Annotated in this window: 95 protein-coding genes and 3 pseudogenes (1 of these 98 cut by a window edge); 36 read left to right on the top strand and 62 right to left on the bottom strand. The window is 64.7% G+C overall.

Features of this window, described 5'->3' with window-relative positions; genetic code table 11:
- Nucleotides 1-177: 177 nt before the first annotated feature.
- The 6 genes from ACIP90_RS16605 to ACIP90_RS16580 form a co-directional block, all read right to left on the bottom strand.
- Nucleotides 178-1,584: an NAD(P)/FAD-dependent oxidoreductase gene (locus ACIP90_RS16605; RefSeq protein WP_400580656.1), complete on the bottom strand. Its 1,407-nt coding sequence runs from the start codon at nucleotides 1,582-1,584 to the stop codon at nucleotides 178-180.
- A gap of 35 nt (nucleotides 1,585-1,619) precedes the next feature.
- Entirely contained in the window at nucleotides 1,620-2,354 is a 735-nt protein-coding gene (locus ACIP90_RS16600; RefSeq protein ID WP_400580655.1) for an SDR family NAD(P)-dependent oxidoreductase, read from the bottom strand.
- Nucleotides 2,355-2,441: 87 nt separating this feature from the next.
- The gene (locus ACIP90_RS16595) at nucleotides 2,442-3,548 is read right to left on the bottom strand and encodes an alanine racemase (RefSeq protein WP_400580654.1); all 1,107 of its coding nucleotides are present in this window, start codon (nucleotides 3,546-3,548) and stop codon (nucleotides 2,442-2,444) included.
- A 120-nt stretch (nucleotides 3,549-3,668) separates the two neighbouring features.
- Nucleotides 3,669-4,154: a RidA family protein gene (locus ACIP90_RS16590; protein ID WP_400580653.1), complete on the bottom strand. Its 486-nt coding sequence runs from the start codon at nucleotides 4,152-4,154 to the stop codon at nucleotides 3,669-3,671.
- Nucleotides 4,155-4,171: 17 nt separating this feature from the next.
- Nucleotides 4,172-4,867, bottom strand: coding sequence for a haloacid dehalogenase type II (locus ACIP90_RS16585; protein ID WP_400580652.1), 696 nt, complete (start codon nucleotides 4,865-4,867; stop codon nucleotides 4,172-4,174).
- Nucleotides 4,868-5,242: 375 nt separating this feature from the next.
- On the bottom strand, nucleotides 5,243-6,292 hold the full coding sequence (locus ACIP90_RS16580) for an LLM class flavin-dependent oxidoreductase (protein ID WP_400580651.1): 1,050 nt from the start codon (nucleotides 6,290-6,292) through the stop codon (nucleotides 5,243-5,245).
- Nucleotides 6,293-6,443: 151 nt separating this feature from the next.
- Between ACIP90_RS16580 and ACIP90_RS16575 the strand changes: the two genes are divergently transcribed.
- Both ACIP90_RS16575 and ACIP90_RS16570 read left to right on the top strand, forming a co-directional pair.
- Entirely contained in the window at nucleotides 6,444-7,280 is an 837-nt protein-coding gene (locus tag ACIP90_RS16575) for an alpha/beta fold hydrolase (RefSeq protein WP_400580650.1), read from the top strand.
- A gap of 296 nt (nucleotides 7,281-7,576) precedes the next feature.
- Nucleotides 7,577-8,104, top strand: coding sequence for a hypothetical protein (locus ACIP90_RS16570; RefSeq protein WP_400580649.1), 528 nt, complete (start codon nucleotides 7,577-7,579; stop codon nucleotides 8,102-8,104).
- Nucleotides 8,105-8,235: 131 nt separating this feature from the next.
- Here the strand turns inward: ACIP90_RS16570 and ACIP90_RS16565 are convergent, their stop codons facing one another.
- The 3 genes from ACIP90_RS16565 to ACIP90_RS16555 all read right to left on the bottom strand — a co-directional run bounded on the left by ACIP90_RS16565 (nucleotide 8,236) and on the right by ACIP90_RS16555 (nucleotide 12,331).
- A complete protein-coding gene (locus ACIP90_RS16565) occupies nucleotides 8,236-10,341 on the bottom strand; it encodes an Ig-like domain-containing protein (protein WP_400580648.1) in 2,106 nt (701 codons plus the stop codon).
- Between the two features lie 550 nt (nucleotides 10,342-10,891).
- Nucleotides 10,892-11,290: a cupin gene (locus ACIP90_RS16560; RefSeq protein ID WP_400580647.1), complete on the bottom strand. Its 399-nt coding sequence runs from the start codon at nucleotides 11,288-11,290 to the stop codon at nucleotides 10,892-10,894.
- 309 nt (nucleotides 11,291-11,599) lie between these two features.
- On the bottom strand, nucleotides 11,600-12,331 hold the full coding sequence (locus ACIP90_RS16555; RefSeq protein WP_400580646.1) for a glutamine amidotransferase: 732 nt from the start codon (nucleotides 12,329-12,331) through the stop codon (nucleotides 11,600-11,602).
- 149 nt (nucleotides 12,332-12,480) lie between these two features.
- On the opposite strand from ACIP90_RS16555, the gene ACIP90_RS16550 reads away from it, so the two are divergent.
- Together ACIP90_RS16550 and ACIP90_RS16545 are read left to right on the top strand one after the other, a co-directional pair.
- Nucleotides 12,481-12,612: a hypothetical protein gene (locus ACIP90_RS16550; protein ID WP_400580645.1), complete on the top strand. Its 132-nt coding sequence runs from the start codon at nucleotides 12,481-12,483 to the stop codon at nucleotides 12,610-12,612.
- Nucleotides 12,613-12,786: 174 nt separating this feature from the next.
- The gene (locus ACIP90_RS16545) at nucleotides 12,787-13,008 is read left to right on the top strand and encodes a hypothetical protein (protein ID WP_400580644.1); all 222 of its coding nucleotides are present in this window, start codon (nucleotides 12,787-12,789) and stop codon (nucleotides 13,006-13,008) included.
- A gap of 13 nt (nucleotides 13,009-13,021) precedes the next feature.
- Here the strand turns inward: ACIP90_RS16545 and ACIP90_RS16540 are convergent, their stop codons facing one another.
- A complete protein-coding gene (locus ACIP90_RS16540) occupies nucleotides 13,022-13,432 on the bottom strand; it encodes a winged helix-turn-helix transcriptional regulator (RefSeq protein WP_400580643.1) in 411 nt (136 codons plus the stop codon).
- Between the two features lie 277 nt (nucleotides 13,433-13,709).
- On the opposite strand from ACIP90_RS16540, the gene ACIP90_RS16535 reads away from it, so the two are divergent.
- The gene (locus tag ACIP90_RS16535) at nucleotides 13,710-14,408 is read left to right on the top strand and encodes an FMN-dependent NADH-azoreductase (protein WP_400580642.1); all 699 of its coding nucleotides are present in this window, start codon (nucleotides 13,710-13,712) and stop codon (nucleotides 14,406-14,408) included.
- 117 nt (nucleotides 14,409-14,525) lie between these two features.
- Here the strand turns inward: ACIP90_RS16535 and ACIP90_RS16530 are convergent, their stop codons facing one another.
- Entirely contained in the window at nucleotides 14,526-14,861 is a 336-nt protein-coding gene (locus tag ACIP90_RS16530; RefSeq protein WP_400580641.1) for a hypothetical protein, read from the bottom strand.
- A 137-nt stretch (nucleotides 14,862-14,998) separates the two neighbouring features.
- Here ACIP90_RS16530 and ACIP90_RS16525 point away from each other — a divergent pair, with 137 nt between their 5' ends.
- Nucleotides 14,999-15,328, top strand: a complete 330-nt coding sequence (locus ACIP90_RS16525; protein WP_400580640.1) for a DUF6221 family protein — start codon at nucleotides 14,999-15,001, stop codon at nucleotides 15,326-15,328.
- On the opposite strand, the gene ACIP90_RS16520 is transcribed toward ACIP90_RS16525, so the two are convergent.
- Complete coding sequence (locus ACIP90_RS16520; RefSeq protein WP_400580639.1) at nucleotides 15,325-15,924, bottom strand: DUF1992 domain-containing protein; 600 nt, start codon at nucleotides 15,922-15,924, stop codon at nucleotides 15,325-15,327. The two genes, ACIP90_RS16525 and ACIP90_RS16520, sit on opposite strands and share 4 nt — an antisense overlap.
- Nucleotides 15,925-16,040: 116 nt before the next feature.
- Complete coding sequence (locus ACIP90_RS16515; RefSeq protein ID WP_400580638.1) at nucleotides 16,041-16,229, bottom strand: hypothetical protein; 189 nt, start codon at nucleotides 16,227-16,229, stop codon at nucleotides 16,041-16,043.
- 568 nt (nucleotides 16,230-16,797) lie between these two features.
- On the opposite strand from ACIP90_RS16515, the gene ACIP90_RS16510 reads away from it, so the two are divergent.
- The gene (locus ACIP90_RS16510; protein ID WP_400580637.1) at nucleotides 16,798-17,595 is read left to right on the top strand and encodes a matrixin family metalloprotease; all 798 of its coding nucleotides are present in this window, start codon (nucleotides 16,798-16,800) and stop codon (nucleotides 17,593-17,595) included.
- A gap of 21 nt (nucleotides 17,596-17,616) precedes the next feature.
- On the opposite strand, the gene ACIP90_RS16505 is transcribed toward ACIP90_RS16510, so the two are convergent.
- Nucleotides 17,617-17,838, bottom strand: a complete 222-nt coding sequence (locus tag ACIP90_RS16505) for a hypothetical protein (protein ID WP_400580636.1) — start codon at nucleotides 17,836-17,838, stop codon at nucleotides 17,617-17,619.
- Between the two features lie 582 nt (nucleotides 17,839-18,420).
- Between ACIP90_RS16505 and ACIP90_RS16500 the strand changes: the two genes are divergently transcribed.
- The gene (locus ACIP90_RS16500) at nucleotides 18,421-18,708 is read left to right on the top strand and encodes a hypothetical protein (RefSeq protein WP_400580635.1); all 288 of its coding nucleotides are present in this window, start codon (nucleotides 18,421-18,423) and stop codon (nucleotides 18,706-18,708) included.
- A gap of 363 nt (nucleotides 18,709-19,071) precedes the next feature.
- Here the strand turns inward: ACIP90_RS16500 and ACIP90_RS16495 are convergent, their stop codons facing one another.
- Entirely contained in the window at nucleotides 19,072-19,746 is a 675-nt protein-coding gene (locus tag ACIP90_RS16495) for a DUF2306 domain-containing protein (RefSeq protein ID WP_400580634.1), read from the bottom strand.
- A gap of 107 nt (nucleotides 19,747-19,853) precedes the next feature.
- Between ACIP90_RS16495 and ACIP90_RS16490 the strand changes: the two genes are divergently transcribed.
- On the top strand, nucleotides 19,854-20,564 hold the full coding sequence (locus tag ACIP90_RS16490; RefSeq protein ID WP_400580633.1) for a TetR/AcrR family transcriptional regulator C-terminal domain-containing protein: 711 nt from the start codon (nucleotides 19,854-19,856) through the stop codon (nucleotides 20,562-20,564).
- 13 nt (nucleotides 20,565-20,577) lie between these two features.
- Here the strand turns inward: ACIP90_RS16490 and ACIP90_RS16485 are convergent, their stop codons facing one another.
- Nucleotides 20,578-21,369: a ZIP family metal transporter gene (locus ACIP90_RS16485; RefSeq protein WP_400580632.1), complete on the bottom strand. Its 792-nt coding sequence runs from the start codon at nucleotides 21,367-21,369 to the stop codon at nucleotides 20,578-20,580.
- A gap of 368 nt (nucleotides 21,370-21,737) precedes the next feature.
- On the opposite strand from ACIP90_RS16485, the gene ACIP90_RS16480 reads away from it, so the two are divergent.
- Nucleotides 21,738-21,941 (top strand): hypothetical protein, encoded by a 204-nt coding sequence (locus ACIP90_RS16480; RefSeq protein WP_400580631.1) that lies wholly within the window; start codon nucleotides 21,738-21,740, stop codon nucleotides 21,939-21,941.
- A 373-nt stretch (nucleotides 21,942-22,314) separates the two neighbouring features.
- On the top strand, nucleotides 22,315-23,652 hold the full coding sequence (locus ACIP90_RS16475) for an ATP-binding protein (RefSeq protein WP_400580630.1): 1,338 nt from the start codon (nucleotides 22,315-22,317) through the stop codon (nucleotides 23,650-23,652).
- A gap of 90 nt (nucleotides 23,653-23,742) precedes the next feature.
- Here the strand turns inward: ACIP90_RS16475 and ACIP90_RS16470 are convergent, their stop codons facing one another.
- The 3 genes from ACIP90_RS16470 to ACIP90_RS16460 are packed head-to-tail and all read right to left on the bottom strand — an operon-like array spanning nucleotide 23,743 to nucleotide 24,842.
- Nucleotides 23,743-24,240, bottom strand: coding sequence for an SRPBCC domain-containing protein (locus ACIP90_RS16470; protein ID WP_400580629.1), 498 nt, complete (start codon nucleotides 24,238-24,240; stop codon nucleotides 23,743-23,745).
- Nucleotides 24,241-24,253: 13 nt separating this feature from the next.
- The gene (locus tag ACIP90_RS16465; protein WP_400580628.1) at nucleotides 24,254-24,586 is read right to left on the bottom strand and encodes an ArsR/SmtB family transcription factor; all 333 of its coding nucleotides are present in this window, start codon (nucleotides 24,584-24,586) and stop codon (nucleotides 24,254-24,256) included.
- Nucleotides 24,552-24,842 (bottom strand): DUF2848 family protein, encoded by a 291-nt coding sequence (locus ACIP90_RS16460; RefSeq protein WP_400580627.1) that lies wholly within the window; start codon nucleotides 24,840-24,842, stop codon nucleotides 24,552-24,554. Before ACIP90_RS16460 ends, ACIP90_RS16465 begins: the two co-directional genes overlap by 35 nt.
- Between ACIP90_RS16460 and ACIP90_RS16455 the strand changes: the two genes are divergently transcribed.
- On the top strand, nucleotides 24,834-26,465 hold the full coding sequence (locus ACIP90_RS16455) for a 5-oxoprolinase/urea amidolyase family protein (RefSeq protein WP_400580626.1): 1,632 nt from the start codon (nucleotides 24,834-24,836) through the stop codon (nucleotides 26,463-26,465). The two genes, ACIP90_RS16460 and ACIP90_RS16455, sit on opposite strands and share 9 nt — an antisense overlap.
- 158 nt (nucleotides 26,466-26,623) lie before the next feature.
- Nucleotides 26,624-27,106 carry a TspO/MBR family protein gene (locus ACIP90_RS16450; protein ID WP_400580625.1) on the top strand — a complete coding sequence of 161 codons (483 nt, stop codon included), beginning with the start codon at nucleotides 26,624-26,626 and terminating at the stop codon, nucleotides 27,104-27,106.
- Between the two features lie 17 nt (nucleotides 27,107-27,123).
- Here ACIP90_RS16450 and ACIP90_RS16445 read toward each other — a convergent pair whose 3' ends face one another.
- Nucleotides 27,124-27,507 carry a VOC family protein gene (locus ACIP90_RS16445; RefSeq protein ID WP_400580624.1) on the bottom strand — a complete coding sequence of 128 codons (384 nt, stop codon included), beginning with the start codon at nucleotides 27,505-27,507 and terminating at the stop codon, nucleotides 27,124-27,126.
- Nucleotides 27,508-27,644: 137 nt separating this feature from the next.
- Between ACIP90_RS16445 and ACIP90_RS16440 the strand changes: the two genes are divergently transcribed.
- The gene (locus tag ACIP90_RS16440) at nucleotides 27,645-28,115 is read left to right on the top strand and encodes an NUDIX domain-containing protein (RefSeq protein ID WP_400580623.1); all 471 of its coding nucleotides are present in this window, start codon (nucleotides 27,645-27,647) and stop codon (nucleotides 28,113-28,115) included.
- Here ACIP90_RS16440 and ACIP90_RS16435 read toward each other — a convergent pair.
- Nucleotides 28,112-28,639, bottom strand: a complete 528-nt coding sequence (locus ACIP90_RS16435) for an OsmC family protein (protein ID WP_400580622.1) — start codon at nucleotides 28,637-28,639, stop codon at nucleotides 28,112-28,114. The two genes, ACIP90_RS16440 and ACIP90_RS16435, sit on opposite strands and share 4 nt — an antisense overlap.
- 153 nt (nucleotides 28,640-28,792) lie before the next feature.
- Between ACIP90_RS16435 and ACIP90_RS16430 the strand changes: the two genes are divergently transcribed.
- Nucleotides 28,793-29,983 carry a winged helix DNA-binding domain-containing protein gene (locus ACIP90_RS16430; RefSeq protein ID WP_400580621.1) on the top strand — a complete coding sequence of 397 codons (1,191 nt, stop codon included), beginning with the start codon at nucleotides 28,793-28,795 and terminating at the stop codon, nucleotides 29,981-29,983.
- Here ACIP90_RS16430 and ACIP90_RS16425 read toward each other — a convergent pair.
- Nucleotides 29,973-30,899, bottom strand: coding sequence for a DUF817 domain-containing protein (locus tag ACIP90_RS16425; protein WP_400580620.1), 927 nt, complete (start codon nucleotides 30,897-30,899; stop codon nucleotides 29,973-29,975). The genes ACIP90_RS16430 and ACIP90_RS16425 overlap by 11 nt on opposite strands.
- A gap of 213 nt (nucleotides 30,900-31,112) precedes the next feature.
- On the opposite strand from ACIP90_RS16425, the gene ACIP90_RS16420 reads away from it, so the two are divergent.
- Both ACIP90_RS16420 and ACIP90_RS16415 read left to right on the top strand, forming a co-directional pair.
- On the top strand, nucleotides 31,113-31,508 hold the full coding sequence (locus ACIP90_RS16420; protein ID WP_400580619.1) for a YidH family protein: 396 nt from the start codon (nucleotides 31,113-31,115) through the stop codon (nucleotides 31,506-31,508).
- Nucleotides 31,509-31,511: 3 nt separating this feature from the next.
- Nucleotides 31,512-31,856 (top strand): DUF202 domain-containing protein, encoded by a 345-nt coding sequence (locus ACIP90_RS16415; protein ID WP_400580618.1) that lies wholly within the window; start codon nucleotides 31,512-31,514, stop codon nucleotides 31,854-31,856.
- Between the two features lie 51 nt (nucleotides 31,857-31,907).
- Here ACIP90_RS16415 and ACIP90_RS16410 read toward each other — a convergent pair whose 3' ends face one another.
- Nucleotides 31,908-32,501 carry a DM13 domain-containing protein gene (locus tag ACIP90_RS16410; protein ID WP_400580617.1) on the bottom strand — a complete coding sequence of 198 codons (594 nt, stop codon included), beginning with the start codon at nucleotides 32,499-32,501 and terminating at the stop codon, nucleotides 31,908-31,910.
- Nucleotides 32,502-32,695: 194 nt separating this feature from the next.
- Here ACIP90_RS16410 and ACIP90_RS16405 point away from each other — a divergent pair, with 194 nt between their 5' ends.
- A complete protein-coding gene (locus ACIP90_RS16405; RefSeq protein WP_400580616.1) occupies nucleotides 32,696-32,962 on the top strand; it encodes a hypothetical protein in 267 nt (88 codons plus the stop codon).
- 112 nt (nucleotides 32,963-33,074) lie between these two features.
- Here ACIP90_RS16405 and ACIP90_RS16400 read toward each other — a convergent pair whose 3' ends face one another.
- Both ACIP90_RS16400 and ACIP90_RS16395 read right to left on the bottom strand, forming a co-directional pair.
- A complete protein-coding gene (locus tag ACIP90_RS16400) occupies nucleotides 33,075-33,860 on the bottom strand; it encodes an alpha/beta fold hydrolase (RefSeq protein ID WP_400580615.1) in 786 nt (261 codons plus the stop codon).
- A gap of 54 nt (nucleotides 33,861-33,914) precedes the next feature.
- The gene (locus ACIP90_RS16395; RefSeq protein WP_400580614.1) at nucleotides 33,915-34,733 is read right to left on the bottom strand and encodes a GPP34 family phosphoprotein; all 819 of its coding nucleotides are present in this window, start codon (nucleotides 34,731-34,733) and stop codon (nucleotides 33,915-33,917) included.
- 157 nt (nucleotides 34,734-34,890) lie between these two features.
- On the opposite strand from ACIP90_RS16395, the pseudogene ACIP90_RS16390 reads away from it, so the two are divergent.
- A pseudogene (locus ACIP90_RS16390) lies at nucleotides 34,891-35,283 on the top strand (VOC family protein).
- A gap of 72 nt (nucleotides 35,284-35,355) precedes the next feature.
- Here the strand turns inward: ACIP90_RS16390 and ACIP90_RS16385 are convergent.
- The 4 genes from ACIP90_RS16385 to ACIP90_RS16370 form a co-directional block, all read right to left on the bottom strand.
- Nucleotides 35,356-36,024, bottom strand: coding sequence for a GntR family transcriptional regulator (locus tag ACIP90_RS16385; protein WP_400580613.1), 669 nt, complete (start codon nucleotides 36,022-36,024; stop codon nucleotides 35,356-35,358).
- Nucleotides 36,025-36,063: 39 nt separating this feature from the next.
- Nucleotides 36,064-37,050 carry an ornithine cyclodeaminase family protein gene (locus ACIP90_RS16380; protein WP_400580612.1) on the bottom strand — a complete coding sequence of 329 codons (987 nt, stop codon included), beginning with the start codon at nucleotides 37,048-37,050 and terminating at the stop codon, nucleotides 36,064-36,066.
- A gap of 86 nt (nucleotides 37,051-37,136) precedes the next feature.
- The gene (locus ACIP90_RS16375; protein ID WP_400580611.1) at nucleotides 37,137-38,474 is read right to left on the bottom strand and encodes an amidohydrolase family protein; all 1,338 of its coding nucleotides are present in this window, start codon (nucleotides 38,472-38,474) and stop codon (nucleotides 37,137-37,139) included.
- Between the two features lie 118 nt (nucleotides 38,475-38,592).
- Nucleotides 38,593-40,080, bottom strand: coding sequence for an amidohydrolase family protein (locus ACIP90_RS16370; RefSeq protein WP_400580610.1), 1,488 nt, complete (start codon nucleotides 40,078-40,080; stop codon nucleotides 38,593-38,595).
- Between the two features lie 135 nt (nucleotides 40,081-40,215).
- On the opposite strand from ACIP90_RS16370, the gene ACIP90_RS16365 reads away from it, so the two are divergent.
- Both ACIP90_RS16365 and ACIP90_RS16360 read left to right on the top strand, forming a co-directional pair.
- Nucleotides 40,216-41,691 (top strand): DUF3100 domain-containing protein, encoded by a 1,476-nt coding sequence (locus ACIP90_RS16365; RefSeq protein WP_400580609.1) that lies wholly within the window; start codon nucleotides 40,216-40,218, stop codon nucleotides 41,689-41,691.
- A 160-nt stretch (nucleotides 41,692-41,851) separates the two neighbouring features.
- Complete coding sequence (locus tag ACIP90_RS16360) at nucleotides 41,852-43,090, top strand: amidohydrolase family protein (protein ID WP_400580661.1); 1,239 nt, start codon at nucleotides 41,852-41,854, stop codon at nucleotides 43,088-43,090.
- Between the two features lie 75 nt (nucleotides 43,091-43,165).
- Here the strand turns inward: ACIP90_RS16360 and ACIP90_RS16355 are convergent, their stop codons facing one another.
- Nucleotides 43,166-43,690 carry an SRPBCC family protein gene (locus tag ACIP90_RS16355; RefSeq protein ID WP_400580608.1) on the bottom strand — a complete coding sequence of 175 codons (525 nt, stop codon included), beginning with the start codon at nucleotides 43,688-43,690 and terminating at the stop codon, nucleotides 43,166-43,168.
- Nucleotides 43,691-43,700: 10 nt separating this feature from the next.
- Nucleotides 43,701-44,042: an ArsR/SmtB family transcription factor gene (locus ACIP90_RS16350; RefSeq protein ID WP_400580607.1), complete on the bottom strand. Its 342-nt coding sequence runs from the start codon at nucleotides 44,040-44,042 to the stop codon at nucleotides 43,701-43,703.
- Between the two features lie 539 nt (nucleotides 44,043-44,581).
- On the opposite strand from ACIP90_RS16350, the gene ACIP90_RS16345 reads away from it, so the two are divergent.
- The 7 genes from ACIP90_RS16345 (at nucleotide 44,582) to ACIP90_RS16315 (ending at nucleotide 52,203) form a co-directional block, all read left to right on the top strand.
- A complete protein-coding gene (locus ACIP90_RS16345) occupies nucleotides 44,582-45,703 on the top strand; it encodes an ABC transporter substrate-binding protein (RefSeq protein WP_400580606.1) in 1,122 nt (373 codons plus the stop codon).
- Nucleotides 45,700-46,563 carry an ABC transporter permease gene (locus ACIP90_RS16340; RefSeq protein ID WP_400580605.1) on the top strand — a complete coding sequence of 288 codons (864 nt, stop codon included), beginning with the start codon at nucleotides 45,700-45,702 and terminating at the stop codon, nucleotides 46,561-46,563. Before ACIP90_RS16345 ends, ACIP90_RS16340 begins: the two co-directional genes overlap by 4 nt.
- Nucleotides 46,539-47,333, top strand: a complete 795-nt coding sequence (locus ACIP90_RS16335; RefSeq protein ID WP_400580604.1) for an ABC transporter ATP-binding protein — start codon at nucleotides 46,539-46,541, stop codon at nucleotides 47,331-47,333. Before ACIP90_RS16340 ends, ACIP90_RS16335 begins: the two co-directional genes overlap by 25 nt.
- A 24-nt stretch (nucleotides 47,334-47,357) precedes the next feature.
- Nucleotides 47,358-48,752 (top strand): LLM class flavin-dependent oxidoreductase, encoded by a 1,395-nt coding sequence (locus ACIP90_RS16330; protein WP_400580603.1) that lies wholly within the window; start codon nucleotides 47,358-47,360, stop codon nucleotides 48,750-48,752.
- The gene (locus ACIP90_RS16325; RefSeq protein WP_400580602.1) at nucleotides 48,752-50,095 is read left to right on the top strand and encodes an LLM class flavin-dependent oxidoreductase; all 1,344 of its coding nucleotides are present in this window, start codon (nucleotides 48,752-48,754) and stop codon (nucleotides 50,093-50,095) included. Before ACIP90_RS16330 ends, ACIP90_RS16325 begins: the two co-directional genes overlap by 1 nt.
- Nucleotides 50,092-51,123 (top strand): aldo/keto reductase, encoded by a 1,032-nt coding sequence (locus tag ACIP90_RS16320; protein ID WP_400580601.1) that lies wholly within the window; start codon nucleotides 50,092-50,094, stop codon nucleotides 51,121-51,123. Before ACIP90_RS16325 ends, ACIP90_RS16320 begins: the two co-directional genes overlap by 4 nt.
- A 183-nt stretch (nucleotides 51,124-51,306) precedes the next feature.
- Entirely contained in the window at nucleotides 51,307-52,203 is an 897-nt protein-coding gene (locus ACIP90_RS16315; protein WP_400580600.1) for a diacylglycerol/lipid kinase family protein, read from the top strand.
- A gap of 108 nt (nucleotides 52,204-52,311) precedes the next feature.
- On the opposite strand, the gene ACIP90_RS16310 is transcribed toward ACIP90_RS16315, so the two are convergent.
- Together ACIP90_RS16310 and ACIP90_RS16305 are read right to left on the bottom strand one after the other, a co-directional pair.
- Nucleotides 52,312-53,148, bottom strand: coding sequence for a GPP34 family phosphoprotein (locus ACIP90_RS16310; RefSeq protein ID WP_400580599.1), 837 nt, complete (start codon nucleotides 53,146-53,148; stop codon nucleotides 52,312-52,314).
- Between the two features lie 84 nt (nucleotides 53,149-53,232).
- The gene (locus ACIP90_RS16305; RefSeq protein ID WP_400580598.1) at nucleotides 53,233-53,580 is read right to left on the bottom strand and encodes a hypothetical protein; all 348 of its coding nucleotides are present in this window, start codon (nucleotides 53,578-53,580) and stop codon (nucleotides 53,233-53,235) included.
- A 268-nt stretch (nucleotides 53,581-53,848) separates the two neighbouring features.
- On the opposite strand from ACIP90_RS16305, the gene ACIP90_RS16300 reads away from it, so the two are divergent.
- Nucleotides 53,849-54,772: a LysR family transcriptional regulator gene (locus ACIP90_RS16300; RefSeq protein ID WP_400580597.1), complete on the top strand. Its 924-nt coding sequence runs from the start codon at nucleotides 53,849-53,851 to the stop codon at nucleotides 54,770-54,772.
- A 112-nt stretch (nucleotides 54,773-54,884) separates the two neighbouring features.
- Here ACIP90_RS16300 and ACIP90_RS16295 read toward each other — a convergent pair whose 3' ends face one another.
- Together ACIP90_RS16295 and ACIP90_RS16290 are read right to left on the bottom strand one after the other, a co-directional pair.
- Complete coding sequence (locus ACIP90_RS16295) at nucleotides 54,885-56,363, bottom strand: DUF222 domain-containing protein (RefSeq protein WP_400580596.1); 1,479 nt, start codon at nucleotides 56,361-56,363, stop codon at nucleotides 54,885-54,887.
- A gap of 58 nt (nucleotides 56,364-56,421) precedes the next feature.
- The gene (locus ACIP90_RS16290) at nucleotides 56,422-57,297 is read right to left on the bottom strand and encodes an aminoglycoside phosphotransferase family protein (RefSeq protein ID WP_400580595.1); all 876 of its coding nucleotides are present in this window, start codon (nucleotides 57,295-57,297) and stop codon (nucleotides 56,422-56,424) included.
- A 303-nt stretch (nucleotides 57,298-57,600) separates the two neighbouring features.
- On the opposite strand from ACIP90_RS16290, the gene ACIP90_RS16285 reads away from it, so the two are divergent.
- Nucleotides 57,601-58,158, top strand: coding sequence for a hypothetical protein (locus ACIP90_RS16285; protein WP_400580594.1), 558 nt, complete (start codon nucleotides 57,601-57,603; stop codon nucleotides 58,156-58,158).
- Nucleotides 58,155-61,091 (top strand): ATP-binding cassette domain-containing protein, encoded by a 2,937-nt coding sequence (locus tag ACIP90_RS16280; protein ID WP_400580593.1) that lies wholly within the window; start codon nucleotides 58,155-58,157, stop codon nucleotides 61,089-61,091. Before ACIP90_RS16285 ends, ACIP90_RS16280 begins: the two co-directional genes overlap by 4 nt.
- On the opposite strand, the pseudogene metH reads toward ACIP90_RS16280, so the two are convergent.
- The 8 genes and pseudogenes from metH to ACIP90_RS16240 all read right to left on the bottom strand — a co-directional run bounded on the left by metH (nucleotide 61,081) and on the right by ACIP90_RS16240 (nucleotide 71,730).
- A pseudogene (metH, locus tag ACIP90_RS16275) lies at nucleotides 61,081-64,723 on the bottom strand (methionine synthase). The gene ACIP90_RS16280 and the pseudogene metH sit on opposite strands and share 11 nt — an antisense overlap.
- A gap of 576 nt (nucleotides 64,724-65,299) precedes the next feature.
- Nucleotides 65,300-65,521: a hypothetical protein gene (locus tag ACIP90_RS16270; protein WP_400580592.1), complete on the bottom strand. Its 222-nt coding sequence runs from the start codon at nucleotides 65,519-65,521 to the stop codon at nucleotides 65,300-65,302.
- Between the two features lie 52 nt (nucleotides 65,522-65,573).
- Nucleotides 65,574-66,431, bottom strand: a complete 858-nt coding sequence (locus ACIP90_RS16265) for a phosphogluconate dehydrogenase C-terminal domain-containing protein (RefSeq protein ID WP_400580591.1) — start codon at nucleotides 66,429-66,431, stop codon at nucleotides 65,574-65,576.
- On the bottom strand, nucleotides 66,432-67,244 hold the full coding sequence (locus ACIP90_RS16260; protein WP_400580590.1) for a sugar phosphate isomerase/epimerase family protein: 813 nt from the start codon (nucleotides 67,242-67,244) through the stop codon (nucleotides 66,432-66,434).
- Nucleotides 67,241-68,074: a triose-phosphate isomerase family protein gene (locus ACIP90_RS16255; RefSeq protein ID WP_400580589.1), complete on the bottom strand. Its 834-nt coding sequence runs from the start codon at nucleotides 68,072-68,074 to the stop codon at nucleotides 67,241-67,243. Before ACIP90_RS16255 ends, ACIP90_RS16260 begins: the two co-directional genes overlap by 4 nt.
- Nucleotides 68,058-68,528: a ribose-5-phosphate isomerase gene (locus ACIP90_RS16250; RefSeq protein WP_400580588.1), complete on the bottom strand. Its 471-nt coding sequence runs from the start codon at nucleotides 68,526-68,528 to the stop codon at nucleotides 68,058-68,060. The genes ACIP90_RS16255 and ACIP90_RS16250 overlap by 17 nt, the downstream gene beginning before the upstream one ends.
- The gene (locus tag ACIP90_RS16245; protein ID WP_400580587.1) at nucleotides 68,525-70,267 is read right to left on the bottom strand and encodes a dihydroxyacetone kinase family protein; all 1,743 of its coding nucleotides are present in this window, start codon (nucleotides 70,265-70,267) and stop codon (nucleotides 68,525-68,527) included. The genes ACIP90_RS16250 and ACIP90_RS16245 overlap by 4 nt, the downstream gene beginning before the upstream one ends.
- A gap of 95 nt (nucleotides 70,268-70,362) precedes the next feature.
- Nucleotides 70,363-71,730, bottom strand: a complete 1,368-nt coding sequence (locus ACIP90_RS16240; protein WP_400580586.1) for an MFS transporter — start codon at nucleotides 71,728-71,730, stop codon at nucleotides 70,363-70,365.
- Between the two features lie 198 nt (nucleotides 71,731-71,928).
- Here ACIP90_RS16240 and ACIP90_RS16235 point away from each other — a divergent pair, with 198 nt between their 5' ends.
- The 5 genes and pseudogenes from ACIP90_RS16235 to ACIP90_RS16215 form a co-directional block, all read left to right on the top strand.
- Entirely contained in the window at nucleotides 71,929-72,675 is a 747-nt protein-coding gene (locus ACIP90_RS16235; protein ID WP_400580585.1) for a FadR/GntR family transcriptional regulator, read from the top strand.
- A gap of 429 nt (nucleotides 72,676-73,104) precedes the next feature.
- The gene (locus tag ACIP90_RS16230; protein WP_400580584.1) at nucleotides 73,105-74,052 is read left to right on the top strand and encodes a hypothetical protein; all 948 of its coding nucleotides are present in this window, start codon (nucleotides 73,105-73,107) and stop codon (nucleotides 74,050-74,052) included.
- A 356-nt stretch (nucleotides 74,053-74,408) separates the two neighbouring features.
- Nucleotides 74,409-75,605: a hypothetical protein gene (locus ACIP90_RS16225; protein WP_400580583.1), complete on the top strand. Its 1,197-nt coding sequence runs from the start codon at nucleotides 74,409-74,411 to the stop codon at nucleotides 75,603-75,605.
- Nucleotides 75,605-76,978: a DUF4041 domain-containing protein gene (locus ACIP90_RS16220; RefSeq protein WP_400580582.1), complete on the top strand. Its 1,374-nt coding sequence runs from the start codon at nucleotides 75,605-75,607 to the stop codon at nucleotides 76,976-76,978. The genes ACIP90_RS16225 and ACIP90_RS16220 overlap by 1 nt, the downstream gene beginning before the upstream one ends.
- 10 nt (nucleotides 76,979-76,988) lie before the next feature.
- Nucleotides 76,989-77,104: pseudogene (locus ACIP90_RS16215) on the top strand (helix-turn-helix domain-containing protein); the annotation flags it as partial.
- A 292-nt stretch (nucleotides 77,105-77,396) separates the two neighbouring features.
- Here the strand turns inward: ACIP90_RS16215 and modA are convergent.
- The 19 genes from modA to ACIP90_RS16120 form a co-directional block, all read right to left on the bottom strand.
- A complete protein-coding gene (gene modA / locus ACIP90_RS16210; protein ID WP_400580660.1) occupies nucleotides 77,397-78,173 on the bottom strand; it encodes a molybdate ABC transporter substrate-binding protein in 777 nt (258 codons plus the stop codon).
- A 25-nt stretch (nucleotides 78,174-78,198) separates the two neighbouring features.
- Complete coding sequence (locus tag ACIP90_RS16205) at nucleotides 78,199-78,600, bottom strand: molybdopterin-binding protein (RefSeq protein WP_400580659.1); 402 nt, start codon at nucleotides 78,598-78,600, stop codon at nucleotides 78,199-78,201.
- Nucleotides 78,601-79,012: 412 nt separating this feature from the next.
- Nucleotides 79,013-79,330, bottom strand: coding sequence for an antibiotic biosynthesis monooxygenase family protein (locus ACIP90_RS16200; RefSeq protein WP_400580581.1), 318 nt, complete (start codon nucleotides 79,328-79,330; stop codon nucleotides 79,013-79,015).
- A gap of 201 nt (nucleotides 79,331-79,531) precedes the next feature.
- The gene (locus ACIP90_RS16195; RefSeq protein ID WP_400580580.1) at nucleotides 79,532-79,768 is read right to left on the bottom strand and encodes a hypothetical protein; all 237 of its coding nucleotides are present in this window, start codon (nucleotides 79,766-79,768) and stop codon (nucleotides 79,532-79,534) included.
- 129 nt (nucleotides 79,769-79,897) lie between these two features.
- Nucleotides 79,898-80,518 (bottom strand): nicotine blue oxidoreductase, encoded by a 621-nt coding sequence (nboR, locus tag ACIP90_RS16190; RefSeq protein WP_400580579.1) that lies wholly within the window; start codon nucleotides 80,516-80,518, stop codon nucleotides 79,898-79,900.
- 571 nt (nucleotides 80,519-81,089) lie between these two features.
- Nucleotides 81,090-82,565 (bottom strand): Re/Si-specific NAD(P)(+) transhydrogenase subunit beta, encoded by a 1,476-nt coding sequence (gene pntB / locus ACIP90_RS16185; protein WP_400580578.1) that lies wholly within the window; start codon nucleotides 82,563-82,565, stop codon nucleotides 81,090-81,092.
- Nucleotides 82,562-84,133 (bottom strand): Re/Si-specific NAD(P)(+) transhydrogenase subunit alpha, encoded by a 1,572-nt coding sequence (locus ACIP90_RS16180; protein ID WP_400580577.1) that lies wholly within the window; start codon nucleotides 84,131-84,133, stop codon nucleotides 82,562-82,564. The genes pntB and ACIP90_RS16180 overlap by 4 nt, the downstream gene beginning before the upstream one ends.
- A 338-nt stretch (nucleotides 84,134-84,471) precedes the next feature.
- On the bottom strand, nucleotides 84,472-84,780 hold the full coding sequence (locus tag ACIP90_RS16175) for a hypothetical protein (protein WP_400580576.1): 309 nt from the start codon (nucleotides 84,778-84,780) through the stop codon (nucleotides 84,472-84,474).
- Nucleotides 84,781-84,982: 202 nt separating this feature from the next.
- Entirely contained in the window at nucleotides 84,983-86,155 is a 1,173-nt protein-coding gene (locus ACIP90_RS16170) for a glycerate kinase (RefSeq protein ID WP_400580575.1), read from the bottom strand.
- The gene (locus ACIP90_RS16165) at nucleotides 86,152-86,682 is read right to left on the bottom strand and encodes a gamma carbonic anhydrase family protein (RefSeq protein ID WP_400580574.1); all 531 of its coding nucleotides are present in this window, start codon (nucleotides 86,680-86,682) and stop codon (nucleotides 86,152-86,154) included. The genes ACIP90_RS16170 and ACIP90_RS16165 overlap by 4 nt, the downstream gene beginning before the upstream one ends.
- Nucleotides 86,682-87,584 carry a cyclase family protein gene (locus ACIP90_RS16160; protein ID WP_400580573.1) on the bottom strand — a complete coding sequence of 301 codons (903 nt, stop codon included), beginning with the start codon at nucleotides 87,582-87,584 and terminating at the stop codon, nucleotides 86,682-86,684. The genes ACIP90_RS16165 and ACIP90_RS16160 overlap by 1 nt, the downstream gene beginning before the upstream one ends.
- Nucleotides 87,585-87,662: 78 nt before the next feature.
- Entirely contained in the window at nucleotides 87,663-88,322 is a 660-nt protein-coding gene (locus ACIP90_RS16155; RefSeq protein WP_400580572.1) for a histidine phosphatase family protein, read from the bottom strand.
- Nucleotides 88,323-88,429: 107 nt separating this feature from the next.
- Nucleotides 88,430-89,716 carry a Tm-1-like ATP-binding domain-containing protein gene (locus ACIP90_RS16150; RefSeq protein ID WP_400580570.1) on the bottom strand — a complete coding sequence of 429 codons (1,287 nt, stop codon included), beginning with the start codon at nucleotides 89,714-89,716 and terminating at the stop codon, nucleotides 88,430-88,432.
- Nucleotides 89,717-89,799: 83 nt separating this feature from the next.
- Nucleotides 89,800-92,124, bottom strand: coding sequence for a xanthine dehydrogenase family protein molybdopterin-binding subunit (locus ACIP90_RS16145; protein WP_400580568.1), 2,325 nt, complete (start codon nucleotides 92,122-92,124; stop codon nucleotides 89,800-89,802).
- The gene (locus ACIP90_RS16140) at nucleotides 92,117-92,632 is read right to left on the bottom strand and encodes a (2Fe-2S)-binding protein (protein WP_400580566.1); all 516 of its coding nucleotides are present in this window, start codon (nucleotides 92,630-92,632) and stop codon (nucleotides 92,117-92,119) included. The genes ACIP90_RS16145 and ACIP90_RS16140 overlap by 8 nt, the downstream gene beginning before the upstream one ends.
- On the bottom strand, nucleotides 92,629-93,483 hold the full coding sequence (locus ACIP90_RS16135; protein ID WP_400580564.1) for an FAD binding domain-containing protein: 855 nt from the start codon (nucleotides 93,481-93,483) through the stop codon (nucleotides 92,629-92,631). The genes ACIP90_RS16140 and ACIP90_RS16135 overlap by 4 nt, the downstream gene beginning before the upstream one ends.
- Nucleotides 93,484-93,513: 30 nt before the next feature.
- Nucleotides 93,514-94,569: a zinc-binding dehydrogenase gene (locus ACIP90_RS16130; protein ID WP_400580562.1), complete on the bottom strand. Its 1,056-nt coding sequence runs from the start codon at nucleotides 94,567-94,569 to the stop codon at nucleotides 93,514-93,516.
- A gap of 180 nt (nucleotides 94,570-94,749) precedes the next feature.
- Complete coding sequence (locus ACIP90_RS16125) at nucleotides 94,750-95,427, bottom strand: GntR family transcriptional regulator (protein WP_400580560.1); 678 nt, start codon at nucleotides 95,425-95,427, stop codon at nucleotides 94,750-94,752.
- Nucleotides 95,428-95,489: 62 nt separating this feature from the next.
- A protein-coding gene (locus tag ACIP90_RS16120) for a 3-keto-5-aminohexanoate cleavage protein (RefSeq protein WP_400580558.1) crosses the window boundary here: on the bottom strand, nucleotides 95,490-96,406 show its 3' portion. Its footprint extends 1 nt past the window's final position; only the last 917 of its 918 coding nucleotides appear in the window; its start codon straddles the right edge of the window (only 2 of its three bases are visible, at nucleotides 96,405-96,406); its stop codon occupies nucleotides 95,490-95,492.

Raw genomic sequence — 96,406 nt, 5'->3', positions numbered from 1 at the left:
GAAATGTCACGGGTGTTCTGCGTCTTGGGAATGTCCCCTCCCTGGCCGGTGGCCGCGCCGCCACAAGCAGTCAGGGCCAGCAGGACAGCAAGCCCGGCGGCCGCAGCCTGGGCCTTATTGATGGTCTTCATAGTGCATCCCTTCGAGGGGGTTCAGGTGAAAGTTTTGCTTGATGGACTATTCGTGGAGTCCGGCGAGTCTGCTGCCGAATTTGGCCAGGAGTGAGGTCTTGGTGGAATCCCTGCGTTCTTCCCATTGGTCCGCGAGTCCGAAGAGCCGGTACATGCCGTGGACACCAAGCCAGCGGATGGGTTCCGGTTCCCACTTCCGTGCGCGGTAGCCGACCCAGGGAAGGGTGGTTCGTTCTGTTTCTTGTTCGAAAGCCAGTTCCGCAAGAGTTCTCCCGCCGACGTAGGCTGCCGTGACGCCGTGTCCTGCGTAGCCGGTGGAAGATCCGATCCCGGAGCGTTTGTCCCAGTGCACGCCGCCGTTCCAGTCACGGGTAACGCCCAGCACTCCCGACCAGGCGTGGTCCACTTCGAACTGGATACCGGGGAAGAAGGAGCGAAGCTTTGTGGAGAGCAGGTCAATGGTGGACTGGGGAGTTGAACCGGTGCCTCCGGTGCCGGAGCCGTAGCGGTAGGGAGCGCCCCGCCCGCCGATGGTGATGCGGCCGTCCGCTGTCCGCTGGGAGTAGATGAAGGTGTGTGCGGAGTCGCTAAGGCACTGCAGACCGTTCCAGCCGATCTGCTGCCAGGCCTCCTCCGACAGCGGCTTGGTCACGATCATCGAGGAATTGATCGGGATCAGGGTCCTGCTGCCAAGCAACTGTCCGGAATACCCCTCGGTGCAGACGAACGTTTTAGCCGCGGCTACGCGTCCGTTGTCCAGAGTGAGGGTCTTGTTCTCGATGCTGCCTACCCGGCTGCCTTCGTAGATGCTCACCCCCATCGAGGTCAGGGTGTCAGCGAGGCCGTAGACGAGTTTCGCCGGGTGCATCCGGGCGCAGTGTTTGTAGAAGAGCCCACCGTGGACGGTGGCAATGTCTATCTGGCTTTGGAACTGGTCCCGGTCGAGCAAGTGGACATCGTCTTCGGTCAGCCCGTACTTCCAGTCGGCATCACGTCTGGTGACCAGCCGGCCCAGTCCCGCCTTGGTGTGGGCAGCGACGAGGGCGCCTCCCTTGTTCTGATCGGCGTTAATGCCCTCGGCCTGAAGGATGTCCAGGACGGAATCGACGCCGGCGACAAACTCCTGCTGCAGTGCCCGGCTGGCGTCGATCCCTCCCCCGGATGCGCGGGCGAAGGTGGCCCGGTTTCCTGGGGGCATTGCTGAGAGCCAGCCACCGTTTCGTCCGGAGGCGCCGTAGCCGATCTGTTCTGCTTCAAAAACCGCGACCTTGAGTGAGGGTTCGAGTTTCTTCGCGAAGTACGCGGCCCACAGGCCGGTGTAGCCGCCACCGATAATTGCCAGGTCTACAGTGTCCTGGCCGGTGAAGCGGGGGTAGGCGGGCCTGCTGGCCGCGAGTCCGGCCATCCAGAAGCCGAGCTCTCCGTTTCGGGGTGTTGCCGCAAGGGCTGTCATGGTTGTCCTTCGTTGTCTGTGAAGCGTTGGGGTGTTCAGGCGGCGGTGTATCCGCCGTCGACGGGCAGGACCGCTCCGGTGATGTAGGACGATTCCGGGGACGCCATGAAAAGGATGGCGTCGGCGATCTCTTCAGGGGTGGCCAGGCGCTGGAGCGGGATCTGGCCCTCACGCTGGGCGCGGTAGGCCTCGGGGTCTTCCCTGCGCTGGAACGATGCCTCAATGACGGGGGTGGCAGTCAGACCCGGTGCGACCACGTTGACGCGGATGTTGCGTGACGCCCATTCGACCGCCGCACCCTTGGCGAGCATGATCAGCCCACCCTTCGCCGCGGAGTACAGGACTTCCTCGGGCTTGCCGACCATTCCCAGCCGGGAGCTGACCAGGACGAACGAGCCACCGGTGGCAGGCATCAGCGGCGCGAAGTGCTTCATCACCAGGAACGAGCTGAGCAGGTTGCTGTGGAGCACGTTCTTCGCGTCCTCGTAGGCCATCTCCGTGAGCGGGCCGCTGACCTGCAGGCCGTGGTTGAGGACGACGACGTCCACCGTGCCGAAGGACTCGGCGGCCTGCCGGGCCAGGCTTTCGACGAACGCCTCGTCGTTAAGGTCTCCCGGGACATATACGTCCTCGGGCTGGGCGCTGTCGAGGTGCTCCCTGCGGCCGGTGAGCAGCAGCCGGGCACCTTCGTTGCGGAAGTGGGAACATACCGCCTGCCCGATTCCGCTGTTGGCACCGGTGACCAGGGCCGTGGTCTTATCAAGTCTCATGTCAGTCACTCCATCGTGAGGTAGGTTGCTTTGCGTTGCAGGCTGGGGGACGGACTTCCCGTCCGGGGCCTGTCAGTGAGGGGTCGGTCAGTTAAGGAATCCGCGGGCGTCAACCGGCCACCGTTCCAGCGCCGAGCCTGTGCTGTCAGTGACGATGTACTCCTCGAAATTAACCACCACCGGGCAGACGTGGTTGGGGACCACCGGAAGCACGGTCCCGACGCCCGGGCGGAACCCGCCGCCAGGCAGCGGGAGGAATCCGTGGTATTCATTGAGCTTGGACAGGACGGCCGGGGTGCCGGCAATGGCGCCGTAGCCGCGCTCAGGGCTGCCTTCGCGGCCGAGGGCTTTGGTGCCGATATCGAGGATCACCTGATCCGGGACCCAGTCGCTGACCACCGTGCCGGCGACGAACAGCGCGATCTGATCCTCGGTGCAGGCGCCGAGCCGGGTGTTGTTCAGGTCGTTGAACACGTATTCACCGGGCCGGATCTCGGTGATGACGCTGTTGGTGGCGAACTCCACGGTGGGTGTGGAGCCGGCGCTGACCACCTCCGGGGTGATCCCGGCCGCGGCGAGGCTGCGCACCGCGATGGTCAGCGCGGCGTCCTGGTCTTCCGCGGCACGCTTGCGGGCGTCCGGGCCGGCACTGCCGTGCCCCGGGTAGGTGAAGACGCCCGCCGGGACCAGGCCGCGCTTGCGGGCGGCCAGAGCCAAGTCGCCCGCGGCCTCGGCAGGAGCCCCGGAACGGCGGGCACCACAGTCGACCTCAATCACGACCTGCAGCCGCTCAGGTTCTGCCCCCATCGCATCGGCGAGAGCATTGATCGCCGCGACGTTATCGACGCCGACCCGCAGCCGGATGGTTTCAGCCAGTTTGCGGATCCGCGGCCCTTTCGTTCCCGAGGGCCAGATCGGGTAGGCGAGGAAGATATCGTCGAACCCGGCCGCGGCGAAGACCTCGGCCTCACCCACATTGCCTGCAGTGATTCCGACCGCCCCCGCCTTCACCTGGCGCCGGCCGATCTCCACGCACTTGTGCGTCTTGACGTGTGGCCGGACGTCCAGATTCTGGCCGGAGGCGAAGGCCTGCATGCGGTCGATGTTCTCCTGCATCACGTCGGCCAGCACGATCGGCGCGGGAGTATCAATCCGATCGACGAGAGCCTCGAGTGCTCGCTGAATGCGGTTCACGATGTACTCCTCATGATTCTGTCTATGAATGATCGAGGGCAGCCGTGCCGGCTTCCTCGAATGCTGAACGTGCGGGACCCGCATCAGCGGGTCCCGCACACCACGCCGTCGTGCCCGTTCCTAAACGGCCGTGCAGACCATCTGGATCTCTACCGGAGTGTTCAGCGGCAGCCCGGCGACACCGATCGCGGTCCGGGCGTGCCGACCGTTCTCGCCCAACACCTCGATGAGCAATTCACTGGCCGCGTTGGCGACCCGCGACTGCAGACCGAAGTCCGGCGCGCTGGCCACGAAGACCAGCATCTGCACAATCCGCACCCGCTCCAGATCGCCCACCGCCTGCACAGCGGCGGCGAGGCAGTTCAGCGCGCAATGGCGCGCGAGCTCCTGCGCCGTCTCAAGCTCGACGTCCCGACCGACGACGCCCTGACCCAGCAGCACACCGTCCTTGAAAGGCAGTTGGCCAGCGATGTGGATGCTGGAGTCCACCGCCCGGTGGTCCACGTAGTACGGGTTATCAGCGAGGACCGGTAGCTCCAGGCCGAGGGCCTCGAGCCGATCCAAAGCCGAAGCGCCCTTTACGGTTTGAGGTAGTGGCAGACTCATCTGTACCCAGGTCTCCCTTAGGAGGCAGCGGGACGCGGCAGGCCGAAGAGGACGGGGAGGTCGGCGATGTCGGTGATCCGCTCGTAGCCGAGCCAGTACTCGTCGTGCTCGAAGCCGCGGTCGACGTACACCTTGTTCTTGATGCCCAGGATAGCCGCGGATCGCAGGTCGTACATCGGGCTCGCGGAGACGTGCACGAGCTCGTCGGGGGTCACCCCGAGCTTGTTGAACATGTACTCGAACGCGGCGAGGCGCGGCTTGTAGTAGCCCGACTCCTCTGCGGTGATTACGGTCTTGAACGGCGCCTCGAGGTTGGCCGCAAGGCGCTCACCCATCTCGGTGTCGCTGTTGGTGATGATAACCAGCGGGACTTCCTCGGCCAGGCGGTTCAGCGCGGCGGTGACACCCGGGTACGGGGTCCAGGTGGGGACGATGTCGTAGACCGCCTTGGCATCGGACTCGCGGTACTCCAGGCCCAGGCGGCGCGAGGCGCGCTCCATGGAGTTGGCGATGATCTGGTGGAAGGGCTTGTAGTCGCCCATGCACTCGTCGATGCGGTACGCCTTGGTTGCCTGCAGGTACGCGTCAGCGATCTCGGCCGGCAGCCGGTCGCCCAGGACCTCACGGGTGGCGTCGGCGATAGCGAACTTGATCAGCGTTCCGTTCATGTCGAACGTTACGAACTTCGGCTTGGTTTCGAATTCGAATGCCATTGTTTCCTCCGGTTGTCGGTTTGGGATGGGTATTGCTTGTCGATTGTCGACGACATGAGCGGGAAGGGATTCCGTTGCCCGGTCGAGACTGGAAATATTCCGATCCGCCGCTTTTTGATTCTCTCTGAATCTAAATCGCTGGCAGTCAATTGTCAACAGTTTTATTGAGATCTGTCCTAGATGGACCGGCGTGAAAACCGCGCGTCCCTCCAGTTCCGGGATCTGTTTTACGGTGCTTGTCGATTGTCGACAATACTCCTGGAGGTTGCTGGCTGTCAACGACCAATCTTCCTGATGTGGCCAGCTGCGGCCACTTGGAACCTCGGGCCGGTCCAACTGGGACCAACTCCCCCGCGTGAAAGCGACCTGGCCCGCCTAGCCGCGCCGCACGCGGGCCCCTGTCGCCTGCCACCCCAGGGCCGGGGCCACGTGCTTGGCGATGGTCTCCAACATTTTCGTGTTGTACGCGACGCCCAGCTGGTTCGGGACGGTGAGCAGCAGGGTGTCCGCGGACTGCACGCCGGCGTCCGCTGCCAAGTCCGCCGCTATGGCGTCCGGTTCGCCGACGTAGCTTTTTCCGAAGCGGGCCAGGACGCCGTCCAGCGCGCCCACCTGGTCCCGGCCCTCGCGCAGTGCACTGAGCCCGAAGTAGCGGCGGTCCTCCTCGTCGGCGAGGGGAAGGACGCTCCGGCTGACCGAAACACGCGGGTCCCGCCGGTGGCCGGCGGCGACCCACGCGTCACGGAACATCGCGATCTGCTCGGCCTGCAGTTCGTCAAAAGGCACCCCTGTGTCCTCTGTCAGCAGCGTGGAGCTCATCAGGTTCATCCCGAGTTCAGCTGCCCAGACAGCGGTGGCGCGGGTTCCGGCGCCCCACCAGATGCGCTCGCCCAGCCCTTCGGACCTCGGCTGGATCGGCAGCAGACCGGTTGCACCACCGGCGTACCGCGGATCCGCTTCCACTACTCCGGCACCCTCCACGGCCCTCCGGAACTCCGCTGCGTGACGGCGCGCCATGTCCGCGTCCGTCTCCCCCTCGCGCGGGACATAGCCGAATGCAGCGGCACCATTCCGCGCCGGCTCGGGTGATCCCCGGCTGATGCCGAGCTGCAACCGTCCGCCGCTGATGAGATCCGTGGCCGCGGCCTCCTCCGCCATGTACAGCGGATTTTCGTACCGCATGTCCACCACGGCGGTGCCCAGTTCGATCCGGCTGGTCCGCGCCGCGACGGCCGCGAGCAGCGGGAACGGCGACGCCTGCTGGCGCGCGAAGTGGTGCACGCGGAAGAACGCTCCATTAACGCCGAGTTCCTCGGCAGCGACCGCCAGGTCAATCCCCTGCAGCAGGGCGTCGCGTGCTGTTCGCGTGCGGGATCCCTGGGCGGGTCCCCAGTGACCAAATGACAGGAAGCCGATACGTTTCATGCCTCCTCCAACGTTCCCACGGGCACGGCCATTCCTCCGGGAACAGCCGTCCCCAACAAGCCGCACGTGCATACGGGCCAGGGGCAGGCCGGATAGGTTGGTATCACCGCTTGAGGACGTCCGTTCTCACGAGACCGAAGGGAATGCTGACATGGCTTACATCACCGTTGGACAGGAAAACAGCACCGACATCGAGCTCTACTACGAAGACCACGGGACCGGCCAGGCTGTTGTTCTGATCCACGGCTACCCGCTGGACGGATCCTCCTGGGAGAAGCAGACGGCCGCCCTCCTTGGGGCTGGGTACCGGGTCATTACTTATGACCGCCGCGGGTTCGGGAAATCCAGCAAGCCCACCACCGGCTACGACTACGACACGTTCGCCGCGGACCTCAACACCATCCTCAACAGCCTCGACCTCAGCGACGCCGTGCTGGTCGGCTTCTCCATGGGCACCGGCGAGGTTGCCCGCTACCTCTCAACCTTCGGCTCAGCGCGGGTAGCAAAGGCTGTCTTCCTTGGCTCCCTGGAGCCCTACCTCCTGCAGGCCGAGGACAACCCCACCGGCGTCCCGCAGTCAGTGTTCGACGGCCTGACCGAGGCAGTGACGGCGGACCGCTACGCGTTCTTCACGGAGTTCTTTAAGAACTTCTACAACAGCGACACGCTCCTGGGAACGCCACGACTCAGTGAGGAGTCTGTCAGGGCAAGCTGGAACCTTGCCGCCAGCGCCGGCGCCTTCGCCTCGGTGGCCGCCCAGCCCACCTGGCTCACCGACTTCCGCGCCGACATCCCCAAAATCGATGTTCCCTCGCTGATCGTGCACGGCACTGCGGACAACATCCTTCCCATTGATGCCACCGGCCGGGAGTTCACCAAGGCGCTTCCGGAGGCCGATTATCTGGAGATCGACGGCGCTCCGCATGGCTTGCTGTGGACGCACGCCACTGAGGTCAACGAGGCGCTGCTCACCTTCCTGAACAGGTAGCGCACCCGCTGGAGGGCGACGGCGGGTCGCGCCGTCGCCTTTACCTGCTCCAGACAACTTCTATTGGTTACAATTTCGCCAAAAACAATCGCTCACCTTCACTTACGGGGGTAAACTTTGGAATTACCGGATCCAAGGACTTGCCTTGAAAATGAATCCGACTCCAAGCCCACCTGCTGATGCGGGTGGACGATCATAATGCGGCAGAAGTGGTTGATAGGTCTCCACGTGCCACGTGATCGGCTAGTGCTGCCCGAACTCAGAAAACACGCGCATCGCTAAGCAGGAGCAAGAATATGACCATCACCTCGCCAACCCGGCGCCCCCTAGCAGCCAAGCTCGCGTTGGTCTCGACTGTTTCCCTGGGGCTCGTCGCCGGTCCGGTTGCGTTCGCTGGCCCAGCCAACGCCGCGCCGTCCTATTCCGAACGGGTTAACTGTTGGGTTGAAGCCAAGAAACCGTACCTCCTCAAGGTTCATGACCAGGGTTACCACAAGTTCGCCAGGGTGGATTTCTCCTTCAAGATCAAGTGCGACAAGAACGTCAAGGTGCATTTCCAGCAGTGGATTGTGAAGGAGAAGAAGAACGGCTACGACCGCATCAAGTACCGCGACGGTGACGTTCGGGTCCACAAGAACCATGTCGTACACGAGAACACCAGGGCCAAGGTGGACAAGGACCACAAGGACGACAAGGTAAAGGTACTGCACGTTGTGAAGATCACCTGGGACAAGGACAAGGACAAGGACAAGGGCAAGTGGTCCAAGGGCTCTGACGTTGATAAGAGCAAGACCCTGACAATCCACTTCAAGAAGGGCTACTGACAGACAGTCCTCTTGACGGCCCAACTGTTCCGGCAACCAGGACGAAACGACAGGTAAGCAACAATAACGACAAGTAAGAACGACGGCGGCACTGCAGTGCCGCCGTCGTCCTGCGTTCTCAAGTCCTGGCGCTACAGCGACGCGGTGGTGAAGGTCCAGCTGTACGACGCCAAGTTGTTGCCGGCGAGGTCGCGGATGGCGGCCGGCCCTCCGGTGACGGTGACGGTGTAGCTGGTTTTGGCCGCCAGCGTGGCCGACGGGTTCAGGATCCACTGGTTTGTGGTTCCGTAGCGGGACACCGTCGCGGCCACCGTTACGCCGGTGGCGGTGTTCCTGACAGAGATCGAGGCCGTGCCTGCACCCTGGACGGCTTCGCTGAAGGTCACCGCGATGTTGTTGGCCCGCCGGACCAGGGATGCCCCGGGCCGGGGGGTCATGCCCGTGATGACCGGAGCCGGGCCCGTGGTGAACGTCCAGCTGGTACCCGTCAGAGGAGTGCCTGCGGCGTCCCGGATTGATGCCGTCCCGCCGATCAGCGTGGCCGTGTATTTCGTGTCGTTCAGGAGGTTGGCTGCCGGATCCAGCGTTGCCGTACGGGTGGTTGCGCTGAACGTGACGGCCGCGGGGATGACCTGGCCGCCGGGGCTTTTCAGCACGAAGCTGCTGCCGCTAACCCCCTGGACTGCCGTGCTGAAGGTGGCCGTAACATTGCTTCCGCCGGCAACGCCGGTGCTGCCGGGACCGGGAGTCCGTGCCGTGACAGTTGGGGCCGCCGCTGTGGTGAAGCCCCAGCTCTCCGTGACCAGCGGCGTGCCCACTGCATCGCGGATGGCGGAGGCCCCGCCCGTCAGCGTCGCGGTGTACATCTGCGACGCGGCCAGGACTGACGAAGGACGCAGCGTGGCCGTCAGGAGTGTCGAGTCATAGGTGACGGTGGCAGGAACCACTACACCGGCCTGGTTTTTGAGAACGAAGGTGGAGCCGCTGACGCCCTGAACCGCCCTGCTGAACGTGGCAGTCACGGGACTGGCAACGGTGGTTCCGGTGGCACCGGCCGCAGGCGTACGGCCCGAGACTGTGGGTGCTGTGAGCGCACCTGCGGACGGATCGAGGTACAGCAGTCGGTTCGGGGTGCCTGCACCGGCAGCCGCGATAACTGCGGGCGTTGCGCCGGTCAGGAGTCGGGATGCCACCGCTGCCGGGGTCAGTTCCGGGGAGCGCGAGAGAACGGCGGCCGCCGCGCCGGCCACGTGCGGAGTGGCCATGGACGTCCCGTTCATGGAGGCAGTGGCGGTGGTCGAGGCGATGCCGGCTGATTTGATGGCCACACCCGGCGCGTACAGGTCAACGCAGGCGCCAAAGTTGGAAAAGGTCGCCTGGCGGTCCGAGGCGTCACTGGCGGCCACCGTCAGCGCAGCGGGCACCCGGGCCGGGGAGCTGTTGCAGGAGTCGACGGCGGAATTGCCCGCCGCAGCGGCCACCGTGACGCCATCATTGATCAGACCCTGCACCGCCGCGTCCACCATCGCACTGGCGGTGCTGCCAAGGCTAAGGTTCGCCACGGCCGGTGTTCCGGCCTGGTGGTGGGAGGCCACCCATTCGAGCCCCGCGATGACGTCGGAGTTGAAGCCTGAGCCTGCGCAGTCCAGGACGCGCACGGGGATGATCGTGGCGGCCTTGGCTACGCCGTAGGTCTTGCCTGCGACGGTGCCTGCCACGTGCGTTCCATGGCCGTTGCAGTCCCCCGTTCCGCGGCCGTCAGCGACGGCGGTCCATCCCGCGGCAACCCGGCTTCCGAATTCCGCATGAGAAGCCAAGACGCCTGAATCGACCACATAAGCATTCACGCCGGCGCCCGCAGCGGCAGAGGTGTAGGAACCGGAGAGGGGCAGTGCGCGCTGGTCGATGCGGTCCAGCCCCCACGGCGCCGCCTGCTGGGTTTCGGCGGCCTTTACAGGGGCGTCGATTTCGACCGCCGCCACCTGTGCGGAGCGCTTGAGTTCCGCGGCCTGGGCCGGCGTCGCGGTCACCACCGCTCCGCGCAGCGCCTGCGAGAACGTGCGGCGGACGGCGATGTTCTGCGAGCGCAGGTTCCGGGCCTCCCGTGCCATGTCTATCCCGGCCTCGTAACGCACCAGGTAGCGGACGGTGCCCGACTGATCAGCGGCGCCGGAGTTCGAGGTGGAGCCCGCCTGCGGTGTGGCGGCGGTTCCGGCCGAGGTCCCCATGGCGCTCATAGCGAGAGCCGTCAGGAGCAGAGTGGCCAAGGCAGGGCGGGCAGAGAGCGAAGTACGAATTTTGGGCTTCCTTAGAGGAGTGGGTCCGGTGGGAGAGAACCAAAAGGCTGGTAGTTCCAGTGTATTTTCGCGCTTCGTGATGGCGGCCGGAGGTGCCTCAAAGCTTCGGTGATCCTCGGAATCCTGGGATCAAACCGGGGAAAATCAGGGTCAATCCTGCGCTTTGGCCGCCAGCGGCTGTTCGCCCCGCGGCGTGCTCCTGCCGGCCAGAGCAGTTGTTGCGTTTGACGGTGGCGTAGAGGGCCAGGCGCATGCCGGCCACTCCGTCGTTGGACCGGCCGCTTTGCAAACGAAAGAGTGCTGACCGCGAAGGCAACGCAGCACGGACTGCACGGCCCCCCAACAGGCCGAGCAGTCCGTTCCCGGCCCACCCCCAACAGATACAGCCGTTTGCTACAAAACCGACTCTAGGCGCTGCACGGTGGGAAAACCTTGGGGGCCGGCGCCCCCGCTCTTTGGAGCGTGCTGGAGAGTGCTTATCGGCTGACGTTCACATGCGTACGTGCTGTCCGCGGCTCGACGGCCGGCCGAACGATGCCGCACCGAGGAATTCCACGGCGACGAAAGGCTCGGAACCCACCACCCGTTCGTCATGGCCCGGCGGAATCGCGTAGGTGTCGTTGGCGCGGATGATGGTTCTGAGACCGTCCGGCGTGGCGATCTCCAATGTTCCGGAGATGCAGAATCCGAGGTGGTTGTGCTCGCAAAATTCCGTCTGTTCCGTTGGCTTGGAGCTCACGGACCATTGCCAGCCGGGGGCGAGGATCAGCCGGGCGACGGAGTAATCGTTCACGCTCACGAGATCTACCTCCGCCTTGTCCGGATACCTCTTCTTATCCGGAACGTCGAAGGATTTTACGGAGAAAGCTGTAACGAAATTAGCTGTCATGGGACGCTGCCTGGGGACTAGGGTGAGACCTTGAATTGTGGGAGCTCCGGAACGGAGACAAGCTGAGGGACAGTGGGTGCCGCGCCCTTGCTGCAACAGGTCACAGTGTGCGATTCCCCCTCAGCGCACGAATGTTCAACAGATCCATGTTGAAGTAGTACAACCGTAGTCCGAACGGGTACGAAGTCAATGGGCAAAAAGCCCTCCCGCAGCGCGACGCAAGCGGCAAAGCGCGAACGAACACACAAGGCCTGAAAAGGGAGCCGGCGACGGCGGGAAGCACCCGCCGTCGCCGGCTTCCGTCAGCGGCTACCGGCCGTAGATCTTGACGAAGTTCCGCAGGATCTTCATGGGCTCCGTCGCGGTGAACGTCCTGGCCGCGGCCATCAGTTCCTCGGCGGACTCCGGCGGAAAGTACCCGGCGTGGCGGTAGATGTCGATCCTGGTGACAAGGCCTTCGGCGTCCAGTTCGGGGTGGAACTGGGTGGCGTAGAGATTCTGCTTGATCCGGACCATGTGCACCGGGCAGGCCGCCGAGCTCGCCAGCAGCACGGCGTGCGGGGGCAGCACGGTGCACGCTTCCTTGTGGCCTGTGAACGCCGTAAACTCGGCCGGCATGCCGGCGAGCAGAGGATCCTGCAGGCCTTCCGGACTCAGGCTGATGGTCACGCCGCCCAACTGCTCCCCGTAGGTCCGGTCGATCACCGCACCCTGGTGACGGCCAAGCGTGCCGACGCCGTAGCAAGCGCCAAGAAACGGGAAGTCCGCCGCCACGATCCGGTCCAGCAGCGCGGACAATTCGCGCTCCACCCGATGCTGGGCATCAGACTTCGTTTCGGGAGGATCACTCGACGTGAAGGGGCTGCCGCCGACGATGACTCCGGAATAGTCATCGAGCGCAATCTCCGGAAGCGGCCCCTGCTCCATCCTGATCCTTCGCAGCTGGCTGGCATCCAGGCCCCCGTAGCGCAGGTACGCCTCGTACTCATCCTCCGCCGCGGGGTCTTCGGCGCGGGATGCGAGCAGCAGAAAGGGTTTCATGGCTCTACTTCAGCAGCGCGACGCCAGCTTCACAACAGTTGCCCCGGCCAGAGAGATGCGCAGTCCTTGACAGTCCGCGGCTGGCAGGGGCTAGATGAACACAAAGGTGATGTTCACGGCACGGAACGGCAGCAGAAGGAGCGCCCGTCATGAGTGAGAACCTGGAAGGTATGCAGCGGATTCACAGCGAGGCTCCTGCCGAAGGGGATGAAACCGCCGATCCTACCGACATCCGCATGCACTCGCAGGACCCGGCCGAGGGCGCGGATTCATCGGACTAGCCCCTCCAAAATGCGTCGGGATTTCCTGATGCTTCTGATGGGCTGACAGCGTGCCACTACGGATCTAACATGGCCGTAACCCACCGTTAATTTACGGGGACGAGAATTTAGTCTCAGGGTCCAAATGACTGGCCTTGCTACTGGGGGCAGCCACTCGATGAGGAGTCACGAGGCATGAACAGTCACGAAAACGACACATCTGAAACCGTCCGCCAAGCTGTGCGCGGCGATGAGCGGCCCGATCTGAGAAGCGTTCATGTCCGCGAGGACGTGGCGCGGTCAGGCCGTTGCGGCAACGTCCATCTTGCCACTGGACGCATCTGCATCCTGCCTGAACGGCATCAGGGCTCCTGCAACTTCGTGGGTCCGGAGGACGCCGGAGGCCTCACACCCTGACGCCCAGCGGAAGTCATCCCGCGCCCGTGAGGTTATCGCGGTCGTACACCACGCGCGCGTGGGCCACGTCGTCCATGTTGTCCTCGGCCCAGCCCTTCAGCCTGTCAACCACGGCCAGCAGAGAGTGCCCGACGGGGGTCAGCTCATAGTCGGTTCGGACCGGAACCGACGGTGTCACTGTGCGGGACACCAGTCCGTCGCGTTCCAGTGACCGCAGCGTGGATGTCAGCATTTTCTGGCTGGCCCCGGCAACCTGGCGGTGCAGTTCACTGTGCCGCAGCGGTCCACCGGCCAGGGCAAGCATCACCAGAGTGACCCACTTGCTGCTGATCGTTTCGAGGAGCTGGCGCGCCGGGCACAGCCCGAGTCCGCCGTTGTAATCCTGCTGCGCCCTGCGGCGCTTCTGGTCTGCTGTAAGTGTCATGGCCCCCAACCTCCTGTGCTGCCTTCGGGCACCAGCGTAGTCACTCTTCGCGGCAGAATCCTTTCGCCCGTAACAGGTGTCTGCGGCAGCCTGCTGCCGCCAAGAGAAACTTCAGGTACTTCGGGGTTCCTTAGGCAGGTCGAAGTGCGTTCTTCCGTGCCCCGCAGGCTCCCCGAAAGATTGGAACCGGCAGAAAACACCACTACCCCAGCACGCGCCTTGAGCGGACGGCCAACGAGTCCGGACGCAGCAGGCCGTGCCGAGAAGGACAAGCGCTATGGCCACCATTCTCCACGTCAACGCTTCCCCGCGCGGGTCCCGCAGCGATTCACTGCGGCTGGCCCACCACTTCATCGCCGCTGTGCAGGACTCCGCCGGCGATGGTTTTGACATTGAAACGCTCAATCTGTTCGACCCCGGCGCCCTCCCTGCCTTCGGCCAGGCCGCTGCTGCCGCCAAAATGGCTGTTTTCTCGGGCCTCGATCAGACACCGGACCAAATCCAGGCCTGGGAGGACGCACGTGCCGTGTTCGACCAGTTTGCCGCCGCAGATGCCTACGTCTTCAACATCCCCATGTGGAACGCCGGCGTGCCATACGCACTCAAGCAGTGGGTCGACATCGTCACACAGCCAGGATGGAGTTTTGGCTTCGACCCCGGCGCCGGCTACTTTGGCCTCCTCAAGGAGAAAAGGGCCGTGGCCATTCACACCAGCGGCGTGTATGCCCCGGGGTTGCCCCCTGCATTCGGTTCCGATTTCAGCAGCCCGTTCTTCACCGACTGGCTGAACTTTGTGGGCATCACGGACACCACACACGTGCGCATGGCACCAAGCGCGACGAACACCGACCTCGACGGTGCCCGTCATGCCGCTGAAGTCGAGCTGAAAGAGCTGGCGGGAACCTTTGCCGTCCACCTCAGGGCAGGAGAGGCCAGGGCCGGGGATCTGCAGCTGGCAGGCGACCGGGCCGGGTAGGCGACGGGCTCTGGTAGGCGGCTAGGCAGTCCTCCGGCGCAGCAGCCGCCGCGCGGGAGGACTGCCCGGACCTCCGGTCCAATCCGTAACATGCCGGACTCGGCCCTCGGGCGTGCCCTAAGACGCGGGTTCACCTGCCAGGTCAGCCGCCGCCGAGAGCGTCCAGCGCTCTCCGTCCGGCTCATGGCTGATCACCATCGCCGGGCCGATGGCACTGGCCGCATCTATTGCCGTCAGCAGCGCATCCTGCATTTGCTGGGCGTGGTCGAGCCGTTGCGCCAAGGTACCCGGGAGGTCGCTGTTGTCGATCAGCACGTGGCCCTTTCCATCGACCACTACCTTCAACGAGTAACCCGATTCCTCGTGGACGGACCCACGGGCGGACGCGATTTCGGTAATTTGGTCTGCCCGTACCAAACTGTGGCTGATCGTGCGAAGCCACACGCCACCCATTGGAACTCCTTTGCTCGCGCTTGCGGAAGGAATTGTCCCCCAGTGAAACCGTAGCCCGTGAGAGCCCGGTTGTAAGCCCCCAATCACTGATTGACCAGAGGGGCGCCACCTTACCGGGCGGGGCGTACCCTCGGACTGTGGACATTGTCGAATTCCTGTCCGCGCGCATCACCGAGGATGAGGCCGCGGCCCGGAAGCTTCTCAGTGACAAGACCCTTTCGAAATCGGGGCAGTGGTACGAGCAGCGCCTGCTAACGGAGTGCGCGGCGAAGCGCAGGATTATCAGCATCGTCGAGGCCGCCCGGCAGACAGCGCTCGCCACGCTGCTCAGCAACCCCTACGGGGAGGGAACCCAATGGATTCCTGAGGCGCTGGAATGGACCACTCTGTCCCTGAACGCCCTGGCGCTGCCCTATGCGGAACATCCTGACTTCGAGCCGGACTGGCTGGCCAGCGACCAGGCCTAGGAGGAACCCGTCCAGAGACGCCGCCACCACGGCCGCTTGGGTGGTTCCGGCCCCGGCGATGCCGCTGGGGCGGCAGCACGCCTCCGCTCCTGCCAACGCTGGACTTCGACGTCCGGATCACGGGTCTTGGTGACAACCGGCGGGCCGCCCTGAAGCTGGCGCCGTGCATCAATGACGCGGGCGTTGAAATCTTCAACGATGTCGCGCACCTGTTTCTCCGAGAACTGGGAATCCAGCCGTGCGTCCAGCTCCGCGTCTTCGCTTCTGAGGAGAATTGCTTTGGGGCCAATCCCCGTGAGGTGCTCACGCTGGATCAGGCCCTTGACCCACCAGTCCGGATCGTAGCCCTCCCCCAGGCCTGGAATCGGTTTGCCGGCGTACTTCAAATTGTCGAACTTGCCCTGGGCCATGGCGTCCCGAATAAGGTATTCAACCCTGGCAGCATCGGAGACCTTCTTGCGTTTTTGCCGTTCCTCCTCCTCGGCGGCATTCAGCTCGGCCTCTTCCTCGGCGGTGATTCCGGCACCGCGAACGGCACGCAGCTCAGCCAGACGTTCCATCCTGCGAGTGAAGTCGCCGGCTCCCCCGTCGCCCATAGTTATCCACCGCCTTCGGCCCGGAGTTTTTGCCCAGGCTTCCAGTATTCCGACGTGCCGCGCGCCTTTCAACGGCATTCGGGGCAGACCACCCGCCGCCGGCGGTGTCCGTCCCCCTACATGGGATCAGGCCAGTTTCCGATTGCCTCACGGACCAGCGGGGCGCCCGTCGCGTCGCCGGCCACCTGCCTGCTTTTGCCGGCCGGACCGCCGGCGGGTGGCGCAGAGGGCGTCGGCGGAACGACATTGTTTTCGGCGTCGGCATCGTCAAGGGTGGCTGGAACCTCGGCCCTCGGATTTTTCATGGTCGGATCGATCCCTCCGGCAGTTTCGGTAGCGGCTCCCAGCCCGGCGCGTGCAGACCCACCATCGTGTTCCTGCACACGCTCGACCACCTCATGCCTACACAGTAGGGTTGCAGCGCAACCCCGTAACCCGTAGCGGGTACGCGATTATTCAGGCGGGCGGCTACCTGCCCACGTAGGTCCACGGACCCGGCGGAGGCAGAGCCCATTCGGCGGGGTGCCGCCCGGCGAGCGGACGATGGCGGGGCCGCCCGCCGTCGTCCTCTTGCCTCAGATTCGCCGGAACCCCACGGAACTTCGATAATCCTGCGGCGTCCCTGCGGATTCCCTGAGCAGCCGAGGTTAGAGTGGCTCAGCGCACTGGGCGCCAACCACATTCCATTGGGGGAACCATGCTTGATAACCGGCATTTCCGGCCGCGCCCTGACGCCGGCAGGCACTAGAACAGATGCAGCGTCCAGACTCTGCCCCATACGAAGCCCCGGGGCAAAACGTGTATGGCCCGCCGGTCCCCCACCCTGGAGGGAGCGGCACAGGAAGCATCGGCACAGCAGGGATTGGCACTGGAGTGATCCGCCCCTGGCGCCGGTATCTTGCCATCAGCGCCAGCCTGGTTCTGCTCGCGGGCCTGTACTTCACCCCTGCGCTGTTTGACCGCTACGTGCTTCCGGCCGTGCTCCCCTACCTCCTGGGGGCTCCGGTGCCACCTGCGGGCGTTGAGGCCGCGGACACTCCGCTGGGGCATCCCCCTGCCAGCACCGGTTCGGGTGCCTATAAGCTGCAAGAGTCGCCGAATGCAGGCCAGGCCTACGCTGCCTATGATCCCTGCCGTCCCGTCCACTATGTGGTCCGGCCGGACAACGCCCCTTCCGGGTCAGACTCGCTGATTCGGGAGGCCGTCGCCGAGGTTTCAGCCGCGACAGGCCTGCGCTTCGTGTACGACGGCACCACCGCCGAGGCCCCCAGTCCGGAACGGGAGCCGTACCAGCCTGACCTGTACGGCAAACGGTGGGCTCCCGTGCTGATCGCCTGGTCCACGCCGCAGGAGAGCCCGGATCTGGCCGGTGACGTGGACGGGCTCGGGGGCAGTGCATATGCGTACGCTCCCGATCGCCCCTACGTCCTGGTCGCCGGCCAGGTGGAGCTCGATGCGCCTGATTTCGTGGAAATGCTGCGGTGGCCGGATGGTTCCGAGTATGCACGCGCCGTCATCATGCACGAACTGGCCCACGTTGTGGGGCTCGACCACGTGGATGATCCCACCCAGTTGATGAATCCGGAGGGTACGGGCGTCACGGAGTTCGCGGACGGCGACCGGGCAGGCCTGGCACTGCTGGGCCGCGGGCCGTGCGTTCCCGAGCTGTGACGGGGGCCGGCGGGCAGGCCCCTACATGTGCTCTGTCCGGGCTTCCTCGTCCGGCACGTCGGGTTCTTCGCTGCGGTCCAGGACCTGCCACACAATGACCGATGCCGTCACCGCGGCGGCCAGAATACCGAGGACCAGCCACGCGGTCCTCGCAGCCCGTCCGCCGGATCGGAGTTGCTGCTCCGCACGGTTCAAAGCCTCCCGAGCGTGAACCCTCCCAGCAGCCCTGTTCAATCTACTCATCTCCGCCTTCCCGGACTCCGTTTGTTAGGTGCCCAAGCCTACTGGGCACCGGAAAATACCCAAATAATAACCGGAACGGGAGTGCTGAGCCGCAGACTACGTAACCATGCTTGTACTCATCGGGTTCAAGACAGTGGTGCGTCCCATGCCTGGACGGTTAGGGACGTGCCCGGTGCCGGGGCCGTCTAAGGGACTGCGGGGCAACGGTGAGGGCTCCGGCGTTCACCCTTGTCGGCCGCTCCCTGCGGTGCTATAAAAACTTGTATCAGCGGGCATGCATCGGATCAATGGTGATCACAGGAGGTGTGTGATGTTGATGATCAGGGGCCGCGCAAAGCTTCACACGATTGTTTCCAGGCGAAGGAGAATCACCGACAACAGATCCACGCCTTAACAGACCGGGACGGGATGCCGGAACACGCTAACGCTGCCTCTAGGGGCGGTTAGCTTCCGCTACGCCACAGCGCCTTGTAGCGCATTTTGCAGCAGCAGCGCGCGGCCCCTCCCGCAAAGTGGTCCCCGGCCGTGCAAACGGTCGGGGACCGCGCTACCCAGGGCAGCAGAGGGAGTCTGCGGCACACCATGGAGCCACGACCGTGGCTGTTGATGGGATTCCAGATGGATCAGGCGTCGATTGTTGGTTTTGCCCTTACTTACATCTTTACGATGGCTGGCGTATTCATCATGTTCTTACCGGCCATTTTCGTCTTCGCAATACTGCTGGTGCTGGCCGGAATACTGCGTCTGGTTGGCTTCCTATTGACCGTGGCAGCGATAAGGCCGCTGATAAGGCTGGGGCGGCACATCAGGAAATCCCTGCAGGAATTCTGGGCGAGATCCCACGGCCCCACTCGGCTGTTGCCGCACTGACTCCCCCGTCAGACCTGCCCGCGGTCAGACCTGCGCGGAGTTGTGCCACCAGCCTTCCCAGGCAGCGGAGGTCAGTTGACCTTGCGGGAAATCAACGGAGGAATCGGCCCCGCCGAATTGGGAATTTCCATCATTCTGCCGGGAACTGAAAGACTGCCCCAAGATATTCCAAAGCATGGCTTTTTCCTTTCGATGCGTCCAGCGACTCACATTTTTGAATGTGTGAATTAGCGTAACGGGGCCATGTTTCATGGCAGCGACTGAACGTTTCGGTTTTGTATCCAGATGCTCACCCCAACCGCAAGAGCACGACGGCGGGAACCTCCCGCCGTGGTACGCTTCCGCGTGTCCTCGCTGGCGGACTCAAGCGAGCCTCTGCGAGCGCCGGTGGATGAAATACTCAGCCACGGCAAGGTTGATAACCCAGGCCGACCCCAGAAGCCCCGCCCTGGTCAGTTCGTCGGGTGGGCCGATCAGAAGAAGCCAGGGGATGGACACCAGCGCTTGGGTTCCAGCGGCGATTCCGATGGCGTAGCCGCGGGCCATCCACGCACTGTGCCGGACAAAGTCCCGGCGCAGCACGGCGAGCATCCCCAGAACGATACTCACCGCCATGGCCGAACCGAAGACCAGCCGGAGGACGAGGAGAACGTCGCCGTCGCCTTCCGGAAGGTCGTAGAAGACCGCCATCCACAGCCCTGAGAGCGCGACGAGCAGGCCGGCCGGCACCAGTATGCGGCCGGCGAGGCGGTGCCAGCTGAACCTGCCGCGCCTCCCCCTGCGAAGCCCCGGTACGAACTGGAACGCCCCGAGCAGGCTGTACACGATGGCCGCAGGGATGTGGATCAGCACAGGCAGCGGCGAGTCGAAGAACCTGGCGTTCTCCGGGGTGACCTCGGCGCCGCCCGTCAGCTGGGCAAGGCGCAGGGTCCCGAAGATCACCGGGATAAGGCTCAAAACGATGAGGCCTGCGGGAACGGGCCACTGGGCCCGGGAGCGCCGGACGGGAATGGCGGGGGTGGCGGTTACCGCTGGCATGGTGCGTCCTTCGACTTGCGGGTGTACGGCGTACACCTCCGATGCTTCGAAGGTAAGTGTACGCTGTACACTTGTCAAGGGGAGATGACCACACGGAAGGGCTGACCATGATTCAGCAACGTGAGGTGACGCGGCGGGCGCCCTTGAACAGGGGCCGTGTCCTCACTGCGGCCGTTGCGCTTGCGGATGACGCCGGAATCGAGTCGCTAAGCATGAGGCGGCTCGCCCAGGAGCTCGGCGTCGTGCCGATGGCGCTCTACAAACACGTGGCGAACAAGGAAGAGCTTCTCGACGGGATGGTCGAAGCCATCATCGGCGAGATTGATCCTCCAGCCGGCGGGGCAGACTGGAAGAACGCCGTCCGGCTGCAGGTGCTTTCGGCGAGGCGTGCGCTCCTGCGGCACCCGTGGGCCCGTCCGGTGCTCGAATCCCGCACCAACAAGACCCCGGCAGTCCTTGACTATATGGACTCGTTCGTCGGAATGTTCCTTGCCGGTGGCTTCTCGGCCGATCTAACCCACCATGTCATGCACGCCCTCGGCAGCCGAATCTGGGGATTCACGCAGGAACTGTTCGACCACCCTAACGGCCGGACCGTTGAAGCCGACGTACCTGAGGAAGCGCGTGCCGCCATGTTCCGGCAGATGGCGGCACGGTATCCGAACATAGCGGCGATCGCCACCACTGCGGCACACGACGAGGGCTCGGTGGTCGGGACGGGCTGTGACGACCAGTTCGAGTTCGAGTTCGCCCTCGACCTCCTCCTTGAGGGTTTCGAGCGGCTGAACAGGCAGGGCTGGACTTCAAGACGCGCCTAGGACGAATGCGGGATCAGGCGAGGGAGAGCACAAACGAGAGTACAAAGCCGGCGGCGGTACTGAGGGCCACGGCGGGCCCGCCGTGCTCGTAGGCCTCGGGCATCAGCGTGTCGGCGAGCGAGGCAATGACGGCCCCTGCGGCGAAGGCCAGCGGCAGGGAAATCGTCTCCGGATCAGTGCCGGACAAGGGCCCCGCGCCCAGCACCACGGCAGCCACGAGCAGCACGGCACAGACGGTCCAGAGCCCTATGGTGGCTCCACCAGACCGGCCCTGGCTGCGCATGGACGATGCGCCGACCAGTGCCTCCGGAAAATTGGAGACGAAGATTGCGGCGAGCAGCGCCAGCCCGCCGGTCCCCTCGCCCAGCGATACGCCCAAGGCGATATTCTCCGGAACTCCATCCAGCGTTACGGCGGCCAGCAGCGCCATGCCGGCTGCGCCACGCGTGGACACAGCGCTAGGCGCCTTATCGGCGGCGGCCGCATCAGTGTCCAGCTTGGGGCTGCCCCGGAACTCATCGGCTGGTGTGGGCCGGGCGCCCGGCTGCGCCCAGCGGTCAAGCAGCGCACTCAAGGCGGTGAAAACGGCGGCACCCACAAGCAGGCCCAGCGCGGCCCGCATAATTCCGCCCCGCTGGTATGCATCCTCGAAAAGCTCGAAACTCAGCGCGGTGATCAGCGCCCCGGCGGCGAAGGAGAGGAGGATCGCGAGGAGACGCTTCGGCAGCTCAAAACGGACACCAATAAGAGCGCCCGCAACCAGGGCGCTCGAAGCCACCACGCCGAAAAGCAGCGACATCCCCACACGGACAGCATAGGAGCGGCCACCACAGAGGGGAAGAGCTATCGGTGTCCTGGTGCAGGCACGGACAGAAACCCGGCGTGTGAGCAGACTCACGCGCCGTCAGCTTGAGACGGCGGTGCCGCGCCGGGCATCATGGAACGGACAGCCGGGCACACGATTTCCCGTCCGGCGGGGCCCTGAGGTTCATGCTGACGCGTAGATATCAGTGGCTGAGAAGCACAGCTATACCCAACCTGGTGGACGCAACGAGGCCAAACCAGTGAGCTCACCTGAGCCTCACCAAGGTCTCCGATCGTTCACGGATTGACCGCTCCGGGCTTCGCGCCGACGCAAAGCCCATGACCGATATACGAATGAGGCACCGAATAATGACGTTCGAAACCACTGACTCCGTAACGCTGAAGATCTGGGACCGGTCCGCAATCGACCACACACTGGACACCGTCGTGCAGGACCTTTCCGCCAGGGCGAATGCCCCCAAGCACAGCATTGCCGTGACCTGCAGCGGGCCCAACACCTTCACGGTCAGCCTGAACCGCAGCGCCCCGACCTTCGAGGACGTTACGCGCTAGAACGCAGCAGAAAAGAACGACGGCGGGAGTTTCCCGCCGTCGTTTTTTCACGTTCCCTGAAGTCGGCCAGAGCGCGGCACAACATCGTGCCAGTCATTGGTTTCTTCAATCTTTAACCTTCAGATATGATCGCTTTTCCTTATGTAATTCCCCTTCCATACTGGACAGGACTCACAACGACGTGAAGGCTGGCGCAGCTTCGGTGCGCCGCCACCCCGACAAGAAGGCGACGGACCCATGACGGCTCTGACTTACACCCAAACCTCTGACGTGCAGGAGCGGCGCCCGGCCGGTGCAGTCCTCCCCTTGGAGGACTTTGACTGCAGTACCGGGGAGGAATGCTTCTTCTGCGCTTGCCCTGAAACTGACTGAGATGACAGCCACAACAGCCACGGAGACCACGACAACCGGCGGAAGGCCCTCCGTCCACCCCTGGAGCGTCCGCGACTTTCACTCGGACGATCTCGACCAGCTCATCGGTGTCTGGCAGGATTCCAGAACACCGGGCGCACACCCTGTCTACAGCCTCTCCGAAATCATCGATGCGTGCTCCAACGGCGTGGGGGTCGTCGCCGTGAGGGAGGGACGTGTGGTCGGGGCAGCGGCGTGCAGAATCCACGATGGCCGCGCCTGGATGGTCCTGCTCGCACAGGACCGGGAGTGGCGGGACCAGGGGCTCGGGAGCGCCCTCCTCGCCGGAATGGAAGACCGGCTCACCAGCCAGGGCATACGGCGGATCTCGGCGCTCCTGCCGGCTTCAGAAACCAGGGTCCGCGCCTTCCGCAACAGCGAGTACAGAGTGGAGGAGGACCTCCACTACTTTGAGCGAACCATCCCGCTGCAACCCCGCGAGATGGAGCCGTTGAGCCAGTTGGGTGGCCGCCTCCTCCCCCACGGGCTCTGGGAGGCGCTGGCCGGCATGCAGCGCGAAAAAGCGCTGATCGAACAGCGGCTGATCCTGCCGCTGGCGCGCACGGAACTCGCCAAGTCCCTGGGCGTTACGCCGCCACGCTCCGTGGTCCTGTTCGGGCCTCCGGGCACGGGCAAAACCACCTTCGCCAAGGCAGTTGCCTCCCGCCTCGACTGGCCGTTTGTCGAAGTCTTCCCCTCCCGGCTCGCCTCCGACCCCCAGGGTCTCGCCGGTGCCCTGCGGCAGATATTCCTCGAGATTAGCCGCCTCGAACACGCCGTCGTGTTCATCGATGAGGTCGAAGAAATAGCCGCCGCCCGCACAGGGGAAGCATCGTCTGCCCTCCAGGGGGTCACCAACGAACTGCTGAAGATCATCCCGGCATTCAGGGAAAAGGAAGGCCGCCTGCTGATCTGTGCCACCAACTTCATCCGTTCACTCGACAAAGCCTTCCTCCGCCATGGCCGCTTCGACTACGTCATTCCGATCGGCCCGCCGGACCTGGACGCCCGCAGGGCCATCTGGAACCGCTACATCCCACCAGCGGTGTCCCCGCAGATCGACCTGGACGCCCTGGCGCTCGCCAGCGAGCGGTTCTCCCCGGCGGATATCGAGTTTGCGGCCAGGAAAGCTTCCCAGCAGGCCCTCGAGCAGGCGGTGCAGGCGCCCCACCCGATACCGGAGGAGCAGATCCTCACGACCAGCGCCTACTTGCAGGCCATCGAAGGGACCCGTGCCACGGTCACCGAACCGGTCGTCAGGGACTTCCTGGAAGACATCGAGCGCATTGCGCGTGTCTGACAGGGCGGCTAAAGACCGGAGATAGAGAACGACGGCGGGAGTTTCCCGCCGTCGTTCTCTTGCGTTGTGCGTTGCTGCAGCCCTTACGGCTCAGGCGCGGGAGTGCTCGGCGAGGATGCCGTCGATCTGGCCGGCAGCTTCCTGCATGCCCTCCTCCATGCCCATTTCCACCATCTTGTTCATCTGTTCCTCGGACTCGAAGGTGGACCGGACGGTCATCCGCGTGCGGCCGCCGATATCCGCCAGCGTGACGGTCGCATGGGTTGTGCCCATGGCCTCGTCCGGCGCGCCGTTGTCGTCGGCGAAGCCGTCGTCGAACTCGAGGCGGTTGGGGGCGTCAATGCTGGTGATGCGCCACCAGCCGCCGGCTTTCTCACCTTCGGGGCCGGTCATGTAGTAACTGGCCTCCCCGCCCGGGGTGAATTCGTGCTTGCTGAACGTGGCCGGCCAGGTGGGCGGGCCCCACCATCGCTCAAGCTGCCGCGGGTCTTCCCAGATCTGCCAGACCCGCTCGACATCAGCATCGAACTCGGCCACGAGGGTGAAGCTCAGCGTCTCGGGATTCTTAGTGGAACTGATAACGGTCATTGCCGGACCCTTCCTAATCTTCAGCCAGGATGTCGGCGATCCGCCCGGCGCGCTGCCGCCAGATCGCCTCGTATTCATCAAGCAGCCGCCGGGCTTTCTGCAGGCCTTCGGGATTGCCCCGCACGATCTGCTCCCTTCCGCGCTTTTCCTTCGTGACGAGGGACGCGCGCTCCAACACCGCCACGTGCTTCTGAACGGCGGCGAAGCTCATGGCGTAGAGGGAGGCGAGGCCGGACACCGAGTATTCGCCCCCAACCACCCGGCGCATGATGTCCCGGCGGGTGGCGTCGGCGAACGCCTGGAAGAGACGGTCAAGTTCGGCTTCGCCCATCTGATCTACAACCATTTGGTTGTAGGATATGACGGTGGGAGAAGGGTGTCAACGCACATTTCCTCGCGCACACTGGATAAAGGGCGGGAGTAGTGGTGGGACCTGGAACGCCAAGTTCAGTAAGCTCGGCAATGTGGGCCTGGACCTCACCCCTTGTGGTGCCGTCGGGAAGCTCAAAACAGCCACGAACACCACAATTCAGGATCTGATAGCTATAACCAAACGTGAAACTCCGGCCGCTTCGGCGGCCCAACCGACGCAGATGGCCCACCCGGCCCAGGCTGACCGGCCAGGCCGAGTCCGCTCAGTGCGTCCGGTGGGAACGCGCACTGTGCTCGCGGAACTTTCGGGACTGCAGGACGTGCTCGCCCTGCAGGCTGCGCTCCTTGAGGCGCCGCTTCCGGGACAGCAGGACGTCCTGGCTGCGGCCGAAACCGTCATGGTCAGGGCAGAGTCGCCGGCTGCCGCCCGGCGCATTGGCAGGATCCTCCTGGAGCTGGACCTCACGGCTCCAGCGCCGCAGGACGGCGGGCTGGTGGTCATCGACACCGTGTACGACGGCGACGATCTCGCCGAAGTCGGGAAACTGACCGGCCTCGGCGTTGAGGGCGTAATCGCCGCGCACTGCGGCCAGACCTGGACCGTGGCGTTCGCCGGCTTCGCCCCCGGCTTCGGCTACATGGTGGGAGAGAACCAGTCACTCGAGGTTCCCCGCCGAAGTTCCCCGCGCACCGCTGTCCCGGCGGGGTCGGTCGCGCTGGCCGGAAACTACTCCGCCGTTTATCCGCGCAGGTCCCCCGGAGGCTGGCAGCTGATCGGCCGCACCGGAGCCCGCATGTGGGACCTCCGCCGTCCCGAACCCGCTCTGGCCAGCCCGGGCCACCGGGTGCGGTTCCGCGCGGTCCGCGACATCGTCCAGATGCCGCCGGAGCCCGCCGCTGCACCGGGCGGGGAGCAGCCCGCCGCGCAGGCCAGTTCCGGCCTCCGTGTCCTTTCGCCGGGAATCCAGAGCCTGATCGAGGACCTGGGCCGGCAGGGCCATTCCGCTTTGGGTGTCTCCGCGGCCGGGGCACTCGACCGGGCCTCGCTCCGCAGGGCCAACCGCCTCGTGGGAAACAGCCCGTCGGCAGCCGCCATCGAGACAGTGTCCGGCGGGCTCAAAGTGCAGGCTGTCGGTGACCAGGTGCTGGCCGTTGCCGGTGCGCCGTCGGACCTTTCGGTCCTCACGCCGTCGGACGCCGACTCCGGAGAAGCCGAACAGCGGCGCACCGTTCCGGTGGCCGCACCCTTCGCCCTCCTTGACGGCGAAATCCTCACCATCGGGGTTCCGGAAGCAGGCTTCCGGAGCTACCTCGCCGTTCGTGGCGGCGTGGCGTCCGAGCCAGTGCTTGGCAGCCGGTCCACGGACACCATGTCCGGAATCGGGCCCCCGCCCCTGGCAGCCGGACAGCTGCTGCCCGTCGGCGCTGAAACTGAATCCGGCGTCGTGGGCAGCCCGGAGGTTCAGCCCGACTACCCGCGCGGGCTCACCGTGCTGGACATCGTCCCGGGCCCCCGCGCGGACTGGTTCGACCAGGCTGCCCTGGATTCACTGTGCGGGCAGGACTGGACGGTCAAACCAGAATCCAACCGGGTGGGCATGAGGCTGCAAGGGACACCCCTGCAGCGCAGCCGTGCCGGTGAACTCCCCAGCGAGGGAACAGTGGCCGGCGCCATCCAGATGCCGCCGGAGGGCCTGCCCGTACTCTTCCTCGCGGACCATCCCATCACCGGCGGTTACCCGGTCATCGGCGTGGTGGTGGACCACCAGCTTGACCTGGCAGCCCAGGTTCCCATCGGCGGACGCATCCGCTTCCGCATCTCTCCCGAATACAAAACCGTCGCAATGTCCTGATGCCAGCAACACGGGTCAGCGCCGAAGACGACGGCGGGACCCCCGCCGTCGTCCGCCGCCGTTTGACGCGGGTGCCCGTAATTGCTCACAGTGGGTCAGTGCGGTCAAACGTCAAAAATGGGGCCCCCGGCTCCCCACACGCGGGCAGGCAACCCTGGGTGCGGAACACCGCCGCGCTGCTCGGCTTTCTGGCAGTGTCGTGGACGGTGTCGATGCTGGGGTCCCTGCCGATCAGGATGAACGCCGACGGCTGGTACGCCACGGCCGAGAAGGCCCCGTGGACCCCGCCCGGATGGATGTTCACCATGACCTGGTTGACGCTGTACACCGCTATGGCTGTGGCTGCCTGGCTTGTCTGGCGGCAGCGGCGGGTCCCCCGCGGTGGCGCGCTCAGGCTCTACGCGATCCAGTTGGCACTGAACCTCGCGTGGCCGCCGATGTTTTTCGGCATGTACCCGATGCTGGGGACCGCCGCACTGTGGCTGGCATTGATGATTCTTGGAGCCCTCACTGTGGCAGTGACTCTCACCGTCCTCCGCTTTGGACCCATCAGCAAGGCTGCCGGGCTGCTGATGCTGCCGTACGTTTCATGGCTCGTGTTCTCGGGAAGCCTGAACCTTTACGCAGCCCTGCACAACTGAGTCGTGGGGCGGTGCAGTTAGCTTGACGGCCTGGGAGGCCCTGGCGGTTTGGGCGGTTCGTGGAGGCCGAACGCCGAGCCCTGGTCGTCTTTGCAAAGCGTGAACCTGCCGTACTCGCCGGCACTCGTTTCGTCCCCAAGCCCAGGCTCATCGACTGAGCCGCCGAGGGCCCGCACTTTGTCCAGGGCAGCATCCATGTCCTCCACACGGAAGAACAGGTAGGGCGCAGCGCCGGGGTCCCCTCCGTGCATGCCGCCGGCGATCCCTGATGTGCCGATGATGAACCCTCCTCCCTGGGAGGGGCCGGGTGTAAAGTCCCAGCCGAACAATGTCCCGTAGAACGCCTTGCCCCGCTGGGGATCTTCCACGCCGATCTCAAAGAATGCTGGCTCGCCGGACATCGCTCCTCCTGGCCCTGGGTGAGAACGCACTCACCGTAGGTCGGATGCTCCGCTGGCGCAATGGTCCGCTGCTTGTACTCCGGCCGGACCCCTGCGCTACCGCCTGCCCCGCGGTAGCCTTGGGACGTGGAGAGCACATGACGGTTCGAAGTGCAGGCATCCTGTTGTACCGGCAAAAGGCGGAATCGGAGCCAGACGTCTGGATAGCCCATATGGGCGGGCCGTTCTGGGCCCGCAAGGATGAACATGCCTGGTCCATTCCGAAGGGCGAGTACGTCGAGGACGAGAATCCGCTCGTAGCCGCCATGCGGGAGTTTTTCGAGGAGATGGGCACCCCTGCACCGCCCGGCGACTACACGGAGCTTGGCGCTTTCCGTCAGCCCTCAGGCAAGGTCATCACGGTCTTCGCGGCCGAGGCGGATTTCGAGCCCGAGCAGATTGTGAGCAACACGTTTTCGCTGGAATGGCCCAAAGGGTCCGGGGTAGTTCGCGACTATCCCGAGATCGATGCCGCCAGATGGTTCACAGCATCCGAAGCGCGCACGAAGCTGGTGAAGGGGCAGGTACCGATCCTGGACGCGCTCCTTGAGCTCTTGGAGCCCGCTTAGCCAGTCACGACGACCAGCTCCACCGGGACTGCTCGGCGGACCGCGTCGTCAACAGGAGAATGCTCGTCCGCCCACCGGACGATGTCCCGAAGTGCGGTCTCGTCGGCGTCCTTGGCCGCCACACGGACCACAGTGCGCAGGCCAAGAGGCCCAGCGGGAACTTGATCGCCGAGTCCCAGCATGCCACGGTTATCAGATTCACTGTCGACTTCGACTTCCAGCAGGGACAGATCCACGCCCTTCTCCGCCGCCCGCATCGCAATGAGCGAGACGAGGCAGGCGGCGCTTGCGGAGCGCAGCATCCAGCCGGGGGTGGGCGCGGTACCTTTCCCGCCGACGCCGGGTGCCATGTCCGTCACCAGGGACCAGCCGCGGGGGCCGTCCACCCGCACCCGGAGCCCCTCCTCCAGCACGGCCGTGGCCTTTGAGTCGCGGGAGCGCGCCTTTTCGGGGCTGTCACTCAGGTACTGCCTAGACCTACTGATCGCTTGGGCTATTTCCGACTGCGACATGCTTGTGCTCACTTCCGCAACACGATCCGGTTCGGACCGGGCAAGAATACACCTCCCGTTCAGGAGGAGAAATGCCCTGCAGCCATCCCATGGAGGGCGATCCCGGGACCGCGGTGCTGGGAAAACCCACTCGGGTCGGCCGGCGGGCGGCGATAGTATGTGCCAGTGACTGGCAGGGTTTCGACGGGTGACGTCGTCGCGTTTCGTCTCGGCGCCCATAATCTCGCCGAACGGTTAGGCGAAGGCGGGCTGCTCGAGGCCGCCGGCCGGTGCGGGATTCAGAACAGCCCGCCCGGTTCGGCGTTGCTTGCCCTGCATGCGAGGGTGCGAAGCCTCACACCGGAACAGGTGGCCAGCGCAGTTGCCGAGGACAAGAGCCTGCTGCAGACCTGGTGCATGCGCGCCTCGCCGTTCTACTTTCCGGTCTCTGACGCGCCGATATTCACCACCGGAGTGCTGCCGCCCGGCGAGGAGGCGATGCGCCATCTCGTTCCCGGCGTGGAGCAGGCGTTGGAGAAACTTGGCCTGAGCCTGATCGAGACGGTCGGGCTGACCGGTGCCGAGATCGGTGACGTGCTGTCCGGGCGCAGGCTCGACATCAACCAGCTCGGCGCCGAGATCAGCACTCGGATTGCCCGCAGGCTGCCGAAGCGACAACGCGACATCTGGGAGGAAGAAGGTCCGTACGCCCGGGGGCAACCGCTCGGTGAAGGCGTCGTCCATTTCTGCGTCCGCATCCTCACCTTGCAGCGGGTGGTCTGCTTCGCGCCGCGCGCCGGGAACAAAGCACCGCTCGTCCTCGTCGACGAGTGGCTTGGCCATCGGATCCCCGACATCGCCCCGGACCTGGCGCGTGCCGAACTGCTTCGCCGCTACCTGCGCTGCTACGGGCCGTCGACACGCGGAGACTTCGCCGTCTGGGCGGGGATCCATGCACGTGACACCGGCCCCTGGTGGAGTTTGGTCGAGGACGAGCTGACAAGGGTGGAGTTCTGTGGTGCCACATGGATCCTCACCGAGGATCTGGACGCACTGCAGTCGGCGCAGATGCCGAAGGGTGCGCGCCTGCTCCCGCCACATGACCCTTATACCCAGATGCGCGACCGCGAAACGATCGTCGACAGGAAGCACCACCGGGAAGTGTGGATGATGGCCGGCGAACCCGGCACGGTCCTCTCGGACGGCAAAATCACCGGCACCTGGCGTCCACGCAAGAGCGGCCGGAAGCTGACCATCGCCATCACGCCGTTCGACTCGGTGTCAGACCGGGACAAGACTTCGCTGCAGGATGAGGCAGAGCAGCTTGGGCCGTTGCGGGGCGCGTCATCCGTTGACGTCGAGTTCGTCAGCTACTGACCCTCCTGGCCGCCGGGGAGGTCGGGGACATGCCGGCCTCGGCCGCGGCACCGCTGACCTCCTCTGGCTGTTCCGGCGGGGACGGTTTGTAAACCCATGCCACCAGCACCACCGAAATGATCATCAGCAGGAACCAGGAGACGAGCTTGTCGGGTGAGACCATGTGCCAGCCGTCCAGCTGGTTGGGGTAGAGCCAGGCTCCGGACCAGGTTGCGATGTTCTCGGCGATCCAGATAAACAGGGCAACCAGCAGGAACGCCAGGACCAGGGGCATCCGGAACTGCCGGCGAAACACGCGGAAGTGCATCAGGCACCGGCCGAAGATGACCACGACGGCGGCCAGCAGAACCCAGCGGGCGTCAATGATGTAGTGGTGCGTGAAGAAGTTCGCGTAGATGGCCGCGGCCAGGATCGCCGTGACCCAACGCCGCGGATATCTGGCGAAGCGCAGGTCGAAGAGCCGGAAGACCCGGACCATATAGGACCCGACCGCGGCATACATGAAGCCGCTGAAAAGCGGAACCGACCCTATGCGCAGGAAGCCCTCGGCCTCGTAAGACCAGGACCCGACGTCGGTCTTGAACAGCTCCATCACCGTGCCCACCAGGTGGAAAAGAACAATCACCCGTAGCTCACGGGCAGTTTCCAGCCGCGTGGCGACCATCAGGATCTGGATGGCGACGGCTGCGAGCGTCAGGAAGTCGTTCCTGGCCAGCGCGGCGCCGTCCGGATACCAGAGGCGGGCCGCCAGGATCACTGCGAGGAGCGCGGCGCCAAAGATGCACGCCCAGGCCTGCTTCAAACCAAAGACGGCAAACTCGAGGAGCCTCGAACGGACGCCGTCGGCAGCCGCACGGTCCAGGATCCGATGTGCACGCCCATCGATTCGACGCTCGACAGACGTGAAGCTGCGCATTGTTACCCCGTTCCCCCGCCACGAGTGGCACTGTATATTTTTCCGACCCACGCAGGAGGCCGCCTCGTGCGGCCGAACCGGCGTGGTTGCGAAGAAACCACCTTAACGCAACAGACGACGGCGGGAATCCCGCCGTCGTCGTCCTCATAGGTGCGACCTGAAAGGGTAGCGTGGCAACTGAACCGGCACCGACGACAATAAAGGGAACCCCACGTGGCAGCTACAAACTCCCAGGGCGGCGGACGAAGCGGTCTCTCGGCCCGGATCCTTGGCGGCGGAACCGAACCCGATCCCCGGTTCACCCTCGCCAACGAGCGCACCTTCCTGGCCTGGATCCGCACCTCGCTGGCCCTGCTCGCCGGCGGCGTCGCCGTCGAAGCCTTCATGACCGACCTCTTCGGCCCGGAACTCCGCAAATCCATCGCGGTGCTCCTGCTCGTGCTCGCCCTTGTCATCGGCGGCGGGTCGTTCTTCCGCTGGCTGAACGTCGAACGCTCCATGCGGCACAAGACCCCGCTGCCGCTGCCCTGGATCGCTCCCATCCTGGCCGCCGGCGGCGCTCTCGTCGCCGCCGTCATGGTGGTCTTCGTCCTCGTCCGCGCCGCCTGACCCGTGCCGCCACAGCGCGATACACAGACACACGGCGACGCCGGCCTCCAACCCGAGCGCACAGACCTCGCTTGGGGCCGCACCACCATGTCCATGATGGTGGCCGCCGCCATCTTCCTGCGCTGGATGCCCCATCACGGCTGGTTCGCCGGCACCCTGGTGGCCGCTGCGGTCCTGACCGCCCTGGCCATCAACCTCACGCGTAGACGCCGCCTCCACCGCGCCATCCGCGGCATCCAACAGGATGGGATGGCTCCTGACATCGCCTCGACGGCGGCCGTTGCGGCGAGCGTCGTCGTCCTCGCCGTCCTGGGAATCTACACCGTCCTCTTCCTGCCGCTCGAGTAGGAAGCAGCGCCCAGCTGCTCACATGTGCTGATCTACAAGAACCTGGTTTCCTCAGAATTTAAGCTGGGCCGCTCCGAATGACACGGCGAACTGCACGCACCACAGATCAACGGACTTATACTTCGAAAGATCGGCGTCCGCGGGAATCGCGTACACCTGGTTGCCCTGGTTTCCCTTGATCAGGCCGAGGTCAAGATAAGCCGCGGAACCGGCCGTGAACCATCCCGCGGTTCCCTCCACCACGTCGGCGGCGCTCAGCCAGACGTGCACATCCGGACCGTTGGAGGTGTCGAGATTCTCCAGGGTAAGCACCCGCGTGCCGTCCGGCTGCCTAATTATCCGGACGGTCCCGGTCGTCGCGTGTTCGTGGCTGATGAGGGAGCCTGAGGCGAGCTGGACCGGGCCGGCGGGGGTGTTCTGTTTAGGGGTCGCGGACGGGGAGGGTACCTCTGAAGCCGCGGGAGGAGACGGTGCCGTCCGTTCGGGGGACACAGCAACGGTGGGCAGCGCTTCATCCACCTTTACGTCGACAAACAGCAGCCACGGCTTGAACAGCGCCAGTCCAGCAGCAAGCACGATGGCGGCAGCCGCCACCGCGGCGATGACCCACCCCCGCTTGCGCCCCGTGCCCTTCACGGTGACCATCTAGCAACCCCGCAGTGACGAGACGACGGGTCCGAACACACCGGCACTCATGAATCCATCCTCCGCTTGCCTGCAACATCCGGCAATGGGCTGGAAAGCATCAGGGTACCCAATCTATATCAGTTGAAAATGATCGCTTTTCATGCATCATCCGGACTCACATACTGGTGAAACCCCATCACCAAGGATTGAGCATGAGAAAACGCATCCCCAAAACCAGGACCCCAACCAGCAAGTACAAGACTTCGAAAACCGGCCCGCGGACGGGCGACCACTGCCCTTTTAACGGATGGTGGGCGCCTGCCACGAATCCCACCGAGGGCCGCTTCATCAATGAAGGCAGCCTCATGCCCTCCGACGGGGGCGCGTCGGTGAACTGGGTGCTGCTGCCCGGCCAGATGGCCAACAGACAAGAGCCCAGGTACCACTACCCCAAGCCGGGACTCTTGGAGGATGACTAGAGGGTGCTGCGGCGTCCGGCTCAGTCTGTGGCCGCCGACTGAGACGTCGACTCCATCGTCGACCGGATTTACGCCGACTTGGCGAGTGCTCCTCCCCTGCGCACTCCCTCCCCTATTCCCCGAGGAACCGCAGCAGGAAGGGGACGGTGGCGTGCAGGGTGCGCACGTCCCCGCCGGTGGCCGCCTGCTCGCCGAGGTAGTCGCCGTGGCCACCGGGGACAATCAGCAGGCGGGCGCCCGGGATGGCATCGGCCATTCGCGCGGCATAGGCGGGTGTGACAATGTCGCGGTCGCCACTCACCACCAGCGTGGACGCCGTAATGGTGCCCAGTTCGTCGTCGGTCCAGCCGGGGAACTCCAGGATGCGTTGCCTGTCCAGCTCGAAGAGCCGCTCCACGTGGCCGGCTTCGGGGTTGAGGCGGCGGTCGGCGTCTTTGTAGATGTCCGGCATGTCATCGAGGATGGCCTTCGCCATGCCGTCCCAGAACTCGTCCGGCACGGCATCGCGGCTTGCGAAGGTGGACGCGGCGATGAGGTGCCGGACTCTGGCGGGGCGCCCGAGCGCCAGGGCGATCGCGGTGTGGCCGCCGGAGCTGAAACCCAAAACATCCACAGTTTCCACATGGAGCTGGCCCAGAACAGCGAGGATGTCAGCGGCGGAGTTCTCGGCGGTGAGGGGCCGGCTGGTCGGCTGGGTGCGGCCGTGGCCCTCCTCCTCCACGGCAATCACCTGGCGGTGTCCGGCCAGCAGCGGGATGAGCTCGCTGAAGTTCGTGCCGATGGTGGAGCCGCCACCCGGAATCAGGAGCAGCGGCGGCTGTCCAGCCACCTCCGGGCCGTGGACCTCGTAGTACATGCGAAGGCCGTCGTTGTCCGCATAGCCGTGGGCGAAGGTCACAGGGCATCCTAACCCCGGGCACTTTCGGCGAACAGGGTTCTGGCGAACAGGGTTCTAGGGTGCGGTCTCGACGAGCGTCAGCCGGATCATGCGCAGTTCGTCTTCCACCGCCCGGGACGGCCAATGGTTCTTGGCCAGTTCCCGTGCCCTGCTGAGATCGGCTTCCGGGAAAAGTGTGCCAAGCAATTCGGCGGCCTGAAGGAGGGCGATCAGTGCTGTGGTCCTGGCATCGGGCGGTGCTGCGACAGGCGGTGTAGCACCGGACACCTGACCGACGGGCTGGGCCGCATCGGGGCGAACTGCCTCAGGCAGGACCGTCTCGGGCTCCGTGGCCCTCGGCTGCACCCCACCGGGAGGCACCCCACCGGGAGACTCCGCACCGGGAGACTCCGCCACGGGACGTGCGGCAGGAGCCGGCGCAGGGATGACTACCGCCCGGATCTTTTGCATCAACGCCGCTTCCGGACTGTGGTCCTTCTCCGGATAGCGCACAGACTTGAACAGTCCAAGGTGCTTCTCACCGACATGCTCCACGATGCCCAGCGACGCCATCCGTTCGTACACCCGCTGCACTTCGCCGCGGCCCTCGAGCATGGAGACCCACCGCTTGGGTGTGTGGGGCCGTGGCTTCTCCCGGATGCGGTCCAGCTCGCGCTGGAATTCCGTGTCCGGGGCGGCGCCGGTGGCCTTGACGTGCTTCCCCTCCAGAGCAATGGCGCCCAGCAGGTCCAACTCGGCGAGTATTGCCCCGGCCAGCGTGGTCCTGAGCACGTAGGCCGGCAGCTGGGGTTCGCCGTCCTTGTCGTTCGTGGCCAGAAGGAGAAACGCTTGGGGAAGGCTCAGTTCCTCCGCCTTTGGTGTTTCCGCGTTCATACCTTCATGGTGGCGCAGTTGGGTAGCCGCCACAACGGTGCAGGGGTTCGTCGCGGGAAGAAGGCAGAAGGGTGCATCCAAATCTGCGCCGAAGGGCTATAACGGGTGCTGGGAGAACTGAATCGACGCCCCAGACGTGTTCGGAAAGGATCTGGCAATGGCTGACGACGGTATGGACATGGTCAGCGTCCGGTACATGGTGGACGACGTCGACACGGCCGTCGACTTCTACACGAAGCACCTCGGATTCACCCTCAGGATGAGCGCCGCGCCGGCGTTCGCCGACGTCGCACGCGGCCGGTTGCGGCTCCTGCTGAGCGGACCCATCAGCTCGGCCGGCCGGCCGTAGCCGGACGGCGCCGTGCCGGAACCGGGTGGATGGAACCGCATCCACCTCATCGTGGACGACATCGCCGCCGAGGTGGACCGGCTGCGCGCCGCCGGGCTCACGTTTCGAAACGACATTGTCACCGGCCCGGGCGGCCAGCAGATTTTGCTGGAAGACCCCGCCGGCAACGTCGTCGAGCTGTTCCAGCCCGCCGGTCACTAGCCGGCAGCGGACGACGGCGGGACCTCCCGCCGTCGTCCGTTTGCGTTTGGTGCCGCTCCCCTACGCGAACGGTCAGCCTTCCGGCAGGCGCCCGGCCAGTCCTTGGAGCGACGGTTCGCGGCCCAGCTCCACATGTGCGAAGGCCAGCGCGGCCGCCAGCTCTGCCTTGCCGTCATAGATGGCCTTGCACAGACTCAGGTGCTCTGCGCACTGAACCAAGGGGTCACGATGTCCCGTCAGGGTGAAGAGCCACTGCATCCTCCCCAGCAGCGGCTTCATGGAGTACTCCAACAGCGAGTTGCCCCCCATCGCCACGATCTCTGCATGCAGGGCCGTATTGCTGAGCGGTATCTGCGCGTGGTCGTGGCGCAGGGTCGCTTCTTCGGCCTGGTCCATCATCTGCTGCAGCCGCGCCGGCGACCGGCCACTGGCCGCAGCCTGGGCAGCAAGGCGCGCGGCGAGGACTTCCAGGCTGAGCCGCACATCAAAGAGTTCGTTGACATCGCGCAGCGTGATCTGTTTGACGGTGGCACCGCGCCGCGGGGAGGTGTCTATGAATCCTTCGGCTTCGAGCTGCTGAAGGGCTTCCCGGACGGGCACCCGGGAGACAGCCAACGTCTGGGACAGATCACGTTCCCTGAGCCGGGACCCTGGCGCGAACTCGCCCGAGATGATCAGTTCCCGGATCCGTTCCCGGGCAGTGTCAGCCGAGGACGCGGGAGATTCCGCTTGGGCTGTCATTCGTTCCTCCCGTTATTGCTGCAGCATCGTACGTCCCGCTCAGTTATTCAGGTCCACGTGGATGCCGACCCCCTGACTGAGCGCAGCGTCGTACAGGAGCCGGCCGATGGCAAGGTCCTGCAGACCGATACCTACCGAATTGAACAAGGTTACGTCCTCATCGCCAAGGCGCCCTGCCCGTATCCCGGCCGCCACATCGCCAAGCTCTGCTTCCACGTCCTCAAAGCGCATGACACCTTTGGCCACCGGGATGATCAGCCCGCCGGACTTGGCCTTGGCCGTGGCCAGGCTGTCCACGAAGACCCTCGCCCTCACCATGCCCGCCGAATCAATCTCCCGGTGATCGGCCCGGGGACGGGATCCGACGGCGTTCACGTGCAGTCCCGGCCTGAACCATTCGCCCTTCACCAGGGGCTCAACGGCCGGGGTGAGGGTGCACAGCACGTCGGCAGCCTCGACAACTTCCTGAACGGTGGACGCCCGCCTGATGCTCAGGCCGTGATGGGAAATCTCCTCGCAGAAGGCCGTCACGGTGTCTGCGGAACGGGACCAGACCACGACGTTTTCAATCGGAAGGACGGCCACCATGGCTTCCACGTGCGCCACGGCCAAGGCGCCTGCACCCACCAGTCCCAGGGTGGTGCTGCCGGGCCTGGCGAGCAGCTTCGTCGCCACGGCGCTGGCGGCGGCGGTGCGGACCCGGGTGGGGACTTTGCCGTCCAGGATGGCCAGGGTTTCTCCCGTCAGCTGGGAGACAAGCATGATCGTGGACCGCTGCGTGGGCAGGCTCGACTCCCGGTTCGCGGGGATGTCCGCCAGCAGTTTCACGGATGCCAGCTCCTCCGCGCCGGACAGTGCTGCCATCGGCAGGAACCTCGCGTCCGAGGACGGCAGGAGAAGGGAATCCGGCGCGGGCTGAACAGCGGTGCCCCGGCTGAGGCCGGCAAAGGCGCGTTCGACGGCGGCGATCGTCCCGGGCATGTCGGCCAAGGCCTGGAGCTCGGAGGCTTTAAGAATCAGGGTCATGGGTGGCTCTCTAGGTGGGAGGGCGCGTTTGACGGCGCTTTACGAAGTGGGGAGCGGGCGGCGTCGCCCTTGTCTGTACCGTCCGGTCAGAGGTCATTCCGGACGAGGGCTCCCTGCGCCACCACGGCGCTGACTTGCTCCAGGGCCGAGGGGCTGTTCAAGGGATCAGAGTCCACGATGACGGCGTCTGCAAAGGAACCGCGCACCAGGCGTCCTGCACGCTCACCCCACCCGAGCAGCGCGGCGGCATTTACTGTCGCGGCCCTGAGCGCGTCCAGTGGGGAAAGCCCGGCCTCCCCAAGAAGACGTACTTCTGTGCCGATCGGAGTCACATCGGAGCCGAAGGAGTCCGTCCCCGCCACCACCGTCACACCGGCCTCATGGGCAGCCTTCACCGCTGCTGTGATGATGGGCGTGTACTCTTTGCCGCGGGCAGCAAGGACCAGGTTGGCCGAGCGTGCCATGCTCGTGATGGCGTCCAGTGTGGGTGTGAAGTACGTGCCACGGCTGGCCATCCGGGAGATGGTCTCCTCGGTGACGAAGACGCCGTGCTCGATGCTGCGCACACCGGCCCGGACGGCACCGTCGATCCCCTCTGCGCTGTAGGCGTGGCACAGCACGCCCGCGTTGCCCGAGGCCTTGACCACCGCGGAGAGCTGCTCGTAGTTGTAGACGAGTTCGCGGGGGTCCTGTTCCGGCAGGCCGGCTCTGGGGTTGGCCCGGGTCTTGATTACCTTGGCGCCGCGTTTCAGGTTGACGCGCGTGAGGTAGGCAAGGTCCGACGGCTCCGTGACTCCCCCGGACAGGGACGCGAGCGGGGCAAGGTCCGGATCTGCCAGGAGCGAGTCCCCCAGTTCTGGTGAAATGAACAGCCCGGCCGGGCTCATCCGAGGCGAGGCTCCGGCGGCCCAGTCGGGCAGGGCAGCCAGGGCGACGTCCTGATAGAAGCTGCTCGACCCGCTCCGGACGCTGGTCGCGCCGCCCTGCAGGATGGCCCGTGCATCGGACAGCGCGTTCGCATGCACATGCACGTCGATGAGGCCGGGAAGGACCCAGCGCCCGGACGCATTGACGATGCGCGCGCGGCCGGCCAGAGCGGCGACGGCACGCCGTGTTTCGTCGCGGGAGCCGACGGCGGCTACCTTGCCTCCTTCCAAAACAAGGACCCCGTCTTCCACCGCGTTGCCCGTCTTGGGGTCCACGATGGTGCCGCCCTCAATTATCATGGGCTGCGGCGAAGCGGGGCGGTCAGGGTAGCCGGGGCTGGAAGGATTGTCCTCCGCATGCGCGGCAGGGGCAGTTCCAAGCTGGGCAGCCAGGCTGGCCACCGAGATTCCGGCCAATGCGGCCGCTCCTGCGAGGATGCCGCGGCGGGGAAGCGCGGCTGCAGGCGGGGCGGCAGGGGTGTGATCGTGCAGGCACATTGTTTTCTCCAAGGGGATGGGCCCTGCCGAAGCAATGCTCGGCGGGCGAAGGGTCAAGGCTGGTTGCTCTGGTATACCAAGAGAAGGGCGGAAACCTCAGCTCCGATGATTGTTCCCGCTATGGGATGGCGACCGGGCTGGCCATTTTTGCGTGCGGATATGTGGGCGGAAACAGCTCGTCGGCCTCCCGGCGCTGAACGTCCCGTTCCGAGTAGGCTGCCCGCATTTCGCCGAACAGCCGCTGCCCTTCAGCCCTTAGTGTGTCGAGGTCGACGCCGGGCAGCCTGCCGCCAACCACCACGGGGCGTCCTGCCACGAAGGTGTCGGTCACCTGGCGCGCCGTCCCGTTGAGCACCAGCGTGCGCAGCGGGTCCTCGACCACGCCGTCGCCGAAACTGCCCAGGGAGACAACCGTGATGTCGGCCTGCATGCCGGGGGCAAGCCTTCCCAGATCGGCCCGACCGAGGGCCCGGGCACCGCCGAGGGTGGCGGCGTCGAAGTAGTCGGCCAGGGTGCCGGCGTCGGGCCTTTCTTCGACCATCCGGGTCAGGTGCATGCCGGCGTCCATGCCGCGCACAAGATCCGGCGGGAAGGAGTCGGTCCCCAGGCAGAGGTTGATGCCTGCCTCCCGGAAACGGTCGAACGAGACAAGCTGCTTCTGGTAGCGGAACGACGTCAGCGGGCAGTGGACAATGCTGACGCCGTGACGGGCGAGCAAGTCCAACGGTCCGCCCGGCGCAGACGCCGCCGGGTCCTTTCCGTCGATCACCACACCGTGCGGGATGAGAAGGCGTGTGCCGAACAGTCCGGTGGACTCGAGCAATTCCAGGACGCCGCGCCCGGCCGAACGCTGCAAGAGCCCGTCCTCGAGCGGGGATTGGAGGCAGTGGAGCCGGACGAGCGCGTTCCGCTCCCGGGCGATCCGCGCCGTCTCCCGCATGAGCTCTTCAGACAGCGTCTCAATGCGGCATGGCAGCAACACCCCGGTGACGAGCGGGTCTGCCAGTTCGGCGGCGTAGTCCATGAAATGCTCTGCGTCGCTGAGGCCGGCAAGCCCCAGGGCTTCGTTAGAGTGGACTTCCCGGCCCCCTGCGGCCGTGGTCACATGGACCCCTGACCGGTACGCGGGGCCAAGATAGCCGCGCAGCCCGATCCGCCGGCTTGTCTCTGCCATGTCCACCAGCTCATGGAGGTTCTCGGCCCAGGAACTGTGGATCTCCGAGGCGATCGGCATGTAGGTGGTGATGCCGTGCAGGGCGAGCTGCGCCAAGGCGAACTCGCGGACCGTGGCGCGCTCCGCGGGGGTAAACACGTCCCTGCGGCGGTGCGCGAAGTAGTCATCCGACCACAGGTGGCCGGCCGCTGTATCAGGCGAGGGCCACGAGTCCAGGATGAGGTGATCGATGTCGGCGAGGGCGTCGAGGTCGATCAGGCCGGGCATGACCAGGCTCTGGCCATAGTGGCGCTCCTCATCGACCGGCCCCCCGTAGTCGCGTCCCACGAAAACGATGGACTCACCGTCGAAGACCACCTCGCCGTCCTCGATGAGCGTGTGCTGTGTTCCGTCGAACCCGAGAACGTACCGGGCAGAAATTTTCCTGTACAACGCGCCTCCCAAAAAATGTGACTTGCCTCTCAATGGGTACGAGTATACAGTCATTTGGTATACCAAACACAAGATCCCGCGATACGGCGAGATTCGTTTGTTCTGATACCTGATCCTTCTCGAAAGGCCTGCGTCATGCGCAATGAAGCGAAGACCACAGACGGCTCCATCACCGCCCTGGCGGAAACACCCCCTGCCCCTCCTTTCCGTGCAAGCCCCGCCACCTGGGCCGCGATGATCGCGCTCTCCACCGCCATCTGTGCCGTGGCCATCATGATCGGAACCCATAAGTTCCAGCTCGGCCCGGCCGCAATAGTCCTGATGCCCATCCTGTGGACCGTGCTTATCGGCGGGTTCCTCGGAGTCCAGAAATGGAAGCCAATCGGAGGGCGTTCCCGGGCTGTGTCCACGCACCTGATGGACGTGGCCATCGTCTTCTTCCTGGCGGGCCTCGGAACCCAGATTGGCCCGTCGCTGACGAAGTTCACCGACATGGGCCCGGCAATACTCCTGCAGGAGGTGGGGCACGTTGTCGGCACGGTGATCCTGGCACTGCCGGTCGCCGTTGCCCTTGGCCTCGGCCGCTCAGCGATCGGCGCCACATGGTCAATCGACCGCGAGTCCTACCTTGCCTTCGCCATCCAGCGCTTCGGCGTCCGCTCCCCTGAATACCGCGGAGTATTCGCCGTGTGGGTGCTCGGCAGCGTCTTTGGCGCCGTGTTCATCTCCCTCCTGGCAGGCCTTCTCGGCGGGCTCGACATCTTTGATCCCCGGGCCCTCGCCTTGGGCCTCGGCCTGGGTTCGGCCTCCATGATGCTCGGGGGCGTGGGCGCCCTGTCCATCCTGTATCCCGAGATGGCCGGGGAAATCATGGCCCTCGCGGCACTCTCCAACCTCGTCACCAATATCGTCGGCTTCTATGCCGGTGTCTTTATCGCGCTGCCGATGTGCCAGAAGCTCTACAAGATGTGGTCCCGCATCTTCGGACGGGACGACCTCGGCCGCCGTGTCCGCCGCGGCGCCCTCGTTGGTGCTGCGAGTGCAGCTTCGGCGGGCCGTTCAAACTCGGCAGGCCGCTCAGACTCGGCAGGCCTGGGCCGGGCGGAGACCGATTCTGATGAGCCGTCGGGCATCGACGCAGTGGACGTCGACGGCATCGAAGAGGACCCCACAGTTGTCCGGACACCCAGGACGTGGCTCATTGCCTTCGCTGCGACCGGGATCGCCGGCATCCTGCTAAACGCGCTGGGCACCGGCTCAGCCCGGCCCCTGGATGTCGTCGGCGTGCTCATCCTCCTGGCCCTCACCGCCGTCGCGCTCGTGCTCGCGAAGCTGGTCCCGGTGGTCCCGTCCAGCATCTGGGTCCTGGCACTGGCCACCATTGCCTCCGCGACGTTCATCCCCATCGGTCCGTTCGTCGCCTCGGCCGCGCAGAACATCAACGTCCTCTTCGCGGGCCTGCCCATGATCGCCCTCATCGGCATGTCGCTGGGCCGCGACGTCAAGGCGCTGCGCTCACTGAGCTGGAAGGTCGTCATCGTCGCCCTGATGACGTTCACGGCGAGCTTCGTGGCCGCGGCAGTCATCGCCCAGGTTGCTTTCCACTTCTGATACACGCTGCACGTAATCAACGCTGCTGCGGGGAAGGCGCCGGTCCATGTGATCGGTGCCTTCCCGCCGTCGTTCACTGGAGTCCCGCTTCACCGCACTGTCCCACTTCACCGCACTGTCCGACTTCACCGCACTGCGCGACGCAGCCCAGCCGAAAGGAATGACCATGCTCATCACCAACGTCCGCCCCTGGGGCGGGGACACCGTCGACCTTGAGGTTCGGCAGGGACGGATTGCCGCCATTCACCCTGCGGGTAGCGCCGCGGTTGGACATGCAGACCCCGCCGGCGGGCCAGTTGACGGACGGGGCCGGATCGCCCTTCCTGCGTTCACGGACGTGCACGTCCACCTCGATTCGACCCGGATCGGGCTGCCGTTCCGGGAGCACACGGCCTCGCCCGGCGTGTGGAACATGATGCGTAACGACAGGGAGAACTGGCGCGACACGCCGCTCCCCTACCGGGATGTGGTCGCCGGGACGCTGGAGCGGATGATTGCGCGGGGCACCACGCGCGTCCGTTCCTACGCCCAGGTCGATGTGGACTGCAAGCTCGAGCGCTTCGAGGCAGTCATGGCCGCCAAGGAACGCTTCGCCCACGCCGCCACCGTAGAAGTCATGGCCTTCCCGCAGGCAGGCCTCCTGCTCGAGGAAGGCACAGTGCCGCTCCTCGAGGAGGCCCTCCGTGCAGGTGCGACGACGGTCGGCGGCATTGACCCCTGTCAACTGGACCGCGACCCGGTCCGCCATCTGGATATCGTCTTCGGTCTGGCCGAGAAGTACGGGGTCGACGTCGACATCCACCTGCACGAGCCCGGCCACATGGGCGTTTTCAGCGCGGAGCTTGTCTTCGAACGCACCCGCGCGCTGGGCATGCAGGGGCGCGTCTCCCTGTCCCACGCCTACGATCTGGCAAACGTCCACCCCGATGTCACCGCCCGGATCGTGGAACAGATGGCCGAGCTCGACGTGGCCTGGGCAACGGTGGCCCCGGCAAGTGGCGGCACGCAGTTTAACCTGGCCGAGATGACCGAGGCCGGGATCCGTGTCGGGCTGGGCGAGGACGGTCAGCGGGACTACTGGAGCCCGTACGGCAATTGCGACATGCTGGACCGCACGTGGCAGCTGGCCTTTACCCACCGGCTGCGCAAGGACCGGCTGATCGAGCACTGCGCGGCGATCGCCACCATCGGAGGTGCGTCCATTATGGACCGCACCGTCCAGCGCCTGACGAGCACCGACGACCGGCCCGGACTGGCGCTCGGCGACCGGGCCGACGTCGTCCTGGTCGACGGCGAAACGGTCACGAGCACCGTCATGGACCGCGGCACCGACCGCACCGTGATCCATGACGGGAAGCTGGTCGCCGACGGGCTGGCCGTGCTTCCGTCAGACGGATAGGCGTTCAGCTGCCAGCCGAGTGCCAGGCCGGCAACCGCACCTCCGATGATCGGGCCCCAGATGGCCCGCTTGCGGTCAGGCCAACGCCGCCGCCAGTTCCTCGATGATTTCGAACTGCTCGCGGACGCCGCCCTCCATGCCGGACTGGGCAATCATGTCCCGGACTTCCTTGCTGCCCGCATCGGTGCGGATGGTGACCGTAGTGGCGCCGCCGTCGGCATCCTCAAACGTGACAGTGTTGACCACTGCCCCCTCCTCGCTCCCAGGCGCACCCTCACTCCCAGGCGCAGCGCCGGGCAGCTCCATGACTTCCGTCTGCACGATCCGCTCGTTGGGCTCGATGTCCGTGTACGTCCCGTGAAAGGCGACCTCAAACCCACCGTTCGCCACCATGACGTACCGCCACGCCCCGCCCACCCGGAAGTCCATCTCAACAACGGTCATCTCACCCCGCCGGCCCGGCCACCAGCGCCGGACGAGGTCGGGTGTGGTCCAGGCCTTGTACACGAGGTGCCGGGGTGCGTTTAGTGTCCGGGTGATACGTATTTCCTGATCGCCGGGGAAGTCGACCTTCATGGTGCCGCTGCTTGTCTGTGCCATTGCCCTATCCCTACGCTTGGTCTTCTTGATCCTTGAGGTCCTCCAGCATGCCCTCCAGGGCTTCGAACCGCTCTTCCCAGAGGTGCTGGTAGCTGGCAAGCCAGTCGTGCATGGGCTTCAGCGCAAGCGGATTCAGCCGGTAGAGCCGCTGCCGGCCTGCGTCGCGCACGTCCACCACGCCCACTTCCCGCAGTACCCGCAGGTGCCGGGATACGTGCGGCTGGGCCAGGTCCAGAAGGTCAACGAGGTCGCTGACCGGCCGCTCACCGCCGGCCAGGACATCGAGGATCTCCCGACGGCGGGGCTCGGCCACCGCGTTGAACGCATCCGTCGTTGTTGCTGCCCTTGCCATGCCGAAATTATATATCCATATGTATATGCCTTGAAAGGTTCTCCCTGGGTTAAAGAAGCACCGGGACGCGTGTGTCTGGAGCACAGACAGCTGCCAGCACACGACGCGTCTGTTAAGCCGCATTGCGGATCGTGGCGCCTCGTTTCCTGATGTGCCGGCTGGATGGCGCCATAAGTAGCGCCATTTCGTCCCGTTTCGCTTCCATTGCGCAGCGCTCGCCGCAGGGCTGGAGGCCGTGATTAGGTGTTTCCACGGTCAAGGCCGTGGCCATACCAGGACGCAAGCGAACAGGAGGAACCGATGACTGCGACAGCCGCCCGCGTGCAAGGCACACGCCGCTCTTCAGGTTTGTCCTGGCGGGCATGCCTAATGTGCCGCCTGACCCGTTCCTGTCCGGAGTGTTCCTCTCCGTTGACTGCTGATCTCTAACCGCGGCCAACACCGCCGGTTCTTCTTCCCTTCCGGGCTCTCTTTCAGGGCCAGCTCTGCTGTGCCTTCTTATCCGACACCTCGCTCAAACCCTTTCCGAAAGGTCAAGCATGTCCCCCGCTGATTCCACCCTGCCCCCTCGAACCACACGCGTGCCATCGTTCAGCCGCCGCCGTGCCCTGGGAAGTCTCCTGGCCATTTCAGCGCTCGGCTTCCTCACGGCGTGCGGCGGAAACGCCACGGCCGGCGGCGGGCAGGGCTCACTCGCGGCCACGGCTCCTCTCGCCACCTCCGTACCCGCCGGAACCACTATTAAGGTGGGCGATCCCACCATCCACGTGGCTCTGGAGCTCTCCGGTCTGATCAAGGAACTGGACGGCATCAACGTGGAGTTCGCCAACATCTCCGGCGGCCCGCAGACCACGGAAGCCTTCCGCGCCAACGCCCTGGATGTGGGTTCGGTGGCAGACATCCCACCGATCCACGCCACATGGACCGGCCTTGACGTCCGGATCATCGCCAGCGCCTACCGGCAGGACGCCGTGAACCACCCGCTGTACGAACTCGGCGTCGCCCCCGGCTCCGGCATCTCCAAGCTGGAGGACCTTCGAGGCAAGAAAATCGCCTACAGCCCGGGCCAGGCCCAAGGTGCGCTGGTGCTGAGAATCCTCGAAAAGGCAGGGCTGACGCAGGACGATGTCCAACTGGTGGAGCTGCCCAGCACCGGCGACACCTACTCCACCGTGCTCGCCAGCAAGCAAGTGGACGCGGCGCCGCTGGGTGGTGTGCAGATCAAGCGCTATCTTTCCAAGTACAAGGCCGACGGCGCCACAACACTCCGGCATGGCCTGCGCGACGATCCGGGCCACCTCTATTCCCCCGCCAAGGTCCTGGCCGACCCCGCCAAGGCCGCCGCACTCGCTGCCTATGTCAAGGTCTGGGGCAAAGCCCAGCGCTGGATCCAAGACCACCCCCAGGAATGGCTCGAGGGTTACTACGTCAAGGACCAGGGCCTCTCCCGCGAGGACGGCCTCTACCTTATTAAGGCGGCGGGCAAGCGGGACCTGCCCACGTCCTGGGCCGAGGGCATCGCCCGGCACCAGCAGACCATCGACCTGCTGGCGCGGGAACAGAAAAAGCCCCGCCTGAACGCGGCGGACCTCTACGACACCCGCTTCGAGGCCATAGCCGGCACCGCCTTCGCGGCGGCGGGCAAGGGCGGTTCAGCGTGAGCGCGGCCCCGGTACTGGAACGTCCCGCCGTCGAACCCCACCTGGACCCTGCACTCGCCGCACGCGAGGACCTGCGGCCCACCGGCAGGAGGCTGGGTCCCGGACGACGGCGGCGCCTGGCCTGGCTGCTGGGCCCGTCGGCCCTGTTGGGGCTATGGACCATTGCCTCGGCAACAGGGCTGCTGGATCCGCGGATCCTTTCCGAGCCGTGGACGGTGGTTACCACGGCCGGTGAACTGATCGCAGACGGCAGGCTGCAGGAAAACCTCGCCGTCTCCGCCCAGCGGGCAGGTCTGGGGCTTTTCTTCGGCACGCTCGTCGGCGCGGTCCTGGCACTCCTTTCCGGGCTGAGCCGCGTGGGCGAGGCGCTGATCGACGGACCGGTGCAGATCAAACGAGCCATCCCCGGGCTGGCCCTGATCCCGCTGCTCATCCTGTGGTTCGGGATCGACGAGACCATGAAGGTGCTCACCATCACCCTGGGCGTCTTCGTCCCGGTCTACCTGCAGACGCACGCCGGCCTGCGCGGAATCGACCTGAGGTACGTCGAGCTGGCGCAGACCGTCGGGCTCAGCCAGGCGGCCTTCATCCGCAAGGTGGTTCTTCCCGGAGCGCTCCCCGGGTTCTTCCTGGGTCTGCGCTTCGCGGTCACCGGTGCCTGGGTGTCCCTGGTGGTGGTGGAGCAGATCAACGCCACCAGCGGCATCGGCTACATGATGGAGCTTGCCCGCACCTATGGCCAAACCAACATCATCGTCCTCGGACTGGCGGTCTACGGCATCCTTGGTCTGCTGTCCGACGGCACCGTCCGCTTCATCGAACGAAAGGCCCTCTCATGGCAGCGCACCCTGGCGGGCTGACCGCCGTCGCACCCTCCCCCGTCGAAGCCTCCGCGGGAACGGAGCTCGCCGGTGACGTCTCGGTGCGGGGCCTGATCCGCAGCTTCGGGCCCAAGGGCGTCCTGAACGGCGTGGACCTGGACATTGCCCCCGGCGAGTTCGTGGCCCTCCTCGGGCCCAGCGGCTGCGGCAAGAGCACGCTGCTGCGCGCCCTCGCCGGGCTGGATCATGATGTGCGCGGCAGCGGCGTGATTCGCGTCCCCGAGCGCGTGTCCGTGGTCTTCCAGGATTCGCGGCTGCTGCCGTGGGACACGGTGCTGGGCAACGTCACCCTGGGCCTGCGGGAGCACGACGCCGAGTCCCGGGGACGCAAAGCCCTCGCCGAAGTGGGGCTTGCCGGCAGGGAAAAGTCATGGCCCCACGAGCTCTCCGGCGGCGAGCAGCAGCGCGTGGCGCTGGCCCGGTCTCTGGTCCGCGAACCGCAGCTGCTGCTGGCCGACGAGCCATTCGGCGCGCTGGATGCCCTGACCCGAATCAAAATGCACGGGCTGCTCCAGGACCTGGTGGCAGCACACCGCCCGGCCGTCCTGCTGGTGACCCACGACGTGGAAGAGGCCATCGCACTGGCGGACAGGATCGTGGTCCTCGACCACGGCCGCATCGCCACTGTCCGCACCGTGGCGCCGGCATTCAGAACATCCGCTGCCGGAACCCACACAGATGCAGCCGGGCACGACGCCCTGCGCCGCGACCTCCTGTCCGATCTCGGCGTCGTCGGCTCCAGCCACTAACCCTCATACCCGAAGGACCATCCCATGTCTTCTGAAAACTTCTCATCGAACAGTGAATCCAGCCACCGCCGGCTCCACCTCAACGCCTTCCTGATGAGCACAGGCCACCACGAGGCGTCCTGGCGGCTGCCCGAAAGCGACCCGCGGTCCAGCACCGACGTCGAGCATTACAAGCAGCTGGCCCGCACCTCCGAACGTGGGAAGCTCGATTCCATCTTCTTCGCCGACTCCCCCGTCCTGTTCGGTGAGGTGGGCCGCCGTCCGGCCGGAAAGCTGGAACCAACGGTGCTCCTGACCGCCATCGCAGGCGCCACCGAGCGCATCGGACTCATTGCCACCGCCTCCACCACGTACAACGAGCCGTTCAACCTGGCCCGCCGCTTCGCGTCCGTCGACTGGGCCAGCGGCGGCCGCGCAGGCTGGAACGTGGTAACCACCGCCGGCCCCGACGCCGCCCGGAACTTCGGCGTGGACGACCAGCCTGCCCACGCCGTCCGCTACGAGCGCGCCGCCGAGTTCATCGAGGTGTCGCAGAAGCTGTGGGACAGCTGGCAGGACGACGCCGTGCTCGCGGACAAGGCCGACGGCGTGTGGGGCGACTCCGGGAAGATCCGCACCATCGACCATGAAGGCAAGCACTTCAAGGTCCGCGGTCCGCTCAACGTGCCCCGCTCACCGCAGGGGCACCCGTTGATCGTCCAGGCCGGCTCCTCCGAGGACGGCAAGGACCTCGCCGCCCGGTACGCGGATGCCGTTTTCACTGCGCACCAGACCCTGGCGGATGCGCAGGCCTTTTACCGTGATCTGAAGGCCCGCACCGCCGCCGCCGGGCGGGATCCGGAGACCATCAAGATCCTTCCCGGCATCGTCCCCGTCATCGGGGAAACCGAGGCGGAAGCCCTGGCGCTGGAACGGGAACTGGACCGGCTGATCAAACCTGAGTACGCCCGGATCCAGCTGGCCAGGACCCTGCGGGTTGCCCCCGAAGACCTGCCCCTTGACCGCCAACTGCCGGACAACCTGCCCAGTGAGGACGAGATCGAGGGGGCCAAGAGCCGCTACACCCTGATCGTCCAGCTTGCCCGCCGGGAGAAGCTTACGGTCCGCCAGCTGATCGGCAGGCTGGGCGGCGGCCGCGGGCACCGGACCTTCACCGGCACACCGCTCCAGGTGGCGGACGCCATCCAGGAATGGTTCTACGCCGGCGCGGCGGATGGCTTCAACATCATGCCGCCGGTGCTGCCCTCGGGGCTGGAGACGTTCGTGGACAAGGTGGTGCCCATCCTGCAGGAGCGCGGCCTGTTCCGCACCGAGTACACCGGCCGGACCCTGCGTGAACACTATGGCCTGGCGCGGCCGGAGAACCGCTTCGCCGACGCCGTCGGGGCGGAGCTGACCTCCATCGGATCGGCGCTGTAATGGGCCGGGAGCTGAAGCTCAACCTCTTCATTTACCCGGCCGGCCACCACGAAGCGGCCTGGCGGCACCCGTCGTCCCAGCCGGAGCGTGTCCTGGACATCAGGTTCTACCAGGAGCTTGCCCAGCGTGCGGAGCAATCCAAGTTTGACGCAGTGTTCTTCGCCGACGGGCCCGCCCTGGAATCCAACGTCCAATACGCGGCGCGGTTCCGGCTGGAACCGTTCACCTGGCTGTCAGCGATTGCCGTCGCCACTGAACGGATCGGCCTCATTGGAACAGCCAGCACAACCTATCTGGAACCGTACAACGCGGCCCGGCTGTTCGCCTCGCTGGACCATCTGAGCGGCGGCCGTGCCGGCTGGAACATCGTTACCACCGGAGCAGAGCGTGCCGCCCGGAATTTCGGGCGGGATGAGCACCCGCCCCACGCGGAGCGCTACTCCCGGGCGGACGAATTCGTCGGCGTGGTGGGAAAGCTCTGGGACAGCTGGGAGGACGAGGCGCTGGTGTCCGACCCTGGCACCGGTGTTTTCGCCGACACCTCACGGATCCATGCCATCGGGCACGAAGGCGAACACTTCCGCGTGGACGGGCCGCTGAACACTCCGCGGTCCCCTCAGGGCCGACCGGTCTATGTACAGGCGGGCTCTTCCGCCGACGGAAGGGCCTTCGCCGCCAAACACGCAGAAGCCGTTTTCACCGCGCACCAGACATTGGAAAGCGCACAAAGCTTCTATGCCGACATCAAGGCCAAGGCCGCGGCGGCCGGACGGCATCCCGGGAAGCTCCTGGTGCTTCCCGGCATCAGCCCCTACCTCGGCTCTACCGAGGCCGAAGCCCGGGCGCTCCGGCAGGAATTCGATGAACTGACACAGCCAGAGTACGGACTCGGCGTCCTGGGCAAACTGCTGGCCGTTGACCTCGACGGCGTCAAACTGGACGAATCCCTCCCGAGGGACCTCCTGGCAACAGCCGGCCGGGAGGGCAGCAGGAGCCAGCTCCTCCTGGACGTCATCCGCAGGGAACACCCCACCGTGCGCCAACTGCTGCACCGCTTCGCCGGTGCCCGCGGCCACTACGCCATAGCCGGAACCCCGTTGCAGGTGGCCGACGAGATCCAGCGCTGGTTTGAAAGCGGCGCCGCCGACGGGTTCAACATCATGCCTCCCTGGCTGCCCGGCGGCTTCGAGGCCTTCGCCGACGAAGTAATTCCACTCCTGCAGTCCCGAGGCCTGTTCCGCACCGAATACGAGGGCAGGACGCTGCGCGAACACTTCGGACTGGCCCGCCCCGAGAGCCAGTACAGCCAACACACCCATCAACTTCAAGGAGCAAACGCATGACCGACTACCGTAATCTCGGCTCCACCGGCATCAAAGTCAGCCCCCTCACCTTGGGCACCATGATGTTCGGCGCCATTGGCAACCCGGACCATGACGCCTCCATCCGCATAATCCACCACGCCCTTGGTTTCGGCATCAACCTGGTGGATACCGCCGACGTCTATTCCCAGGGCGAGTCCGAAACCATCGTGGGCAAGGCCCTCAAGGGCCGTCGCGACGACGTGGTCCTGGCAACCAAAGTCCACGGACGCCTCGGTGATGACGTGAACCAGGCCGGCAACTCCCGCCGTTGGATCATCCGGGCCGTGGAGGACAGCCTGCGCCGGCTGCAGACCGACTGGATCGACCTTTACCAGGTGCACCGCCCGGAGCCGGACACGGACATCGACGAAACCCTCGGGGCACTGACAGACCTCGTGCGGCAGGGCAAAATCCGTTACATCGGCACCTCCACTTTCGAACCAGGGCAAATCGTAGAGGCCCAGTACGTGGCCCGAGAGCGCCACCGGGAACGGCCCGTGGCGGAGCAGCCGCCGTATTCCCTTCTGGCCCGGGGAGTGGAACGCGAAGTCCTGCCTCTGGCCCAGCGCCACAGGCTCGCCGTACTGCCGTGGAGCCCGCTGGCCGGCGGCTGGCTGTCCGGCCGGATCAAGCCCGACGGCGGGCACGTCCCCTCCAGCCGGTCAGCACGGCAACCGGCACGGCACGATCCGACAACATCGGAGAACGCGCGCAAAACGCAGGCAGTGCTCGAGTTGACCGAACTCGCAGACCAGGCCGGGCTGTCCTTGATCCATCTTGCCTTGGGGTTCGTGCTGGAACATCCCGCCGTCACCTCAGCCATCATCGGTCCAAGGACGCTCGAGCATCTCGAAGGGGCGCTGGGGGCAGACAAGGTGCTCTTGTCCCGTGATGTCCTGGACAGGATCGACGAAATCGTTCCGCCGGGCACTACGCTGAACGCCGCCGACAGCGGCTACCAGCCGCCGTCGCTGACCGATCCCTTGCTGCGCCGCCGCAGCCGCTAAACGCCCGGCACTGCAGCCCGCATCCAGCAGGCAGCGGACGACGGCGGGACCTCCCGCCGTCGTCCGCTTACGTTTGGTGCCGTTCCGGCAGAGGTCGTGACGAACCCGCCTCCGGAACCTTTGGGACGAGGGTGTCACCGGCTAGGCTGGACTTAATGCAACAGGGCCTGGAGGATGCGCACCATGGCTGATGACCGGGCACCTGCCGCCCCATTTGACCGGGTAGTCCTGGTCTTCAATCCTGCCAAGGCCGGTATGGCCGACCGGATCGGCGATGTACAGCGGGATCTGACCGCCGAACTGCCGGATCTGCAGATTGACCTGCTGCCGACGGAGTATGCGGGGCACGCCCGGGATCTTGCGCGGTCCGTGGCCTCGCGTGGGGCCGCGCTGCTAGTCTCGGTCAGCGGTGACGGCGGGTACAACGAGGTCGTCAACGGGGTGATGGACGTTCCCGCCAGCAGGGCGGTGTGCACTGTGCTCCCTGCGGGCAACGCCAATGATCATCACAGGAGCATGACGGCAAGACCGTTGACGGAGGCCATCCGCGAAGGCAGGGTCCATCGTATCGACCTTTTGCGCATAACGTTCGGCGGGGCACATCGGGGGCAAGTTCAATACGCCCACTCCTATGTAGGGTTCGGGCTCACCCCGTTGATGGCGATCGGAATCGAAAAGGGCGGAAAAGGGAAAATCCTCGAACTCCTCTCCGTCGCCCGGACGCTCTCTCATTTGAAGCCGTTTGAGCTCGTCAGGGCCGACGGGGCCACCGCCCGGTTTGACAGCCTGATCCTGGCCAACATCTCACGGATGGCGAAGTACGGAACGGTCAGCGAGTCGAACCACCCCGACGACGGTCGGTTCGAGGTGGTGACCTTGCCCCATGCTGGGCGCTGGAAGATGGCGCTGATGACCCTTCGGGCCGTCACTCTGGGGCTGGGGCACCAACCCAGCGTCAGCAGTTACGCCTTTACGACGCGGGATGCTGTTCCTTGCCAGATAGACGGCGAAGTCGTACACGTTCCCGCAGGCACCCATGTTTTGGTGGAAAGCGCCAAAGGCGCCCTTGCCGTTATCTGACGGACGGTCGCGGGGTTGCGTGGCTGGTGCAAATTTCGACGTCTATAGCGGCGGACTCCTGGAGTCCATGCAGACCGACGAGGCCGCCCCTGGCGAATTCTGGCAGCGTCACAAGGTTGCAGCTTCTTCCTCCGCCAGTCTGATCAGGCGCAGTTCGTCCTCCACCGCGCGGGACGGCCAAAAGTCCCTCGACAGCTCACTTGACCAGCTTCGATCCGCTGCCGGAAAGAGCTTGCCGAACAGCCCAGCCGCCTGAAGCAGGGCGATCAGCGCTGTGGTCCTGGCATCGGGAACCTTGGCAGCCGGCTTCCCGGCATCAGGCGTCCCGGCCCCAGGTGCCATGTCCTCCTTCGCCCCGGCGACGGCCGCCCCGGCATCGGTCGTAGGGGAATCAGGCGTCTGGACACCAGGCTTCCCGGCATCAGGCGCCGCGGCGTCCGGCGCTGCGGCGTCCGTCGCCGTGGGAGCAGGCGCCCTGGCATCAGTCGTCGCACCGTTAAGTGCGGCCTCGATCTTTTTCAGGAGCGCATCCTCCGGGCCGTGGTCCTTCTCCGGGTATCGCACGGTCCGGAACCGGCCCAGATGCTTTGCACCGACGTGTTCCACGATGCCCAGCGACACCATCCCCTCATAGACACGCTGCACTTCGGCGCGGCCCTCCAGCATCGAGACCCACTGCTTGGGCGTGTGAGGGCGGGATTTGCCACGGATGAGGTCCAGCTCATGCTGGAAGTCTGTTTTCGGGGCGGTGCCGGTCGCTTTGACGTGCTTCCCCTCCAGCCCGATTGCACCGATCAGGTCCAGCTCGGCCAATATTGCCCCCGCCACGGTGGTCCTGAGTGCGAAGACCGGCACTTCAGGTTTGCCGTCCTTGTCGTTTGTGGCCAAGAGCAGGAAAGCCTGCGGGAGGTTCAGTTCCACCGCCTTGGGTGTTTCAGCATCCATGGGATCATGGTGGACCCGTTGGGCCGCCACCACAACGGCTGATTTAAGGGGAGCAGGAGGCCTGCGACGGGACCCTGCACGGGGTTATGTAAACCGACGTGCTCGCGGCGCTTCAACAATTGCCAGCTGGCCGGTGGTGTCAGGGACGCCCGGAAATTGCACCTGCGGGGCATCAGCGGCTGCCGCTGCCGGCTGACCCGCCCCACGCATGCGAAATAGCGCGACGGCGGAAATGAGGCACCACGCAACATTCGTGGCCACGGACGGCCATGCTTCGTGGAATGCGCCATTGACTATGAAGGCGCAAGCACCGAGGAGATTCGCGATCTGGAAGCCCCGGCCGGCCTTCAGCCAACCCATGGACACGGCCAGGTAAGCACTAAGTATCGCAACCGCGCCTGCCCAACCTGCGATTTCCCACAGCAGTTCCATGATGTCCTTTCAAAGGTTATGCCCGGCTGCCATCCGCTGGGCGGAGTGTAGATGGCGGACTAGAGGTGCGTGTTTCGGAAGTGGCTATTGCCGAATGGATCAGGCATCGGCTGGACCAGCGTTTTGCTTAGCTGTCCGAGAACCTCCTTCGATGGAAGGCCTGCGTGGATTTCTCCCGCGGGCCTAGCCGGTTCACCAGTAATTATCAGGACAGGGATGATGTAGAGCAATTGCATTCCACTGAAGACATGGTTTAGAACTACTTAACATGGATATCGATCCGCGCAGGCTGCGCGTGCTTCTGGCGGTCGCCCGCACGGGCGGGGTGCTCGCCGCCGCTGACGAGCTGGGAATAACGGCCTCCGCAGTCTCACAGCAGCTCAACAAATTGGAGGACGAGACGGGGCACGCCTTGGTGGTGCGCACGCCCAAAGGCTCAGTTTTGACGCCCGCCGGCCTGGCAATAGCAGAAGCCGGCGAGGAGATTGAACGCGCACTCAGCGTCGCCCGCGCCCGGATCGAGGGCGGGGCCAAGGTCGCTGGAGTCGTGCGGGTGGGCGGATTCACCAGCTTTGTTCGGACGGTGGTGATCCCGCGCCTGCCCGAGTGGCGCAGCCAGTACCCGCAATTACAGATCCGGATCGTCGAGGACGACTTCCCTGCCCTGATGCGGTTGCTCCGCCAGCGCGAGCTCGACGCGGTGGTGGTCGAGCTCGATTCGACGACGGCCGAGCAGCGTTCACTTTCCGCCGGAATGACCGAGGAGCCCCTGCTGGACGAGCCATGGAAGCTGGTGGTTCCCTCAGGTGCCCTGCTCACCATCGAGAACGTCGACCTTGCCCGGCTGCCACTTCCGTGGCTCGGTGTCGAACCGTCAGCCGCCAACTCTGCGGTGCTCGGCCGGCTTCGCCAGTCAACGGGCGCCCGGATGGAGACTGTGCATCAGTACCAGGAGACGCTGACCGCCCTCGCACTCGTCGCTGCGGGTGAGGGGATTGCGATCGTGCCCACCCTGGCGCTGAGCGGCGTTGTCCAGGATGGCGTGGACATCCTGGACGTCCCCGGACTGGGTACGCGGCGCATCGTTCTGCGCCGGTTCGACCGGCGGCGATCAGCCAGCATGCCCGCGGACACAGTCGCACGCCTTCTGCGGGAATCGGCGGCGGCGTTCAACACGCGCTCGGCATCCTGAACGGCCCGTTCGGGATGGTCCCGCTGACCAGCGGCGTTCGGGAAAGCCGATGACGGCGGGACCTCCCGCCGCCGTCGTCGCCGACCATGAAGGTGGCGGTAGGGAGTGGATCCTACGCCGCGGTGAACTGTGCCCAGTCAGGCAGGGGATCCACCGCTAATGGCGGCCCGGTATCTCGGAAAGTGGCGGGACCGTCAAGTACGTCCGTCCAGTCAGGCGGTTCCCACCCGGGGGCTTCGCCCGCGAGTCCGGGGTGGTCCGGCCAGTGTGATGGTTCCCAGTCTTGTTGTTCGCTGGGATAGGAGCGTCCAGCGGGTGAGATCCAGCCGGGCGGCTGGTCCCGGGCGGCGTCAGTCGGCCTCCAAGCAGTGGTGTGTTTCAGGCGGTGGTGCTTGCGGCACGGCTGGCCCAGGTTGCTGACACCGGTCCCGCCTCCCTCTGCCCAGGCCAGCAGATGATCCGCCTCGTTGTCCAGGGAATGGTTGTTGCAGCCAGGAAACGGGCACCGGCCATCCCGCAGCCGCAGCCATTGGCGCATCGCTTTCGAAACCCGGTAGCTGGCCCGTCCGATCTCCAGCGGCGCTCCGCTGCGAGGATCGATCAGTACACGCAGGAACGACCCGGCACCATCGCCGACCAGCCGGCGGGCCATGCTCGGCGGAACGGGACCGTACCCGTCCAGGATGGCCGGTTCCGCACCGGCCCCCAGCAGCGAGAACACCGGCACGGTCACCAGGACCTGCGCCCTAGGTGACGGGGTAACCTCCGCCACCCCGCCCAGCAGCCAGGACGCGGCGACGTCCGTGCGGAGCTGGGCCAGGGTGCGCGACTCGGCCGGCCCCTGCAGGGCACGCGCCGCCTCCGTGGCACGGGACCACACAGCCGCCGCGACGTCGGCAGCCACGTACGCCGAGAGCCAGGCCATGCCGTCCCGGTCCGGCACATATTCCAGCCGACGGTCCTTCACACTCCTGCCGTGCCGCGCTTCGATGCTGACAGGATGGTGCCGCTCACGCCAGCCGCGCACTTTCGCCCGGAACCTGCCCGGCACCAGCTCCCCCGCCGCGCAGCCACGCTCAGCAAACGGAGCCCCGGGGCCCAGGAAATGGGCCTCCAACGCAGCAGCGGCGGCCGGCTCCAGCCCGGACGTCTCATCACACAAAACCCTGGCGTGCTGCCACGAAATGCTCCCTGACCGCAGGGCGGACAGCGTTAAGGGCAATCCGGTGGTCAGCGTGGCTGACTCCGCCAGCAACGCCGCCGCCGATCGTTCACTCACAGTCAGCACACACGCAACCTCAGCGGTCACCGCCATCTCCTGGGCCGTGCGCTCCTGCGGGGAAGAAGCCGGCGCCGCAATGGCGGAGGTAGCGTCGGCGTACCCGGCAGCGAAGTGCACCTTCAACGCGGCCAACCGGGCCTCCATGCCGGCCAGCTCCGCCAGACCATCCAGGCATGCGTCAGCTTCGTCCTGCAATGGATCAGCATCAGTCGAGGACACGGTCCCTGCCCCGTGACCGACAAATGAAGCCAGCGCAGCAAGGGAGGCTTCCATGGCCTCCAGCGTCTCCGCGACTGCTCTGCTTTCCATGCCCACAGCATGTCACCAGGCACCGACAATTAACGCGGCTTCAGGATTCCAGGCAAAGTCAGAGCTCCAGGATCTGCCTGATCCCGAACTCTCCGAGGGCGAACATCCGCGGATTGTCGTCTGAGTTGCTCAGCATGGCGGTGGCGAGGATGAGAGCCCAGCCGCGGGCCCTCAACCAAGTGTCCTCATCCACGGCGGAGCCAAAGGCGTCCATGAAACGTTGGCGGGCACCGGCGTCGAACATCAACCATCCCGCCGCAAGATCGACAGCCGGGTCCCCTGCCCCGACGTCGCCGAAATCGATGACCCCGGCCAGCGAACCGTCGTCCGCCAGGATGATGTTGCCCGGGTGAAGGTCGCCGTGAAGCATGATCGCCGGGCCGTCCCAAGTTTTAGCGGCACAGGTCTGCGCCCACACCGCTCTGAGCGCTGCTGCCTGCGGGTAGCGTTCAGTGTCCCCGAGCCGATCCGCCACCGCGCCGTCCCGGTCCGTCAGCGGCACGCCGCGGAAAGGATTCAACGGGATGCCGGTTTCGTCGGGCATATGGAGGGACAGGAGGAAATCGGCCAGGGCTTCCGCTGCCGGCCCGCGATCTGCTGGGTCGACGTCCGCCGCGGCTGCTCCGGGGACCCACCGTACGATGCTCCACGGCCAGGGGAAGTCAGACGTCGGCCGGCCGGCATGGATGGGGACCGGAACCGCAACCGGGGAGCGGCGGGCTATGTCGGGAAGGTAGCGCTGCTCACGCAGGATCAGCGGGACGGCTTCTGGTCTGCGCGGCAGCCGGACCGCCAGGTCGTCGCCGAGCCGGAAGGTGGCGTTGTCCCAGCCATTGGCAACCCGGGCTAAAGAACGATCGCCGAGGTCGGGCCGATGGTCCCGGACCAGTCGCTGGACCACCGAGTCACTCACTTCCACCGTGGCTGGTGGCATACCCGCCATTCGGAGATCCGCCTTCCTGGTACGTGCCACGCCCTTGCCGGCAGAACACCCCAACCGAAACTCAACCACGTCACTCGGAATTACTGAATCCCCAGCGCCGTAAAGATCGCCGGCCCGCCTCACACCCCCCTTACGGGGAGCTGACGACGGCGGGGCGTCGCGCCGTCGTCATCGAGGGGAAGGTGATGGGCAGTTCACTGGATACCAGCGAAAATCGTGCAATTTAGTGGAGAACTAACGTCACACAACGCGGCGCCATCCTGATCCGGATAAACAACGTCCTACCCTTGACAGGTGACTTTGACTAAGATCCGCACCGCCGCCGCGAGCTCCCTCGCCGCCGCAGGTCTCCTGTTTACTCTCGCCGCCTGTTCCGCGCCGGCCGCCACCCAGCCAACTACCTCCGCACCGGTTTCCCCGGCAACGTCTTCAGCCAGCGCCGCTTCCGGGCCCTGCGCCGGTGTGAAGGTCATCGTCGACTCGGGCGCCCTGAAGCAGGCTGCCGCTGATACGTCCGTTTGCGTGCCCGTGGACGCGCCGACCCTCGCTTCCAAGGTGCTTGACGAGGCAAAGGTGAAAACCGAGGGCACCGCCGAATATCCCAAGGAACTGGTGTGCCGTGTAAACGGTGTGCCCGCCGCTGACTTGGACATCGCCCACAAGGGCGGCACGTACCGGGAAGAGTGCAAGAAGATGCCCGCCGCCTTTGCCTACTGGGCTCTCTGGGTAAAGCCGGCCTCCGGTGCCTGGGCATATGCCCAGGAAGGCCTCGGCACCCTGAAGGTGAGCCCCGGAGAGAGCCTGGAGCTGCTCTTCACGGTCGACGGCGCACCGGCCACCCCCGCGGCATGACCTTTCGACCCGCGCCGTTACGTGCAGCGGCGGCTCTCGCCGTCGTCTTCATCGCGGCGCGGGTCATCTACCGCATCCTTTTCAACGGGGCCAGTACCGGCGGGCCGGTTCTGCTCGACCTACCGGCGGTGCCGCTGCCTGTTCCGTACGCCCATGTAGTCCTTCTCGGCGCGGTAACCGGACACGGCGTGTGGCAGGCGGTCCTGTCCGCCCTGCCGATTGCCGGAATAATCCTCGGCTTCGGCATTCTCAACGCCTGGGTGGACATAGCCCGCGGCTTCGTTCACCTGGCCCGACGCGGGCCCATGCAGGGCATTGCCCGGATGCTTGTGGTGGCGTGGGCGGCGCTTCCGGCACTTGCCGACGCCGTGACTTCCGTGCGCCTGGCGTTCCGGTTGCGGGGTGAACGCTTCGGACCCCGCGCCCTGGTTCCCGTGCTCGAGCGCACTCTTGAGCACGCGGGCCGGGTTGCCGCCGCCCTGGAGTTGCGCGGCTTCGGGAGCCGGGCCCCACAGCAACCCGGCGGCGGTACGGAAGCACCGGTTCTCGTCCGGGATGCACACTTCCGCATTGGCGACGCGCAGGTGCGTGTCCCCGGCTTCGCGCCGTCGAGCGGGGCAATTGCCGTCATTACCGGGCCGACAGGCTCCGGCAAGTCCACGATCCTGCGAGGTATCGCAGGCCTCCTCTCGCACGTTGACGGCGGAGAAATTTCCGGCACGGTGCGCATCGCCGGAACGGACCGTGCCACCACGCCGCCGCGCGACACCGCGCGCCTCATCGGCGTCGTACTGCAGAATCCACGCGCCGCGTTCGCCAGCACCCGGGTCCGGGACGAAATCGCCCTCGCACTTGAGCTGCGCGGCATCGCATCCGGGACCGCCAAGGCCCGGGTGCTGGAGGTCGCCGAGAGCATCGGGGTGTCGGCGCTGCTGGACCGGAATATCAGCACCCTCTCGGCCGGTGAAGCAACGCTCGTAGCCATCGCCGCCGCGGTGGTGGAGCAACCGGCCCTGCTCCTGGTTGACGAGCCCCTGGCCGATCTTGACACGGCAGCACGCGGACACGTCATCGCGGTACTCAGCGCCCTCGCCAGCGACGCCGGTGTCTGCGTCATCGTGGCGGAGCACCGGGCGGAAGCGCTCGTACCGGTTGCCGACTCGTGGTGGACCATCGACGATGGCGCCTTGGTGCCGAGCGTTGCGCCATCACCGCCTTCGCCCCCTCTCGTTGCCCGTCCCACGCCGGCACAGCCAGCGGAGCACGTGCCCGTACTGACTGCGACCAAGCTGGCGGTGCACCGCAAAGGCAAGCCGCTCGTGCGCGACGCCTCCCTGACCCTGCACCGCGGTGAAGTGGTCGCCCTGGTGGGGCCGAACGGCGCCGGGAAGTCGTCCCTCCTCGTGGCGCTCGCCCTCGGTGAAGGCACTGGTGGTGAAGGCACCGGCCCTGAAAGTACGGGCCGTGAATGGACGGTCGACGGCGGCCGTGTCGCCCTCGTGCCGGACGCCTCGGACGACCTCTTCACGAGGGATACGGTCGCAGGAGAGCTCCGCGCGGCCGACCGGCGCCTGGCGCGCGCTGTGCGTCAGACATACAGGCGTCGCTCAGGCCCGCGCCGCGAAGACCGAAGCCGCCCGGGCAGCGACCGGCTTGCCCCAATGTCTGCGGAGTCGCGCCTGGCCCGGTTGCGGGGAGGCGTCCGGATTCCCATTGGACACGAGCATCCCCGGGACCTCTCTGCAGGGGAGCGCAGGATCCTTGCCATCGCGCTGCAGACCATGGACGACCCCCAGGTGCTCCTGATCGATGAGCCCACCCGCGGACTCGATCCTGCGGCGCGCACAGCAGTCTCCGCGGCGCTCCGGGCAGCAGCGGACGCCGGCACGGCGGTGCTGATCGCCACCCACGATATCGACTTTGCCCACGACCTCGGCGCCCGGATCCTCCCGATGCATGACGGCGTCGCGCCCTCATCCGTGTCAGAAGCCCTCCCCGCCGGTGCCGCCACAGCCAGTGCCGCGACAGCGCAGCGCATCGAAACAGTGCAGCGCATAGTTGCACCACGGTTCACCGAGCGACGAGATATTCCGGCTGCGAAAAGGGCCCGCCGCATCCGGATGCCGCGGGGCGTCGAGCTTGCCGTTCTCGCAGCTGCAAACCTTCTCGCCCTCGCAGCGTTCTGCTGGCCTTTGCTCGCCGCGGCCCTCCCGGAGGATGCCGCCGCGGCCCTCCCCTACGCGGCCCTGTCTATTGCACCGATCGCCGTCGTTGCCATCGTCGTATCCCTCGACGGCTCGGTCCGCTCCGCGCACACGGTGGCGTTGCTGGGCGTCCTGGCCGCCGTCGGCTCGGCTGTGCGGGTGGCAAGCACGGGCGTCGGAGGCGTGGAGGCAGTCTTTATCCTGCTGATCCTGGCCGGCCGGGCCTTCGGTGCCCGTTTCGGCCTGCTCCTCGGCGCCGCCACCATCGCCGTCTCAAGTGCCTTGTGGAGTGGCATCGGGCCCTGGACACCATTCCAGATCTTCGCCTGTGCGTGGGTAGGCGCCGGGGCCGGCCTGCTCCCCCGTCGGGTGCGGGGCAGAGCGGAAATCTGGATGCTGTGCGCCTACGGCACCGTGGCGTCCTACCTGTTCGGCCTGCTGACCAATCTCTGGTTCTGGCCGTTCGCGGTAGGCGCCGGCACCGGCATCTCCTACGTGCCCGGCGCGCCGCTGGGCACCAACCTCTCCAGCTTCCTGCTCTACTCGCTAGTGACGTCGACGGCTGGCTGGGACACCCTGCGTGCCGTCACCACAATCATCGGAATCACTGTGGTGGGACGCGCCGTTCTCGCCGCGTTCCGGCGGGTAAAGCCGGTCTCCAGCGGGGGCGGGCAAGCCACCCAGGCTCAATCCACTCAGGCCAGGGACCAGCACCAACTCACACCTTGAAGTACTTCGCCTCCGGGTGGTGGAACACGAACGCGTCCGTGGACTGTTCGGGGTGCAGCATCAGCTCGTCGCTCAGGATCACGCCCATCCGTTCGGGTTTCAGCAACTCCGTCACCTTGCGGCGGTCCTCCATGTCAGGGCACGCGGGGTATCCGAGCGAGAAGCGCGCACCGCGGTAGTCGAGCTTGAAGTACCCTGCCTTGTCCTTGGGCTCCTCGGCTGCGAAACCCAGCTCGTTGCGGATACGGGCATGCCAGAACTCGGCGAGTGCCTCGGTGAGCTGCATGACCAGGCCATTGAGCTCGTAGTAGTCGCGGTAGTGGTTCCCCTTGAACAGTTCCGCTGTCACCTCATCGATCGCTGAACCGGCCGTGACCAGCTGGATCGGCAGCACGTCGATCTGGCCCGATTCGCGCGAGCGCACGAAGTCGGCGAGGCACAGGTGCCGGTCCCGGCGCTGGCGCGGGAAGTCGAAACGCAGACGCTCGGTGCCGATCGGACCACCTGAACCGCCATCGGGAGCGAGCAGTCCCGCGGTGCCGAGGACGCCGTCGTGGTCCTCTCCGTGGTGCAGCACCACCACCTGTTCCCCCTCGGAGACCACGGGGAAATAGCCGTAAGCGACGGACGCATCAAGCATTCCCTCGGCGAGGATGCGGTCCAGCCAGTACCGCAGGCGCGGCCGGCCTTCGAGTTCCACCAGTTCCTCGTAGGAGGCGGCGTCATCGCCGCGGCCGGGCTTGAGCCCCCACTGCCCCATGAACGTGGCACGCTCGTCGAGCAAAGCCGCGTAGTCGTGCAGCGCCACGCCGCGTACAATGCGTGTGCCCCAGAACGGCGGCGCAGGCACGGCGTTGTCGGCGGCCACATCGGAACGCCCGGGCATCGCCTCCGGTTCGGTCACCGTGAGCTTCGCGCCTCCCTTATGGATCCGCTTCTTCAGCGGCGGAAGGCCGACGTCGTCCGGCGACTCGCCGCGGGCAACGCGGACCAGCGGTTCCATGAGTGAGAGGCCCTCGAAGGCGTCCTTGGCGTACCTGACCACGCCATCAAACTGCTCCGCCAGGTCCTGCTCCACGTAGGCGCGGGTCAGGGCTGCACCGCCGAGGATGATCGGCCACTTCTTCGCCAGGCCACGAGACTGCAGCTCCGCGAGGTTCTCCTTCATCACCACGGTGGATTTAACGAGCAGCCCGGACATGCCGATCACGTCGGCCTCGTGCTCCTCCGCTGCGGCGATGATCTCGGCGATCCCCTGCTTGATGCCGATGTTGATGACGTTGTAGCCATTGTTGGTGAGGATGATGTCCACCAGGTTCTTGCCGATGTCGTGTACGTCGCCGCGCACCGTGGCGATCACCATGGTGCCCTTGCCCGACGAATCCGACTTCTCCATGTGCGGCTCGAGCAGGGCGACTGCATTCTTCATCACCTCGGCGGACTGCAGCACAAACGGCAGCTGCATCTCACCGGCGCCGAAACGCTCGCCCACCACCTTCATGCCCTCAAGCAGGTGGTCGTTGATGATGCCGAGCGGGGTCAGGCCCTCGCTGCGTGCCAGGTCGAGGTCCTCTTCAAGGCCCTTGCCTTCGCCGTCGATGATGCGCCGCTCCAGGCGCTGACCGGTTGGCAGGGCCGCAAGTTCAGCGGCGCGCTGGTCCTTGAGCGCTGCGGTGTCGACGCCGGCGAAGAGGTCCAGGATGCGGGCCAGCGGGTCGTACGTGACATTGCCGTCGGCGTCGTACTCGCGGCGGTCCCAGACGAGGTCCAGGGCCACTTGGCGCTGCTCCTCCGGGAGCGACGCGAGCGGCACGATCTTGGCGGCGTCGATAATGCCGCTGGAAAGGCCCGCCTGGACGGCCTCGTGCAGGAACACGGAGTTCAGGACCATGCGCGCGGCCGGGTTCAGGCCGAAGGACACGTTCGAGACGCCGAGTGTGGTTTGGATGCCGGGGTACTTCGTGGTGATCTGGCGGATGGCCTCGATCGTTTCGATGCCGTCCCGGCGGGTTTCTTCCTGGCCGGTGGCGATAGGGAAGGTCAGGGCGTCGACGATGATGTCTTCGACGCGCATCCCCCATTCGCCCACCAGGGCGTCAACGAGGCGGGAGGCGATGGCCACCTTGCCCGGTGGTGCGTGCCTGGCCCTGCTCGTCGATGGTCAGGGCAATCACGGCGGTACCGTGTTCCTTCACGAGCGGCATGATGCGCGCGAAGCGGCTGCCCGGCCCGTCGCCGTCCTCATAGTTGACGGAGTTGACCACCGGGCGGCCGCCGATGAGTTCGAGCCCGGCCTGAAGTACGGCCGGTTCGGTCGAGTCCATGACCAGAGGGAGCGTGGAGGCCGACGCGAAACGCGAAACGATCTCCTTCATGTCGGCCACGCCGTCGCGCCCCACATAGTCGATGCAGACGTCGAGCAGGTGTGCGCCAACACGGACCTGCTCGCGGGCGATATCGACGCAGTCGTCCCAGCGCTCTTCGAGCATCGCCTGGCGGAACGCCTTCGACCCGTTCGCGTTGGTGCGCTCACCGATGGCGAGGTAGGACAACTCCTGGTCGAACGGCACATGGTGGTAGAGGGAGGCGACACCTGGTTCCCGTTCCGTGGGGGTGCGGGCGGTGCCGTTACCGTTGCTGGTGACCGGGGCGGCGGTGCGGAAGGGCGCGAGACGTTCGACGACGGCGGCCATGTGCTCCGGCGTCGTACCGCAACATCCGCCCACGAGGCCCAGGCCGAATTCCCGAACGAACTGCTCGTGCGCGGTGGCGAGTTCGGCGGGCGAGAGCGGATAGTGCGCGCCGTTGGGACCAAGCACCGGCAGGCCGGCGTTGGGCATGCAGGCGATCGCCACGGAGGACTGCTTGGACAGGTGGCGCAGGTGCTCGCTCATCTCGTCCGGCCCGGTGGCGCAGTTCAGGCCGATGGCGTCGACGCCGAGCGGCTCGAGCGCGGTGAGCGCCGCACCGATCTCCGATCCCATCAGCATGGTTCCGGTGGTCTCGACCGTCACCTCGACGAAGATGGGGAGCCGGACGCCGCGCGACACAATGGCCTGCTTGCAGCCGTTGACCGCCGCTTTGGTCTGCAGGAGGTCCTGGCTGGTCTCGATGAGGAAGGCGTCCGCTCCCCCGTCGATGAGGCCCTCGGCCTGCAGAGCGAAGGTCTGCTTGAGGTAGTCGTAGCTGGTGTGCCCCAGGCTGGGGAGCTTGGTGCCCGGTCCCATCGAGCCTAGGACCCAGCGCATCCGTCCATCTGTTTTTTCTGCTGCTTCTGCGCGGTCGCGGGCGATCTCCGCACCCTTCCGGGCGAGCTCTTCGATCCGGTCGTCGATGCCGTAGTCGGAGAGGTTGGACCAGTTCGCGCCGAAGGTGTTGGTTTCGACGGCGTCGATGCCTGTGGCGAAGTAGGCGTCGTGGATGTCCCCGATGACGTCCGGCCGGGTGTCATTGAGGATCTCGTTGCAGCCTTCCAGGTTCTGGAAGTCCACCTCGAGCGACAGGTCCCGGCCCTGCAGCATGGTACCCATGGCGCCGTCGGCAATGACGACGCGGTGGTTCACAGCATCCAGCAGCTCCTGCGCACGGGCAGGGCGGGGCACGGACTCAATATCAAGCGCAAAACGAGGCATCTAATCAGGTTACGGGCGACACGCCGAAACATTGCGTTGTGTTTCCGTGTACTACGCCGGCGGGTGGGTGCTTGGGGCTCCACCACCGAACCGCAAAGCACCAAGCCGACGGCGCTACACGTCAAGTACAACCTGGCCAATGTTCTCCGATGCCGTGGGCACCGCAATCACGCTCTAAAGTGCCAGCGGTTACGCTCGGGCTGATCCATGACAGGACGAGCAAGAGATATTGCTCTTAACAGTCTTAAACGGCTCTGAGCCTGGGCCGCTAACGGACCTTTCGTCAAGCTGGCTACGCCGTACAGGCCTTCTGTTGGGGGCGCGGAAGCGGCAGGCCTGCATGTTCGGCCGGCAGTTGCCCCATGCTATCGGGACATTTGGACGTGAACGTCGGAGCCCGCAGGTGCCGACGTGACCCGTCTGGCGGATGTGCTGCTGGGATACCCTGAGACGTCGCAGCCACCGCATTAGTGCAGAAGGGTATGGTCGGGCTATGGCTGACCCTGAGAGATCATCACCGCAACCGGTGGAGTCTCGCGCCCGGCGGGGTAATGCTTAGCGCAGCCTGACGTATTTCTAGGGAGTCTTTTGGATGATCCGGCGCGGGTACGCTCCGACCTGTAGTAGCCAAAGGATGGTTCCGTCGGCAGTTACTGAATCGACTCGTCCTTGGTCCACTGTTCCTTCAAAGTCGTGAACTTCGACGTCGCGGCCCTGCAGCAGGGTCCAGTCCGCTGCAGGTTGCCAGGATTTGGAGTCTTCGAGGGCCGCGATGGCGGGCTGGACAAGGGTATTCATTGCCTGTATTCCTGGGAAGCGGCAGCACTTCTGGCGCTGCCGCTTTCGCAGGTCAGTGCTTGACGGCCTCGAGCTTGAGCATTTTGGCGATGACGTTGTCCAGTTCGGAGTCGTCGAAGATCTTCTTCCAGTCGTCCTTGATGATGGTGTCCTTGCCGTACTGGATGGCGATTTCGCAGGCCTCGGAGAATGGGTTTGAGCCGCGGAGGGCGTTGGTGAGGGCGATCTGCACGTGGCCGAAGAGCATGGCTTTGGCGGCTTCTTCGGGTACGCCGGCGGTGTGGACAGTCTCGTGCAGGGCTTCGTTCAGGAGCGTGCCGATCATGCAGGCCACGGTTTCAACGAGGGTGGGCTCGAGGATGGCGAGCTGCTTGACGGTGACCCAGTGCACGTCGATGACGGGGGCGTAGATGACGCGAATGGTCTCTTCGGCTGCTGCCTTGGTCTCCTCGGAAGCGTCGTCGATGGCGGCAACTACGTTCTGCGGGGCGCCTTCGCCGCCGAAGGTGTCGGCCCATTCTTCCTTGGTGGTGCGCTCCAGGAACACGGACGGGTGGCACGGGTGCGCCACTGCCTGGACGACGTCGTCGCGCTGGGCCAGCAGCCCGGCGTAGGCGGCGGCGGGGTCCAGGGTGAGCAGGATCGCACCGGCCTTCATTTGGGGGACAACGCCTTGGGAAACGACGCCCAGGACGGTGTCCGGGACGGCGAGGATGACCACGTCGGCGGCCTTGACGGCGTCGTCAGTGGCAGTGATTTCGCGGCCTTCGGCCTGGATGCGTTCCTGGCCTGCGGGGGAGTTCTCACTGTAGAAGACGGTGTGGCCGCTCTTCTGGAGGTTACGGGAAACACGCATTCCCATCTTGCCACCCGCTCCGATGACGGCGACGGTCAATTTTTCTGCTGACATTTACTTGCTCCTTAGGAATTCGATGCTGTGCTGGGTCCACTGGTTTTCGAGGCGGATCGTGTCCGCTTCGGAGTCCTGCCAGGGCAGCCAGTGTTCGACGATCTGGTTGATATTTTTTTGGTGGGGCTGGAATTTGCTGACCATGTAGTCGTAGTCGAGCATGCCTTCGCCGAGCGGTGCGCCCGCGTAGGTGAACCCGACCCATCCGTCCTTGCGGCTGAACGCGAAGTCCTTGATATGCATGTTCAGGACGTAGGGCGCGACGGCGTCAATCACCTCGCGGGGCATCTCCAGCGCCGCGACGGTGTTGGCCGGGTCGCTGCAGATGCCGAGTGAGGGGCTGTCCAGTCGGCGGATCACGTCCAGGATCTTCGAGGTGGGCACCTGCTCGTAGGTCTCCACCGCGATCTTCACGTCGGCGGCTTCGAACTCCGGCAGCACGTCCTTGAAGATCGCCGTGGCTTCCTCCGCCGTCGGGGTGTGGCCCGGGGTGTTGAACATGGTCCGCAGCAGGGGTGAGCCGAGGATCCCGGCGATGTGAAGGAATTTCCGTAGGTGCTCCGGGCGGATGCCCTTGGTGCCGAGCTCCAGGGAGATGCCCAGACGGTCTGCTGTTGCCCGGACGGCTTCCAGTTCGGAGTCCGGCATGGCTTCGAGCGGGGCGTAGTCGCAGATCTGGAAGAGGTCCACGCCCAGGGCCGCCGTCCGCTCCAGGGCCTGGTGGATGGTGAGCGGTTCCGAGACCTTGTCCGAGAGCTGCCAGAAGAAGGCGTAGCTGCTCAGGCCTATCCGGCTATGCCCGGTGCTGCTCATGCCGTCACCTCCGCTGAGGTAAGCCGTGCTGCGGTCTCGTCCAGGATGGTCTTCAGCGCCTTCGGATCGTGGGCGAAGCGGCCCAGGAACAGGCCGGCGACAGCGGAGTCCAGCTTCGTAATGAGGCCGGGCCCGGCGCTGCCCCCGTAGATCACGCAGCTGTCTTCCTGGCCAGGCAGCGTGCGGAGGTGCGCATCGAGGCCGGAGATGACGGTGCTGATGTATTCCGGCGTGGCCGGTTCCTGGGCGCCGATGGCCCATTGCGGTTCGTAGGCCACAATGGTCCGGCCGGCGGGACCCAGGGACTGGGCGCGGGTGATGATGGCGTTAATCTCCGCGGAACAGCGGGCCACCGCTTCCTCCACGGATCCCTGCTGCAGTTCCCCGACACACAGGACGGGAGTGAGGCCGTTGCGGTAGGCCGCGGCGGTCTTCAGCCCGATGACCGTGTCCTCTTCGCCGAAGAACCGGCGGCGTTCGGCGTGGCCAACTTCGGCGAAGCGGCCGCCGAGTTCGGCAACCGTTTTGCCGCCCACTTCACCGGTGAACGCGCCTTCGTCCTCCCAGAAAATATCCTGGGCGCCGGTGGCTGCCCCGGCGGCTCCTAGGATGCGGGCGGCTTCGGGCAGCACGGGCAGGGTGGGCAGGACAAAGAGCTCGATGTCACCGCTCTGGACCGCCGGGTGTGCTGACGCGATGGCGGCAACGTCGCGGCAGTAATCGACCGAGCGCTGGTAGCCAAAATACATCTTCAGGCTGACGCCGATGATGGCCTTCGCGGGCGCTGGTCCTCCTGCACTGGTGGAAGAGTCGTTAGCAGGAAGTGACACCCTCGTAGTCCTTAATCAGGGTGACTTTCTCTGCTGAGGCTGAGGCTTCGTCGAAGGTGTAGGTGAGCCATTCGCGGGCGAGCCGGCGGGCGAGTTCGAGGCCGACGACGCGCTGGCCGAACGTGAGGACCTGGGCGTTATTGGACAGGACCGAGCGCTCTACCGAGAAGCTGTCGTGAGCGGTGACGGCACGGACGCCGGGGACCTTGTTCGCCGCGATGGCAACGCCCAGTCCGGTGCCGCAGACCAGCAGGGCGCGGTCGGCTTTGCCGGCGGCGATGAGTTCGGCGGCGGCGATCGCCACGGACGGGTAGGGGGTGTGGCTGGTGGCGTCCACCCCAACGTCGGTGACGGATTCGACCAGGTCGGAGGCCTCCAAATCAGCCTTCAGGGCTTCCTTGTATTCGAAACCGGCGTCGTCGGCTCCAACAATCAGGCGCAGTTTGGCGCTCATGCTTTCTCCTTGATGGTTGTCCGCTCGGTGAGCGTGTTATGGATGGCTCGGATGATCAGTGCCATGGACACGGCGCCCGCGTCCGGTGTGCCCAGGCTCTTCTCGGCGTGCGGGCGGGCGCGGCCCATGAGGGGAAGCAACTGGGCGGTGTCTTCGGCGGCCTGCTGCGCAGTGACCGCAGCGTCGCCCCATGCTTCGGTCAGGGATTTCCCTGCCTCGACGCCGGCTGCCAGGGCATCACGGAAAGGGACCAGGACGTCCACCAGGGTCTTGTCACCAGGCTTGGCCTTGCCGAAATCCATAATCGCGGTGGCGGCGCCCACGACTCCAGCGGCGACAGCATTGGCGTCGGGCGCCTTGCTGTCTCCCACCGCGTCACCGACGGCGCGCAGGGCCATGCCCCAGAGGGCGCCGGAGGTGCCGCCGGCCTTGTCGGCCCAGGCGTCTGCGGCGAAGTGGAGGGTCGTGCCGGCGCCGGCACCGCGGGCGACGGCGTCGGTTGCTGCTGCAACGGCGGCGCGAACGCCGCGTTCCATGCCGATGCCGTGGTCACCGTCGCCTGCGATTGCATCGATCCGGCCCAGTTCATCAGCGTTGTTGTCGACCACGGTTTTCGCAGCGCCCAGGGCGGCGAGGACGCGGGCGGCGCTAGCGCGGGATTCTTCAGTTGCGTCGGGGATGGCCACTTCGGCTTCGCCGAGGTCACCGTCACCGGCCTCTAGAGCCACGGCGGTGACGGCACCGCGGCGGAAGGCCGGGGCATCTGCCGGTGCGTTCCACAGGGTTTCGAGTTCTTCGTCGAGCCAGAAGAGGGTAAGTGAAATGCCGGCCATGTCAAAGCTCGTGACGAGCTCGCCCACCTGCGGGTCCACCGCTTCCAGCCCGGCTTCGGCGAGAAGCTGTGCAACACGGCGGTAGACAACGAAGAGCTCTTCGTACTTGACGCTGCCCAGGCCGTTCAGGATGGGGACCACGCGGGCGCCGGGAGCTTCGATCCCTTCGGGGACTTCGGTGAGGAGCTTGGCGACCAGCAGTTGGGCGAGTTCATCGGCCGTCGGAATGTCGGTTTCGTCAATTCCGGGTTCCCCGTGGATGCCCATGCCCACGGCCATCCGGCCCTCGGGAACGGAGAAGAGCGGGTGGTCTGCGCCCGGCAGGGTGCAGCCGGTAAAGGCGACGCCGAAGGATCGGGTGCGGTCGTTGGCGCGCTCGGCGATGCCCACAACGGCGTCCATGGCATAGCCAGCTTCGGCGGCCGCGGCTGCGACTTTGAAGACGGTCAGGTCCCCGGCGATGCCGCGGCGTTTGGCGCGCTCTGCCAGCGGAGCGGAGGAGACGTCGTCGGTCACGGCGATGCTGTGGCAGTCGATGCCTTCTTTGCGGAGGCGTTCCTGGGCCTGGGTGAAGTGCAGGACGTCGCCGGCGTAGTTGCCGTACCCGAGCAGCACGCCGGCGCCGTTGTTGGCGGCCTTGGCCACGTTGTAGACCTGCTGGGCCGACGGCGAGGCGAACAGGTTGCCCATCGCGGCGCCGTGCGCCAGACCTCGGCCCACAAGGCCGGCGAACGCGGGGTAGTGGCCGGAACCGCCGCCAATGACCAGCGCCACCGTTTCAGGTGTGCTCTGCGTGTTGCGGACAACGCCGCCGGAAACGCGCTTCACCCAGCGGCCGTGGGAGGCGACAAAGCCTTCGATCATTTCGTCAGCGAAAGCTGCGGGTTCGTTGAACAGGCGGGTCATTGGAAAGCTCCTGGGCCTAACTAAAGGGAAGTCGTGATTCTGGAGGTGAAGGTTGGGGCGGGCGTCCGCGGGCAAGGCGGACGCCCGCAGGCCAGTTACGGTTCGGCGTGATGGCCGGCGCCCGCGGGGTCCAGAGCCTCGGCTGGGACGCCCTCGCTGACCTTGCCGGAGCGGCTCAGCACCACCATGAGGATGGCGGACAGGAGCATGAAGCCGCCGACGACGAACATCGGTACGGTGTAGGCGCCGGTCAGATCCTTGAGCCAGCCGGTGATGTAGCCGGCGCTGAACCCTGCGAGGTTGCCCACGGTGTTGATCAGGGCGATGCCCGCGGCTGCTGCGGCACCGGTCAGGAACTGGGTGGGGACCGTCCAGAAGTTCGGCAGTGCCGCGAAGATCGACATGGCGGTAATCGTGATGACGGCGATTGTGGCGGCCGGCGAACCGGCGAACAGTGCCAGCGGGATGCTCAGGCCGCCGATGAGGGCCGGAAGAGCGATGTGCCAGGTCCTGACGCCGCGCTTGGTGGCGTCCTTGGACCAGAAGTACAGGGCGAATGCTGCAGGCAGGTACGGGATCGCAGTGATCAGGCCCTTCTGGAACACATCGAACTTGGTGCCGTAAATGCCTTCGAATCCGGCGATGATGGTCGGCAGGAAGAAGCCGAGGGCGTACAGGCCGTAGATGAAGCCGAAGTAGATGGCGGACAGCATCCAGACGCGGCCGTTGCTGAAGACGGTGCGGACGCTGACATGCCTGTTGCTGGCAGTGGTTTCCTTCTTTTCCGTCTCCAGGGCGCCGGTCAGCCAGGTCTTCTCCTCGGCAGTGAGCCACTTGGCCTTGGCCGGGGAGTCTGCGAGGTAGAACCAGGCAATGACACCGACCACAATGGCGGGGATGGCTACGCCGAAGAACATGAAGCGCCAGCCCTCAAGGCCGAAGAAGACGCCTTCCTGCTGGATGAGGAGACCGGCAAGCGGGGCGCCGATGACGGTGGTCAGGGGCTGGGCCAGGTAGAACAGGGCGAGGATCTTGCTGCGGTGCCGGGACGGAACCCAGAGGCTCAGGAAGAGGATGGCGCCGGGGAAGAAGCCGGCCTCGGCCACACCCAGGATGAAGCGCAGGATGTAGAGGTGCTCCACGGTGCCCACCCACGTGAACAGCAGGGAGACGATGCCCCAGCTGACCATGATGCGGGCCAGCCAGCGGCGGGCACCGAACTTGTTCAGGGCGAGGTTGCTGGGGACCTCCAGCAGGATGTAGCCGATGAAGAAGACGCCGGACGCGAAGCCGAACTGGGCAGCGGAGAGGGCGAGGTCCGTGTTCATACCGTTGGGGCCGGCGAAGGAGATGGCTGTGCGGTCAAGGTAGTTGATGAAGAACATCAGGGCGACGAACGGGACAAGCCGGATCGCCACTTTCTTGATTGCTGATTTCTCGACCACCGATTGTGTGGTGTCCACGTTGACTCCTAGATATCTATGTCCCGAACCATCCGTCGCTGGGAGCCCGGGGACCGTCTCAGGCCGGAAGGGTCAGCGGACCACCGGCGGCTAAAGCATGTGAGTTCCACCATAGGCGGTAACCGTAAATTGGTCAACCGGTTGATGAGTTGTCGCTTGCTGGGGTCAAAGAGTGGATTGCGTTGTTACGCTTGGAGTGTGTCCATCAACTCTTCTGCCGTCTCCACGGCCAAGATCAGTGAGGCTCTCGGCTCCGTTGGCCAAGGCTCCGTCGTGTCGGAAGTGGCCGAACGTCTGCTTGCCTACTTCACGAGCGGAGATATAGCCCCTGGAACCAGGCTCCCGGCGGAACGTCAGCTGGCCGCGTCTCTGGGAGTAGGCCGATCTGCGGTTCGGGAGGCACTCGCGGCTCTCGAGATCCTGGGCATTGTGGTGGTCCGGCCGGGCTCCGGAACCTACCTGCGCGACGGGATCTCGGAGTTGTTGCCCCGCACCCTGAGCTGGGGCATGATGCTCGGAGCGCCTAGAACCCGCGAACTGGTGGAACTGCGCAGCGGGCTGGAGGTTCAGGCCGCGCAGCTCGCAGCGGAGCGAATTACAGACGAAGCGCTCGAAAGGATGAGGGGCAACCTTGCCACCATGGCGGCCAGCCTTGACGATTTGGCCTCTTTCGTCGAGGCGGACGCGGCTTTCCACCGTGAAATAGCCGAGGGTTCCGGAAACCAGGTGCTGCAGGAACTGCTGCAGAGCATCCATTCACTTCTACGGATTTGGGTGGACCGGGCGCTGACCGACGAGGGTCACGCTGCCGCCGCGCTGAAGGAACACACAGAAATTCACGCCGCCTTGGAGGCGCGGGACTCTGCCGCGGTGACAGCAACAATGCGCTCCCACATGGAGACCGCCTCGCGCCGCCTGCTCATCGGCTTCGACGCATCGCAATAGCTTCTATCGATTTCTATTGCCCGGGGCTCTACATAGAGGCACGGCCGGGGAGCGGTTTCGCCTGCTCCGCCATGGACTCAGGCCTACCGTCGGTGATCAGCAGCTCCGGCGTAGCCCGTCGTCTACTGGGCCCTCCTAGACCTAGGGCTTCCGACGCCCGAGGTCGAATCGCGAATCACGAACGGTTCGATAATGATGGTGCGGTAGAAACCCGATGCTGCTGATCGCCCCCAAAGGGCGGCCGATAGCCTCTGTGGGCACTCGACTAACCGATTGCGAATCGCCGATAATGAGCGTTTCGTCAACTACATATGCCCAGACTCCTGACGCAGGGCTCGGACGGCATCCTAGTCCCGCTGGAGAGACAGCCCTGTATCCGACACGGATAGCAATTCGGGAAGGCGGCATACTTGTGATGGACTATCCCTCATGGGTCGCCAAGAAGAAGCATTGCGTATCGCCGAAGAAGTTTTGGCTGATGTTGAATTGAAGCGGCTAAAGGCCTCGGAGATCGTATTGAAGGCAAGCCGTTTAGCCCGTCTTGTCGGTCAAAGCGAACTGATCGAGTTCTTGGCTTTGGAAAGGGATGGCTACCCGGGAAACGACACCGACAACTACTGGATTGGCCGTGCTGGTAGATGGTCCGGTGCATCCAAAGAGAAGTTCTTTCCTGCATCAATTGCGAAAATCGAGTCCGAGATAGAGGCGGCGCGTCAGGCGCTCGGCACCCTAAGCGGTGGAGGCAATTACTCAGGCGAGTACGCTTCTGTCGCCGCGCGCGAGCACGACAAAAAGATCGCCTCCTACTCAAGCACTCTCTCAACATTCTCAGGCATCAGTGGCCAAGTCGTAGCGACCGTGTACAGCCTCGTGACAGAGCTCTACCACGAACTGCTATTTAGTGAGCTTCAGGCAACACTGTTTGAGGCAACGCAAGCACGCGTCGACGGCGCACTGGCTGCTTCCAGTGGAATGGCACTCGAAAAAATGGAACGCATATCAGACCGTCTTCGTGACGGTGACGCTGAGTCGGTAAGTCAAGGGCTCACGTCCTGTCGACGCTTGATCGATTCCGTTGCAGATCATCTTTTTCGTAGCAACGACGGCGATTACGACTTGGGTGACGGCGCCCGAATCAAAATTGGCCAGCAAAACGTCCTCAACCGGCTTCAGGCGTATTGCCACCAGCAGGGCCTTAGCAAGTCGCGGCGCGACCGCATTCGCAAGACATTGGTGGAGTTGTATGCGCGGTGCTCTGCTGGAACTCATGCTGAGGTCGATGTGCAGGAGGCACGCTTCGTGTTTCTCCAGACGTACGTGGTCCTTGGAGAGATTCTGACTCTTGGCACCGAGCCGGAGAAGTTGGATAAGTTGTGAAGAGCGAAGCCCTTCGCCGGGGGACTCTCTGCCCTGGCTTCAACCCTGCGTTTGAACATCCAGTAGTGCCTAGATAGGGCAAGGGATACTATCTACTCCCTCTCGCCTTAAAGCGCCGATAACGGATATTACGTAAAGCAAGTGGGCTGATAGTTGCGGAAGTCCCCTATCTCGGTCTACATCTGAATCAATCCTTACGCGCAGGGATTCAAGAGCGCGACGAGCCTGGAACAGAGCCGCCGGTTGTCAGACCCGTCCTTGATGCCAGCTGCTAATGTGAACGAAAACTGTGTATCTGGGGGTCTGATTTGGCACGTCGTCGGGGTTTTTTGGCGGAAATGCAGCACCAAGCGAAAGTGGCCGAACAGCGGCAACGTGCCGCCGCGCGGGAACAGGCGGCTTCGGCGCGCCGGGCCGAGCAGGCATGGAAAGCTGAGCAGAGGGCGCAGGTTGCACTGCAACGTGCCTCGGAGGCGGACCGCAAACGCCTCGAAAAGGAGGCTCATGACGCCCACGTTGCCAGCCGCCAGGCAGAAGTCGAGCAGCTGAATGCCGAGCTGGCGACCGTGTACGACCAAGTCGACAGCCTTCTTGAATCGACTCTGGCTGTGGATGATTATGTTGACCTTGCCAGCTTGCGCAGGAAGGTCGAGCATCCAGCGTTCGACCGGAGGCTGGAGACCCCAATTCCTACCCCTGTACCCCTGCTCGATCTCCCAGCCCCTGTGTTTGAACCCCCTGCTCCCCCTACCGGGCTTTTTGGACGCAAGAAGAAGCTTGCCGAGGCCCAGGCACAGGCTGAAGCTGCGTTTGCCCAGGCCTATTCGTCTTGGGAGCACGAGATGGCCCAGTTACCGGGGCGGCGCCAGGCGATTGCTGATAGGTACGCTGCCGATGAAAATAACCGAAGGCAAAGGCTGGCGGCAGCGCAAGCCCGGTACTTGGAAGAATGCGCCGCGCGTGAGGCCGAGGTTGCCGAGCACAACGCCTCGATTGACCAACTCATCACGAATCTTAGTTACGGTTCGGTGGAAGCCGTACAGGAGTACGTAGGCATTGTGCTCGCCAACTCCGTTTACCCCGATGGATTCACGGTCGAGCACGAGGCGCAGTTTGATCCTGGAACAGCAGAACTCGCATTGCGCGTCCTCATCCCAAGCCCAGACCAGATCCCGACGATCAAGTCCTACAAGTACGTAAAGGCCAGCGACGAGATAACACCTGTAGCACTCTCGCAAAAAGAGTCGAAAGACCGATATGCAGGAATCGTCCACCAAGTCGTGTTGCGAACCCTCCATGAAATCTTTGAAGCTGATCGCCGCTCGCTGATTCAAGGCATCGCGCTGGAGGTCGGAACACAAACGATCAATCCGGCGACGGGTAACGAAACCTACATCCCATTCGCCGCAGTCGGGGCATCACGTGAGGCGTTTTCTGACATAGATCTCTCGGCCGTTGTTCCAGCGGCCACGCTGGAACACCTGGGCGCTGCCGTCTCTAAGAACCCCCTCGGACTGACACCCGCGAATGTATCGGGAGTTCGGCGCTCCTGATGGCGACGGATGATTTGGTTTTCAATCCACCTCCTGGCTGGCCCCAACCACCCGTGTCCTGGCGGCCACCGGTAGGCTGGACGCCCGACCCCACATGGCCAGCGCCCCCGCCAGGATGGCAGCTCTGGCTGCCATCGAGAGATTCGTCGGCCGCGACCGACATCGTGCCGGCACCGGAACCAGACTCCTCACCCAGCAAAGAGGAACCAACCGAATCTACAGTTGCTGCACGAATCGCGTTTCTTGAGGCAGAAAATGAGCTTCTACGACGGCAACTATCTGAAGCCACCGACGCATCGACTCCTTACGTTGAGCTCAATGATGCACTGGTGCTACAGGAAGTTGGCATCTACCGCTACCACCACCCCCTTGAGAATGCTGCGTCCTTCCGTGAACGCTTAGACGAGGTGGAAGCGCGAATCGCGGAGCTGGTAAAACTCGGGCAGGCGATCGTGAAGTCGAATCTCTTCACCTTCAACAACTCCCTTGCCAAGGGTCGACGCATGACCGATGACCTGGCGAAGCTGATGCTACGCGCGTACAACGCAGAGGCGGACAACAGCATCAGATCCCTCAAGCTAGGCAATGTGGTCACCGCCAAGCGCCGCCTAGATGCTTCTCGCTTAGCGATTGCGAAACTGGGCGCACTGATGGAGATGCACATCAGTGATGACTTCCATGCTTTGCGCGTTGAAGAAATTGAACTTACTGCCGACTGGCTTATGAAAAAGCAGGAGGAGAAGGAAGCACAACGGGAGGAGAGGGCTCGTCTGCGCGAGGAGCGCCGCGTCGAACGCGAACTCGCTGAGGAACGTGCCCGGCTCGACAAGGAACGCGCCCACCTCCTCAACGCTCTCACCGCTATACAGGCAACTGGGCAGGGGGATCCTGATCTGGAACGTCGGCTTGCGTTAATCGATGAAGCAATCGCTCAAAATGATTTCCGCGCTGCCAATATTCGTGCGGGCTACATCTACGTGATTTCCAATCGTGGGGCTTTCGGTGATGACGTGGTCAAGATAGGCCTAACCAGGCGCCTCGAACCCACTGAACGCGTCGCTGAGCTCAGTGGAGCATCAGTACCGTTCCGCTTCGACATCCACACTCTCTTCTTCTCTGAAGATGCAGTCACGCTGGAAAACGAACTTCACAAACATTTCGCGACGAAGGCCGTCAATCAGGCCAACCCCCGCAAAGAGTTCTTCTTTGCAACCCCATCCGAAGTACGAGATGTACTAGTGGAGAAAGTGGGAAACCTTCTGGAATTCAGAGAACAAGCTGACGCCACTGAATACCTTCAATCCATCAAGCAGTGGCCAACTCGATCTTTCCCGGGACCGACCGTTACATCACTGCCCATCGCTACGCAGTAGTGACGTTCCCGCCGCCGAACTCGTCCAGCGCGCCGACAGCGGTGTGCCGAACGCCGTCCTTGCCCGTGATTACGGGATCAGCAGGGAGACCGTCTACAGTACCTGCGCCACGCCAAGCTGGACTAAACTCTCCCCCGCCTACGTCGTGGGCGCGCCACAGCCGGAGCGGCCATAGCTTGACAGAAGGCTGGTTATCGGCGCTTGAAAAATGGGTTGGGGGAGGGCCAGCAGGTGCTCTTCCAGAAAAGCAGGAAGGCTACCAACTTGTCTCATCCGTGGTGGTGGGTTGTCGTCGCCTGAGAATCACGCGTTTGCTGCCTGCTTTGGCGCGGGCATTTCGACTTTCGCCGTGAGCGCATGTCCGGGCTCCGCCGGCGGACCAGCGCTGGTGCGGTTGTTTGTCGCACAACCAGATGTCTTACGGGGTGCCGAATCCTGCTTCGGTAAGGATCTTCTTGCCCTCGCTGCCTGTGACTGCAGCGATGAAGGCCAGGGCCAGGTCCTTGTTTTTGCTCGTGCCCACGGTGGCGATCGGGTAGGTGTTTACGGCTTTGCCCGATCCGGCGAATGGGATTCCTTTGACTTTGTCGCCGACGGACTTGATGTCGGTGACGTAGACCAGCCCGGCATCTGCTTCACCGGAGGTGACCTTGCCGAGGACATCAGTCACGGAGGATTCTTCGCTGACCGGGGCTAGGATGGTGCCGGTCGCCCTTTCCAAGGTGTCGGTCGCGTCGCCGCAGGGGACCTGAGGGGCGCAGGCGACGACTTTCACACCCGGCTTGCCCAGGTCAGCGAAGGAGCTAATCGAAGCCGGGTTAGTCGGCGGGACGGCAATCTCCAACACGTTCGTAGCGAAGGCGAGCGGAGCGCCGTCAATCAATTTCGCGTCGGTGAGCTTTGTCATGTTCTTGGTGTCTGCGGAAGCAAAGATGTCGGCGGGGGCGCCCTGAGTGATTTGGGCGACGAGGTCAGGGGATCCTGCGAAGCTCAACGTGATTTTGGTGCCGGGGTATTTGGCCTCGAAGTCACTGGCGATTTTGGTGAAGGTTGCCTTTAGGGAGGCGGCGGCGAACACGGTTAGTGTGCCTGGTAGGGGTGATGGGGCGGTGCTCGCGGGAGAGCTTCCGGAGGCATCACTCGTGCCGGAGGCACAGCCGGCCAGCCCGACGGTTAGAGCGGCGGCGACCAGCAGCGTGGCCCCGTGTTTGGGGGGATTGTCATAGGATGCTCTTTCCTTGGGGAGTTTCAATGATGACAGTGGTGGCTTTTACGACGGCGGTGGCGACTGATCCAAGTTCCAGCCCCAGATCGCGGACTGCTTCGCTGCTCATCAGCGACACGACGCGGAAGGGCCCGCACTGCAGTTCCACATGGGCCATGACTTTGTCCGCGGTGATCCCAATGACGAGCCCGACGAATCGGTTGCGGGCCGAGCTACTCACGCGGGCGGGGTCCTCGGGAAGTTGGTCCTGGTCCCGCGCCAGCTGGGCCAGCTCCAGCGCGCTCACGGCCAGTCGGCCGGAGTCATCCTTGGCTGGCGATAGCGTTCCGTTCTCGGTCCAGCGCCTGACGGTGTCATCGCTGACGCCCAGAAAACGCTCTGCTTCTGATATCCGAATGTTCGACGTAGACTCATGTTCTTTTATTTGCGAAAGATTCGCGGCATATTCGTCGCATTTGAGACAGGGTGGGCGAAACTGTTGCCTCGTCGTCACAGTTCTGCCCGTGTCCCGATGCCGAAAGCGTTTAGTGCCGCTCCCATGCCCAGCCAGACACCGCACATCCTTGTGAGAGCGAGCTGCAAACAATTCCCGACGCCCGATTTCCGGAAATGAACTGCAGCAGTCGGTCGGACTGCGTGCGGATCGCCGTTAGTCGCAGGCCCATAGGACTCGCTAGGTCGAAGCGGCGCCGGTGGAGTTGGGATCTTATTTCGGAGTAGGAGGCACGGGCTTCGAGAGGGGCACGAGTTTCAGGCCGCCCCGACTTGTTGGGCTGGAATCATTAAGTGCCCCGCGGAGGAAATGGCGGTTATTGGGGCGTGTTGGAGTTTGCCTGGACGTGTTCGAGGACCTCGTACCACGTCGTCTGATGGTCAACCTGCTGCAACTCGTCCAGCCTTGCGCGGACAGAGAGAAAGGCTGGATCTTCATGCCATGCTTCCCAGTCCTGACGGCTTCTCCATGTCCCGATGATGACCCGGGTCTCCGGTGCGTCGACGGGAACCAGCAACTGGCCTGAGATCCAGCCCTGACGGTCGTGGGCTGATCTAAAGCGTTTGAGGATCAGTTGGTCCCACTCTTCCACTGAGCCGGAACGGAGTTGCGTAGTGCTGACGACGGTCATCATGGAACCATCCTCCTCAAGAATCGTCCAACCCAGTTGCGTCTGCTCAGGTTTTCAGGTTGGAGCTGCGCCGTCAACGAGAAGTGCTCTCGCAGTTCCCGGACAGTCGGAGCGTCGTCTCTAGCCCACCAGGGCCGGGGCTGGCTCCACCCAAGAGAGTGGGGTTGTAGTGGGCGACATGCCTGCACGTGGAGGAATCCCTGGCTACATAGGCAGGAAATGGCGAACCGCCGCCTCGGAATCTTCTATTGATTGGTCCCCTCTTTTGGCCTTTTGAATGATGAGCAGCAGAAGCCCCAACAGGAGGACTGCTGCGGCAGACGCAGCAGTGTATTCGATAGTGGAAGCGAGGTTTTGGGCCATACGGCCAGCGGCAGCGCCGTTTCCGTTCCCGGTGAGCAGGTGTGCAGTGATTGCGAGTAGCAGCTCGAGGCTCAACATGTGTGGCTCCTGGACACAGCGCTCTGGGTCTAGCTATTGATAGGACGAGTAGGAATTTGAAGCGTGGATTGAACCCGCTTCGTCCTGGGATCGGGTCGCTACCGGTAGTCGGGGGGCTTACGGAATCAGTCAATCCAACAGGTGCAGTTGGTCCCGTGTGTCGATGTCCTCTCCCACTTCGTAGCCGCAGTCAACAAGGTCGACGAGTTCCGGGTTGGCCTGAAGGAACAGGCGGGCACCAGAGTCGCCTGCGGCGGTCTCACTCGCCGGTGCGCGCAGCGATGCGTCCAGCAGCAGGGGATGTCCGCGCCGGAGCTTCCCGGATACACCCCGGTAGCCCGCAGCTGTGGCCCGGCCAGGCAGGTGCGCTGCCAGCAGCCTTCGTACAAAGTCAGCGGTGAGGCCGGGTTGGTCGACAAGAGTCACGAGTATGTGGTCCCCAGGCGACGCCTTCTCGACTCCGAGCAGGAACGAACCGGCCATACCGCTGTTCCATTCAGCGTTGACCACTGCCCGAACCCCGCGCTGCTCAGCGCGGCCCAGGCTGGTGGAGGCGAGGACCTGCTCAGCCTCCGCACCAAGCACGACCACCACTTCCCGGCATCCACCGTTGAGCAGTACCTCTGCAAGCACTTCCACCAAAGTGCGGCCGCGGAACGGAAGCAAAGCCTTCGGGCCCAGGCCCAGGCGTGTCCCCGCACCGGCAGCAAGCAGAACAGCCGTGACGTTTGATGTCCTGAATTCACTCATGGCTGGCCCCGTAGGCGGCTGGTGTCCTCACCGGCCTTGGTCGCCGCGAAACCCGGCACATGGATTCCTCCAGCAAGAATCCACCAGTATGGATCGTCGCCGCTTAGCCGGGTTCTGATCAGTCGATTTTCCGGGTTCTCTTTCACGTGGGCTAAGGCGCGGGGTCGGGCTCGCCTGGCCGGTAGCAGTACCTTGTGCATCCAGCGGGAAACTGAGCGTCTACCCACAAAATCCATTGGCTCTGGTTCCGCGTCATCATTCATTGACACGATGCTCCAACGACTCGTGTCTGTGGTGCAGCAGAAACTCGTGCCTGTAGTGCAGCCCAATCCAGGGGGATGCGTTGAAGTCGTCGATGTTTATTGCCTTGGGCGGAGCCAATTTCTCTGTTTCGCTGATGGCCCGATCCGTCATACGCGACCGGAACACATATTGGGCGGTGGTATGCGGGAGAACTCGGCGTCTGGGCATGGTCTCTTCTCGAATTCGTTGGATGAGGGCGGACTGGCGAACCTGCGCCACTGCCAGTGGGCATCCCAGGCCAGCAACGGCATATAGGCAGTGTTCGGCGCTAGAAGGCACGGAGAATGTCTTCGACACGTTGCTTGGCATCACCGAAGAGCATCTGTGAGTTGTCCCGGAAGAACAGGGGGTTCTGGACGCCGGCATAGCCGGCGGCCATGGAGCGTTTGAACACGATGACGTTCTCGGCTTCCCAGACTTTCAGGACAGGCATCCCGGCGATGGGACTGGACGGGTCTTCCGCGGCGGCGGGGTTGACGGTGTCGTTGGCCCCGATGACCAGGACCACGGAGGTGTCCCCGAGGTCGTCGTTGATTTCGTCCATTTCCAGGACGATGTCGTACGGGACCTTGGCCTCGGCCAAGAGCACGTTCATATGCCCGGGCAGGCGCCCGGCGACCGGGTGGATCCCGAACCTGACGTCCACGCCGCGTTCGCGCAGCTGGTGGGCCAGTTCGGCGACGGGGTACTGGGCCTGGGCGACGGCCATGCCGTAGCCGGGGGTGATGACCACGCTGGAGGCGCCGGTGAGCAGTTCGGCGGTCGCCTCGGCGGTGATCTCTTTGTGTTCGCCCTGCTCCCCGGCACCCTTTGCGGCTGGTGCGGCGATGCCGAAGCCGCCGGCGATCACGGAGATGAAGGACCGGTTCATGGCTTTGCACATGATGTAGGACAGGTAGGCGCCGGATGATCCGACGAGGGCGCCGGTGATGATGAGCAGGTCATTGTTGAGGAGGAATCCTGCGGCGGCGGCGGCCCAGCCGGAGTAGCTGTTGAGCATGGACACCACCACGGGCATATCGCCGCCGCCGATGGAGGCGACCAGGTGCCAGCCCAAGCCCAGGGCCAGGACGGTGACGACGATGAGCAGCCACAGCTGAGAGTCGTTGACGTACCAGACGGTCAGAGCGATGAACGAGGCCAGCGCCCCGAGGTTGAGGGCGTTCTTGCCCGGCAGCATCAGGGGCGAGGACTTCATCCGCGCGGAGAGTTTCAGGAACGCGACGATGGAGCCGGTGAAGGTCACCGCGCCGATGAACACGCCGATGAAGACCTCGGCGTGGTGGATGGCCAGCAGGTCCCCGGGCAGGGTGGGGGCTTGAAGGTGGCCGTTCCAGCCGACCAGGACCGCGGCGAGCCCGACGAAACTGTGCAGCAGGGCGATGAGTTCGGGCATGCCGGTCATTTCCACTACCCGGGCGCGCCAGAGCCCGATCGCCCCGCCGATAAGGACCGCGCCGGCGAGCAGGGCAAGGCCGGTCAGGCCGTGCCCGGTGCCCCAGGCGCCCTGGACGGCCAGCCAGATCGTCGCCGCTAGGGCGATGACCATCCCGGTGATGCCGTAGGCGACCCCGGCCCGGGCCTTCTCGTGCCGGCTCAGGCCGGCGAGGCTGAGGATGAACAGCAGGGCCGCGGCGATGTAGGCCGCTCCCGCGATGGAGTCGGCGGTCAGCGGACCGGAGACGGTGTCGGACACGGTAAGGCTCCTCGTAAATGTTGCTGCTGCTTCGGTGGCGGCGCTCATGACCGGGCCCCGTTCCCCTTGGCCGCGTCACCGCGGGAGAACATCGCCAGCATCCGCCGGGTGACGGCGAAGCCGCCGAAAATGTTAATGCTGGCCAGCAGCACCGCGACCGCGGCCAGGACCTGCATGACAATGTTGTCGGAGGTCACCTGTAGCAGTGCACCGACGACGATGATCCCGGAGATGGCGTTCGTCACCGACATCAGCGGGGTGTGCAGGGCATGGTGGACCTTCCCGATCACATAGAAACCGACCACGACGGCGAGCATCAGCACCGTGAAGTGCTGCGGCAGCGGCGCCGGCGCCACCGCGTTGACCAGGAACAGAGCCGCGATGCCCGCGGCGAACAGCCCGGCCTTACCGGCCGCGCTGAGGCCCTGCTTTTTCTTCGGCGCCGTGTTCTCGGCAACCTCAGCCTGCGTCTGAGCCGCGGGTGCGGCGGAGACCTGGACCGGGGGCGGCGGCCAAGTGATCTCCCCCTCGCGCACGACCGTCACCGAGCGCTGGACCACGTCCTCGAAATCAATACGCAGGACCCCGTCCTTTTCCGGGGTGAGGAGCTTGAGGAGGTTCAGCAGGTTGGTCCCGTAGAGCTGGGAGGCCTGGGCCGGCAGCCGGGCCGGGAGATCGGTGTAGCCGAGGATGACCACACCGTTTTCGGTGACGATGCGTTCCCCTGCCACGGAGCCTTCAACATTGCCGCCCTGCCCGGCGGCCATATCCACGATGACGCTGCCCGGTTTCATCGCGGCTACGTCCTCGGCCGTGAGGAGTTTCGGTGCGGGCCTGCCCGGGATCAGGGCCGTGGTGATGATGATGTCAACGTCACGGGCCTGCTCGGTGTAGATTTCGGCTGCGCGCCGGTTGTAGGCCTCGGACGTTGCCTTGGCATACCCGTCGGAGGACTTCATCTCCTCCTCCACCTCGACCTTAAGGTAGGTCCCGCCGATCGACTTCACCTGGTCGGCGACTTCCGGCCGCGGGTCCGTTGCCCGGACAATTGCCCCGAGACTGCTGGCCGCACCGACCGCAGCCAGGCCCGCAACGCCTGCGCCAGCTACCAGCACTTTCGCCGGCGGTACTTTGCCCGCCGCCGTAACCTGTCCGGTAAAAAACCGGCCGAACTCGTGTGCTGCCTCAATCACCGCGCGGTACCCGGCAATGTTCGCCATCGAACTGAGCACATCCATCGACTGCGCCCGCGAAATGCGCGGCACCGCATCGAGGGCAAGCGCGGTAATTGGCTGCGCCGCCAACATGTCGACCAGCTCCGGCCGCAGGCCGGGGCTCAGCATGCCGATCAGCGTGGCACCGACAGCGAGGCGGCAGATCTCCTCCTCGGCAGGCGGGTTGATCTTCAGTACCACCTCGCTGCCCCATGCCTCATCAGCGCCAACAATCAATGCGCCCGCTTCAACGTAGGCATCATCACGAAAGGATGCGGACTCCCCCGCGCCCTTTTCCACCACGACGTCGTAGCCCAACTGGATTAGCTTGCCCACCGTGAGGGGTGTTGCTGCAACCCTTGTCTCGCTACCTAATTCGGCCACGACCCCGATACGTGTCACGTTTTCTCTCTCTCATCCATTTATCAAGTTCCGGACTGCGTGCCCGATTCCTGGCGCACCAAGCCCCTTGTTTCTGTGAACGTCAGCTCGCTGCTGCCGTATCTGACATTGCTCCTGACCCAAGGTCGAAGACTGCCTGCCCTCAATGACGATCTATCCGGATCCTTCATCCAGATGAATGCCGCCCCAGCAACCTTGCTGGCGGGGCCACCGATCTGGTCCGGTCTTTGCTTGGCCCCTCACTGAGGTCGAAGGGATGCCCGGACAGCCCTTGCTCCGGAGTGTGCACCCTCGAGCTGCGCCAAGCGGCCAGCTACAGGTCCTTAGACTCTTGTCGGTCAGTACTGTTGTGCAATGCACGATTTCGGAGCGGGGACACCGGAGAAAGTTCCGTTGGCATGAAGGTCAAGTTCTTCCGTCACACCAAATGGCACGTTTTCGTCCAGTGCCACGATGAACTGCCGGTCTCCCAGGCGGGAGACCGATATTCCTTTGCGCCGTCCCTGCTTGAGGGCGACCCGCACAAGCCTGTCGACCGCGGCCGAAATCTGTTCATCCATCTCGGAGCGGCTGCCCACGATCAATTCAAGCTCCAGCGCTTCCGAATCCAGCCGCTTCCTCGCGGTCTTCATGGGCACTGTGGTCATATGAGTTCCTCCTCAAAGGACGGTGAGTGCTGTCAGAGATTCCGGCGGTCCCAGATACATGGACCCAGTCGTCTCGACGGCGGTTTGTGGCCCCTAAGGCCTCGGAAGGCTCGCTTCAGCTCGAGTTCGAGTCCTGCATCAGAGACTGGCGCTGGGTCGGAATCCAGCCCCAGCCTCTGGAAGGTGAGGGTTGCAAAGTCCATCAGAGGGTCACGCCCGTGGTTTCGGACAGCCAATCGCGGGCAATCTGTTCGGCCGCTTCACCCAGTAGGCGCGGGGCCTCCCTTATACAGACTTCCGGCAGTTGCTCGAAGTCTGTCAGGGCATAGACGCGGTCCAGTCCTGCCGTCCGGGTTTGCGCCTCTGCCAGCGTCGTGCGTCCGACAACGGCAACAACTGTCGTACCGTGACGCTTTGCAAGTGCCGCGATTCCGACAGGCCCTTTGCCGCGCAGGCTCTGCTCGTCCAGTGAGCCCTCACCGACAATGACCAGGTCCGCTTCGCTCAGCGCGGGACCGAGGGTGGTCAGTTCCGTGAGTACTTCGACGCCGGAGCAGAGCCGTGCTCCGGCGATGGCAAGGGCTGCAAAGGCTGCCCCTCCGGCGGCGCCGGTGCCTGCCACCTGGCTCAGATCGCTGCCAAGTGTGTGTGCGACGAGGCGTGCCCAGTGGCGGAGCGAGCGTTCCAGCTCCTCTACTGTTCGAGCGTCGGCACCCTTTTGCGGTCCGTAGACGGCAGCAGCGCCGTCGTGCCCGGTTAGAGGGTTGTCTACGTCGCAGGCCAGGATAAGGTCCACTGCTTGGATCCGGGGGTCGAGGCCGCTGAGATCGATCTGTGCTGCAGAGTGCAGACTTTCACCCCCTGGGGCTATTTCCATCCCTGTCGCGTCGGTGATGCGCACACCGAGTGCCTGGGCGAGGCCGGCGCCGCCGTCGGTGGAGGCGCTTCCCCCGACGCCTAGGATGATGCGCCGTACTCCCCGGTCGAGAGCGTCCTTCAGCATCTCCCCCACACCGCGGGTAGTCGATTTGCCCGCCGTTTGGACGTTGGGTTTGCCGGGGAGCAGGGCAAGCCCCGATGCCTCGGCGAGCTCCAGAACAGCTGTTCCGGCATCGTCCATGGCATAAGTCGTTTCCACTGGCTCGCCCAACGGACCCGTTACCTGGACTGTGACGGGCGAGAAGCCGTTCGCGAGGGCAAGCTTGACCGTTCCCTCTCCCCCGTCGGCCACGGGGTGCCGAAGGATTCTGCAGTGGGGTGAGATGGAATTGATTGCCCGTGCCAGTACGTCTGAAGCCTCTTCGGCCGTGAGGGAACCCTTGAATTTGTCAGGGGCCAGAATAACGGTGGGGCCCGCCACTGATTCCCCGGTCACCGGGTCGCCTCCTGGTGGGCTCGCACAAGTTCCAGATACCGTTCGGAATTGGCCCGGATCCCGGTGCGCTCGTCATCCGTCAGTTGCCGGCGGGCTTTGGCGGGAACGCCGGCTATTAGGGTTCCCGGTTCGAAGGTGGCGCCCTCAAGTACCACTGCCCCGGCTGCAACCAGACATCCGGATCCGATGCTTGCCCCATTGAGCACTACTGCGCCCATGCCGATCAGCGATTCATCGCCAATGTGGCAGCCATGCAGAATGGCCCGATGCCCAACGGAGACCCTCTCCCCCACTACGACCGGGGATCCCGGGTCAGCGTGGAGCACGCATCCGTCTTGAATGTTGCTGTCAGCGCCGACAGTGATGGTGTCCCCGTCTGCCCTAAGGACCGATGTGTACCAGACGCTCGCGCGGGCTTGGAGGGTGACCGAGCCGATGATTGTTGTATTGTCGGCGGCCCAGGCTTCGGGGTGGATGGCGGGCTTCCGGCCGCCGAGACTGATCCGCTTCTGCTCCAGGACGGTCATCAGATGATCGCGACGGGATCGAGCATGGAGCCGGTCGCGCCTTTGACCTTGATGGGGAGGGCGACGAAAAGGAATTCATACACGCGATCGCGGGCAAGGTCTTCCAGGTAGATCGACTCGAACAGGTAGATGGCGTTTTCAATCAGCAGGAGCGTATGGACAGGCTGGGGGTTGGCCGGAGACCCGGGGTCCGGAGCCGGCTGAACCTCGAAGGTCTCGGTGTCACTTCCGGCGGCAACGACGCCTTGCTCGAGCAGCCAACGGGCCGCGCTGATGTCGGGTCCGGCGGTCACGTGCCGGGCCATGCGTTCGGGGTGGGGCCATTCACTCATATAGCCGGTGCGGATCATCACGACATCACCGGCGGTGATGGTGACGCCCTGGTGCCGGGCAACGGCTTGGAGTTCTTCGGCGTTGACGGGTTCATTGGCGGGCAGCGCGTTGATGCCGCGGTATCCGGGGACGTCGAGAAGGACGCCGCGGCGGATGAACGGCGGGATCTTGCTCCCGTCTCCCACTGTTGGGCCCCTGTCGCCGAGGCAGGTTCCTGCTGCGGCCCCGCCGTACCAATGGTCATCGTCTCCGATGGTCATGTGCGCGAGTGCGTCGACATGTGCCCCGCTGTGGGAGGTACCGCTCATCACTTCTGCCATGTAGCCCAGATTGACTTCGTTGACCTCGCCCCAGGGCTTTACGCCGTCGCCGCGCAGCCCGGCTGGGGTGCGGTACATCGAGACATCGAAGGGAGGGTGGGCGCCGAAAACGGGCATCCCGGTGAAGCGTGGCACCGAAAGGGTGTACAGCCGACCTTGCGTCGGGAGCTGCAGCGCCGCCAATAGCTCGTTGGGGGATTGATGGGCTGCTGGTCCTTCTTCGAGGAACTGGTCTGTCTGGGTGCTCATGGTGGTCCTTTCATAAGGTCAGGTCTGCGGGAGTCGGGAATGGTGATGGCCCAGCAGCAAATGCGCACCTGAAGGGCGTCAGGGCGCCTCGGGCAGAAGCTTGATGCGGACAGTGCGGTCCTCGGCGACTTCGACGTCGAGCCCGGCCAGCCACTGTGGTTCGCCAGGCTCTTCGCCCAGGAATTCCTTGGCTACTGCACGGAGTACGGGTGAGTGCGTGACAGCGACGGTGAAGACCGTGTTGTCGTCGCGGTCAGCGAGGCTTGCCGCGAATGCGTTGATTCTGCGGGCGACGGCCGCGGCGTCATCACCAGGCGGGTTCTGGTGCCGGACCCACCATCCGACGCGGTCAGGGGCCTGGAGCCACTCTCGGTAGAAGTCGATCCGGGCGATGTCCGCTTCGCTCAGGCCAGGGACCTGAGCGGCAAAGGCTGCTTCGCTGCTGACCATGTCCACACGTGAACCGGCAAGGTATAGGTCGGGGTTTCGCAAGGCAAATGCCACGCCGTCTTCCTGTACCTGTGCACCTGCGTCGCGGGCGCCCTGTGCTACTGCCGCAGCTGTGTCCCGGGTGCGGCGTGTGGCACCGCTGATGACGCGGATAAGGCCGCCGTTCGCCTGTGCGGCTAGTCGTCGCCCGACGTTGACGGCGGTTTCCAGGCCCTCGGCGGTAACAGGCACGTCGCCGCGGTGTGATGCGACTTCACCGTGGCGAAGCAGGAACAGTTGATGACTCATAGTGTCCTCCGGACGTGGTACTTCTGGCTGGTGTATCGGTCCCGCAGCAGGGGTACCGCGTCACGGTGCGGTACCCCTGCTGCGGCACGGTTGATGTGTGGTGTGGGCTATGCGTTGGTTATCTCGGCGACGGGGCGTACCGTAGCGTCCGTCTTCGCGGACCATTGCTTCAGGAACAGTCCGAACACGGCGTCTGCAAATGCCTCATCGTTGATGTTGTTGTCCATTTCGATGAGTTCGATGTCTGGGTTAAGTCCGCTGCGCAGCGAGTCAAACAGCGGGGTGGTGTCGACACCGTGCCACTGGCTGCCTTCTACGAAGTAGTTGTCCAGGCCGAGCAGAGGGAAGGCGACCGCCTTGGGGCCTTTCGCTCGGTTCACGTGGTCAGCGATGTACTCACCGAGGCGCCGCATCTCTTCCGGGGTCGCCAGAAGGGACGTGACGTTCGGGTTGTGGATGATGATGTTCCGCTCTGGAGTGGCGAATTCCTTCGGGATAGTGTCAACTGCGCCGAAGTTGAAGCATTCTGCGGCACCGGGAACGACTACCTGGGGGATTTCTTTGCGGATGGCAGCCTCCATCCGCTCCATGCCCGGGTCGAAGATGCCTTTGTTCCAGTGGTTGATGATCTCGGGCAGGGTGAAGTCGATCAGGCCATCGATTACGCCCACATCGATAAGGTGTTCCATCCCCGCGCCTTCGCCGACGGCGTGGAACGTGACGACTTCGAAGCCCTGCTCCTCCAGATTCTTGCGGATACGCATGACACCGGGTGTCGTGACGCCGAACATGGAGACCGCGATCAGCGGCTTGGAGAACTCGCCATGAGCCTTTGTCACCTCGTACCCGCGGGCCATTCCTGCAGCAGCGTTGGCGGCGTTGGTCAGCACGAGCTTCGAGATGCGGTTCAGGCCGGCGATGTCAGTGACAGCGTTCATCATCAGCATGTCGGAGTGGCCGACATACGGGCGGGTATTGTTGGACGCCATGGTGCTCACGATGAGTTTCGGAACACCCATGCCAAGGCCCCTGAAGGCCTTGCTCAGCAGATCGGTTCCTCCGGTACCGCCCAGGCCCAGGACAGCGTCAATCTTTCCCTCATTACACAGTTCTTCGAGGACAGACTTCAATCCGAGGCTCATGTTGGTGATGGCCGAATTGCGGCCACCCGAGCCTCCCTCGACCCCTCCCGAGAAGGAAGCCAGGTCGATGCCGGCACGTTCTGCGACTACGGAGGACGGGACATCCGGCTCGAAATATGGCTCACCGAGGACGCCGCAGTCCACAACCAGGACGTCGACGCCGGCCGCGAGGAGTGTATTGCGAACGAATTCGTACTCGGCACCCTTGGTGTCCAAGGTTCCGGCCAAGCAAACAACGGGCTTACGAGACATGATGTCTCCTTTCTTGGTTTTCCCAATCAGGCGTATCCGCATCGGTGGGGATAGCCGTTCGCCGCCTCGGCGGCATTTTTCATTCAGTCGGGCTGACCGAGATCGGCTGCTTGCAGCCCCGCCCAGACAGTTTCGGGGGTTAGCGGCAGGTCGCGGAACACGACGCCGGTCGCGGCGGCCACCGCCGAACCCAGTGCTCCAGCCGTGCACAACAGCGCGCCTTCGCTGATTCCCTTGGACCCGTACGGTCCTGGACCGTCGTGGTTCTCGATGGCAGCGCTGATGAGCTCCACCGGCACATCTTTGAAGGTCGGAATGCGGTAGTCCAACGCCCCAAGGTTTCGGATCCGGCCATGGTCATCTATCAGCAGCTGCTCCATCTGACTATGACCGAGCCCCATGATTGCGGCGCCCTCATCCTGGGAGACGACCTGCAGCGGGTTGAGCTCCGTGCCCACATCGCTGACAGTGACGTGTTTCGCCAGAAGCAGCTCACCGGTTTCGCGATCAACCTCGACCTCGATTGCGGTGGCGTTGAACTCGTAGAAGGCGGCGTCCCCGCCCAGCGGATGATGCCCCTTGCCTCGAAGCCGCCTGGTTCCCTGGCCGATGAACTCCCCGCGTAAACTTCCCAGTGCCGCACGCGCCGCCTCCGGAAGGCTCACCTCACCGTCGGGAGTAACCAGGAGACCAGGCTCGTCGGAGAGCTGCTCCTCTGGTATCCCGTGCGTCTCGGCGTACAGCTCCAGCACGCGGCGTCGGGCATCACGGCACGCAAGTACGGTCGCTGAACCCATGAAGACGGTGGAACGGCTGGCGGAAGTCTGGAGATCAAACGGTACGGTGCTGGTATCACCGCTGACGACGCTGACCTTGTCCAGTTCCACGCCGAGTTCATCGGAAACGATCTGCTGCCACAGCGTGCGCGCTCCCTGCCCCATGTCGGACGTGCCGGCATAAACAATGGCGCTTCCATCAAAGAGCAGCCGGACCAGGCTCTGCGAGAGTCCGGAGGTGGCACCGGGCTTGATGCCGACAGCGATGCCGCGGCCGCGGTTCGGGGCCAGCGGCTGATCCCATCCGATGAGCTCGGCTGCTTTTTCCAGGCTCTGGATCCATTCACCGTCAGCCTTGGCTTCACATTCTCCGCGAACGAAGGCTTCCCCGTTTCCAACGAGGTTGCGGCGCCGGATTTCAAGGCCGTCGAGGCCAAGTGCACGCGCACCAGCGTCAAGTTGAGATTCGGTCGCCCACGTCACCTGGGGGCTGCCGTATCCCCGAAAGGCGGTGCTGGGCGTGGTGTTCGTTAGGACGGCACGGCCGGCAACCCGGACGGCAGGCATCCGGTAAGGTCCTGCCGCAACGTAGCTTCCTTTGGACATTACCCGGGGGGCGACGTCCGCGTAGGCCCCGATCAGGAAATCGGCGTTGACTTCGTGGAACGTGAGATGCCCCTGCTCGGTGAAGCCAGTGCGCGCGGTGATCCGGCACCCGGCCCGGCGCATGCTCTGGAAGGTTTCCTCCAGCGACAGAATGAGGCGGCAGGTCCTGCCGGTGCGAAGAGCCAGGGTAGCCACCAAAGGTTCCAGCTTGGGATTCTGTTTGCCGCCGAAGGCGCCTCCAGGATCGGGCGCGCAGACCCGCACCTTATTCAGCGGCAGATCGAGCAATTTCGCCAGGGTCTGCTGCAGCAGGTAGGGGTGCTGCACAGGAGAATAGACCTCGATGCCACCGTTGTCGGTCGGGATCGCAACGGTGCCGCCCGGCTCAATGGGAAAGTGGGTGACCATCGGGAAGGTGTAGGTGTTTTCGACAACCGTGGCGGTTCGTTCCTCTTCCGCGGCGATGTTGCCCCACGTGTAGAGCGCATCCTTGATGACGTTGGTGTCCGCCAACGGATCGCCAGGTCGAAGTGCCGGGTCTTGGACCAGGTGCGCTCCTGGTGCCAGGGCGGAATCGAGCGTGTAGACGCCAGGGAGCTCGTTGAAGTCAACATAAACGGCGCGGGCGCCGGCGTATGCCGCCTCGGCGGTCTCGGCCAACACGGCAGCGACCGGCTCCCCATGGAAATTCACTCTTCCATCGGCCAAGATGGGCCGGTCCTGGTGTGAGACGCCAAAGCGCGGCATGGGCGACGGAAGATCCACCCCGGACACCACGTCCACCACCCCTGGGATCCGTAGCGCAGCCGCCTTGTCGATTCCCGTGATCTCGGCGCAGCCGACGGGAATGGTGACCAAGGCTACCTGCAGGGAGTTCGTGAACTCCAGGTCGGCGACGAAGCGCTGGGCTCCGGTAGTCCGGTCCTCTCCGCCGTACCTCAGCACGGGCTGGCCTACGTTACGGCCGGATCCGTTGCCATCACCATGAGCATGGGACGGGGCTGTGTGCTGCAATGCTTCAGTCATGGCCACAGGTCCTCCGGGCAGCGGTAGCCTGCACGGCGCAAACGATCCGCTCGTAGCCGGCGCACCGGCACAGGTTGCCGGACATGGATTCGCGGATTTGCTCCACCGAGGGCTCGGGGTTGGTCCGGAGCAGGTATTCGGCCGACACGACCTGTCCGGGGATGCAGAAACCGCACTGGACTGCGCCCGCGTTGAGGAATTCCTCCTGCAAATCGCTCAGGCCGTTTTGGGATAGGCCCTCGATGGTCGTGATTTCGCGGCCATCGGCTTCCGAGCAAAGAACAAGGCAGGAGTTCACCGCCCGGCCGTCCAGGAGGATGGTGCAGGCACCGCACTCGCCTTCCGCGCAGCACTTTTTGCTGCCGGTCAGTCCGAGCTCATCGCGCAGCCCATCCAGCAGGGTGCGTTCTGTCGCCACGAACATGGATCGTTCGCTTCCGTTGACGGTGCACGTCACGTTCTGATGATCAGTGCTCGCCTGTTGTTGGTTCCCGGTAGTGCTTGTCACGAGGCCATCTCCTTGTTGGTTCTGCGGTTCGCCGCTGTCAGGACCGCGCGTTTGGTCAGGGCGCGGAGCGTGGCGATGCGGTATTCCCGGCTGCTGCGGACGTCGCTGATCGGTGTGGCGAGCTCCAGCAACTCATCAAGGACCTTGATAAGGGCCGGGCCGTCTTCAAGGGCAAGCGGATCCGTCTGGCCGGTGAGCAGCGGGCGGGGGCCGACGGCGCCCAAGCCCAGGAGGAGTTTTCCGTCGGCGTCCACCTGGGCAGCGACGCTGACCGTCGCAATGTCGACCCCCCGCCGGCGGGTAAGCCGGCGGGAGGCTGATCCGGAACCGTCCGCGGGCCGCGGGAGGTGGATTTGAGTGACGATCTGTCCGGGGGTGCATTGCGTCCGCCGGGGGCCAAGGAAGAACTCGGACATCGGGACGGTTCGCTCTCCGTCAACGGAGGCTATTGTCACGGACGCGCCCAGGACCAGGAGCGGTGGAGCGGTGTCTGCTGCCGGTGAACCGTTGCAGACGTTCCCGATCAGACTTGCCCGGTTGCGGATCGCTACAGAGCCTACGCTTCCGGCTGCCTCCACCAGTCCCGGGTACCATTCCTGGACGACGGGATGGGTGATGAGTTCAGTCATGGTGAAGGTGGGACCAATGCTCGCCCCGGCGTCGGTAACGGTGATCGGTTCGGGGAGGTCCTGGGCGTTTTTGAGATCAACGATGAGATCCGGCTGCAGGGTGTGGTGCCGCAGCCCGACTATCAGGTCAGTTCCGCCGATGAGGATACGTCCGCCCTCACCTGCCGCGGCAAGTGCAGTAAGGGCGTCCGCCATACTGGCGGGCCGATAGTACTTGGACATCGTCGTCCTTTCTTTTCCGGTGGTTCCGGGTCAGGGTTCGATGATGATCTTCAGCGCGCCGCTGGAACGGTCGTTGAAGGTGTTCAGTGCCGTCTCGTATTCCGCGAGGGGGAAGCGGTGGGTGATCAGGTCCTTGACCCGCATCCGCCCGTTGGCAATGAATGGGATGACGCGGCGCATCTCGCCGGCGGAGGCGCGCGAGCCGACAAGTTCGAGTTCGTTGAGCACAATGGGCTGGATAGTCAAGGCAACGGCTTCGGTCGGGATGCCGACCATGGCGCAGCGGCCGCCCTTGCGGAGCATGTTCATCGCCCAGGTCAGGGTTTCCGGCACGCCGGCGCATTCGAGGACAACATCGGCGCCGAGGTCGTCGGTCAGACGCCGGACGTCCGCGACCGGGTCGCCGGCGTTTGTGTCAACGGTCTCGAAGCCCATGGCGGCTGCTGTTTCGAGGCGGTGGCCACGGCCTACGATGATTACGCGGGCCGCGCCGCAGATGAGAGCTGCGTCGCCGGCAAGAAGTCCGATGGCTCCGGCGCCGGTCACGGCGACCGTGTCGCCGGGCTTGATGTTGCCCCGTCGTGCCACGTGGAGTGCGATGCTGGCCGGGTCGACCAGTGCACCCTCTTCGAAGGAGACGCTGTCCGGCAGCCGGAAGATGCATTTGACGTTGTGGACCGCGTAGGTGGCGTCCACGCCCTGGACGTTGTGGCCGTACTGCTCGTGCAGCCCGGCCTTTCCGTAGTTCTCACATACGTTGTACTGGCCCTCGACACACTTCTGGCATGCCCCGCAGGCGTTGTGGCTGGTACCGGCCACCCGGTCGCCGACGCTCCAGCCATACGCCTCAGCGCCGGGGCCAAGAGCCACGATCTCACCTGCCCATTCATGGCCAGGGGTGAAAGGGAAGGCCAAGGGCCAGAATCCCGGGTAGTCGCCACGGATCAGGTGTGCGTCGGTGCCACAGATGGCGGTTGCCCTCACCCTGGCAAGGACTTCGTTGGCTCCCGGCTGGGGCACGGCCTTGGTTTCGATGCCGAGAACGTTCGGCGATTGTACGACAAGGGCTTCCATCGTTTCTGTCATTAGATCTCTTCCTTGAGTCAGTTCACATTTTCTGCCGCCCGGCCCAATGGGATTTCACCGGGGAATGTGATCGGGATTACTTGAAGCTTAGGCTTCATCGGTGACCCTGTCAAACGATTATCGATTATCTAGGGGTTTGCTTGATGCGAAGGTGAAAAGGGATTGCAGGTGAGGGCTGAGTTAGCCCACTTCCTTGGGCTGGTAATGGTCTTCGATCAGCTTGCTGACGTTGAGCTGGTGCTCGCGGGCAGCCTTGGACGCACGCTCGGCATCGCCGTCGCGCAAAGCGTCGAGGATGCCGACATGCTCCTGAAGCAGGTCGCGCACATCCACGTTGGGCAGGTTCAGGGTGATGAAGGTGCGTCCGAACGGAGCGAGGTGGTCGAAAGTCGACACCAGTGCGTGGTTCCCGGCAGTCTGAGCGATAACTCTGTGGAACTGGACGTCAGCTTCCGTGACGGCGAGGAAATCGCCGGAGCTCAGGCTGGCCAGCATCGCATCAACCAGATCCTGAAGGCTTGCCAGAGTGGATTCGCTCATCACGCCGGCGGTCAGCCGGGCAGCCAGGGCGTCGATTTCCGCGCGAACTATACTGACATCCGCCAGTTCTTTGGCGCTCGGCATGCGAACGCGCGCCCCTCGCCGGGGATGAATCGTAATGACGCCTGCTGCGGCCAGATCACGCAGCGCCTCCCGGATGGGCGACTGGCTCATTCCCAGCTCCTTGGCCAGCTGCAGCTCGACAATTCTTCCGCCGGGCTCGTACTGTCCGCTCATGATACGGTCCAGCAGGAGCCGCTTGACCGTGGTTGATAGGAGCTCGTTGCTGTGCTCAGAAATCCCTGGGCTGGCAGTCATCGTAAAGGCACCTCTCATCGCCTCGAGCGGCCTGCGGCTGACGTCGAGGATTATCGTTTATGTCACAAGTCTCTCAGATCGAGGCGACGGCGCGCCTCTTCCGGAGTGGCCGGTTCCCTGTGAAGCAGGCGGGCGATGGAAGTGATCCTTTCGACCTGCGCAGCATTGGTCTCGGCCAGCTTCCCGGGACCGTCCCACAGCGAGTCCTCGATGCCCACGCGGGCGTTGCCGCCGAGGGAGAGGGCGATGGCGCCGATACGCATCTGGGCAGAGCCGGCACCCAGCACTGACCACTCAAAGTCATTACCGAAGAGGCGCTCGGCAGTGCGGTGCATGTGGGCAATGTCCTCGATGTGGTTTCCTGTCCCCCCGAGGAGGCCGAAGACGGTCTGGATGAACAGCGGCCCACGCACGAGGCCGCGGTCAAGCATGTGCGCGAGGTTGTAGAGGTGCGATGTGTCGTAACACTCGAATTCGAACCGGGTGCCCTGGTCACCGCACGTCTTGAGGATCCGCTCGATGTCGGCAAAGGTGTTCTTGAAGACGATGTCCTTATTGCCGAGGTACTCCCGCTCCCAGTCGTGTTTCACTGAAGGATAGCGGTCAAGCATAGGGAACAGGCCAAAGTTCATGGATCCCATGTTCAGCGACGCCAGTTCCGGAGCCAGTTGGACGGCCGGAGCGATGCGCTCCTCCACCGTCATCGCCGGGCTTCCTCCCGTCGTGAGGTTGATGATCACATCTGACTCGTCCTTGATGATTCCGAGCACTTCCTTGAACAGCGCCGGATCCTGGACCGGACGCCCGTCCCTCGGATCACGAACGTGCAGATGGACGATGGCAGCCCCCGCGCGTGCGGCGCCAAGCGCGGCCTCGGCGATCTCCTCCGGCGTGATGGGCAGCCAGGGGGACATGGTCGGGGTGTGAATCGCGCCGGTTGGTGCGCACGTGATGATTGCGTTATGGGCAGCTCTGGCCA

It is taken from the genome of Arthrobacter sp. NPDC093139 (assembly GCF_044754165.1).
Classification (GTDB): Bacteria; Actinomycetota; Actinomycetes; order Actinomycetales; family Micrococcaceae; genus Arthrobacter.
Note: the sequence above shows the minus strand (reverse complement) of the source record. Positions and strands in the feature narration are given on the sequence as shown.

Bases quoted from the DNA above. Each gene is read 5' to 3' on its own strand.
- ACIP90_RS16605 (WP_400580656.1), bottom strand. From the start codon at position 1,584: ATGACAGCCCTTGCGGCAACACCCCGAAACGGAGAGCTCGGCTTCTGG.
- ACIP90_RS16600 (WP_400580655.1), bottom strand. From the start codon at position 2,354: ATGAGACTTGATAAGACCACGGCCCTGGTCACCGGTGCCAACAGCGGA.
- ACIP90_RS16590 (WP_400580653.1), bottom strand. From the start codon at position 4,154: ATGAGTCTGCCACTACCTCAAACCGTAAAGGGCGCTTCGGCTTTGGAT.
- ACIP90_RS16585 (WP_400580652.1), bottom strand. From the start codon at position 4,867: ATGGCATTCGAATTCGAAACCAAGCCGAAGTTCGTAACGTTCGACATG.
- ACIP90_RS16580 (WP_400580651.1), bottom strand. From the start codon at position 6,292: ATGAAACGTATCGGCTTCCTGTCATTTGGTCACTGGGGACCCGCCCAG.
- ACIP90_RS16575 (WP_400580650.1), top strand. From the start codon at position 6,444: ATGGCTTACATCACCGTTGGACAGGAAAACAGCACCGACATCGAGCTC.
- ACIP90_RS16570 (WP_400580649.1), top strand. From the start codon at position 7,577: ATGACCATCACCTCGCCAACCCGGCGCCCCCTAGCAGCCAAGCTCGCG.
- ACIP90_RS16565 (WP_400580648.1), bottom strand. From the start codon at position 10,341: ATGAGCGCCATGGGGACCTCGGCCGGAACCGCCGCCACACCGCAGGCG.
- ACIP90_RS16560 (WP_400580647.1), bottom strand. From the start codon at position 11,290: ATGACAGCTAATTTCGTTACAGCTTTCTCCGTAAAATCCTTCGACGTT.
- ACIP90_RS16555 (WP_400580646.1), bottom strand. From the start codon at position 12,331: ATGAAACCCTTTCTGCTGCTCGCATCCCGCGCCGAAGACCCCGCGGCG.
- ACIP90_RS16550 (WP_400580645.1), top strand. From the start codon at position 12,481: ATGAGTGAGAACCTGGAAGGTATGCAGCGGATTCACAGCGAGGCTCCT.
- ACIP90_RS16545 (WP_400580644.1), top strand. From the start codon at position 12,787: ATGAACAGTCACGAAAACGACACATCTGAAACCGTCCGCCAAGCTGTG.
- ACIP90_RS16540 (WP_400580643.1), bottom strand. From the start codon at position 13,432: ATGACACTTACAGCAGACCAGAAGCGCCGCAGGGCGCAGCAGGATTAC.
- ACIP90_RS16535 (WP_400580642.1), top strand. From the start codon at position 13,710: ATGGCCACCATTCTCCACGTCAACGCTTCCCCGCGCGGGTCCCGCAGC.
- ACIP90_RS16530 (WP_400580641.1), bottom strand. From the start codon at position 14,861: ATGGGTGGCGTGTGGCTTCGCACGATCAGCCACAGTTTGGTACGGGCA.
- ACIP90_RS16520 (WP_400580639.1), bottom strand. From the start codon at position 15,924: ATGGGCGACGGGGGAGCCGGCGACTTCACTCGCAGGATGGAACGTCTG.
- ACIP90_RS16515 (WP_400580638.1), bottom strand. From the start codon at position 16,229: ATGAAAAATCCGAGGGCCGAGGTTCCAGCCACCCTTGACGATGCCGAC.
- ACIP90_RS16505 (WP_400580636.1), bottom strand. From the start codon at position 17,838: ATGAGTAGATTGAACAGGGCTGCTGGGAGGGTTCACGCTCGGGAGGCT.
- ACIP90_RS16500 (WP_400580635.1), top strand. From the start codon at position 18,421: ATGGAGCCACGACCGTGGCTGTTGATGGGATTCCAGATGGATCAGGCG.
- ACIP90_RS16495 (WP_400580634.1), bottom strand. From the start codon at position 19,746: ATGCCAGCGGTAACCGCCACCCCCGCCATTCCCGTCCGGCGCTCCCGG.
- ACIP90_RS16490 (WP_400580633.1), top strand. From the start codon at position 19,854: ATGATTCAGCAACGTGAGGTGACGCGGCGGGCGCCCTTGAACAGGGGC.
- ACIP90_RS16480 (WP_400580631.1), top strand. From the start codon at position 21,738: ATGACGTTCGAAACCACTGACTCCGTAACGCTGAAGATCTGGGACCGG.
- ACIP90_RS16475 (WP_400580630.1), top strand. From the start codon at position 22,315: ATGACAGCCACAACAGCCACGGAGACCACGACAACCGGCGGAAGGCCC.
- ACIP90_RS16470 (WP_400580629.1), bottom strand. From the start codon at position 24,240: ATGACCGTTATCAGTTCCACTAAGAATCCCGAGACGCTGAGCTTCACC.
- ACIP90_RS16465 (WP_400580628.1), bottom strand. From the start codon at position 24,586: ATGGTTGTAGATCAGATGGGCGAAGCCGAACTTGACCGTCTCTTCCAG.
- ACIP90_RS16455 (WP_400580626.1), top strand. From the start codon at position 24,834: ATGGCCCACCCGGCCCAGGCTGACCGGCCAGGCCGAGTCCGCTCAGTG.
- ACIP90_RS16445 (WP_400580624.1), bottom strand. From the start codon at position 27,507: ATGTCCGGCGAGCCAGCATTCTTTGAGATCGGCGTGGAAGATCCCCAG.
- ACIP90_RS16440 (WP_400580623.1), top strand. From the start codon at position 27,645: ATGACGGTTCGAAGTGCAGGCATCCTGTTGTACCGGCAAAAGGCGGAA.
- ACIP90_RS16425 (WP_400580620.1), bottom strand. From the start codon at position 30,899: ATGCGCAGCTTCACGTCTGTCGAGCGTCGAATCGATGGGCGTGCACAT.
- ACIP90_RS16410 (WP_400580617.1), bottom strand. From the start codon at position 32,501: ATGGTCACCGTGAAGGGCACGGGGCGCAAGCGGGGGTGGGTCATCGCC.
- ACIP90_RS16405 (WP_400580616.1), top strand. From the start codon at position 32,696: ATGAGAAAACGCATCCCCAAAACCAGGACCCCAACCAGCAAGTACAAG.
- ACIP90_RS16395 (WP_400580614.1), bottom strand. From the start codon at position 34,733: ATGAACGCGGAAACACCAAAGGCGGAGGAACTGAGCCTTCCCCAAGCG.
- ACIP90_RS16385 (WP_400580613.1), bottom strand. From the start codon at position 36,024: ATGACAGCCCAAGCGGAATCTCCCGCGTCCTCGGCTGACACTGCCCGG.
- ACIP90_RS16380 (WP_400580612.1), bottom strand. From the start codon at position 37,050: ATGACCCTGATTCTTAAAGCCTCCGAGCTCCAGGCCTTGGCCGACATG.
- ACIP90_RS16375 (WP_400580611.1), bottom strand. From the start codon at position 38,474: ATGTGCCTGCACGATCACACCCCTGCCGCCCCGCCTGCAGCCGCGCTT.
- ACIP90_RS16365 (WP_400580609.1), top strand. From the start codon at position 40,216: ATGCGCAATGAAGCGAAGACCACAGACGGCTCCATCACCGCCCTGGCG.
- ACIP90_RS16360 (WP_400580661.1), top strand. From the start codon at position 41,852: ATGACCATGCTCATCACCAACGTCCGCCCCTGGGGCGGGGACACCGTC.
- ACIP90_RS16355 (WP_400580608.1), bottom strand. From the start codon at position 43,690: ATGGCACAGACAAGCAGCGGCACCATGAAGGTCGACTTCCCCGGCGAT.
- ACIP90_RS16350 (WP_400580607.1), bottom strand. From the start codon at position 44,042: ATGGCAAGGGCAGCAACAACGACGGATGCGTTCAACGCGGTGGCCGAG.
- ACIP90_RS16345 (WP_400580606.1), top strand. From the start codon at position 44,582: ATGTCCCCCGCTGATTCCACCCTGCCCCCTCGAACCACACGCGTGCCA.
- ACIP90_RS16335 (WP_400580604.1), top strand. From the start codon at position 46,539: ATGGCAGCGCACCCTGGCGGGCTGACCGCCGTCGCACCCTCCCCCGTC.
- ACIP90_RS16330 (WP_400580603.1), top strand. From the start codon at position 47,358: ATGTCTTCTGAAAACTTCTCATCGAACAGTGAATCCAGCCACCGCCGG.
- ACIP90_RS16325 (WP_400580602.1), top strand. From the start codon at position 48,752: ATGGGCCGGGAGCTGAAGCTCAACCTCTTCATTTACCCGGCCGGCCAC.
- ACIP90_RS16320 (WP_400580601.1), top strand. From the start codon at position 50,092: ATGACCGACTACCGTAATCTCGGCTCCACCGGCATCAAAGTCAGCCCC.
- ACIP90_RS16315 (WP_400580600.1), top strand. From the start codon at position 51,307: ATGGCTGATGACCGGGCACCTGCCGCCCCATTTGACCGGGTAGTCCTG.
- ACIP90_RS16310 (WP_400580599.1), bottom strand. From the start codon at position 53,148: ATGGATGCTGAAACACCCAAGGCGGTGGAACTGAACCTCCCGCAGGCT.
- ACIP90_RS16305 (WP_400580598.1), bottom strand. From the start codon at position 53,580: ATGGAACTGCTGTGGGAAATCGCAGGTTGGGCAGGCGCGGTTGCGATA.
- ACIP90_RS16300 (WP_400580597.1), top strand. From the start codon at position 53,849: ATGGATATCGATCCGCGCAGGCTGCGCGTGCTTCTGGCGGTCGCCCGC.
- ACIP90_RS16295 (WP_400580596.1), bottom strand. From the start codon at position 56,363: ATGGAAAGCAGAGCAGTCGCGGAGACGCTGGAGGCCATGGAAGCCTCC.
- ACIP90_RS16290 (WP_400580595.1), bottom strand. From the start codon at position 57,297: ATGCCACCAGCCACGGTGGAAGTGAGTGACTCGGTGGTCCAGCGACTG.
- ACIP90_RS16280 (WP_400580593.1), top strand. From the start codon at position 58,155: ATGACCTTTCGACCCGCGCCGTTACGTGCAGCGGCGGCTCTCGCCGTC.
- ACIP90_RS16270 (WP_400580592.1), bottom strand. From the start codon at position 65,521: ATGAATACCCTTGTCCAGCCCGCCATCGCGGCCCTCGAAGACTCCAAA.
- ACIP90_RS16265 (WP_400580591.1), bottom strand. From the start codon at position 66,431: ATGTCAGCAGAAAAATTGACCGTCGCCGTCATCGGAGCGGGTGGCAAG.
- ACIP90_RS16260 (WP_400580590.1), bottom strand. From the start codon at position 67,244: ATGAGCAGCACCGGGCATAGCCGGATAGGCCTGAGCAGCTACGCCTTC.
- ACIP90_RS16250 (WP_400580588.1), bottom strand. From the start codon at position 68,528: ATGAGCGCCAAACTGCGCCTGATTGTTGGAGCCGACGACGCCGGTTTC.
- ACIP90_RS16245 (WP_400580587.1), bottom strand. From the start codon at position 70,267: ATGACCCGCCTGTTCAACGAACCCGCAGCTTTCGCTGACGAAATGATC.
- ACIP90_RS16230 (WP_400580584.1), top strand. From the start codon at position 73,105: ATGGGTCGCCAAGAAGAAGCATTGCGTATCGCCGAAGAAGTTTTGGCT.
- ACIP90_RS16220 (WP_400580582.1), top strand. From the start codon at position 75,605: ATGGCGACGGATGATTTGGTTTTCAATCCACCTCCTGGCTGGCCCCAA.
- ACIP90_RS16200 (WP_400580581.1), bottom strand. From the start codon at position 79,330: ATGATGACCGTCGTCAGCACTACGCAACTCCGTTCCGGCTCAGTGGAA.
- ACIP90_RS16195 (WP_400580580.1), bottom strand. From the start codon at position 79,768: ATGTTGAGCCTCGAGCTGCTACTCGCAATCACTGCACACCTGCTCACC.
- nboR (WP_400580579.1), bottom strand. From the start codon at position 80,518: ATGAGTGAATTCAGGACATCAAACGTCACGGCTGTTCTGCTTGCTGCC.
- pntB (WP_400580578.1), bottom strand. From the start codon at position 82,565: ATGAGCGCCGCCACCGAAGCAGCAGCAACATTTACGAGGAGCCTTACC.
- ACIP90_RS16175 (WP_400580576.1), bottom strand. From the start codon at position 84,780: ATGACCACAGTGCCCATGAAGACCGCGAGGAAGCGGCTGGATTCGGAA.
- ACIP90_RS16165 (WP_400580574.1), bottom strand. From the start codon at position 86,682: ATGACCGTCCTGGAGCAGAAGCGGATCAGTCTCGGCGGCCGGAAGCCC.
- ACIP90_RS16160 (WP_400580573.1), bottom strand. From the start codon at position 87,584: ATGAGCACCCAGACAGACCAGTTCCTCGAAGAAGGACCAGCAGCCCAT.
- ACIP90_RS16155 (WP_400580572.1), bottom strand. From the start codon at position 88,322: ATGAGTCATCAACTGTTCCTGCTTCGCCACGGTGAAGTCGCATCACAC.
- ACIP90_RS16150 (WP_400580570.1), bottom strand. From the start codon at position 89,716: ATGTCTCGTAAGCCCGTTGTTTGCTTGGCCGGAACCTTGGACACCAAG.
- ACIP90_RS16145 (WP_400580568.1), bottom strand. From the start codon at position 92,124: ATGACTGAAGCATTGCAGCACACAGCCCCGTCCCATGCTCATGGTGAT.
- ACIP90_RS16135 (WP_400580564.1), bottom strand. From the start codon at position 93,483: ATGTCCAAGTACTATCGGCCCGCCAGTATGGCGGACGCCCTTACTGCA.
- ACIP90_RS16130 (WP_400580562.1), bottom strand. From the start codon at position 94,569: ATGACAGAAACGATGGAAGCCCTTGTCGTACAATCGCCGAACGTTCTC.
- ACIP90_RS16125 (WP_400580560.1), bottom strand. From the start codon at position 95,427: ATGACTGCCAGCCCAGGGATTTCTGAGCACAGCAACGAGCTCCTATCA.